The organism is Streptomyces arenae, from assembly GCF_022343545.1.
Taxonomy (GTDB): Bacteria; Actinomycetota; Actinomycetes; order Streptomycetales; family Streptomycetaceae; genus Streptomyces; species Streptomyces humi.
The window spans coordinates 1-101,909 of record NZ_JAKQYH010000048.1 but is presented as its reverse complement, the minus strand read 5'-3'; the positions used below and the strand labels follow the sequence as shown (position 1 = coordinate 101,909).

General features: G+C 72.3%; 85 protein-coding genes and 1 riboswitch. Of the genes, 58 read left to right on the top strand and 27 right to left on the bottom strand.

Going from position 1 to position 101,909, the window contains the following annotated elements:
- The 3 genes from MB828_RS21680 to truA form a co-directional block, all read left to right on the top strand.
- A partial coding sequence (locus MB828_RS21680) for a DNA-directed RNA polymerase subunit alpha C-terminal domain-containing protein (protein WP_301649636.1) occupies positions 1-485 on the top strand: 485 nt, incomplete at its 5' end.
- Positions 486-580: 95 nt separating this feature from the next.
- Entirely contained in the window at positions 581-1,090 is a 510-nt protein-coding gene (gene rplQ, locus MB828_RS21675) for a 50S ribosomal protein L17 (RefSeq protein WP_301649635.1), read from the top strand.
- A 143-nt stretch (positions 1,091-1,233) separates the two neighbouring features.
- A complete protein-coding gene (gene truA, locus MB828_RS21670) occupies positions 1,234-2,091 on the top strand; it encodes a tRNA pseudouridine(38-40) synthase TruA (protein ID WP_301649634.1) in 858 nt (285 codons plus the stop codon).
- Between the two features lie 10 nt (positions 2,092-2,101).
- Here truA and MB828_RS21665 read toward each other — a convergent pair whose 3' ends face one another.
- On the bottom strand, positions 2,102-2,977 hold the full coding sequence (locus MB828_RS21665) for a hypothetical protein (protein ID WP_133028785.1): 876 nt from the start codon (positions 2,975-2,977) through the stop codon (positions 2,102-2,104).
- Positions 2,978-3,324: 347 nt separating this feature from the next.
- Here MB828_RS21665 and rplM point away from each other — a divergent pair, with 347 nt between their 5' ends.
- From rplM to glmM, 3 genes are all read left to right on the top strand, one after another.
- Complete coding sequence (rplM, locus tag MB828_RS21660) at positions 3,325-3,768, top strand: 50S ribosomal protein L13 (RefSeq protein ID WP_020941688.1); 444 nt, start codon at positions 3,325-3,327, stop codon at positions 3,766-3,768.
- Between the two features lie 42 nt (positions 3,769-3,810).
- Entirely contained in the window at positions 3,811-4,338 is a 528-nt protein-coding gene (rpsI, locus tag MB828_RS21655) for a 30S ribosomal protein S9 (protein WP_133028786.1), read from the top strand.
- Positions 4,339-4,517: 179 nt separating this feature from the next.
- Complete coding sequence (gene glmM / locus MB828_RS21650; RefSeq protein ID WP_133028787.1) at positions 4,518-5,876, top strand: phosphoglucosamine mutase; 1,359 nt, start codon at positions 4,518-4,520, stop codon at positions 5,874-5,876.
- Between the two features lie 117 nt (positions 5,877-5,993).
- Here glmM and coaA read toward each other — a convergent pair whose 3' ends face one another.
- On the bottom strand, positions 5,994-6,962 hold the full coding sequence (gene coaA / locus MB828_RS21645) for a type I pantothenate kinase (RefSeq protein WP_165941735.1): 969 nt from the start codon (positions 6,960-6,962) through the stop codon (positions 5,994-5,996).
- 174 nt (positions 6,963-7,136) lie between these two features.
- On the opposite strand from coaA, the gene glmS reads away from it, so the two are divergent.
- From glmS to MB828_RS21605, 8 genes are all read left to right on the top strand, one after another.
- Entirely contained in the window at positions 7,137-8,984 is a 1,848-nt protein-coding gene (gene glmS, locus MB828_RS21640) for a glutamine--fructose-6-phosphate transaminase (isomerizing) (protein ID WP_301649633.1), read from the top strand.
- A gap of 16 nt (positions 8,985-9,000) precedes the next feature.
- Positions 9,001-9,372 (top strand): holo-ACP synthase, encoded by a 372-nt coding sequence (locus tag MB828_RS21635; RefSeq protein WP_133028790.1) that lies wholly within the window; start codon positions 9,001-9,003, stop codon positions 9,370-9,372.
- A 54-nt stretch (positions 9,373-9,426) separates the two neighbouring features.
- Complete coding sequence (locus tag MB828_RS21630) at positions 9,427-10,860, top strand: NAD(P)H-hydrate dehydratase (RefSeq protein WP_301649632.1); 1,434 nt, start codon at positions 9,427-9,429, stop codon at positions 10,858-10,860.
- A gap of 220 nt (positions 10,861-11,080) precedes the next feature.
- Positions 11,081-11,992 (top strand): L,D-transpeptidase family protein, encoded by a 912-nt coding sequence (locus MB828_RS21625; protein ID WP_430381410.1) that lies wholly within the window; start codon positions 11,081-11,083, stop codon positions 11,990-11,992.
- A gap of 78 nt (positions 11,993-12,070) precedes the next feature.
- Complete coding sequence (alr, locus tag MB828_RS21620; protein ID WP_301649630.1) at positions 12,071-13,285, top strand: alanine racemase; 1,215 nt, start codon at positions 12,071-12,073, stop codon at positions 13,283-13,285.
- Between the two features lie 177 nt (positions 13,286-13,462).
- Positions 13,463-14,716, top strand: coding sequence for an alpha/beta fold hydrolase (locus MB828_RS21615; protein WP_301649629.1), 1,254 nt, complete (start codon positions 13,463-13,465; stop codon positions 14,714-14,716).
- Positions 14,682-15,194 (top strand): tRNA (adenosine(37)-N6)-threonylcarbamoyltransferase complex ATPase subunit type 1 TsaE, encoded by a 513-nt coding sequence (gene tsaE, locus MB828_RS21610; protein ID WP_301649628.1) that lies wholly within the window; start codon positions 14,682-14,684, stop codon positions 15,192-15,194. Before MB828_RS21615 ends, tsaE begins: the two co-directional genes overlap by 35 nt.
- 130 nt (positions 15,195-15,324) lie before the next feature.
- A complete protein-coding gene (locus MB828_RS21605) occupies positions 15,325-15,516 on the top strand; it encodes a hypothetical protein (RefSeq protein WP_301649627.1) in 192 nt (63 codons plus the stop codon).
- Here MB828_RS21605 and MB828_RS21600 read toward each other — a convergent pair.
- Complete coding sequence (locus MB828_RS21600) at positions 15,513-16,076, bottom strand: hypothetical protein (RefSeq protein WP_133028795.1); 564 nt, start codon at positions 16,074-16,076, stop codon at positions 15,513-15,515. The two genes, MB828_RS21605 and MB828_RS21600, sit on opposite strands and share 4 nt — an antisense overlap.
- A 148-nt stretch (positions 16,077-16,224) precedes the next feature.
- Between MB828_RS21600 and tsaB the strand changes: the two genes are divergently transcribed.
- From tsaB to MB828_RS21580, 4 genes are read left to right on the top strand one after another with little or no spacing between them, the layout of a single operon-like run.
- Positions 16,225-16,881: a tRNA (adenosine(37)-N6)-threonylcarbamoyltransferase complex dimerization subunit type 1 TsaB gene (gene tsaB, locus MB828_RS21595; protein WP_301649626.1), complete on the top strand. Its 657-nt coding sequence runs from the start codon at positions 16,225-16,227 to the stop codon at positions 16,879-16,881.
- A gap of 17 nt (positions 16,882-16,898) precedes the next feature.
- Positions 16,899-17,417: a ribosomal protein S18-alanine N-acetyltransferase gene (gene rimI, locus MB828_RS21590; protein WP_133028904.1), complete on the top strand. Its 519-nt coding sequence runs from the start codon at positions 16,899-16,901 to the stop codon at positions 17,415-17,417.
- Positions 17,410-18,498, top strand: a complete 1,089-nt coding sequence (gene tsaD, locus MB828_RS21585) for a tRNA (adenosine(37)-N6)-threonylcarbamoyltransferase complex transferase subunit TsaD (protein ID WP_301649625.1) — start codon at positions 17,410-17,412, stop codon at positions 18,496-18,498. Before rimI ends, tsaD begins: the two co-directional genes overlap by 8 nt.
- Positions 18,495-18,758 carry a hypothetical protein gene (locus MB828_RS21580; protein ID WP_301649624.1) on the top strand — a complete coding sequence of 88 codons (264 nt, stop codon included), beginning with the start codon at positions 18,495-18,497 and terminating at the stop codon, positions 18,756-18,758. The genes tsaD and MB828_RS21580 overlap by 4 nt, the downstream gene beginning before the upstream one ends.
- An 80-nt stretch (positions 18,759-18,838) precedes the next feature.
- Here the strand turns inward: MB828_RS21580 and MB828_RS21575 are convergent, their stop codons facing one another.
- The gene (locus tag MB828_RS21575; protein WP_301649623.1) at positions 18,839-21,136 is read right to left on the bottom strand and encodes a glycoside hydrolase family 3 N-terminal domain-containing protein; all 2,298 of its coding nucleotides are present in this window, start codon (positions 21,134-21,136) and stop codon (positions 18,839-18,841) included.
- A 135-nt stretch (positions 21,137-21,271) separates the two neighbouring features.
- Here MB828_RS21575 and MB828_RS21570 point away from each other — a divergent pair, with 135 nt between their 5' ends.
- The 5 genes from MB828_RS21570 to MB828_RS21550 all read left to right on the top strand — a co-directional run bounded on the left by MB828_RS21570 (position 21,272) and on the right by MB828_RS21550 (position 26,754).
- Complete coding sequence (locus MB828_RS21570) at positions 21,272-22,303, top strand: LacI family DNA-binding transcriptional regulator (RefSeq protein WP_133028800.1); 1,032 nt, start codon at positions 21,272-21,274, stop codon at positions 22,301-22,303.
- 119 nt (positions 22,304-22,422) lie between these two features.
- A complete protein-coding gene (locus MB828_RS21565; RefSeq protein WP_301649622.1) occupies positions 22,423-23,766 on the top strand; it encodes an endo-1,4-beta-xylanase in 1,344 nt (447 codons plus the stop codon).
- Positions 23,767-23,860: 94 nt separating this feature from the next.
- Positions 23,861-24,916 carry an LCP family protein gene (locus tag MB828_RS21560; RefSeq protein ID WP_301649621.1) on the top strand — a complete coding sequence of 352 codons (1,056 nt, stop codon included), beginning with the start codon at positions 23,861-23,863 and terminating at the stop codon, positions 24,914-24,916.
- Positions 24,917-25,085: 169 nt separating this feature from the next.
- On the top strand, positions 25,086-25,442 hold the full coding sequence (locus MB828_RS21555; RefSeq protein ID WP_133028803.1) for a YciI family protein: 357 nt from the start codon (positions 25,086-25,088) through the stop codon (positions 25,440-25,442).
- Positions 25,443-25,485: 43 nt separating this feature from the next.
- Positions 25,486-26,754, top strand: coding sequence for an RNA polymerase sigma factor (locus tag MB828_RS21550; protein ID WP_301649620.1), 1,269 nt, complete (start codon positions 25,486-25,488; stop codon positions 26,752-26,754).
- Between the two features lie 10 nt (positions 26,755-26,764).
- Here MB828_RS21550 and MB828_RS21545 read toward each other — a convergent pair whose 3' ends face one another.
- On the bottom strand, positions 26,765-27,961 hold the full coding sequence (locus MB828_RS21545) for a class I SAM-dependent methyltransferase (protein WP_301649619.1): 1,197 nt from the start codon (positions 27,959-27,961) through the stop codon (positions 26,765-26,767).
- A 90-nt stretch (positions 27,962-28,051) separates the two neighbouring features.
- Between MB828_RS21545 and MB828_RS21540 the strand changes: the two genes are divergently transcribed.
- From MB828_RS21540 to groL, 4 genes are all read left to right on the top strand, one after another.
- Positions 28,052-28,969, top strand: a complete 918-nt coding sequence (locus MB828_RS21540; protein ID WP_301649618.1) for a polysaccharide deacetylase family protein — start codon at positions 28,052-28,054, stop codon at positions 28,967-28,969.
- Complete coding sequence (locus tag MB828_RS21535; protein WP_430381409.1) at positions 28,966-29,778, top strand: polysaccharide deacetylase family protein; 813 nt, start codon at positions 28,966-28,968, stop codon at positions 29,776-29,778. The genes MB828_RS21540 and MB828_RS21535 overlap by 4 nt, the downstream gene beginning before the upstream one ends.
- Before the next feature lie 213 nt (positions 29,779-29,991).
- A complete protein-coding gene (gene groES / locus MB828_RS21530) occupies positions 29,992-30,300 on the top strand; it encodes a co-chaperone GroES (RefSeq protein WP_004955293.1) in 309 nt (102 codons plus the stop codon).
- A gap of 111 nt (positions 30,301-30,411) precedes the next feature.
- Positions 30,412-32,037, top strand: a complete 1,626-nt coding sequence (groL, locus tag MB828_RS21525) for a chaperonin GroEL (RefSeq protein WP_301649617.1) — start codon at positions 30,412-30,414, stop codon at positions 32,035-32,037.
- 87 nt (positions 32,038-32,124) lie between these two features.
- Here groL and MB828_RS21520 read toward each other — a convergent pair whose 3' ends face one another.
- From MB828_RS21520 to MB828_RS21510, 3 genes are all read right to left on the bottom strand, one after another.
- Positions 32,125-32,832, bottom strand: coding sequence for an ester cyclase (locus MB828_RS21520; RefSeq protein WP_301649616.1), 708 nt, complete (start codon positions 32,830-32,832; stop codon positions 32,125-32,127).
- A 69-nt stretch (positions 32,833-32,901) separates the two neighbouring features.
- Positions 32,902-33,675: an SDR family NAD(P)-dependent oxidoreductase gene (locus MB828_RS21515; RefSeq protein WP_301649615.1), complete on the bottom strand. Its 774-nt coding sequence runs from the start codon at positions 33,673-33,675 to the stop codon at positions 32,902-32,904.
- A 97-nt stretch (positions 33,676-33,772) separates the two neighbouring features.
- Entirely contained in the window at positions 33,773-34,441 is a 669-nt protein-coding gene (locus tag MB828_RS21510) for an MOSC domain-containing protein (RefSeq protein WP_133028810.1), read from the bottom strand.
- Positions 34,442-34,521: 80 nt separating this feature from the next.
- Between MB828_RS21510 and MB828_RS21505 the strand changes: the two genes are divergently transcribed.
- Entirely contained in the window at positions 34,522-35,430 is a 909-nt protein-coding gene (locus MB828_RS21505) for a LysR family transcriptional regulator (RefSeq protein WP_301649614.1), read from the top strand.
- A gap of 81 nt (positions 35,431-35,511) precedes the next feature.
- Here MB828_RS21505 and MB828_RS21500 read toward each other — a convergent pair whose 3' ends face one another.
- Complete coding sequence (locus MB828_RS21500) at positions 35,512-35,841, bottom strand: WhiB family transcriptional regulator (RefSeq protein WP_133028812.1); 330 nt, start codon at positions 35,839-35,841, stop codon at positions 35,512-35,514.
- A gap of 381 nt (positions 35,842-36,222) precedes the next feature.
- On the opposite strand from MB828_RS21500, the gene MB828_RS21495 reads away from it, so the two are divergent.
- The 4 genes from MB828_RS21495 (at position 36,223) to MB828_RS21480 (ending at position 40,677) form a co-directional block, all read left to right on the top strand.
- On the top strand, positions 36,223-36,834 hold the full coding sequence (locus MB828_RS21495) for a response regulator transcription factor (protein ID WP_003948568.1): 612 nt from the start codon (positions 36,223-36,225) through the stop codon (positions 36,832-36,834).
- Between the two features lie 304 nt (positions 36,835-37,138).
- Positions 37,139-37,699: a sigma-70 family RNA polymerase sigma factor gene (locus MB828_RS21490; protein WP_420855474.1), complete on the top strand. Its 561-nt coding sequence runs from the start codon at positions 37,139-37,141 to the stop codon at positions 37,697-37,699.
- Between the two features lie 233 nt (positions 37,700-37,932).
- The gene (guaB, locus tag MB828_RS21485; RefSeq protein ID WP_301649613.1) at positions 37,933-39,435 is read left to right on the top strand and encodes an IMP dehydrogenase; all 1,503 of its coding nucleotides are present in this window, start codon (positions 37,933-37,935) and stop codon (positions 39,433-39,435) included.
- 117 nt (positions 39,436-39,552) lie between these two features.
- Positions 39,553-40,677 (top strand): GuaB3 family IMP dehydrogenase-related protein, encoded by a 1,125-nt coding sequence (locus tag MB828_RS21480; RefSeq protein WP_046733112.1) that lies wholly within the window; start codon positions 39,553-39,555, stop codon positions 40,675-40,677.
- Between the two features lie 77 nt (positions 40,678-40,754).
- On the opposite strand, the gene MB828_RS21475 is transcribed toward MB828_RS21480, so the two are convergent.
- Both MB828_RS21475 and MB828_RS21470 read right to left on the bottom strand, forming a co-directional pair.
- Positions 40,755-41,342, bottom strand: a complete 588-nt coding sequence (locus tag MB828_RS21475; RefSeq protein WP_301649612.1) for a hypothetical protein — start codon at positions 41,340-41,342, stop codon at positions 40,755-40,757.
- Positions 41,343-41,476: 134 nt separating this feature from the next.
- Positions 41,477-42,685, bottom strand: a complete 1,209-nt coding sequence (locus tag MB828_RS21470) for a nucleotide sugar dehydrogenase (protein ID WP_133028815.1) — start codon at positions 42,683-42,685, stop codon at positions 41,477-41,479.
- A 292-nt stretch (positions 42,686-42,977) separates the two neighbouring features.
- Between MB828_RS21470 and MB828_RS21465 the strand changes: the two genes are divergently transcribed.
- On the top strand, positions 42,978-44,684 hold the full coding sequence (locus MB828_RS21465) for a glycerol-3-phosphate dehydrogenase/oxidase (RefSeq protein WP_133028816.1): 1,707 nt from the start codon (positions 42,978-42,980) through the stop codon (positions 44,682-44,684).
- Positions 44,685-44,799: 115 nt separating this feature from the next.
- Here MB828_RS21465 and MB828_RS21460 read toward each other — a convergent pair whose 3' ends face one another.
- On the bottom strand, positions 44,800-45,843 hold the full coding sequence (locus MB828_RS21460; RefSeq protein ID WP_301649611.1) for a serine hydrolase domain-containing protein: 1,044 nt from the start codon (positions 45,841-45,843) through the stop codon (positions 44,800-44,802).
- Between the two features lie 169 nt (positions 45,844-46,012).
- Here MB828_RS21460 and MB828_RS21455 point away from each other — a divergent pair, with 169 nt between their 5' ends.
- From MB828_RS21455 to MB828_RS21440, 4 genes are all read left to right on the top strand, one after another.
- On the top strand, positions 46,013-48,187 hold the full coding sequence (locus MB828_RS21455; protein WP_301649637.1) for a serine/threonine-protein kinase: 2,175 nt from the start codon (positions 46,013-46,015) through the stop codon (positions 48,185-48,187).
- A gap of 137 nt (positions 48,188-48,324) precedes the next feature.
- Positions 48,325-51,483 carry a protein kinase gene (locus tag MB828_RS21450; RefSeq protein ID WP_301649610.1) on the top strand — a complete coding sequence of 1,053 codons (3,159 nt, stop codon included), beginning with the start codon at positions 48,325-48,327 and terminating at the stop codon, positions 51,481-51,483.
- Positions 51,484-51,664: 181 nt separating this feature from the next.
- On the top strand, positions 51,665-53,449 hold the full coding sequence (locus tag MB828_RS21445; RefSeq protein ID WP_301649609.1) for a serine/threonine-protein kinase: 1,785 nt from the start codon (positions 51,665-51,667) through the stop codon (positions 53,447-53,449).
- 82 nt (positions 53,450-53,531) lie between these two features.
- Positions 53,532-55,136, top strand: coding sequence for a serine/threonine-protein kinase (locus tag MB828_RS21440; protein WP_301649608.1), 1,605 nt, complete (start codon positions 53,532-53,534; stop codon positions 55,134-55,136).
- 26 nt (positions 55,137-55,162) lie between these two features.
- On the opposite strand, the gene MB828_RS21435 is transcribed toward MB828_RS21440, so the two are convergent.
- Positions 55,163-57,079: a glycosyltransferase family 2 protein gene (locus MB828_RS21435; protein WP_301649607.1), complete on the bottom strand. Its 1,917-nt coding sequence runs from the start codon at positions 57,077-57,079 to the stop codon at positions 55,163-55,165.
- Positions 57,080-57,212: 133 nt separating this feature from the next.
- Between MB828_RS21435 and MB828_RS21430 the strand changes: the two genes are divergently transcribed.
- From MB828_RS21430 to MB828_RS21420, 3 genes are all read left to right on the top strand, one after another.
- Positions 57,213-58,223 carry a serine/threonine-protein kinase gene (locus MB828_RS21430; protein ID WP_301649606.1) on the top strand — a complete coding sequence of 337 codons (1,011 nt, stop codon included), beginning with the start codon at positions 57,213-57,215 and terminating at the stop codon, positions 58,221-58,223.
- Positions 58,224-58,327: 104 nt separating this feature from the next.
- The gene (locus MB828_RS21425; protein ID WP_301649605.1) at positions 58,328-59,953 is read left to right on the top strand and encodes a succinic semialdehyde dehydrogenase; all 1,626 of its coding nucleotides are present in this window, start codon (positions 58,328-58,330) and stop codon (positions 59,951-59,953) included.
- Positions 59,954-60,064: 111 nt separating this feature from the next.
- Positions 60,065-61,843, top strand: coding sequence for a GMC family oxidoreductase N-terminal domain-containing protein (locus MB828_RS21420; RefSeq protein WP_301649604.1), 1,779 nt, complete (start codon positions 60,065-60,067; stop codon positions 61,841-61,843).
- A gap of 104 nt (positions 61,844-61,947) precedes the next feature.
- On the opposite strand, the gene MB828_RS21415 is transcribed toward MB828_RS21420, so the two are convergent.
- Positions 61,948-62,973: an LAETG motif-containing sortase-dependent surface protein gene (locus tag MB828_RS21415; protein WP_301649603.1), complete on the bottom strand. Its 1,026-nt coding sequence runs from the start codon at positions 62,971-62,973 to the stop codon at positions 61,948-61,950.
- A gap of 186 nt (positions 62,974-63,159) precedes the next feature.
- On the opposite strand from MB828_RS21415, the gene MB828_RS21410 reads away from it, so the two are divergent.
- Positions 63,160-64,323 carry a hypothetical protein gene (locus MB828_RS21410; RefSeq protein WP_301649602.1) on the top strand — a complete coding sequence of 388 codons (1,164 nt, stop codon included), beginning with the start codon at positions 63,160-63,162 and terminating at the stop codon, positions 64,321-64,323.
- Between the two features lie 653 nt (positions 64,324-64,976).
- On the opposite strand, the gene MB828_RS21405 is transcribed toward MB828_RS21410, so the two are convergent.
- Positions 64,977-65,258, bottom strand: a complete 282-nt coding sequence (locus MB828_RS21405) for a chorismate mutase (protein ID WP_133028828.1) — start codon at positions 65,256-65,258, stop codon at positions 64,977-64,979.
- Between the two features lie 291 nt (positions 65,259-65,549).
- On the opposite strand from MB828_RS21405, the gene guaA reads away from it, so the two are divergent.
- Positions 65,550-67,130, top strand: coding sequence for a glutamine-hydrolyzing GMP synthase (guaA, locus tag MB828_RS21400; RefSeq protein WP_301649601.1), 1,581 nt, complete (start codon positions 65,550-65,552; stop codon positions 67,128-67,130).
- A gap of 65 nt (positions 67,131-67,195) precedes the next feature.
- On the opposite strand, the gene MB828_RS21395 is transcribed toward guaA, so the two are convergent.
- The gene (locus MB828_RS21395; protein ID WP_301649600.1) at positions 67,196-67,678 is read right to left on the bottom strand and encodes a pyridoxamine 5'-phosphate oxidase family protein; all 483 of its coding nucleotides are present in this window, start codon (positions 67,676-67,678) and stop codon (positions 67,196-67,198) included.
- A 139-nt stretch (positions 67,679-67,817) separates the two neighbouring features.
- Here MB828_RS21395 and MB828_RS21390 point away from each other — a divergent pair, with 139 nt between their 5' ends.
- Positions 67,818-68,612 (top strand): class II aldolase/adducin family protein, encoded by a 795-nt coding sequence (locus MB828_RS21390; protein WP_133028831.1) that lies wholly within the window; start codon positions 67,818-67,820, stop codon positions 68,610-68,612.
- An 8-nt stretch (positions 68,613-68,620) separates the two neighbouring features.
- Here the strand turns inward: MB828_RS21390 and MB828_RS21385 are convergent, their stop codons facing one another.
- The gene (locus MB828_RS21385; protein ID WP_301649599.1) at positions 68,621-69,508 is read right to left on the bottom strand and encodes a DUF4429 domain-containing protein; all 888 of its coding nucleotides are present in this window, start codon (positions 69,506-69,508) and stop codon (positions 68,621-68,623) included.
- A gap of 188 nt (positions 69,509-69,696) precedes the next feature.
- On the opposite strand from MB828_RS21385, the gene MB828_RS21380 reads away from it, so the two are divergent.
- Positions 69,697-70,974 (top strand): hypothetical protein, encoded by a 1,278-nt coding sequence (locus MB828_RS21380; RefSeq protein WP_301649598.1) that lies wholly within the window; start codon positions 69,697-69,699, stop codon positions 70,972-70,974.
- 212 nt (positions 70,975-71,186) lie between these two features.
- Entirely contained in the window at positions 71,187-71,717 is a 531-nt protein-coding gene (locus MB828_RS21375; protein WP_301649597.1) for a DoxX family protein, read from the top strand.
- Here MB828_RS21375 and MB828_RS21370 read toward each other — a convergent pair.
- Together MB828_RS21370 and MB828_RS21365 are read right to left on the bottom strand one after the other, a co-directional pair.
- Positions 71,714-71,938 (bottom strand): hypothetical protein, encoded by a 225-nt coding sequence (locus tag MB828_RS21370; RefSeq protein ID WP_301649596.1) that lies wholly within the window; start codon positions 71,936-71,938, stop codon positions 71,714-71,716. The genes MB828_RS21375 and MB828_RS21370 overlap by 4 nt on opposite strands.
- Positions 71,925-73,355, bottom strand: coding sequence for a PspC domain-containing protein (locus MB828_RS21365; RefSeq protein WP_301649595.1), 1,431 nt, complete (start codon positions 73,353-73,355; stop codon positions 71,925-71,927). Before MB828_RS21365 ends, MB828_RS21370 begins: the two co-directional genes overlap by 14 nt.
- 369 nt (positions 73,356-73,724) lie before the next feature.
- On the opposite strand from MB828_RS21365, the gene MB828_RS21360 reads away from it, so the two are divergent.
- Positions 73,725-75,017, top strand: coding sequence for an ATP-binding protein (locus tag MB828_RS21360; protein WP_301649594.1), 1,293 nt, complete (start codon positions 73,725-73,727; stop codon positions 75,015-75,017).
- Positions 75,014-75,727 carry a LuxR C-terminal-related transcriptional regulator gene (locus MB828_RS21355; protein ID WP_046733134.1) on the top strand — a complete coding sequence of 238 codons (714 nt, stop codon included), beginning with the start codon at positions 75,014-75,016 and terminating at the stop codon, positions 75,725-75,727. The genes MB828_RS21360 and MB828_RS21355 overlap by 4 nt, the downstream gene beginning before the upstream one ends.
- A 42-nt stretch (positions 75,728-75,769) precedes the next feature.
- On the opposite strand, the gene MB828_RS21350 is transcribed toward MB828_RS21355, so the two are convergent.
- Positions 75,770-76,864, bottom strand: coding sequence for an NlpC/P60 family protein (locus MB828_RS21350; RefSeq protein WP_301649593.1), 1,095 nt, complete (start codon positions 76,862-76,864; stop codon positions 75,770-75,772).
- Positions 76,865-77,336: 472 nt separating this feature from the next.
- Here MB828_RS21350 and MB828_RS21345 point away from each other — a divergent pair, with 472 nt between their 5' ends.
- Entirely contained in the window at positions 77,337-77,690 is a 354-nt protein-coding gene (locus MB828_RS21345) for a hypothetical protein (protein WP_301649592.1), read from the top strand.
- Between the two features lie 19 nt (positions 77,691-77,709).
- On the opposite strand, the gene MB828_RS21340 is transcribed toward MB828_RS21345, so the two are convergent.
- Together MB828_RS21340 and MB828_RS21335 are read right to left on the bottom strand one after the other, a co-directional pair.
- A complete protein-coding gene (locus MB828_RS21340; protein WP_301649591.1) occupies positions 77,710-78,675 on the bottom strand; it encodes a tellurite resistance/C4-dicarboxylate transporter family protein in 966 nt (321 codons plus the stop codon).
- 91 nt (positions 78,676-78,766) lie between these two features.
- Positions 78,767-79,945, bottom strand: a complete 1,179-nt coding sequence (locus MB828_RS21335) for an NlpC/P60 family protein (RefSeq protein WP_301649590.1) — start codon at positions 79,943-79,945, stop codon at positions 78,767-78,769.
- Positions 79,946-79,952: 7 nt separating this feature from the next.
- A riboswitch (cyclic di-AMP (ydaO/yuaA leader) is annotated at positions 79,953-80,110 on the bottom strand.
- Between the two features lie 283 nt (positions 80,111-80,393).
- Between MB828_RS21335 and pcrA the strand changes: the two genes are divergently transcribed.
- Positions 80,394-82,880 carry a DNA helicase PcrA gene (pcrA, locus tag MB828_RS21330; RefSeq protein WP_133028849.1) on the top strand — a complete coding sequence of 829 codons (2,487 nt, stop codon included), beginning with the start codon at positions 80,394-80,396 and terminating at the stop codon, positions 82,878-82,880.
- Between the two features lie 40 nt (positions 82,881-82,920).
- Here pcrA and MB828_RS21325 read toward each other — a convergent pair whose 3' ends face one another.
- Together MB828_RS21325 and MB828_RS21320 are read right to left on the bottom strand one after the other, a co-directional pair.
- Positions 82,921-84,447: a M23 family metallopeptidase gene (locus MB828_RS21325; RefSeq protein ID WP_301649589.1), complete on the bottom strand. Its 1,527-nt coding sequence runs from the start codon at positions 84,445-84,447 to the stop codon at positions 82,921-82,923.
- Positions 84,448-84,742: 295 nt separating this feature from the next.
- A complete protein-coding gene (locus MB828_RS21320; protein WP_301649588.1) occupies positions 84,743-85,606 on the bottom strand; it encodes an esterase/lipase family protein in 864 nt (287 codons plus the stop codon).
- Positions 85,607-85,922: 316 nt separating this feature from the next.
- On the opposite strand from MB828_RS21320, the gene MB828_RS21315 reads away from it, so the two are divergent.
- Positions 85,923-86,339 carry a cobalamin B12-binding domain-containing protein gene (locus tag MB828_RS21315; RefSeq protein ID WP_301649587.1) on the top strand — a complete coding sequence of 139 codons (417 nt, stop codon included), beginning with the start codon at positions 85,923-85,925 and terminating at the stop codon, positions 86,337-86,339.
- Between the two features lie 177 nt (positions 86,340-86,516).
- Here MB828_RS21315 and MB828_RS21310 read toward each other — a convergent pair whose 3' ends face one another.
- Positions 86,517-88,163, bottom strand: a complete 1,647-nt coding sequence (locus tag MB828_RS21310) for a DUF5691 domain-containing protein (RefSeq protein WP_430381408.1) — start codon at positions 88,161-88,163, stop codon at positions 86,517-86,519.
- A 148-nt stretch (positions 88,164-88,311) separates the two neighbouring features.
- A complete protein-coding gene (locus tag MB828_RS21305; RefSeq protein WP_301649585.1) occupies positions 88,312-89,667 on the bottom strand; it encodes an SWIM zinc finger family protein in 1,356 nt (451 codons plus the stop codon).
- A gap of 132 nt (positions 89,668-89,799) precedes the next feature.
- Between MB828_RS21305 and MB828_RS21300 the strand changes: the two genes are divergently transcribed.
- The 7 genes from MB828_RS21300 to sucD all read left to right on the top strand — a co-directional run bounded on the left by MB828_RS21300 (position 89,800) and on the right by sucD (position 99,125).
- On the top strand, positions 89,800-90,918 hold the full coding sequence (locus tag MB828_RS21300; RefSeq protein WP_301649584.1) for an ATP-binding protein: 1,119 nt from the start codon (positions 89,800-89,802) through the stop codon (positions 90,916-90,918).
- The gene (locus MB828_RS21295) at positions 90,915-93,302 is read left to right on the top strand and encodes a DUF5682 family protein (RefSeq protein ID WP_301649583.1); all 2,388 of its coding nucleotides are present in this window, start codon (positions 90,915-90,917) and stop codon (positions 93,300-93,302) included. Before MB828_RS21300 ends, MB828_RS21295 begins: the two co-directional genes overlap by 4 nt.
- Positions 93,299-94,627: a VWA domain-containing protein gene (locus MB828_RS21290; protein WP_301649582.1), complete on the top strand. Its 1,329-nt coding sequence runs from the start codon at positions 93,299-93,301 to the stop codon at positions 94,625-94,627. Before MB828_RS21295 ends, MB828_RS21290 begins: the two co-directional genes overlap by 4 nt.
- A gap of 323 nt (positions 94,628-94,950) precedes the next feature.
- Positions 94,951-95,859 (top strand): hypothetical protein, encoded by a 909-nt coding sequence (locus tag MB828_RS21285; RefSeq protein WP_301649581.1) that lies wholly within the window; start codon positions 94,951-94,953, stop codon positions 95,857-95,859.
- A gap of 225 nt (positions 95,860-96,084) precedes the next feature.
- Positions 96,085-96,603, top strand: coding sequence for a hypothetical protein (locus MB828_RS21280; protein ID WP_301649580.1), 519 nt, complete (start codon positions 96,085-96,087; stop codon positions 96,601-96,603).
- A 428-nt stretch (positions 96,604-97,031) separates the two neighbouring features.
- Positions 97,032-98,213: an ADP-forming succinate--CoA ligase subunit beta gene (gene sucC / locus MB828_RS21275; protein ID WP_133028859.1), complete on the top strand. Its 1,182-nt coding sequence runs from the start codon at positions 97,032-97,034 to the stop codon at positions 98,211-98,213.
- Between the two features lie 27 nt (positions 98,214-98,240).
- The gene (gene sucD, locus MB828_RS21270; protein ID WP_046733150.1) at positions 98,241-99,125 is read left to right on the top strand and encodes a succinate--CoA ligase subunit alpha; all 885 of its coding nucleotides are present in this window, start codon (positions 98,241-98,243) and stop codon (positions 99,123-99,125) included.
- Positions 99,126-99,473: 348 nt separating this feature from the next.
- Here the strand turns inward: sucD and MB828_RS21265 are convergent, their stop codons facing one another.
- Positions 99,474-100,292 carry an RNA polymerase sigma factor gene (locus MB828_RS21265; RefSeq protein ID WP_301649579.1) on the bottom strand — a complete coding sequence of 273 codons (819 nt, stop codon included), beginning with the start codon at positions 100,290-100,292 and terminating at the stop codon, positions 99,474-99,476.
- Between the two features lie 101 nt (positions 100,293-100,393).
- Here MB828_RS21265 and MB828_RS21260 point away from each other — a divergent pair.
- A partial coding sequence (locus MB828_RS21260; RefSeq protein ID WP_301649578.1) for a cell division protein PerM occupies positions 100,394-101,909 on the top strand: 1,516 nt, incomplete at its 3' end.

The following is a 101,909-nucleotide window of genomic DNA, read 5'->3' as shown; positions in this document are numbered from 1 at the left end:
CGACCCGTGTCGAGCAGCGCACCGACTTCGACAAGCTGATCGTCGACGTCGAGACGAAGCAGGCGATGCGGCCGCGTGACGCCATGGCCTCGGCGGGCAAGACCCTGGTCGAGCTGTTCGGTCTCGCCCGCGAGCTGAACATCGACGCCGAGGGCATCGACATGGGCCCGTCCCCCACGGACGCCGCCCTGGCCGCCGACCTCGCGCTCCCCATCGAGGAGCTCGAGCTCACGGTCCGTTCCTACAACTGCCTCAAGCGCGAGGGCATCCACTCCGTGGGTGAGCTCGTGGCGCGTTCCGAGGCGGACCTCCTGGACATCCGCAACTTCGGTGCGAAGTCCATCGACGAGGTCAAGGCGAAGCTGGCCGGCATGGGCCTGGCCCTCAAGGACAGCCCGCCCGGATTCGACCCCACGGCCGCTGCCGACGCCTTCGGCGCCGACGACGACGCGGACGCGGGTTTCGTGGAGACCGAGCAGTACTGATCAGTACTTGACCGGTCGTTGCCGGTGGGCATCCGCTCACCGGGTTCCTGACCCCGGTACCTGACACGGCCGGGGCAGACACACAGGAGAAGAACATGCCGAAGCCCACCAAGGGTGCCCGTCTGGGCGGCAGCGCCGCGCACGAGAAGCTGCTCCTCGCGAACCTCGCGAAGTCGCTCTTCGAGCACGGCCGTATCACCACCACCGAGGCGAAGGCCCGCCGCCTGCGCCCGTACGCCGAGCGTCTGGTCACCAAGGCGAAGAAGGGCGACCTTCACAACCGCCGTCAGGTGCTCCAGGTCATCACGGACAAGAGCATCGTGCACACGCTCTTCACCGAGATCGGCCCCCGCTACGAGAACCGTCCGGGTGGCTACACCCGCATCACCAAGATCGGTAACCGCCGTGGCGACAACGCGCCCATGGCTGTCATCGAGCTGGTCGAGGCGCTGACGGTCGCGCAGCAGGCGACCGGCGAGGCCGAGGCCGCCACCAAGCGTGCGGTCAAGGAGGCCGAGGAGGCCAAGGTCGAGGAGACCAAGGCCGACGAGGCCGCCGAGGACGCGGCGCCCGAGGCTGCCGCCGAGGAGTCGAAGGACGCGTAAGCGTTCTGCCGGGAACTGCCGGTCGGCGGCTGCGGCGCCGTAGTGGCTGGTCGCGCAGTTCCCCGCGCCCCTGACGGGGCGCTTGAGTGGGCCTGTTCCTTCATGGGACGGGCCCACTTTTCTTTACCTGAGAGGATCTCTGTGTGAGTGACGAAGTTCAGCCCGGCCATGTGCGGATCCGCCTCGACCTGTCCTACGACGGGACCGGCTTCCACGGCTGGGCCAAGCAGGCCGGTGGGAAGCGGACCGTGCAGGGGGAGATCGAGGACGCGCTGCGGATCGTCACGCGGTCGCAGGACACGGCGTACGAGCTGACCGTCGCCGGGCGGACCGATGCCGGGGTGCACGCGCGCGGACAGGTGGCGCACGTCGACCTGCCTGCCGGGCTGTGGGAGGAGCAGGGCGAGAAGCTGCTGAAGCGGCTGGCGGGGCGGCTGCCGAAGGACGTCCGGGTGTGGTCGCTCACCGTGGCCCCGGAGGGCTTCAACGCTCGTTTCTCGGCCGTCTGGCGCCGCTACGCGTACCGGGTGACCGACAACCCCGGCGGTGTCGATCCGCTGCTGCGCAACCACGTCCTGTGGCACGACTGGCCGCTCGACGTGGCGGCCATGAACGAGGCGGCCTCGCGGCTGCTCGGGGAGCACGACTTCGCCGCGTACTGCAAGCGGCGGGAGGGGGCGACGACCATCAGGACCCTCCAGGAGCTGAGCCTGGAGCGGGGGGCCGACGGGATCGTCACGGCCACCGTGCGGGCCGACGCCTTCTGCCACAACATGGTGCGGTCCCTGATCGGCGCGCTGCTGTTCGTGGGGGACGGGCACCGCGGCCCGGAGTGGCCGGGCAAGGTGCTGGCCGCCGGGGTCAGGGACTCGGCCGTGCACGTCGTACGGCCGCACGGCCTGACCCTGGAGGAGGTCGGCTACCCGGCGGACGAACTCCTCGCCGCGCGCAACAAGGAAGCGCGCAACAAGCGGTCGCTGCCGTCCGCCGGGTGCTGTTAGAGCACCGCGGTCACTGGTTCGCCGCCGCCGAGGCCTGGGCCTCGCCGCGGCGGCGGATCTGCCGGAAGGTGAACTCCGCCAGGTCGTCGCCGGTCTGGAAGACCTTGGTGTCCTTGGTGGTGACGTCCTTGCCGCTGGTGAAGCCGGTGGTGGTGAAGTAGGCGTAGCGGCCGTAGGAGTTGGCCGTGGTACGGCAGACCCCGGAGTTGCAGAAGGTCTTCACGCCGGCGCCCGCCAGCGAGCTGACGAAGCCCTTCTTGTCGGCCTCGCTCTTGGCCTTGGTGGCCTGGGCCTCGGTGTTGAAGACGGCCACGCCCACCGTCACCGCGACGCCGTCCTTGCTGTAGGTGACCCGCAGCAGCCGGGTGCAGTTGTTCTTGGTGAGCACGTTGACCAGGGTGCCCTTGGCGACCGACGCGCACTGCTTGGTGTCGGCCGTGGCGTTCTTCTTGTAGACCGTCTCGCCCATGGTCAGCTGGGTGCCCGGGAAGAGGGTCTCCGCGCTGAGCGGCGCCGTGTCCTTCTGGACGCTGGATATGAAGTCCTGCGGATCCAGCGGCGGCGGCGCGCTGGTCGGCGCGAAGGACGGCGAGCCCGCCGACTCACTGGGCAGCGAGGCGCTCGCGGGCAGGTTCGAGGGCGTGCCGGAGGCGTTGTCGTCGCCGTTCGCGGACACCACGGCCATCGCGACGGCCGTGCCGATCGCCAGCGTGGCGACCACGCCACCGCCGATGAACAGCACTCTGCGCCGCTTGTTCCGCGTTTCCGAGGCGTCGGCGAGCGCGGCCCAGTCCGGGGTCGGCCCGGAGCTGTCGCGCCAGGGCTGCTGAGACTGCGGTTTCCAGGGATCCCACTGGGACTGGGGTCCCCCCTGCCCATAACTCATGGGGCGCATCTTAGACGGGCGAAGAGGGGTGCCGGTGCGACAGTACGAACGGTGATAGTGGACCTTTGGGGCACGGGGGAGCATCCCGGTACCGCTGAGCGCCGCCGATGTCCGGAGAGTGTCGCCGGGGACTCGTTTTGACCCGTCCGGGGGCGTCCCGGTACGCTGGCTCTTCGTTGTGTATAGGCTCGCTCGTTCTCACGGGAGTGGCCTCTACCTAGGTTCCCTGGAGCAGTTACCAGTGGGCGGCATACGGGCAGCGTCCCCGGCACTGTCGTCCCCAGCTGCACGATCGCTTCAGTGATGCCATGTGTCAGCACCCATCCACTGAAGAAGAAGGCTGCGAAGTGCGTACGTACAGCCCCAAGCCCGGCGATGTGACTCGCCAGTGGCACGTCATTGACGCTCAGGACGTCGTCCTGGGCCGTCTCGCCACCACCGCCGCATCCCTTCTCCGCGGCAAGCACAAGCCGATCTACGCCCCCCACGTCGACACCGGTGACTTCGTCATCATCATCAACGCCGACAAGGTGCACCTGTCCGGCAACAAGCGGACCCAGAAGATGGCGTACCGCCACTCCGGCTACCCGGGTGGTCTGCGCTCCGTCCGTTACGACGAGCTCCTCGACAAGAACCCCGAGAAGGCCATCGAGAAGGCCGTCAAGGGCATGCTTCCCAAGAACACGCTGGGCCGTCAGATGCTCTCGAAGCTGAAGGTCTACAAGGGTGACGTGCACCCGCACGCTGCGCAGCAGCCGGTGCCGTTCGAGATCACCCAGGTCGCGCAGTAGTTCCGGCCACCCCCTAAGACAGAAAAGAATCTGAGGAGCATCGTGGCCGAGACCACCGCTGAGCAGCCGGTCGAAGAGACCGAGACCGAACTCGTCGACATCGACAGCTACACCACCGAGTCCGAGGTCCCCGTCGAGGGCGAGTACACCTCGGAGTCCCTGGCGTCCCGCTTCGGCGACCCGCAGCCGGCCGCCGGCCTGGGCCGTCGCAAGAACGCCATCGCCCGTGTCCGGATCGTCCCGGGCACCGGCAAGTGGAAGATCAACGGTCGCACCCTCGAGGACTACTTCCCGAACAAGGTGCACCAGCAGGAAGTCAACGAGCCCTTCAAGGTGCTGGAGCTCGAGGGCCGTTACGACGTCATCGCCCGCATCGCCGGTGGCGGTGTCTCCGGTCAGGCCGGTGCGCTCCGTCTCGGTGTCGCCCGCGCGCTGAACGAGGCGGACGTCGACAACAACCGCGGCCCGCTGAAGAAGGCCGGCTTCCTCAAGCGCGACGACCGTGCGGTCGAGCGCAAGAAGGCCGGTCTCAAGAAGGCCCGTAAGGCCCCGCAGTACAGCAAGCGTTAATCACAGTCGCCTGCACGTACTCCGAACGCCCCGGCGGCACGCCACATGTGCCGCCGGGGCGTTCGTTTATCCCAGCCAAGGGCGTATAACGACACAAGACGCTCAAAGGCTGGTGTGATCGCATGACAAAGCGCCTGCCATCATTTCCTGGCAGCAAGGACGCTTCCTCAGGAGGACAAGTGGGACGACTCTTCGGCACGGACGGCGTGCGCGGTGTCGCCAACGCGGACCTGACCGCCGAGATGGCGCTCGGCCTGTCGGTCGCGGCGGCGCACGTGCTGGCCGAGGCGGGCACGTTCGAGGGCCACCGCCCGAAGGCGGTCGTCGGACGGGATCCGCGCGCGTCCGGGGAGTTCCTGGAGGCGGCCGTGGTCGCGGGCCTGGCCAGCGCGGGCGTCGACGTCCTGAGCGTGGGCGTCCTGCCGACCCCCGCCGTGGCCTTCCTCACGGGCGCGCTCGGCGCGGACCTCGGTGTCATGCTCTCCGCCAGCCACAACGCCATGCCCGACAACGGCATCAAGTTCCTCGCCCGCGGCGGCCACAAGCTCGACGACGAGCTGGAGGACCGTATCGAGGCGGTGTACGAGTCCCACCGGCACGGTGAGCCCTGGGAGCGGCCGACCGGTGCCGGCGTCGGCCGGGTGCGGTCCTACGACGAGGGCTTCGAGCAGTACGTCGGGCACCTGCTCGGCGTCCTCCCGAACCGGCTCGACGGCCTGAAGATCGTTCTCGACGAAGCGCACGGCGCGGCCGCGGGGGTCTCGCCGGAGGCGTTCCGCCGGGCCGGTGCCGAGGTCGTCACCATCGGTGCCGAGCCGGACGGCCTGAACATCAACGACGGCTGCGGCTCGACCCACCTCGGCCCGCTGAAGGCCGCGGTCGTCGAGCACGGCGCCGACTTCGGCATCGCGCACGACGGCGACGCGGACCGGTGCCTCGCGGTCGACCACACCGGCGAGGAGGTCGACGGCGACCAGATCATGGCCGTGCTGGCGCTCGCGCTGCGGGAGCGGGGCGAGCTGCGCGCCGACACCGTCGTCGCCACCGTGATGTCCAACCTCGGCTTCAAGCTGGCGCTGGAGCGGGAGGGGCTGCACCTCGTGCAGACCGCGGTCGGCGACCGGTACGTGCTGGAGGAGATGAAGGAGCACGGCTACGCCCTCGGCGGCGAGCAGTCCGGGCACGTCATCATCCTCGACCACGCGACCACCGGCGACGGCACGCTGACCGGGCTGCTGCTGGCGGCGCGGGTCGCGGGGACCGGGAAGTCGCTGCGGGAGCTGGCGGGCGTGATGAAGCGGCTGCCGCAGGTGCTGATCAACGTGCCCGACGTCGACAGGTCACGGGTGCGGACGTCGGGCGACCTGGCGGCGGCCGTGGCCGAGGCGGAGCGGGAGCTGGGGGAGACGGGGCGGGTGCTGCTCCGTCCGTCCGGGACCGAGCCGCTGGTGCGCGTGATGGTGGAGGCGGCCGACATCGAGCAGGCGCGGTCGGTGGCCGGGCGGCTGGCCGATGCGGTGAAGTCCGCGCTGGGTTGAGGCCGTTGCGGGGGTGCCGGGGACGGTGCGTCGCGGGCTGACGGTTCGTGGTGGCTGGTCGCGCAGTTCCTCCCCCAGCCTTCGGCCGGGGGTACCCCCAGCGCCCCTGAAGGGGCGCTACAGCTTGCGGAGCCGTAGGCGCTGGACCTTGTGGTCCGGGCCCTTGCGGACGACCAGGGTGGCGCGGCCGCGGGTCGGGGCGATGTTCTCCACCAGGTTGGGCCTGTTGATGGTGCGCCAGAGACCGCGGGCGTACTCCAGGGCGTCCTCCTCGGACACCTGGGTGTACTTCCTGAAGTACGAGTCCGGGTTCTGGAAGGCGGTCTGCCGGAGCTTCTTGAACCGGTTGAGGTACCAGCGCTCGATGTCCTCCTCGCTCGCGTCGACGTACACGCTGAAGTCGAAGTAGTCGGCGAGACCGACCCGGGTGCGGCCGTCGCTGCCGGGCAGGGCGGGCTGGAGGACGTTCAGGCCCTCGACGATCAGGATGTCGGGGCGCCGGACGGTGAGCCTGCGGTCCGGGACGATGTCGTAGATCAGGTGCGAGTAGACCGGGGCGGTGACCTCGTCCTTGCCGGCCTTGATGTCGGCGACGAAGCGGGTCAGGGCCCGGCGGTCGTACGACTCGGGGAAGCCCTTGCGGGACATCAGGCCGCGCGCCTCCAGCTCCCTGGTCGGGAGCAGGAAGCCGTCCGTCGTCACGAGCTCGACGCGCGGGTGTTCGGGCCAGCGGGAGAGCAGGGCCTGCAGGAGCCGGGCGACCGTCGACTTCCCGACGGCGACCGAACCGGCCACGCCTATCACGAACGGGGTGCCGGACTGCGAGCCCTGTTCGCCGAGGAAGGTGTTCAGCGCGCCGCGCAGTCCGTCGGTGGCGCCGACGTACAGATTGAGCAGCCGGGACAGCGGGAGGTAGATGTCCCGCACCTCGTCGAGGTCGATGACGTCACCGAGGCCGCGCAGCTTCTCGACCTCGTCGGCGGTGAGCGGCAACGGCGTCTTGTCGCGCAACGCGCTCCACTCGGAGCGGGTGAGGTCGACGTAGGGAGTCGCCTCCGGCCTGTGCCGGTGGGCGCTCCGGGGCATCGGGGAGACCGGAGAGATCACATTCCATTGTTAACGGAGTTTGAACGGGACGGCGGGTGGGGTCCGTCACGTGGGGGCTCCGCCTGCGCGCCGCCCCTTCGGGCCGCGTGTGATTTCTGAATTCGGGCACGCTGTGCCGTGTTCGGGCCGGGAGTGGCGCTTAGGCTGCCGGTCATGTGCGGAATCGTGGGATACGTGGGGGCGCAGTCGGCGCTCGATGTCGTGGTGGCCGGGCTGAAGCGGCTGGAGTACCGCGGGTACGACTCCGCGGGCGTCGCCGTGCTGGCCGACGGCGGGCTGGCCTCGGCGAAGAAGGCCGGGAAACTCGTCAACCTGGAGAAGGAGCTGACGGAGCGGCCGTTGCCGACGGGGTCCACCGGTATCGGGCACACCCGCTGGGCCACGCACGGCGGGCCGACGGACGCCAACGCGCATCCGCACCTGGACAACGCCGGCCGGGTCGCCGTCGTCCACAACGGGATCATCGAGAACTTCGCCGCGCTGCGGGCGGAGTTGGCCGAGCGCGGACACGACCTGGCGTCCGAGACGGACACCGAGGTCGTCGCGCACCTGCTCGCCGAGGAGTTCTCCGGCACCGCCGACCTCGCGGAGTCGATGCGGCTGGTGTGCCGCCGGCTGGAGGGCGCGTTCACGCTGGTCGCGGCGCACGCCGACGAGCCCGACGTGGTCGTGGGCGCCCGCCGGAACTCGCCGCTCGTGGTGGGTGTCGGAGCGGGCGAGGCCTTCCTCGCCTCGGACGTCGCCGCGTTCATCGCCCACACGCGGTCGGCGATCGAGCTGGGCCAGGACCAGGTGGTGGAGCTGCGCCGGGACGGCGTGACGGTGACGGGCTTCGACGGCGCCCCGGCGGACGTCCGCCCGTACCACGTCGACTGGGACGCCTCGGCGGCCGAGAAGGGCGGCTACGACTACTTCATGCTCAAGGAGATCGCCGAGCAGCCCAAGGCGGTCGCCGACACCCTCCTCGGCCGGATCGACGCGAACGGCTCGCTGACCCTGGACGAGGTCCGGATCGGCACGGCCGAACTGCGCGAGGTCGACAAGGTCGTCATCGTCGCCTGCGGTACCGCCTTCCACGCCGGGCTGATCGCCAAGTACGCGATCGAGCACTGGACGCGCATCCCCTGTGAGGTGGAGCTGGCGAGCGAGTTCCGCTACCGGGACCCGATCCTGGACTCGCGTTCGCTGGTCATCGCCATCTCGCAGTCCGGCGAGACCATGGACACCCTGATGGCGCTGCGGCACGCGCGGGAACAGGGGTCGAAGGTGCTCGCCATCTGCAACACCAACGGCTCGACCATCCCCCGTGAGTCGGACGCGGTCCTGTACACGCACGCGGGTCCGGAGGTCGCGGTCGCCTCGACCAAGGCGTTCCTCACCCAGTTGGTCGCCTGCTACCTGGTCGCCCTGTACCTCGGCCAGGTGCGGGGCACCAAGTGGGGCGACGAGATCAGCGCGGTGATCCGGGACCTCTCGCACATCTCCGGTGAGGTCGAACGGGTCCTGGAGACCATGGAGCCGGTTCGGGCACTGGCCCGTTCCCTCGCCGACAAGAAGACGGTGCTGTTCCTCGGCCGGCACGTCGGCTACCCGGTGGCCCTGGAGGGCGCCCTGAAGCTCAAGGAACTGGCGTACATGCACGCCGAGGGCTTCGCGGCGGGCGAGCTGAAGCACGGTCCGATCGCGCTGGTCGAGGAGGACCTGCCGGTCGTCGTGGTCGTCCCCTCGCCGCGCGGCCGCTCCGTGCTGCACGACAAGATCGTGTCCAACATCCAGGAGATCCGGGCGCGCGGCGCGCGGACGATCGTGATCGCGGAGGAGGGGGACGAGGCCGTCGTCCCCTACGCCGACCACCTGATCCGTATCCCGGCCACGCCGACGCTGCTCCAGCCGCTGGTCGCCACGGTCCCGCTCCAGGTCTTCGCCTGCGAACTGGCCACCGCCCGCGGCAACGAGGTGGACCAGCCGCGCAACCTGGCCAAGTCGGTCACCGTGGAGTGACCGTAGGCTGCCGGGCATGAGCATCATCGGGGTTGGCATCGACGTCGCCGAGATCGACCGGTTCCGGGAGTCGCTGGCGCGCACCCCCGGGCTGGCAGGGCGGCTTTTCCTGGAGCGGGAGTTGTTCCTGCCGAGCGGGGAACGGCGTGGTGTCGCCTCGCTCGCGGCGCGGTTCGCGGCGAAGGAGGCCCTGGCCAAGGCACTGGGCGCGCCGCCGGGACTGCTCTGGACGGACGCGGAGGTCGTCGTCGAGGACAGCGGGCGGCCGCGGCTGCGGGTGCGGGGCAGCGTGGCCGCGTGCGCCGCGGAACTCGGCGTCCGGTCGTGGCATGTGTCGCTCAGTCACGACGCCGGGGTGGCCTCGGCGGTGGTGATCGCGGAGGGCTGATCCCGCGGGCGGTGGCGGATGCGTGGTCCGAGGGTTACGGGAGAGACTCGGGGCATGCGGACTGCTTACAGCGTGGAGACGGTACGGGCGGCCGAGCGGGAGCTGACGGCGCGGCTGCCGGAAGGGGCGCTGATGCAGCGGGCCGCCGCCGGGCTGGCCGCCGCCTGCGCCGAGTTGCTCGGACGGGTGTACGGCAGCCGGGTGGTGCTGCTGGTCGGCAGCGGGGACAACGGCGGGGACGCGCTGTACGCCGGGGCCCGGCTGGCGCGCCGGGGCGCCGGGGTCGTCGCCGTGCTGCTCGCGCCGGAGCGCACCCACGCGGGCGGGCTCGCGGCGCTGCGCCGGGCCGGCGGTACGGCTGTGGGCGCTGACGGTGCCGCGGGGCTGATCCTGCGGGCCGACCTCGTCGTCGACGGGATCGTGGGCATCGGAGGCAAGGGCGGGCTGCGGCCCGACGCCGCCGAGCTGGTGGCCGTGGTGGAGCGGTCCCGGGCCGTCGTCGTCGCCGTGGACCTGCCGAGCGGGGTCGAGGCGGACACCGGCGAGGTACGGGGGGCGGCGGTACGGGCCGACCTCACCGTCACGTTCGGCACGCACAAGCCGGGGCTGCTGATCGATCCCGCGCGGGCGTACGCCGGTTCGGTACGGCTGGTCGACATCGGGCTCGAACTGCCCCCGGAGGCCGAACTGGAGGCGTTGCAGGACGCGGACGTGGCGCGGCTGCTGCCGGCGCCGTCCGCGGAGAGCGACAAGTACCGGCGGGGAGTGGTGGGCATCGCCGCCGGCTCGGCGCGTTATCCGGGCGCGGCCGTGCTCGCCGTCGCCGGGGCGCTGCGGGGCGGGGCCGGGGCCGTACGGTACGCCGGGCCGGCCGGGGACCAGGTGCTGGCCCGCTTTCCCGAGACGCTGGTGTCGGACGCCGGGCCGCGGAAGGCCGGGCGGGTACAGGCGTGGGTGGTGGGACCGGGGGTCGGCGACGCGGCGCAGGTGGTCGCCGAGGTGCTGGCGGAGGAGGTTCCGGTGCTCATCGACGCGGACGGGCTGCGGCTCGCCGACCGGGACGCGGTGCGTGGCCGTACGGCACCCACGCTGATGACGCCGCACTCCGGGGAGGCGGCCGCGCTGCTCGGGGTACGGCGGGAGGAGGTCGAGGCCGGCCGGCTCGCGGCGGTACGGGAGCTGGCGGCGGCGTACCGGGCGACCGTGCTGCTGAAGGGGTCGACCACGCTGGTGGCGGAGGCGGGCGGGCTGACGGCCGTACGGGTGAACGCGACGGGGACGCCGTGGCTGGCCACCGCCGGGAGCGGGGACGTGCTGTCGGGGCTGGGGGGTTCGCTGCTGGCGTCCGGGCTGGACGGGCGGGACGCGGGGAGTGTCGCGGCGTATCTGCACGGGCTCGCGGGGCGGTTCGCGGCGGAGGGGGCGCCGACGGTTGCACACGCGGTGGCCGAGGAGTTGGGGGCGGCGTGGCGGGGGGTTTTCCGGTAGGCCGAGGGGTCGCCGTCTCGGGGCTGCGCCCCGGGCCCCCGGTGAGGGCCGTTCGGCGGTGGTCGGGTGCGGGTGCGCGGTGGCTGGTCGCGCAGTTCCCCGCGCCCCTGACGGGGCGCTACGGCTGGCGGGGTGTTACGGCCGGCGGTGTCTGCATCCCTTGGGTGACCTCGCCGCGCGGCTCCCTGGAATCGCCTGGCCATCGGGGTTGTCTGATCGCATGATTAGTGGACGAATCGTGCGTAACGGGCGGGGTGTCGGCGGAGTTCTCGTGGCCGCCGTGGCCGTGCTCTCCCTCGGGGCCGGGACCGTGGCCGCCGACACCGGTGCACCCAAGCCCTCGACCGTCATCCCCGAGTCCGAACTCGTGCCGGGGGTCGCACCCGGGCCCGCGCGGCCCTGGGGGATCGACACCCCCGACCAGATGCTGCCGCCGAAGGTGTACACGCCCAGCGTCAAGGAGGACGCCGTCGAGCCGAAGGCGGCGGCACCGGGCACGTACGACCTCATCGAGTACGTGCCGCTCAGCGACGCCGTCTCCAAGGTCAGCTGCTCCAAGCTGACCGGGCCGTACCAGAAGCAGATCGAGCAGTGGCTGAAGCTGAGGGTGGACGGCAAGCAGTCCACCGCCGACTGCAAGGCCATCCAGAAGTTCCAGAAGACGTACAAGATCAAGCCGGCGATCGGGTTCGCGGGACCCGTGACCTGGTACCAGATGATGCTGCTGTCGGCGAAGAAGAACCCGAACGCCAAGAAGAACTGCCCCGTGAAGTCGTACCGGGTCGCCTGTGTCGATCTCAACCGGCAGGTCACCTGGGTGCAGAAGGGCAGCAAGGTGATCTACGGGCCGGTGCAGATGCGCAGCGGACGCAAGGGATACGCGACCCGGGCCGGGTGGCACTCCGTCTACTGGCGGCACAAGAACCACTGGTCGACCCTGTACAACTCGCCCATGCCGTACGCCCAGTTCTTCGACGGCGGACAGGCCTTCCACGCCGTGTACGGCTCCATCTACACCACCGTCGGCTCCTGGGGCTGCGTGAACCTCAAGCTCGGCGACGCCAAGAAGCTGTGGAGCGTGCTGAAGAAGGGCGACAAGGTGTACGTGTGGGGGCATCGGACGGGTACCTGACCATCCTGAGGTACCCGAACCCCGTACCAGGGCCTGCGCCGGAGGGCCGACAGGGGCCTCTGAGACACTGGGGGCGCCATGAGTGACACACCGACCGCGCGGACGGCGCGGACCGCGCCGACGGCGCCCCTGCGCGCCCGCGCCGAGATCGACCTGGCCGCCCTGCGGGCCAACGTGCGGACCCTGCGCGCCCTCGCGCCGGGCGCCGCCCTGATGGCCGTGGTGAAGTCCGACGCGTACGGCCACGGCGCCGTCCGGTGTGCCCGCGCCGCCGTCCGGGCGGGCGCGGGCTGGCTCGGCACGGCCACCCCGGAGGAGGCCCTGGCGCTGCGCGCCGACCCGGAGCTGCCGACCGGCGTGCGGATCATGTGCTGGCTGTGGACCCCGGGCGGGCCCTGGCAGGAGGCCGTCGAGGCCGACCTGGACGTGTCGGTGAGCGACATGTGGGCGCTGCGTGAGGTCGTCGAGGCGGCCGGGCGGGCCGGCCGGCCCGCGCGTGTGCAGCTCAAGGCCGACACCGGGCTCGGACGCAACGGCTGCCAGCCCGCCGACTGGCCCGAGCTGGTCCGCGAGGCGCTGCGGGCCGAGGCGGCCGGCCGGGTCCGGATCACGGGCCTGTGGTCCCACTTCGCCTGCGCCGACGAGCCGGGGCATCCCTCCATCGCCGCCCAGCTCACGGTCTTCCGCGAACTGCTCGCCCACGCCGAGGAGCAGGGCGTGCGCCCCGAGGTGCGGCACATCGCCAACTCGCCGGCCACCCTCACCCTGCCCGAGTCCCACTTCGACCTGGTCCGCACGGGGATCGCGCTCTACGGCCTCTCGCCCAGCCCCGAGCTGGGCGCCGCAAGTGACTTCGGGCTGCGCCCGGTGATGACGCTGTCCGCCTCGCTGGCCCTGGTGAAGCACGTCCCCGGCGGACACGGCGTCAGCTACGGGCACCACTACGTCACGCCCGGCGAGACCACCCTCGGGCTGGTCCCCGTCGGCTACGCGGACGGTGTCCCGCGGCACGCCTCCGGGACCGGGCCCGTGCTGGTCGGCGGCAAGTGGCGGACGGTCGCCGGACGCGTCGCCATGGACCAGTTCGTCGTCGACCTCGGCGGCGACGAACCCGAAACCGGCTCAGAGGCGGTGCTGTTCGGTCCCGGCGACCGCGGCGAGCCCACCGCCGAGGACTGGGCCCAGGCCGCGGGCACCATCGCCTACGAAATCGTCACCCGCATCGGAACCCGGGTTCCCCGCGTCTATGTGAACGAGGAACCGAATGGGCAAGAACCAGGGGACGGCGACTGACCTCCCGGGTTCGCCGGCGGCACGACCTGGTTACACCTGTTGGCGGCGGCATCGGTCATCGCGTCGGCATCACCCGTGCCGCCGAACCGGCGAACTGCAGTACGGCGAGCACGGCGAGTCAGGGCGAGTGCGGCGGATCACGGCGAGTACGGCGAATACGGCGAAGAGGAGCGGTACGTGAGCGAGAGCAGTGCGGAGGCCGTAGCGGACGCCGCGGCGGCCGTCGTCTCCGCCACGGGGGTGGACGGCAGCTGGCGCAAGGTGACCGGTATCGCGGGGGCCGCCATAGGGGTGCTCGCGGCCGGGGCGGCGGCCGGTGTCGCCCTGGAGCGGATGACCGTCGGCCGCGGGATGCGCCGCAAGGCCCGGCTCGCCCTGGACTCGGCGGGACCGTACGGCACCCTGCGCGGTACGCCCGGCAAGGCGCACGCCGACGACGGCACCGAGCTCTACTACGAGGTCGACGAGGTGGAACCCGACACGGGTCCGGCCGTCTCCCCGCGCCGCCGCCGGCTCTTCGGCCGCAAGGCGCCCGCGCCCGTCACCGTCGTCTTCAGCCACGGCTACTGCCTCAACCAGGACTCCTGGCACTTCCAGCGCGCGGCCCTGCGCGGGGTGGTGCGCACCGTGCACTGGGACCAGCGCAGCCACGGCCGGTCCGGCCGGGGTGTCGCCCAGCACGAGGAAGGCGCGCCCGTCACCATCGACCAGCTGGGCCGGGACCTGAGGGCCGTCCTCGACGCGGCCGCCCCCGACGGGCCGCTCGTGCTGGTCGGGCACTCCATGGGCGGCATGACCGTGATGGCGCTGGCCGCGCAGTACCCCGAGCTGATCCGGGAGCGGGTCGTCGCCACCGCCTTCGTCGGCACCTCGTCGGGACGGCTCGGCGAGGTCAACTTCGGTCTGCCGGTCGCCGGTGTCAACGCGGTGCGCCGGGTGCTGCCCGGTGTGCTGAAGGCGCTCGGCACCCAGGCCGCGCTGGTGGAGAAGGGGCGGCAGATCACCGCGGACCTGTTCGCCGGGATCATCAAGCGGTACTCGTTCGCGGGCCGGGACGTCGACCCGGCCGTCGAGCGGTTCGCCGAGCGGATGATCGAGTCCACCCCGATCGACGTGGTCGCCGAGTTCTACCCGGCCTTCACCGACCACGACAAGACCGCCGCGCTCGCCCACTTCCAGAACCTGCCGGTGCTGGTGCTGGCCGGGGTGCGGGACCTCGTCACGCCCAGCGAGCACAGCGAGGTCATCGCCGACCTGCTGCCCGACGCCGAGCTGGTGCTGGTCCCGGACGCCGGGCACCTGGTCATGCTGGAGCACCCGGAGGTGGTCACCGACCGCCTCGCGGACCTGCTCACCCGCGCGGGTGCGGTGCCGGCAGGGGCTACGGTAAGTGGCTATGGAAGCACCAGCAGCACGGCACGACCGGGCTGAGACCGAGCTGATCATCACCTCCCCCGAGCAGATGCGGGAGCTGGGCCGCCGACTGGCCGAGCTGCTGCGCGCCGGTGATCTCGTGATGCTCAGCGGGGAGCTCGGCGCCGGCAAGACGACGCTGACCCGCGGTCTGGGCGAGGGGCTCCGGGTGCGCGGGGCCGTCACCTCGCCGACGTTCGTCATCGCCCGCGTCCACCCCTCCCTCGACGACGGTCCGCCGCTCGTCCACGTCGACGCGTACCGCCTCGGCGGCGGGCTCGACGAGATGGAGGACCTCGACCTCGACGTCTCGCTGCCCGAGTCCGTGGTGGTCGTGGAGTGGGGCGAGGGCAAGGTCGAGGAGCTGACCGACGACCGGCTCGCCGTGCGGATCCACCGGGCCGTCGGGGACACCGTGGACGAGGTGCGGCACGTGACCCTGACGGGGCTGGGGGAGCGGTGGGCCGCGGTGGAACTGGGGGCGCTGTCCGTCTGAGGGCCGTGTGAACGTTCCGACAAGGCGTCGGCAACATATTGCGCCGGACGTATCGGGCGTGGTCACATGGTACCCAGTTCGTAGTTAGGTCTACCTAACCACGTCCGCCCCCGTACTTCAGGAGGCGCCAGTGTCCGTGTCCCAGTCCGAGGAGCGGCGACCGGTCGCGGTCGCCGTGGTGTCCATGCGCGAGCTGCTGGCGTCCTGCGCGGCCGCCGACGCGGTGTCCCGGCCGCCGAGAGCGCCCGACCCGGTGGCGGGGCCGGTCGAGCAGGCTCGTGTCGAGCAGGGCCGTGTCGGGCAGGGGCGCGAGGCCGCCTAGCGGATCACGACCACCTTCACGCCGATCGTCGCGAACTTCCACATCGCGTCGCCGTCGGGGCGGGTCTCGCGGATGCCGCCCGTCCGCACCGTCGGGTCGGGGGCCTCAGCCGTGCCCCGCCCGGTGGCGGCGCTGAAGCCGATCGCCGAGCCGTCCTTCGTCGTCGCGAAGCGGACCACGTGCTCGATGGGCAGACCGTCCGTGCCCGTGACCGCCTTCGAGCGCGACGTCACCCAGTAGGTGCCCGGGATGGGGTCGATCGTGCCGGGGGTCACCCTGAAGGTGCGTTCCAGGCGGCCCCGCTCGTCGACCAGCCAGACCCGGTCGTCGTCCACCGAGTACACCACCCGTTCACCCGTTCCGGAGCTGTTCGGGAGGGCGTCCGGACGACCGGGGTCGCGGGGTGCCCGGGACGCCGGTGCACCGGGGGCGGGGCTCGCCGCCGAGCCGCGGCCCAGACCGGGCGGCACGGTGGCCCAGGCCTGGTAGGCGAGGAGGCCGATCGTGCCGACGGCCGCCGCGGTCAGGCCTGCCACGATCGCCGAGCTGGTCCCTGCCACGTGCGCCACCTCTGCCTGGTCGGGCGTCCCACCGGACGTCTCCTCGGATGTCTCGCCGCATATGTCGTACTTCGTACCGACCGTAGCAGTCAGTGACCGTCCGTCCCCGACGGCCGTGCTCGCGGCGCCGGAGCCGTAGGCTGTTCGCGTGCTCTTGCTCGCTCTGGATACCGCCACCCCCGCCGTCACCGTCGCGCTGCACGACGGTACGGCCGTCATCGCCTCGTCGAGCCAGGTGGACGCGCGCCGGCACGGCGAGCTGCTGCTGCCGGCCGTCGACCGCGTCCTCGCCGAGGCCGGGATCAAGCTGGACGCCGTGACCGCGATCGCCGTAGGCGTCGGACCCGGCCCCTACACCGGCCTGCGGGTCGGTCTGATGACCGCCGACACCTTCGGGCTCGCGCTCGGGGTGCCCGTGCACGGCCTGTGCACGCTCGACGTCCTCGCCTACGCGGCCGACATCGGGAGCGGCCCGTTCGTCGTGGCCACCGACGCCCGCCGCAAGGAGGTCTACTGGGCGACGTACGCCGACTCGCGCACCCGGCTCACCGAACCTGCCGTGGACCGGCCGGCGGACATCGCCGAGAGGGTCGCCGGGCTGCCCGCCGTCGGCGCGGGCGCGCTGCTCTACCCGGACACCTTCCCGGCCGTGCACGAACCCGAGCACGTCTCCGCCGCGGCCCTCGCCTCCCTGGCCGCCGAGAGGCTGGCCGCCGGCGAGGAGCTGCCCGCGCCCCGGCCGCTGTACCTGCGCCGGCCGGACGCCCAGGTGCCCAAGAACTACAAGGTGGTCACACCCAAGTGACCGCACAGCTGCGCGAGATGCGCTGGTGGGACATCGACCCGGTCCTGGAGCTGGAGCGGGACCTGTTCCCCGAGGACGCCTGGTCCCGGGGCATGTTCTGGTCCGAGCTGGCGCACGCGAGGGGACCGGGGGCGTCCCGGCGCTACGTGGTCGCCCTGGACGGCGACCGGATCGTCGGGTACGCCGGGCTGGCCGCCCAGGGCGGCGCCTCCGACAGCGGGGCCGCGGTGGGCGACGTCCAGACCATCGCCGTCCGCCGTGACCAGTGGGGCACCGGGCTGGGCGGGGAGCTGCTCACCGAGCTGCTGCGGGCCGCCACCGCCTTCGAGTGCGCCGAGGTCATGCTCGAGTGCCGGGTCGACAACATCCGCGCCCAGAAGCTCTACGAACGGTTCGGCTTCGAGCCCATCGGGTTCCGCCGCGGCTACTACCAGCCGGGGAACGTGGACGCCCTGGTGATGCGGCTGACGACGAAACCCGACAGCGGCTCCGCCGGCGGAGCCGCCTCCGAACAAGGAACCGAGATCAATGGCTGACGAACCCCTGGTCCTGGGGATCGAGACCTCCTGCGACGAGACCGGCGTCGGCGTCGTCCGGGGCACCACCCTGCTGGCCGACGCCGTCGCCTCCTCCGTGGACGAGCACGCCCGCTTCGGCGGGGTCGTCCCCGAGGTGGCGTCCCGGGCGCACCTGGAGGCGATGGTCCCGACCATCGAGCGCGCCCTGAAGGACGCCGGGGTGAGCGCCCGGGACCTGGACGGCATCGCGGTCACGGCCGGCCCCGGCCTGGCCGGCGCGCTGCTGGTCGGCGTCTCGGCGGCGAAGGCGTACGCGTACGCGCTCGGCAAGCCGCTGTACGGCGTGAACCACCTCGCCTCCCACATCTGCGTCGACCAGCTGGAGCACGGCCCCCTCCCGGAGCCGACGATTGCCCTGCTGGTGTCCGGCGGCCACTCGTCCCTGCTGCTGTCCTCGGACATCACCTCGGACGTACGACCGCTCGGCGCGACCATCGACGACGCGGCCGGCGAGGCCTTCGACAAGATCGCCCGGGTACTGAACCTGGGCTTCCCCGGCGGCCCGGTCATCGACCGCTACGCGAAGGAGGGCGACCCGGAGGCGATCGCCTTCCCGCGCGGCCTCACCGGGCCCCGTGACCCGGCCTACGACTTCTCCTTCTCCGGCCTCAAGACGGCGGTGGCCCGCTGGATCGAGGCCAAGCGGGCGGCGGGCGAGGAGGTCCCCGTCCGGGACGTGTCCGCGTCCTTCCAGGAGGCGGTCGTGGACGTCCTGACCCGCAAGGCCGTCCGTGCCTGCCGGGACGAGGGCGTCGACCACCTGATGATCGGCGGCGGGGTCGCCGCCAACTCCCGGCTGCGCGCGCTGGCGCAGGAGCGCTGCGAGGCCGCGGGCATCCGGCTGCGGGTGCCGCGTCCGAAGCTGTGCACGGACAACGGCGCGATGGTGGCCGCGCTCGGCGCCGAGATGGTCGCCCGCAACCGGGCCGCGTCGAGCTGGGACCTCTCCGCGGACAGCTCCCTGCCGGTGACGGACCCGCACGTCCCCGGCGACCACGACCACGTGCACGAGGTCAGCAAGGAGAACCTCTACTCGTGAGCGTCGCGCTGATGTGGGAGGCGCGGGCGGCCGAGGGCCGGGGTGCCGAACTCCTCACGTGGGCGCGTGCGCAGCGGCTCGCGGGGGAGCCGCTGCGCCGGGAGACCTTCCGTGCCCCGCAGGACCGGGTGCTGGTGATCACGTGGTGGGCGGCGCCGTACGACGAACCGGACCTCCCCGAGCTCCCGGACCCGCCGGACGGCCTGCTGGCCCGCCCGGTCCATCGCTGGCGCTTCGAACCGGTCGGCCAGGAAGACTAGCGGCGGGCCGGTCGCCAGATGGGTGCGGTCACCAGGAGGGCGCGGTTGTCAGAAGGGTGCCGTCGCCAGCAGGGGCGCGGTCACTCCACCGTCGTCCCGCACCGCAGCACCCGGTCCGGGCCCGGACGCCGTACCGGGCCCGTCAGCCGTAGCCGCACCGTGGCCCGTACCTCCGCGCTCGACGCCGCCACCCGCAGCTCCAGCGCCCCCGGCTCCACCACCCGTGCCCCGTCCCGGTCCGTGAACGCCGACAGGTCCGCGTGGAAGCGGAAGGTCACCCTTCTCGATTCGCCCGGAGCCAGCTCCACCCGCTGGTAGCCGATCAGCCGGACGTCCGGGCGGGTCACCGACGCCACCGGGTCGTGCAGGTACAGCTGCACGACCTCCGCGCCCGCCCGCTCGCCCGCGTTGCGGACCGTGACCGTCACGTCGTGGGAGCCGTCCGTGGCGATCTCGGCCGCCTCCGGGGACACCGGCTCCCACACGAAGTCCGTGTACGAGCGGCCGTGGCCGAACGGGTACAGCGGGGTCGGGTCCAGGTTGCTGACCTCGCCCGCCAGGCCCAGCGGGGGCTGGAGGTAGGTCCAGGGCTGGCCGCCGGGCACCCGCGGGACGCTCACCGGCAGCCGCCCCGACGGGTTGACGCGCCCCGACAGCACGCCCGCGACCGCCGGGCCGCCCTCCTCCCCGGGGAAGAACGCCTGCACCACCGCGCCCAGCCGGCCCTGCCAGCGGCCGAGTGCGTACGGGCGCCCGGTGAGCAGGACCAGGACCACCGGCACGCCCGTCGTGAGCAGCGTGTCCAGCAGGTCGGCCTGGACACCGGGCAGCGCGAGGTCCGTGACGTCGCAGCCCTCGCCCGACGTGCCCCGCCCGAACAGGCCTGCCCGGTCGCCCAGGACCGCCACGCACACGTCCGCCTCCGCGGCCCGGGCCACCGCCTCCTCGAAACCCGAGGTGTCCGGGTCCGAGACGTCGCAGCCCTCGGCGAACGTCACCTTCGCGTCCGGGAGTTCGGAGCGCAGGGACTCCAGGACGGTGGGGATGGAGATGCCCGGGTCCACCTCGGGGTGGTGGGTCAGCACATGGGACGGGAAGGAGTAGCAGCCGAGCATGGCGAGGGCGTCGGCGGCCCGGGGGCCCACCACGGCGATCCGGGTGTCGGGGGGCAGCGGGAGGACGCCGTCCGGGTTGTCCAGGAGGACCACCGACTCCTCGGCCAGCCGGCGGGCCAGGGCGCGGTTCTCCGCCGAGTCGAGGTCGACCGGTCCTTCCCGCGGGGGCTCCCAGTCCTCGTCCAGCAGGCCCAGCTCGCACTTCTGCCGCAGCACCCGGCGGGCCGCCCGGTCGATCAGCGCCTCCGGGACGGTGCCCTCCGCCACGGCCGCCACCAGCGGGCGGCCGTAGCACTTCAGGGTGGGCAGCTCCACGTCGATGCCCGCGGCGAGCGCCAGGTGCGCCGCCTCCGCCTCCGTGCCCGCCACCCGGTGCAGGGTCTGCAGGAAGCCGATGCCGAAGTAGTCGGCGACCACCGTGCCCTCGAACTCCCAGTCGGTGCGCAGGAGGTCGGTCAGCAGCCGCGGGTCGGCGGAGGCCGGGACGCCGTCGGTGTCGTTGTACGCGGCCATCACCGAGCGGGCCCCGCCCTCCCGCAGCGCCATCTCGAACGGGGGCAGGGTGATGTCCGCGAACTCCCGGACGCCGGCGCGGACCGGGGCCAGGTTGCGGGCGCCCGCGGAGGAGGCGTAACCGGCGAAGTGCTTGAGGGTGGCGACGATCCCGGCCGACTCCAGGCCCCGGACGTAGGCGGTGCCGATGGTGCCCACCAGGTACGGGTCCTCGCCGATGGTCTCCTCGACCCGCCCCCAGCGCGGATCGCGGACCACGTCCAGGACGGGGGCCAGGCCCTGGTGGACGCCGACCGAGCGGAGGTCCTGCCCGATGCGCCGGCCCAGCTCCTCGACCAGCGGCGGATCGAAGGCGGCGCCCCAGGCGAGCGGGACGGGATAGGCCGTCGCCTGCCAGGCCGTGAACCCGGCCAGGCACTCCTCGTGGGCGATCGCCGGGATGCCGAAGCGGCCCGCGGCGGTGATCCGGCGCTGGGCGCGGGCCAGTGCTCGCGCGCCCAGCGCCGGGGCCACCGGGGCGGTGCCGAAGGAACGGGTCAGCTGGCCGAGGCCGAGGGTGATCAGCTCGTCCCAGTCGTAGTCGGCGGTCATCTCGCGTTGCAGCGGGGCGACCCCGTCGCCGTCCGTGGCCGCGCCCACCCACACGCCGTAGAGCTGGGCGGTCTTCTCCTCCAGGGTCATCCGGGAGAGCAGGTCGTCGACGCGGGCGGCGACGGGCAGTGCGGGGTCTCGCCAAGGAGCGGTGGTCATGAAACTCCCGTCTTCGCTTTCTGCTGGTTCTGCTGCGAACGCTGCGAATGTTTCGTACCACACACCGAATGTTCCGGGAACCTATGGCGTGCGCAGGTCTTCGTCAAGGGGGAGCGCAGGGATACGATCGCGGGCATGACGCCTTCGAAGCCCGCAGAAACGCAGACGGCGACGCTCGCCGAAATCGCCCGTGAGGCGGGCGTGTCCGCTCCGACTGTTTCGAAGGTCCTCAACGGACGCGCCGACGTCGCCCCGGCCACCCGCACCCGCGTCGAGGAACTGCTGCGCGTATACGGCTACCGGCGGCGGCGCGCCGAGGCCTCCCGTTCCCCGCTGATCGACCTGGTCTTCCACGAGCTGGAGAGCGCCTGGGCGATGGAGGTCATCCGGGGGGTGGAGAACGTGGCCCGGGACGCGGGTCTGAGCGTCGTCCTCTCCGAGTCCGCGGGGCGGCTGACCCCCGGGCGGACCTGGGCGGACCAGGTGGCGGCGCGCCGGCCGCACGGCGTGGTGCTGGTGCTCTCGGGGCTCGACGAGTCGCAGCGGGCGCTGTTGCTGAGCAGGTCGATCCCGTTCGTGGTGATGGACCCGGCGGGGGACCCCGGGCCGGACGTGCCGTCCATCGGCGCCACCAACTGGCAGGGCGGCCTGGCCGCCACCCGGCACCTCGTCGAGCTGGGACACCGGCGCATCGGCGCCATCAGCGGACCGTCCCGGATGATGTGCAGCCGGGCCCGCGTGGACGGCTACCGGGCCGCGCTGGAGACCGCCGGGCTCCCCGTCGACCAGGGGCTGGTCAAGGCCGGCGACTTCCACCACGACGCCGGCTACCGGCTCGGCCTGGAGCTGCTGCGCATGCCCGACCGGCCCACCGCGGTCTTCACCGGCAACGACCTCCAGGCCCTCGGGCTGTACGAGGCCGCGCGCGAGCTGGGGCTGCGCATCCCGGAGGACGTGAGCATCGTCGGGTTCGACGACCTGCCGGTGGCCCGCTGGGTGGGGCCGCCGCTGACGACCGTACGGCAGCCGCTGACCGAGATGGCCGAGGCGGCGGCGCGGCTGGTGCTGGAGATGGGGCGCGCGGAGGAGGCCACCACGGCGACCCGGGTGGAGCTGGCCACGAGTCTGGTGGTGCGGTCCAGCACGGCGGCCCCCGCGACGGGGTGACGCGGGCGCCGGGCGAGGCGGCCTGGCCGGAAGTTGACGTATTGACGGGTGGTGCGGCCGCCCCCACACTCCTCCGAAGCCAATCGGTTGCACAACCGAAACTTTCGGAGGCACCCGCGATGAGATCTCTGAGACTCGGCTTACCCCTCGCCGCACTGTTCACCGGTGTGGCGCTGCTCTTCACGGCTCCCGCGGCGCACGCCGCCGACACCCCGCTGCGCGACCTCGCCGCGGCACGGGGCAAGGTGATCGGCACCGCGGTGACCGGCTCCAAGCTCACCGGGACGTACGGTGACCTCGCCGGCGGCCAGTTCAGCTCGCTGACCCCCGGCAACGCCATGAAGTGGGGGACGGTCGAGCCCACCCAGGGCACCTTCGACTGGACCGAGGCCGACCAGATCGTCGCCTTCGCCCAGGCCCACCACCAGCAGGTGCGCGGCCACACCCTGGTCTGGCACAGCCAGAACCCCGGCTGGCTGACCAACGGCACCTGGACCCCGGCCCAGCTAGGCAGCCTGCTCCAGAACCACATCAGCACCGAGGTCGGCCGCTACAAGGGCGAGATCACCGCCTGGGACGTCGTCAACGAGCCCTTCAACGAGGACGGCACCTACCGGTCGACGATCTGGTACGACGGCCTCGGCCCCGACTACATCGCCAACGCCCTGACCTGGGCACACGCCGCCGACCCGGCCGCCAAGCTGTACATCAACGACTACAACGTCGAGGGCGTCAACGCGAAGAGCACCGCCCTGTACGACCTGGTGAAGTCCCTGAAGGCGGCGGGCGTCCCGATCGACGGGGTGGGTCTCCAGGCCCACCTGATCCTCGGCCAGGTCCCGGCCACCCTCCAGCAGAACATCCAGCGCTTCGCCGACCTGGGTGTCGACGTGGCGATCACCGAGCTGGACGTCCGGATGGCGCTGCCCTCCGACAGCACGAAACTCGCCCAGCAGAAGGCCGACTTCAAGTCGGTGGTGGCCGCGTGCGCCGCGGTGAGCCGGTGCGTCAACGTCACCGTGTGGGGCTTCACCGACTCCGACTCCTGGGTGGACAGCACCTTCCCTGGGTACGGGGCGGCGACGCCGTACGACGCGAACTACGCGCCGAAACCCGCGTACTACGGCATCGCGGAGGCGCTCGGCGGGACCACGACCACACCGCCGACCGGCGCCTGCACCGCCGCCTACGCCGTGAGCAGCCAGTGGAACACCGGGTTCACCGGGCAGGTGACGATCTTCTGCTCCGGGGCCTCGCTGACGTCGTGGAAGGTGAACTGGACCTACGGCGCCGGACAGCAGATCACCCAGGCCTGGAACGCCACCTGCACCCAGTCGGGCGCGGCCGTGTCCTGCGCGAACGCCTCGTACAACGGCACGGTCGCGGACGGGAGTTCGGTGACCTTCGGGTTCAACGCGTCCTGGACCGGGAGCAATCCCGTGCCCACGGTGACCCTTGGGTAAGCAGGGACTGAGAAGCGTGAGATTTTCCGAAGAAATCCACTTCACCGCGCTTCCACTAACACTCCCCTAATAATTCGGACTTACGTTCCTGCCCGTGACGGGACACGAGGAGCAAGGCGAAGCGGGCAGACGGGTGGGCCGGCGGTCGCGGGTGCTGAAGATCGTCGGTCTCACCCTGGCGGGGGTGGTGACGCTCGGCGTCGCGGCCGCGGGATGGGCCTATGTGCACCTCAACGACAACATCAAGAGCGTCGACATCAACAGCGCGCTCGGGGACGACCGGCCGGCGAAGGCGGTCTCGACACCGACGGCCGCCGCGTCCGCCTCCGCGTCCCCGCTGCCCACCGGGTCCGTGAACATCCTGGTGCTGGGCTCGGACTCGCGCAGCGGCAAGGAGAACGAGAAGCTCGGCGGGGGCAGCAGTTCGGGCGCCCGTTCCGACACGGCGATGGTGGTGCACATCGACGCGGGCCGGACCTCGGCCACCGTGGTCAGCGTCCCGCGCGACACCCTGGTCACCCGCCCCTCGTGCCCGCTGTCCTCCGGCGGTTCGACGGCGGTCGCCCACCACTCGATGTTCAACAGCGCCTACTCGGTGGGCGGGGCGGTGTGCGCGGTGAAGACGGTCGAGTCGATCACCGGCGTACGGATGGACCACTACCTGGAGATCGACTTCTCGGGCTTCGCCAAGCTGGTGGACGCGCTCGGCGGCGTGACCGTCACGACCGGCCAGGACATCGACGACGACGACAGCCATCTGCACCTGAAGAAGGGCACCCACCACCTGGACGGCACGCAGGCCCTCGCGCTCGCCCGCACCCGGCACGGCATAGGCGACGGCAGCGACCTCGGGCGGATAGGCCTCCAGCAGAAACTGGTCAAGGCCCTGCTGGACCGGATCGCCTCCATCAACCTCCTCACCGACCCGGCCAAGCTCTACGAGGTCGCCGACGCGGTCACCTCGTCCCTCACCACCGACACCGGCCTGGACTCGCTGAGCGAGCTGATGCGCCTCGGGCAGAGCCTGAAGGGGCTGACCTCCGACAGCGTCAGGACGGTGATGATGCCCGTGGTGACCGCCCCCTCCGACCCCAACCGGGTGGTCGCGAAGGAACCCGCGGCGAGCGAGCTGTGGGAGTCGTTGCGGTAGCCACCCCGGTGCCGCCAGGTGCCGCCCGGTGCCGCCCGCCGCCGTCCCGGACGCGGGGGCCGGAAAAAAACTTCGGGGAATTCCGGCGGGCGTGTCGAACCCGGCGTTCCCCGTTCGACGCAAGGGTGAGATGCGGGGAGAGACCCCGCAGGAAACCCGAGGAGTCACCATGCCCCGTTACCTGTCGCTCGTGCGGATCGACGAGAACTCCGCCCCCGCCGAGGGCCCCAGCGAGGAGCTGATGCAGCGGATGGGCGAACTGATCGAGGAGATCACCAAGGCCGGCGTGATGCTGGACACCGCCGGACTGACGCCCACCGCCGACGGCACCCGCGTGCACTGGGAGGGCGGGCAGATCTCCGTCACCGACGGCCCGTTCACCGAGTCCAAGGAGGTCGTCGGCGGCTACGCGATCATGCAGTGCAAGGACAAGGCCGAGGCCCTGGAGTGGACCAAGCGGTTCCTGAAGGTCCACGAGGAGTTCTGGACGGTGACCTGCGAGGTGCGGGAGATCGCGGAGGGCTGACCTTCCTGGCGTACGGCCGACGGTGGGTGTTGCATGGGGGGCTGTGAGCACACAGCCCCCCGCAGAGGCCGACGCCCGCCACGCCATCGAGACCGTCTTCCGCCTGGAGTCGCCCCGCGTGATCGCCGGCGTCGCCCGGGTCGTCCGGGACGTCGGCATCGCGGAGGAGCTGGCCCAGGACGCCCTGGTCGCCGCCCTGGAGCAGTGGCCCAGGGACGGGGTGCCGGACAACCCGGGCGCCTGGCTCATGGCCACCGCCCGGCACCGCGCCGTCGACCTGGTCCGGCGCCGGGAGAACTACGCCCGCAAGCTCGCGGAGATCGGCCGCAGCACGGAGACGGCCGTCCCGCCCGAGGAGATCGCCGACCCGGACGACATCGACGACGACCTGCTCCGTCTGGTCTTCACCGCCTGCCATCCGGTGCTGTCTCCCGAGGCCCGCACGGCCCTCACGCTGCGCCTGCTCGGCGGCCTGAGCACGGCCGAGATCGCCCGCGCCTTCCTCGTCCCCGAGCCGACGGTCGCCCAGCGGATCGTCCGCGCGAAACGCACCCTCGCGACGCGGAACATCGCCTTCGAGGTGCCGTACGGACCGGACCGCGAGGCCCGGCTCGGCTCGGTCCTGGACGTCATCTACCTGATCCACAACGAGGGGTACGCGGCCACCGCGGGCGACGACTGGCTGCGCCCGTCGCTGTGCGAGGACGCGCTGCGGCTGGCCCGTGTGCTGTCCGCGCTGATGCCGAAGGAGCCGGAGGTGCACGCCCTCACCTCGCTCCTGGAGTTCCAGTCCTCCCGGACCGCCGCCCGCACCGGACCCGACGGTGAGCCGGTCCTGCTCAGGGACCAGAACCGCCGCCGCTGGAACCGCATGCTCATCGCGCGCGGCATCAGGGCCCTGGCCCGCGCGGACGCCACGACGACGGGTGCCCCCGGGCCGTACGCCCTGCAGGCGGCCATCGCGGCCTGCCACGCGCACGCGTACACCTACGAGGAAACCGACTGGCCGGCCATCGCCACCCTGTACCGGCTGCTCGCGGCCCGCTCGCCGTCCCCGGTCGTCGAGCTGAACCGGGCGGTGGCCGTGTCCATGGCCCAGGGCCCGGAGCCGGCCCTCGCGATCGTGGACGCGCTGACGGCCGAACCGGCGCTCCGCGACTACCACCTGCTGCCGAGCGTGCGCGGCGACCTGCTGGCCCGCCTCGGGCGGACGGCCGAGGCCCGCACGGAGTTCGAACGCGCGGCGGGGCTGGCGCGCAACGAACGGGAGCGCGAACTGCTGCTGGCCCGGGCCCGCGACTGCGCTTCGTGACCGACGTGGCTCAGGACGGCCCGGCACCGGTGGCCGGGCGGGCGGGGGCGCCGACGAGCATGGTCGGCGCCCCCGCCACACGGGTCAGGAACACGGTCGCCGCGTTCCGCCCCTGCGGCTTCGGCAGTGCCTTCCGGCGCAGCTCCTCCGGCTCCACGGCCGACCCGCGCTTCTTCACGGTCAGGTTCCCGACCTCGCGCTCCCGCAGCAGGGCCTTCAGCTTCTTCACGTTGAAGGGCAGCTCGTCGGTGATCTCGTAGGGCGTCGCGTAGTCCGTGTCCCGGAGTCCGTCGGCCGTGATGTACGCGATCGTCGGGTCGACCAGGCCGCCGGCCAGCTCCTCGGCCACCTCGGCGACCAGGTGGGCGCGGATGACGGCGCCGTCCGGCTCGTACAGGTAGCGGCCGACCGGGCGCACCCGCGGGTCGGGCAGCCCTCTGCCGAGCAGGGTGCGGGGGCCGGGCAGGAGGGTGGCGCGCACCGCGCCCGGCTCGGTCCCGAACCACAGGACCGCCTCCTTCACGTCGCCCACGTCCGAGATCCACTCCGCCTCGGCGTCCGCCGGGACCGCCTCGTGCGGGATGCCGGGGGCGATCTTCAGGGCCGCCACCCGCGCGGCTGAGGCCGCCGCGACCGCCCAGGACAGGGGCGGTGAGTACGCCTCCGGGTCGAAGATGCGGCCGCGGCCGCCGCGGCGGGCCGGGTCGACGAACACGGCGTCGTAGCCGGCCGTGTCCACCTCCGTGACGTCGGCCTCCCGGACCTCGATCAGGTCCGCGAGCCCGAGCGCGTCGGCGTTGGCGCGGGCGGTGGCCGCCGTCAGCGGGTCCCGGTCCACGGCGAGCACCCGGATCCCGGCCCGTGCGAGGGCGATCGCGTCACCCCCGATCCCGCAGCACAGGTCGGCGACCGAGGTCACCCCGAGCGCCGTCAGCCGTTGAGCCCGGTGGGCGGCGACACTCGCCCGCGTCGACTGCTCGACCCCGTTCGGGGTGAAGAACATGCGTTCCGCGTCCGCGTCCCCGAACTTCGCCGCCGCCCGCTGCCGCAGCCGGGCCTGGGCGAGCGCCGCCGACACCAGCTCGGCGGGGTGCCCGCGGCGCAGCCGGGTGGCCACCGCGAGTTCGTCGGCGGGCGCGGTGCCGCGCACCTCGTCGAGGAGGGCCCGGCCCTCGGGGGTGAGGAGGGGGGAGAGGAGGTCGTTCACCGGGTCATTGTCGGCCAGTCGGTGGATGGTTCGCCTCGGACGGAGGTGTCTGCCCCGGTTCCGGGCGGGGGCCTGGAAAGATCCGACGCCATGCGAGCAGTCGTACAAAATGACAAAAACAGGTCCAAGAGGGGCGGGGTGCGGAGGAGCGGAGTGCTGCTCTCGGTGCTCGCTCTCTCCGCCGGTGCCGTCGTGTGCGGCTGCGCCGGACCGGGGGAGGGGCCCGACGTCCGCCCCGCCGCCGGCCAGCAGGCCCACCGGGCGGCGGCCCCCGCCCCCGACTCCCATGCCGCCCTGGTCGCCGCCGCCCGGCGCTGGGGCCTTGACGCGGTCCCGCTGCGGCCCCCGGCCCCGCCGAAGCGCAAGCCGCGGATCACCGCTCGCGACGGGTTCGAGGTGGACGGGCAGGTGGAGGACGACCTGCCGCCGGTCTTCACCACGATCCCGACCCGGCAGAAGGTCGTCTTCCTCACCATCGACGACGGCGCGAACAAGGACCCGGCCTTTCTGCGGATGATGAACGAGCTGAAGATCCCCTACTCGGCGTTCCTCAGCAACTACCTGGTCAAGGACGACTACGGCTTCTTCCGCAGGATGCAGGCCGAGGGCCACACCCTCAACAACCACACCCTGACCCACCCCTACCTGCCGGGTCTGTCCTACGAGGAGCAGAAGCACGAGATCTGCGGCATGCAGTCGATCATGGAGAAGCAGTTCGGCCGGGCGCCGACGGTCTTCCGGCCGCCCTACGGCAACTACAACGGCGACACCCTGCGCGCCGCCAAGGCCTGTGGCATCAAGTACGCGCCGATCTGGGACGAGGAGGTGTTCGTCGACCACTGGGAGTACCGCGACTGGGACCGCAGCCTGCACCCCGGCGACATCGTGCTCACCCACTTCCGGGGCCGGGACGACTGGGACGGCACCATGGTCGACGACATGCGGCGCTTCCTGAACAAGGTCACCCGCGACGGCTACGCGGTGGCGCGCCTGGAGGACTACCTGTGAGCCGACCGGGGGCGACGGCCGCGTTGCTGACCGCCGCCCTCCTCCTGTCGGCCTGCGCCCCGTCCGTCGACCCCATCGAGCGGCTCGGCATGAAGGCGGCCGACCGGGTACGGCCGCACGGCCCGGCCGGCCCCCAGCCGTACCGCCGCTGGGGCCTGAGCGCCCCGCTGTCCCCGGCCCCACACCCGCCGCACCCCCCGTCCCGTCCGCTCGCCCTCCGGGCGGCCCTGCCCCCGGTCGTCGACCGTGTCGCCACCGCCGACCGGGTGGTGTTCCTCACCTACGACGACGGAGCCGAGAAGGACCCCCGCTTCGTGGACATGGTCCGCGAACTGCGCCTCCCGGTCAGCCTGTTCCTCACGGACAGCGTGGTCGGCCCCGGCTACGGCCACTTCGCCCGCCTCCAGTCGGTCGGCGCCAGCGTCCAGAACCACACCCTCGACCACCCCGCCATGCCCGGCCTGCCCTACGCCGGCCAGCGTGCCGAGATCTGCGGCCAGCAGGAGAAGCTGAAGTCCCGCTTCGGCATCCGCCCCCGCCTCTTCCGCCCGCCCTACGGCACCTACGACACCACCACCCTGCGGGCCGCGGCCGACTGCGGGGTCACGGCGGTGGTGCTGTGGCGGGCGGCCATGACCCCGGACGGCATCACCTACCGGAGCCGGGACAAGCAGCTCCGGCCCGGCGACATCATCCTGGTGGGCCCCGACGAGGCCATGGGCCCGACCCTGAGAGAGCGCACGGCCCGGCTGCTGCGCCGGGTCCAGGCGAGCGGCCTCACGGTGGGGCGGCTCGAGGACTATCTCTGAGCGGGCACGACGGTCATTTCGCGCGCCGCGCCGCACGTAATTGGCACTCCGCTTGACCGAGTGCTAATCGCGGTCATAGTCTCGGCTCTGGCACTCGGCAGATGAGAGTGCCAACAACGCGACGGGCAGGTCCGGCACCCGCGACGACGGATCCACCTGGTCGCCACCTCAGACAGTTAACCCCGTGAGATCTCCGAAGGGGGAGGTCGGATCGTGACGACCGCCAGCTCCAAGGTTGCCATCAAGCCGCTTGAGGACCGCATCGTGGTCCAGCCGCTCGACGCCGAGCAGACCACGGCCTCCGGCCTGGTCATCCCGGACACCGCGAAGGAGAAGCCCCAGGAGGGCGCCGTCCTCGCCGTGGGCCCGGGCCGTTTCGAGAACGGCGAGCGCCTGCCGCTCGACGTCAAGGTCGGCGACGTCGTGCTCTACAGCAAGTACGGCGGCACCGAGGTGAAGTACAACGGCGACGAGTACCTCGTCCTCTCGGCTCGCGACGTGCTCGCGATCATCGAGAAGTAATTCACCCAGTTCTGCAGTGGACTGCGCCCCTGGCCCCGCGACTTTGTGTAGCCGGGCGCCGGGGGCGCAGTTCGTTTCTTTCAAGCTTTCCGAGAGGGCTGAACCGCTCCCATGGCGAAGATCCTGAAGTTCGACGAGGACGCCCGTCGCGCCCTTGAGCGCGGCGTCAACAAGCTTGCCGACACGGTGAAGGTGACGATCGGCCCCAAGGGCCGCAACGTCGTCATCGACAAGAAGTTCGGCGCCCCCACCATCACCAACGACGGTGTCACGATCGCCCGCGAGGTCGAGATCGAGGACCCGTACGAGAACCTCGGCGCGCAGCTGGTGAAGGAGGTGGCGACCAAGACCAACGACATCGCGGGTGACGGTACGACCACCGCCACCGTGCTGGCCCAGGCGCTGGTCCGCGAGGGCCTGAAGAACGTCGCCGCGGGTGCCTCCCCGGCCGCCCTGAAGAAGGGCATCGACGCCGCCGTCGCCGCCGTCTCCGAGGACCTGCTCGCGACGGCCCGCCCGATCGACGAGAAGTCCGACATCGCCGCCGTCGCCGCGCTGTCCGCCCAGGACCAGCAGGTCGGCGAGCTCATCGCCGAGGCGATGGACAAGGTCGGCAAGGACGGTGTCATCACCGTCGAGGAGTCCAACACCTTCGGTCTGGAGCTGGACTTCACCGAGGGCATGGCCTTCGACAAGGGCTACCTGTCGCCGTACTTCGTGACGGACCAGGAGCGCATGGAGGCGGTCCTCGAGGACCCCTACATCCTCATCAACCAGGGCAAGGTCTCCTCGATCGCGGACCTGCTGCCGCTGCTCGAGAAGGTCATCCAGGCCAACGCCTCGAAGCCGCTGCTGATCATCGCCGAGGACGTGGACGGCGAGGCCCTGTCCACCCTCGTGGTGAACAAGATCCGCGGCACCTTCAACGCGGTCGCGGTCAAGGCCCCCGGCTTCGGTGACCGCCGCAAGGCGATGCTGCAGGACCTGGCGATCCTCACCGGCGCCACGGTCATCTCCGAGGAGGTCGGCCTCAAGCTCGACCAGGTCGGCCTGGACGTGCTCGGCTCCGCCCGCCGCGTCACCGTCACCAAGGACGACACCACGGTCGTCGACGGTGCCGGCAACTCCGCGGACGTCACCGGCCGCGTCGCCCAGATCAAGGCCGAGATCGAGAACACCGACTCCGACTGGGACCGCGAGAAGCTCCAGGAGCGCCTCGCGAAGCTGGCCGGCGGCGTGTGCGTGATCAAGGTCGGCGCCGCCACCGAGGTGGAGCTGAAGGAGAAGAAGCACCGTCTGGAGGACGCCATCTCCGCGACCCGCGCCGCGGTCGAGGAGGGCATCGTCTCCGGTGGTGGCTCCGCGCTCGTCCACGCCGCGAAGGTGCTGGAGGACGGCCTCGGCAAGACCGGCGACGAGGCGACCGGTGTGGCCGTCGTCCGCCGGGCCGTCGTCGAGCCGCTGCGCTGGATCGCCGAGAACGCCGGCCTCGAGGGTTACGTCATCACCTCCAAGGTCGCCGAGCTCGAGAAGGGCCAGGGCTTCAACGCCGCCACCGGCGAGTACGGCGACCTGGTCAAGGCCGGCGTCATCGACCCGGTCAAGGTCACCCGCTCCGCCCTGGAGAACGCCGCCTCCATCGCCTCCCTGCTCCTCACGACCGAGACCCTGGTCGTCGAGAAGAAGGAAGAGGAGGAGCCCGCGGCGGCCGGCCACTCCCACGGCCACGCCCACTGAGCACCGTTCCGACGCTGCACGAAGCCCCCGTTCCCGGTCGTCCGCCGGGAGCGGGGGCTTCGCCCCTCGCGGGCTTTCACTGTGGTCTCAGTTCTCCAGCGCGTCCAGTGCTCCGAGCCGGCCCATCAGCCCGAGCCGGTCGTACTGCCACCAGCCCTCGGCGATCTTCCCGCTGTCGTCGAAGCGGTGCACGGTGGTGCCGGTCATGCTGACCTGCCGTCCCGCGTTCGGCAGCCCCAGGAACTCGCCCTTCTGCACCCCCGTCCAGATCCACCGGCTGCACACCCGGTCCTCCTGGGTGATCTGGTCCTCGATCAGGAACGTGAAGTCGAAGGCGTTCCGCCACATGCCGAGCTCGCGCCGCAGCGCGTCCATGCCGATGGTGTCCTGGTCGTCGGCCGGATCATGACCGTGGTAGCTCTCGGCCACCAGGCCGTCCAGCGGGGCCAGCGGGCCGGACGCGGCGACCGTCTCGAAGAACCGCCGCGCGGTGTCCGCGTACATCCGCTCGTCGCGCACCACGTCCAGATCGGTGAACTTCGGCATCTGGTCGCAGAGCGCCAGCATCTCGTGGAAGACCCTGTCGGTCTCCGGGAGCCGTGAGTTCCGCATCGCCTCCTCGTACGACGGGAACTCCACGATCTCGACGACGTGCTCCGCGTCGGAGCGGTCCATGCCGACCACCGCGTGCGTCGCCGTCCGTTTCCCCTTGGTCTGCTCGACCCATCGGTCCATCAGCCGGTCCAGCTCCTCGAACCGGCTGGTCCTGCACTCGATGACCTGCATGAACGTCATACCGCAGCCTCCGGCCCCCCTGGGTCCGGTACCGTCACGCCCATTTTCCCACCGGCCCGGGCGGCGCTCCTACTGCGGCCCGTACTTGCGCCCCGTCCGCGAGCTGATGCCGCCCACCAGATTGCGCGGGGCCAGCTTCGCCAGGCCCGTCAGCACCTTGTAGCGCGGGTCCGGGACCGACAGCGTCCGGCCGCGGGCCAGGTCGGCGAGGGCCGCCGCGACCAGTTTGTCGGCGTCCAGCCACATCCAGCCGGGGATGTTGTCGGTGCCCATCCCGGCCCGCTCGTGGAACTCGGTCCGGACGAACCCGGGCGCCAGCGCCATCAGACGCACCCCGCTCCCCGCCAGATCGCGCGCCGCGCCCTGGGTGAACTGCACGACCCACGCCTTCGAGGCGCCGTACGTACCGCGCGGCACGAACGCCGCCACCGACGCCACGTTCACGACGCCGCCGCGCCCGCGCTCCCGCATCGCCTCGGCCGCCGCCGACGTCAGCCGCAGCACCGCCTCGCAGTGCACCTTGAGCATGCGCAGCTCGTCGGCCATGGAGACATCCAGATAGCGGCCCTTGTTGCCGAAGCCCGCGTTGTTGATCAGCAGGTCGACGGGGTTCCTGCGGTCACCGAGACGGGCGGCGACCGAATCGATGCCGGCGTCCTCGGCGAGGTCGGCGGTGAGCACCTCCGCCTCGATGCCGTGCCGGTCGTGCAGTTCGGTCGCCTGTTCGCGCAGCCGTTTGGTGTCCCGCGCCACCAGGACGAGGTTGTGCCCGTCCGCCGCCAGCCGCCGCGCGAACGCGGCACCGATCCCCGCGGTCGATCCCGTAATCAGAGCCGTTGTCATGGCCCAAGGGTAGTTACCCGGACCGCCCGGGTCCGCTGTGCGCACCAGCTCTCCCGAAGGATGAAGCGCCGGTGAAGACGCCCGGCGCGACGGCCGCTCAGCCTGCCTGCGCCGCCACGTACTTGCGCGCCTGCGCCAGCGCCTCCGGGTGCAGGGCCGCGCCCGCCGCGAGCAGCCGCGGCAGCAGCTCCCGCTCGGTGGTGGTGGCCCGGAACTCCATCGCGGCCGTCACCCCGTGCTCCGGCAGATGCACGATCTCGATCGGGTCGCCGGTCCGTATCTCGCCCGGTTCGATCACCCGGAGGTAGGCACCGGTCGCACCCTTCCGCGTGAACCTCTTCACCCATCCCCGTTCGCCCAGATGGCCCTGGAAGGTGCGGCACGGGATGCGCCCGGAGGTGACCTCCAGTACGACCTCGGAACCGATCCGCCAGCGCTCGCCGATCAGCGCGCCGGACACGTTCAGCCCGTTTGTCGTGAGGTTCTCGCCGAAGGAGCCGTTGCGCAGGGTGCGGCCGAGTTCCTTCTCCCAGTCGTCGAGGTCCTCGCGCGCGAACGCGTACACCGCCTGGTCGTCGCCGCCGTGATGGCGCAGCTCGCACACCGCGTCCCCGGCCAGACCGCTGCCCGCGACGCCCTTAGGCCCGGGGGCCGCCACCCGCACCGGCCCGTGCACGGGCTGCTTGTCGATGCCGGTCACGCCGTCCACCTGGTCCGTGTGGGGGGACGGGGTCGGGCGGCCGAGGTTCACCGAGAGAAGCTGCATGCTCCGACCGTAAGGGACCACCCCCCAAAGCGTCGACGCATTATCGGATGCCGTATCCAAGTCCGCCTTATGATCTAAGGGTGATCGAAGCACGTCATCTCCGGGTCCTGCGCGCCGTCGCCGCCACCGGTTCGTTCTCGGCGGCGGGGCGGGAGCTGGGCTGCACCCAGCCTGCCGTCAGTCAGCAGATGAAGGCCCTGGAGGCCTCCGTGGGCACCCCGCTGCTGGTGCGCAACGGCCGTGAGATGCGCCTGACCCAGGCCGGTGAGGCGCTGGTGCGGCACGCCTCCGGGATCCTCGCCGGACTCACCGCCGCCGAGGAGGAGGTCGCCGCGATCGCCGGCCTGCGGGCCGGCCGGGTCCGGCTGGTCTCCTTCCCGAGCGGCAGCTCCACGCTGGTCCCCACCGCCCTCGCCGCCCTGCGCGCCGCCCACCCGGGCACCCGCGTCTCCCTGGAGGAGGCCGAGCCCCCGGCCTCGGTGGACCTGCTGCGCGCGGGCGACTGCGACATCGCGCTCGCCTTCCGCTACGAGGGGGCGGCGGACGCGGGCGGCGCCGAGGAGTGGGCGGACCTGGTGGTGCGGCCGCTGCTCGCGGACCGTCTCGTGGGCCTGGTGCCCGAGCGGCACCGGCTGGCCCACGCCGAGTCCGTCGCCCTCGGGGAGCTGGCCGACGAGCCCTGGATCGCGGGCTGCCCGCGCTGCCGGGGGCAGCTCGTCCAGGCCTGCGAGAGCGCGGGCTTCACACCCCGCATCGACTTCGCCACCGACGACTACCCGGCCGTGGTCGGCCTGGTGGGCGCGGGCCTGGGCGTGGCGGCGCTGCCTCAGCTGGCGATCGAGTCGGTACGTCCGAGGGGTGTGCGCACGGTGGCCCTGGAGCCGGCGGTGCGGCGGGAGATCGTCGCCCTCACCCTGCCCGACCTGGAACAGGTGCCGGCGGTGGCGGCGACGCTGGAACAACTGAGCCGGGCGGCCCGGCGGGCGTGACGGGCGGCACGCAAACTGCCGGGCACGCGCGCGTGCCCGGTGGTCGGAGAAGGATCGTCAAAAGATTGAAGAAACGTTCTTTCATGTGTCGGAGGCGGGGTCGCCGCTGGTCGTCGACGCCGACACCAGCCTGTTGCGCGCCCGCCCCATGAGCTCTTCGCGCTCGTCCTCGGTCAGGCCGCCCCACACGCCGTACGGTTCACGGACCGCCAGCGCGTGCGCCGCGCACTCCGCGCGGACCGGGCACCTCATGCAGACCTCCTTGGCCGAGTTCTCACGGGCACTCCGAGCCGCCCCGCGCTCGCCCTCGGGATGGAAGAAGAGCGAGCTGTCGACCCCACGGCAGGCAGCCAGGAGCTGCCAGTCCCACAGGTCCGCGTTCGGTCCGGGAAGGCGGGAGAAATCTGCCATTACGTGACCCCTTGTAGCCGTTCTGGGCGGATACGGTGCCAACGACCGTACATCTCCGGTCTAGAGAGATGAAAATATGACTCATTGGCAATCTAGCTCCAGACACTGTGAAACAGGAAGAAAAAGGTCTAAATGGGGCATTGGTTGTGATGAAAAGTTGAGGGTCTGACGTCCATGTCTGCACCGTGTCCGCGCCCTCACGTAGAGTGCCGAAGACGGCATGCAGCCCCGTAACTCTTTCGAGTGACCGTCGTTGAGAGTGCGGTGGCGGTTGAAGCAACAAGCGCTCGGGCAGGCGTCCGAGACGTTCGACCGCACAGGTGACGATTCCGTACCAGCCTGGAGGCTCAAGGTGACGCGCATCAGCTGCGGAGGGCGGTCATGACATCCGTCCTCGTCTGCGACGACTCCCCGCTTGCCCGAGAGGCGCTGCGCCGCGCGGTCGCGACCGTGCCCGGCGTCGAGCGCGTGACGACGGCTGCCAACGGCGAGGAAGTCCTCCGCCGCTGGGGTGCCGACCGCTCCGACCTGATTCTGATGGACGTGCGCATGCCCGGACTGGGGGGCGTCGAGACCGTACGCCGGCTGCTGTCGGCCGACCCCGGCGCGCGCATCATCATGCTCACGGTCGCCGAGGACCTGGACGGCGTGGCCCTGGCCGTCGCCGCCGGCGCCCGCGGCTACCTGCACAAGGACGCCTCGCGCGCCGAACTGCGCGCGACCGTCACACAGGCGCTCGCCGACCCCACCTGGCGACTGGCGCCCCGGCGTCTGCGCTCGGCCGAGATGGGCGCCGCGCCCACCCTCACCGCGCGCGAGATCCAGGTCCTGGAGGGCATGAGCCACGGCCGCTCCAACGCCGAGATCGGCCGCGAGCTGTTCCTCTCCGAGGACACCGTCAAGACGCACGCCCGGCGCCTGTTCAAGAAGCTCGGCGCCTCCGACCGCGCCCACGCGGTGGCCCTCGGGTTCCGCTGGGGACTGGTCCGTTGACCCGGCGGTGAGCTGCGCCGCAGCGGGACCGCGCACCGGCCGGACGCCCCCGCCTACCGCATGGTGGGCGGGGTCCGCAAGACGGATCGGCGCAGTGCCGCTGCTCGTTTCGGCGCGGATGCCGCATCCTTGAGGTGTGGAGTCTCTCGGGGACGAGTCGTTCGAGCGGAAGGGGAGGGCGCAGGAGATGAGTTCCGGCGCACCTGCTCATAACGCTTCGGTGCACAACGACGGACGCGGTGCCACCCAGCCGACGGCAGCAGGGCACCATGGACCGATGCGCGAGGACGAGGCAGTCACTGCCATGGGGACGATCGGTGCTCTCGTCCACCGCGCCGTAGACGGGGACGAGCAGGCCACGCACGACCTGCTCGCCCATGTCCACCCCCTCGCGCTGCGTTACTGCCGCACCCGGCTGTCCCGCCTGCCGGGGGACGCCCGGCACTTCGTCGAGGACCTCGCCCAGGAAGTCTGCGTGGCGGTCCTCCTCGCCCTGCCCCGCTACCGCGACACCGGCCGCCCCTTCGAGGCCTTCGTCTTCGCCATCGCCTCCCACAAGGTCGCGGACCTCCAGCGGGCCGCGATGCGCCACCCCGGCTCCACGGCCGTCCCGTCCGACGAGATGCCCGAGCGGCCCGACGACTCCCTCGGCCCCGAGGAGCGCGCGCTGCTCAGCAGTGACGCCGAATGGGCCAAGAAACTCCTGGCCAACCTGCCCGAGAACCAGCGCGAGCTGTTGCTGCTGCGTATCGCCGTGGGCCTCACGGCGGAGGAGACGGGTCAGATGTTGGGAATGTCACCGGGCGCGGTCCGGGTCGCCCAGCACCGGGCGCTGAGCCGACTGCGGGCGCTCGCCGAACAGTGACCCCGGCAGCGACCGGGACAGCAGACGGGCAGCGGCCGAGACAGTAGGCGGCAGCGGCCGAGACAGTTGGCGGCAGCGGCCGAACGGGGTCAGCCACCCGCGATGAACAGCCCCCCGCCCGTTTCCGTACGAACATACGAAGCCCGGAGCCGGGTCGTACCGTGGAATTCGGGGCCTCTGGTTCCCGTTAGCATGGACATCCGCACCGTTCAAGGCCATTTGGGGAAGGTGTCATGACTGCAAACGTCGACGGAGTGCCCGACAAATTCGCGACACTCGGGCTGACCTACGACGACGTGCTGCTGCTGCCGGGTGCATCCGAGGTGCTCCCCAACGCGGTCGACACCTCGTCCCGCATCTCACGCAACGTCCGGGTCAACATCCCGCTGCTCTCCGCCGCGATGGACAAGGTGACCGAGTCCCGCATGGCGATCGCGATGGCCCGGCTCGGCGGCGTCGGCGTGCTGCACCGCAACCTCTCGGTCGAGGACCAGGTCAACCAGGTCGACCTGGTCAAGCGGTCCGAGTCCGGCATGGTCACCGACCCCATCACGGTGCACCCGGAGGCGACCCTCGCCGAGGCGGACGCGCTGTGCGCGAAGTTCCGCATCAGCGGTGTGCCCGTCACCGACCCGGCCGGCAAGCTGCTCGGCATCGTCACCAACCGTGACATGGCCTTCGAGTCCGACCGCAGCCGCCAGGTGCGCGAGGTCATGACCCCGATGCCGCTGATCACCGGCAAGGTCGGCACCACCGGCGTCGAGGCCATGGAGCTGCTGCGCAGGCACAAGATCGAGAAGCTGCCGCTGGTCGACGACGCGGGCATCCTCAAGGGCCTGATCACCGTCAAGGACTTCGTCAAGGCCGAGAAGTACCCGAACGCCGCCAAGGACGCCGAGGGCCGCCTCCTCGTCGGCGCCGCCGTGGGCGCCAGCCCCGAGGCCCTGGAGCGGGCCCAGGCGCTCGCCGCGGCCGGGGTGGACTTCCTGGTCGTCGACACCTCGCACGGCCACAACAGCAACGCCCTCAGCTGGATGGCGAAGATCAAGTCGAGCGTGGACGTCGACGTGATCGGCGGCAACGTCGCCACCCGGGACGGCGCGCAGGCCCTCATCGACGCCGGTGTCGACGGCATCAAGGTCGGCGTGGGCCCCGGCTCCATCTGTACGACCCGGGTCGTCGCCGGTATCGGTGTCCCGCAGGTCACGGCCATCTACGAGGCCTCCCTCGCGGCCCGCCCGGCCGGCATCCCGCTGATCGGCGACGGCGGCCTGCAGTACTCCGGTGACATCGGCAAGGCCCTCGCGGCCGGTGCCGACACCGTGATGCTCGGCAGCCTGCTGGCCGGCTGCGAGGAGTCGCCCGGCGAGCTGCTCTTCATCAACGGCAAGCAGTTCAAGTCGTACCGCGGCATGGGCTCGCTCGGCGCCATGCAGTCGCGCGGCCAGGGCCGGTCGTACTCGAAGGACCGCTACTTCCAGGCCGAGGTCTCCTCCGACGACAAGCTCGTCCCCGAGGGCATCGAGGGCCAGGTGCCCTACCGCGGCCCGCTGGCCAACGTCCTGCACCAGCTCGTCGGCGGCCTGCGCCAGACCATGGGCTACGTGGGCGCGGCCACCGTCGAGGAGATGGAGACCAAGGGCCGCTTCGTCCGCATCACCTCCGCGGGCCTCAAGGAGAGCCACCCGCACGACATCCAGATGACCGTCGAGGCACCGAACTACAGCCGTAAGTGACGCGCACGCGCGCGTGACGCTCTCTTCCAGGGCGGTCCCGGACGCACCGGGGCCGCCCTTGTCGTGCCCGTCGGCGATACTGGAAGACGCTGAAACGCAGAGGGAAAGGCCACAGACGTGACTGAGATCGAGATCGGGCGCGGCAAGCGCGGCCGCCGGGCGTACGCCTTCGACGACATCGCCGTCGTCCCCAGCCGCCGTACGCGGGACCCGAAGGAGGTCTCGATCGCCTGGCAGATCGACGCCTACCGCTTCGAGCTGCCGTTCCTGGCCGCCCCCATGGACTCGGTCGTCTCCCCGGCCACCGCGATCCGCATCGGCGAGCTCGGCGGCCTCGGGGTGCTCAACCTCGAAGGCCTGTGGACCCGGCACGAGGACCCGCAGCCGCTGCTCGACGAGATCACCGGGCTGGACGCGGACACCGCCACCCGGCGTCTCCAGGAGATCTACTCCGCCCCCATCAAGGAGGAGCTGATCGGCGCGCGCATCAAGGAGGTGCGCGACTCCGGCGTGGTCACGGCGGCCGCGCTCTCCCCGCAGCGCACCGCGCAGTTCTCCAAGGCGGTCGTGGACGCGGGCGTGGACATCTTCGTCATCCGCGGTACGACGGTCTCCGCGGAGCACGTCTCGTCCTCGCACGAGCCGCTGAACCTGAAGCAGTTCATCTACGAACTCGACGTCCCGGTGATCGTCGGCGGCTGCGCCACCTACACGGCGGCCCTGCACCTGATGCGCACGGGTGCCGCGGGTGTGCTCGTCGGCTTCGGCGGCGGTGCCGCTCACACCACGCGCAACGTGCTCGGCATCCAGGTCCCGATGGCGACCGCTGTCGCGGACGTCGCCGCGGCCCGCCGCGACTACATGGACGAGTCCGGTGGCCGCTACGTGCACGTGATCGCGGACGGCGGTGTCGGCTGGTCCGGCGACCTGCCCAAGGCGATCGCCTGCGGTGCCGACTCGGTGATGATGGGCTCCCCGCTGGCCCGTGCGACCGACGGTCCGGGCAAGGGCCACCACTGGGGCATGGAGGCCGTCAACGAGGAGCTGCCGCGTGGCAAGAAGGTCGACCTCGGCACGGTCGGCACCCTCGAGGAGATCCTCACCGGCCCGTCCCACACCCCCGACGGCTCGATGAACCTGTTCGGTGCCCTGCGCCGGGCGATGGCCACCACCGGCTACAGCGAGCTCAAGGAGTTCCAGCGCGTCGAGGTGACCGTGGCGGACTCGCAGCACAAGCGGTAGCCGCCGGACGGCAGACGGACGGAGGGCCGGTCACCCCGCGTGGGTGACCGGCCCTCCGTCATGCCCGGACGCGCCGGTCAGCGGGCCGCCTTCTGGGCTCCCGAGAACGCCGCCCAGGCCGCGATCGCGAAGAAGAGGAAGGTCAGCGGGTCGGCTTCCGCCTTCCAGGCCTGCTGGACGACGTCGAAGTGCTGGAAGAACACCTCGGAGAAGCCCACGCCCAGCTGGTCGGCGCCGATCATCGCCTCGCCGACGAGCTGTCCGAGGTAGACCGAGCCGAGGGCCAGCACGGTCGCGGTGATCGCGAGGACCGGGTTGCGGCCGCCGAGCCGGCCGGCCGCGAGGCCGATGACGAAGCCGACGCCCACGGCCGCCCACCCGATCTCGTGCTTGGTGACGCCGATGATCACGCCGTAGAGCGCCGCGGCGACGACGGCCGCGACGACGGCGGCGACCAGGCCGACGGCCAGGTTGGACCGGGGCGGCACGGCCGGCGCGGCCGGCACGGAGGGCGGGGGTACGGCGCCGGACTGGGCGAACGGGTTGCCGTCGGCGGGCTGGGGCTGCGGCTGTGTCTGGGACTGCGGGTGCTGCGGCTGCTGCTGGGGCTGTGGGTGCTGCTGCTGGGACTGCGGCTGCGGCGGTGGTGGAGCTGACTGGCTCATGACAGGAATCCCCCCTGGTGTGACCACTGGAAAGCGCTGATACGAAGCAGCGTGCGCACGACTGTGCGGTGAGTGGGGGGAGACTAACAGGACCCTGCGACAACACCCTCGCGGTTTTCGGTGTGCGGTCCCGATCAGAGCCGGTGGGCCACCCCCGTGGGTGTCGCCCCGCGGGTGTCCAGCAGCAACTGGGCCTTCACGGAGAGACCTTGGAGGTCGTACGTGCGGTGCTGCTGGACCAGGATCGTCAGGTCGGCGTCGGCGGCCGCCTCGTAGAGGGAGTCCGCGCGGGGCACCGGGCGGTCCAGGACGCTCCAGGACCCGATGTGCGGGTCGTGGTAGCTGACGGAGGCGCCGAGTTCCATGAGACGGGTCGCGATCTCGCGCGCGGGGGTGTCCTGCTGGTCGGCGAGGTCCGCCTTGTAGGTGACGCCGAGCAGCAGCACGCGCGCGCCGCGGGCCGACTTGCCGTGCTCGTTGAGGAGGGCGGCGGCGCGCTGGACGACGTAACCGGGCATCCGGTTGTTGACCTGCTGGGCCAGTTCCACCATGCGCAGGCCGCGGCTGGCGAGGCCGGACATGTCCTGGGCGACGCCGTGGCCGCCGACGCCGGGACCGGGACGGAAGGCCTGGAAGCCGAACGGCTTGGTCTCCGCGCAGCGGATGACGTCCCACAGGTCGACGCCCAGGTCGTGGCAGAGGACGGCCATCTCGTTGACCAGGGCGATGTTGACGTGCCGGAAGTTGGTCTCCAGGAGGTGCACGGTCTCGGCCTCGCGCGGGCCGCGCGCGCGGACCACCTTGTCGGTGAGCCGCCCGTAGAACGTGGCGGCCGACTCCATGCACGCGGGTGTGAGACCGCCGATGACCTTCGGCGTGTTGGCCGGGGTGAACTCGCGGTTGCCGGGGTCCACCCGGCTGGGGGAGTAGGCGAGATGGAAGTCGCGGCCCGCGCGCAGCCCCGAGCCCTTCTCCAGCAGGGGGCGCAGGAAGTCCTCCGTCGTCCCCGGGTGGACCGGCGACTCCAGGATCACCGTCGTGTGCGGGCGCAGTCGCTCGGCCAGGGTGCGGGCGGCGGTCTCCACCTGGCTGAGGTCGAGCCCGCCGTCGGCGCCGCGTGGGGTCGGCGCGCAGATCACGGCCGTCCGCACCCGCCCCAACTCGGCCGGGTCCTCGGCCGTCCGGAAGCCCCCCGAGAGCATCCGGCGCAGCTCGGCCGGGCTGAGTGAGCCGGCCTCGGGGCCGGTGGCGTAGCCGATCGTGCGGACGCCGGCGGCCACGGCGGCCTGGGCCAGGGGCAGGCCGTAGGGACCGAGTCCGATGACGGCGAGATCTGCGGGCATGGCGTGTGGGCCGTCCTTCCCAGTAACCGAAGCGGGACAGGTGCGCAAGCCCTGTGGACAGGACGAGCGAAGCGCAATGTCAGACTAGGAGTAAATATGACCGTTATGTGGGATTGTGTTCGTGTGTCTTCCGTGGGTTCGGTGACCGTTGTCCACAGGCTGGGGGTGAGTGGTGGCTGAAGCCGGGCAACCCGGTCAGAATCTGGTCATGGGCTTCGCCTGCCGGGTGCGGCCTGCGCGACCGATGACCGACGACGAGCGATGACCGATGGCGGCAGAGCGGGAGGCAGCGGTGAGGACAGCGACACTGGGGCCAAAGCAGCGTGCGGAGTCCCTGGCGGCCATGGCCGAGCGCGAGCTGGACGTGCTGGTGGTGGGCGGTGGAGTGGTCGGCGCGGGCACCGCGCTGGACGCGGCGACCCGGGGCCTGAACACCGGCATCGTGGAGGCCCGCGACTGGGCCTCCGGCACCTCCAGCAGGTCCAGCAAGCTGATCCACGGCGGCCTGCGCTACCTGGAGATGCTGGACTTCGCCCTGGTTCGCGAGGCCCTGAAGGAACGCGGCCTGCTCCTGGAACGCCTCGCCCCGCACCTGGTCAAACCGGTGCCGTTCCTCTACCCGCTCCAGCACCAGGGCTGGGAGCGCCTGTACGCCGGTTCGGGTGTCGCGCTCTACGACACGATGTCCATGGCCCGCGGCCACGGCCGGGGCCTGCCGGCCCACCGTCACCTGACGCGTGGTCATGCCCTGCGTGTCGCACCCGCGCTGCGCAAGGACGCGCTGGTCGGCGCGATCCAGTACTACGACGCGCAGATGGACGACGCCCGCTACGTGGCGACCCTGGTGCGCACCGCGGTGTCCTACGGCGCGAAGGCCGCCAACCGGGCGCGTGTGACCGGTTTCCTGCGTGAGGGCGAGCGGGTCGTCGGGGCGCGGGTGCAGGACGTGGAGGGCGGCGGGGAGTACGAGATCCGTGCCCAGCAGGTCGTCAACGCGACCGGTGTGTGGACCGACGACACCCAGGCGATGGTCGGCGAGCGCGGCCAGTTCCACGTGCGTGCCTCCAAGGGCATCCACCTGGTCGTCCCGAAGGACCGCATCCACTCCACGACCGGTCTGATCCTGCGCACCGAGAAGTCGGTGCTGTTCGTCATCCCCTGGGGCCGGCACTGGATCATCGGTACCACCGACACCGACTGGGATCTCGACAAGGCCCACCCGGCCGCCTCCAGCGCCGACATCGACTACCTGCTCAACCACGTCAACTCGGTGCTGGCGGTACCGCTGACCCGTGACGACGTCCAGGGCGTCTACGCGGGTCTGCGGCCGCTGCTGGCCGGCGAGTCGGACGCCACCAGCAAGCTGTCACGCGAACACACGGTCGCGCATCCGGTGCCCGGCCTGGTGGTCGTCGCGGGCGGCAAGTACACGACGTACCGGGTGATGGCCAAGGACGCCGTCGACGAGGCCGTGCACGGGCTCGACATGCGGGTCGCCGAGTGCGTCACCGAGGACATCCCGCTGATCGGCGCCGAGGGGTACCGGGCGATGTGGAACGCGCGGGCGCGGATCGCCGCCCGCACCGGGCTGCACGTGGTGCGGGTCGAGCACCTGCTCAACCGGTACGGCTCGCTCGCGGACGAGATCCTCGACCTCGTCGCCGCCGATCCCGGCCTCGGTGAGCCGCTGTCGGCGGCCGACGACTACCTGCGCGCCGAGGTCGTCTACGCGGCCTCCCACGAGGGCGCGCGCCACCTCGACGACGTACTGACCCGCCGCACCCGCATCTCCATCGAGACCTTCGACCGCGGCACCCGCAGCGCCCGCGAGGCGGCCGAGCTGATGGCGCCGGTCCTCGGCTGGGACAAGGACCAGATCGAGCGGGAGGTCGAGCACTACGAGAAGCGGGTGGAAGCGGAACGCGAGTCCCAACTCCAGCCGGACGACCTGACGGCGGACGCGGCACGACTGGGAGCACCGGACATCGTCCCGCTGTAGTCCCGGGTGCCCGGGTGCCGGGGTGCCGGGGTGCCGGCGCTCCTGGTGGCGGGTCGCCGGATGTCACCCGATCGAGCGACCCGGGGTCGGGATCTTCCTGCGGACCCCGGCCGTTCTACTCATTGCGAGGGCAGAACTGGGCCGCGAGCAACGCGGGTTCGAGGTCCGGGTCGGCGACCGCCGTCGTGTTCACGCGGAACGTGAGGACATGCCGGCCGTCGACCGACGCGGCGCTCCGCACGTAGCTGCCCGGGATCCGGCCGTTGTGTCCCCACACCGTGATCCCGCACGGCAGCTTCACCGGAAAGATCCCCAGGCCGTACGCGCCATGTGCGGCACGGGTGTCAAGCATCTCGCGCAGCCGGCGCGGGGGCAGCAGCTCGCCGCCCAGCAGGGCCGCGTAGAAGCGGTCCAGGTCGTCGAGCGTGGTCACCAGCTCACCCGCCGCGCCGGCCACGCGCGGGTCCAGCTCGGTCACGTCGGAGCCGTCGGTCGCGTAGGCGCGGCCGTGCGGGGAGGGCAGCGTGGTGCGGGCGCCCGGGAAGGAGGTGCCCGTCAGATGGAGGGGGGTGAGGATGCGGCGCCGGACCTCGGCGGCGTACGAGGCGCCGGTGACCTGATGGATCACCATGCCGAGCAGGACGTAGTCGGTGCTGGAGTACGAGTAGCGACCCGGCCGGGTCGGGGGGAGGGCGAGTGCGACGCGTACGGCCTGAAGCGGCGTCAGGGGGACGACACCCCGGGTGACCGTGGTGAAGTCGGCGAGTCCGCTGGTGTGGCTGAGCAGGGCGCGCAGGGTGATCCGGCGTCCGTCGGTGCCGCGGCCGCGCAGCAGCCCCGGCAGGTGACGCTCGACGGGGTCGGACAGGGACAGCCGGTGTTCCGCGGCCAGTTGCAGGACGACGGTGGCGATGAAGGTCTTGGTGATGCTGCCGGCGCGGAAGTGGTCGGCGCGGGCGATGCGCCGGCCGGCGGCCGCGTAGTGGACGTCGTCGCCGTCGACGTCGAGGAGGGCGGCGGCCGGTACTCCGCCCTCGGTGACGAACTGTGACAGGAACGGGTCCGTGGCCTCCGCCGAGGAGGCGGAACCGGTGGCCACCGGGGCGAACAGGAGGGCGAGAGAGACCGGTATGGCCGTCAGTGTCCGAAGCGGTGGCATCCGGCTACCTCCCTTGTCGCGGCCCATCATCCCGGTCCCTGTGACGCCCTCGTCACCGGGGGTTCCGGTCGGCCGCCCCGATGTGCGGTCAGGGGCCCCCTGGGCGTCGGGCACTTGTCGGGTGAGGGACAATGGAGGCTCTGTCAGGGCGGGTTGCATGAGGGGACGCATGTCGGAGGCGGAGCGGGCGGGCACTTCTCGTCAGGGGACTCGTCAGGACAACAGTGAGCGTCTTCTCGCCGGGCGGTACCGGCTGGGGGGAGTGCTCGGCCGTGGCGGCATGGGCACCGTGTGGCGCGCCGAGGACGAGACCCTCGGCAGGACGGTGGCCGTCAAGGAGCTGCGGTTCCCGTCGAACATCGACGAGGACGAGAAGCGGCGCCTGATCACGCGCACCCTGCGCGAGGCCAAGGCGATCGCCCGGATCCGCAACAACAGCGCGGTGACGGTCTTCGACGTGGTCGAGGAGGACGACCGGCCCTGGATCGTGATGGAGCTGGTCGAGGGCAAGTCGCTGGCCGAGGTCATCCGGGAGGACGGCCTGCTGGACCCGAAGCGCGCGGCCGAGGTCGGACTGGCGATCCTCGACGTGCTGAGGTCGGCGCACCGGGAGGGCATCCTGCACCGGGACGTGAAGCCGTCCAACGTGCTGATCTCGGAGCACGACGGCCGGGTGGTGCTCACCGACTTCGGTATCGCCCAGGTCGAGGGCGACCCGTCCATCACCTCCACCGGCATGCTCGTCGGCGCTCCCTCGTACATCTCCCCGGAGCGGGCCCGCGGTCACAAGCCGGGCCCGGCGGCCGACCTGTGGTCGCTCGGCGGTCTGCTGTACGCGGCGGTCGAGGGTGCCCCGCCGTACGACAAGGGGTCGGCGATCGCCACCCTGACCGCGGTGATGACCGAGCAGTTGGAGGAGCCCAAGAACGCCGGGCCGCTCAAGGACGTCATCTACGGTCTGCTCACCAAGGATCCGGCCCAGCGGCTGGACGACGCGGGCGCGCGGGCGATGCTCAACGCGGTCATCAACATGCCCGAGGAGGCGCCCGCGGACGCCACGCGGGTGGTGCCGTTGCCCCCGCAGCCCGACGCGCCGTCGGTGGAGAAGGCCACCCCGGCCAAGCGCGGTGAGGAGGCCGGGGAGAAGCTGCGCGGGGCGCTGCGTTCCGTCCGCAAGGCCGCGGGGGCGGCGAGCGCCTCGGCCGTGAGCAAGGCGAAGAGCGGTGGCGGTGCGGGTGCCGCGGCGAGCGGAACGGCGGGCTCGGCCGGGGTGTCCGGTGCGAGCGGTCCGGCCGGCGCGGGCGTCGGGAACGGCACCGGTGTCGGCTCCGGCTCCGGGTCCGGTTCGGGTGCCGCGGCGGGTTCCGGTTCGGGTCCGGGTTCGGCGTCCGGTGGCGGCGCGCGTTCGGCCGTCGTGGGTTCGGCCTCCGTGGGTGTCGGTGGCACGGCCGGTGCCGCCGGCGGGACTACGGGAGCCAAGCCGGCCGCCGGGAAGCCGAGTTCGGGGTGGCCCGTGGTGCCGCCGCCGGACCTGGACCTGGCGCCCCGGCCGGTGCCCCGGGCGCCGCTCACCGACGTGGTGCCCAAGCGCACCCTGGTGGTCATCGCCGTGGTGGTGGTGCTCGCGGTGCTCGGCACCGTGCTCGCCCTCACGCTGGGCGGTGGCGACGACGGCGGCGGCAAGGGGAGCGGCAAGAGCGGCGGTTCCAAGGCGGTGGCGACCTCCGGGGCGAGCGCGAGCAGCGGTTCCGGTTCGGGGTCCGGCAGCGGGTCGTCCACCAAGGAGGACACCAGCGGCGGCAACCGCACGGACGGCGACTCGTCGGCGTCCGCGACCACCGGGAGCGGCTCGGACGCGACGAGCGACGACGGGTCCTCGGCGTCGAACTCCAGTGGCAGTGAAGACGACGGCGCGCCGGTGGTGAAGAAGTACACCGGGAGCCAGGGGTACTCGATCGGGCTGCCCAAGGGCTGGAAGTTCCAGACCAGCAGCTCAGCGGGCGACCGGTTCACCGGCCCTGACGGGCAGAAGCTGCTGATCGCCTGGACGAGCACGCCCAAGGACAACCCGGTGGCGGACTGGGAGAACCAGGAGCGCTACATGGTGCGGTCCCAGTACCAGAAGGTCCGCATAGCCGCGGTCGGTTACCGCGGCTGGAACACCGCCGACTGGGAGTTCACGTACGTCGACGGCGGCACCAAGTACCACACGATCGACCGGGGGTTCGTCGTGAGCTCGAGCCAGGGGTACGCGCTGATGTACACCGCGAAGGCCGCCGGCTGGAGCAGTGAGCTGCGCAAGGACACCTGGAAGACGCTGACGGCGTCCTTCGAGCCCAAGTGACAAATTCGCATCCCCACAATGCGAATTGCCTCCGGCACGTATCGTGAGTGGTTGCGGACCGTACGCATGCAGGTATGCATACAGAACGGGCCGCGAAACGAACGGATTTGACCAACCGGACGGCCGGGGGAGGCAACGTGGACGACTATGCGGGTCGGGTGCTCGCCGACCGCTACCGCCTGCCCCTGCCCCCCTCCGACGAGTACGAACTCACCGAGACCCGGGCCTTCGACACCTACAGCGGGCAGGAAGTGCTCGTCCGGCAGGTGCCGTTGCCGGAGGTCGTCGAGGCGGAGGTGCTCGACGCGGAGGGGCTGCCCGACGGGTTCACAGCCCGTGACCGTGGCGCGCGCCGTCCGCCGTCGGCACGGACCGCGACACGCCGGCCCAGCGATCCGGCGGTGCGCCGCGCCGTGGAGGCCGCGCAGGCCGCCGCCCGGATCCCCGACCATCCCCGCCTCGACCAGGTCTTCGACGTGTTCGCCGAGGGCGGTTCACTCTGGATCGTCAGCGAGTTCGTCGCGGCGCGGCCGCTGGCGGCGCTGCTGGCCGAGCAGCCGCTGACGCCGTACCGGGCCGCCGAGGTCGCCTCCGACGTGCTGATGGCGCTGCGGGTGCTGCACGCGCACGGCTGGGTGCACCGCAACATCACCGCCCGCACGGTCCTCGTCTGCGACGACGGCCGTGTGATGCTGACCGGCCTCGCGGTGGGGGCGGCGGAGGAGGCGCTGAGCGGGTACGACCCGGTGCCGTTTCCCGAGGGCGAGAGCGACGGGGAGGCCGGCGGTGAGCGGCGCGCCGGACCGGCGGAAGGTTCCGGCACCCCGGGCATCGCCGGGGCGCTCGGCGTATCGCCCGCTTCGCCCGTTTCGGGTGGTTCCGGCGCTGCGGGAGCCCTCGCTGTCGGGGGCACCGGAAGCATCGGTGGTGCGTTCGGTGGTACGGGCGGCGCGCAGACGGCGCCCGGCGCGTCGGAGGTGGATCCCGAGGCCGCGCGGCGCGCCGCGATACAGGCACGGGCGGCCGGCGGGCTGCCGGGGGCCGGATCGGACGAGGGGTCGGGCGGCGCCGGTACGGGGGCCGTGGAGCGGCGCGCGTTGGAGACCGGCGCGGACGTCAGGGCCGCCCGGGCCGGGGCGATCGCCGCGTACCAGGCGGGGGCCAGGGCCGCCGCCCGCGTCCAGGAGGCCCAGCAGAACAGCCGGGCCGCCCTGCCCGGCGCCCGGCCACCGGCCGACGGCGACACCGCGCCGTACCCACCGCAGCTGCCGTACGGCGCCGAACAGCCCGACACCGAGCCCCGGCCGCCGTACACCGCGGGGCAGGCCAACGGCGCTGCCCAGTCGCCGTACGGTCCTGGACACGCCGACGACGCGGCCCGGCCGCCGTACGGTCAGGGGCCGGCGAACGGCGAGTCGCAGTCGCCGTACACCGCGGGGCAGGCCAACGGCGCTGCCCAGTCGCCGTACGGTCCTGGACACGCCGACGACGCGGCCCGGCCGCCGTACGGTCAGGGGCCGGCGAACGGCGAGTCGCAGTCGCCGTACACCGCGGGGCAGGCCAACGGCGCTGCCCAGCCGCCCTACATTCCGGGGCAGGCGCACGGCGCGTCGCAGTCGCCGTACGGCGGTGGGCGGGGGCAGGGGGCGGAGCCCGGTGCCGAGCAGCGGGGCGCCGGTGGCGTGCCGCCCGGTCAGATCGCCGACCCCTACGGAGTGCGCGGCGCGCCCGCGCCCTGGCACGGAGCCGCGCCACGCCCGCAACCCGGCGTGTCACCAGGCCCGCAGTCCGACGTGTCACCGGGCTCGCAGTCCGGTGTGTTTCCGCGTCCGCAGTCCGGTGTGTCGCCGCGCACGCAGCCCGGTGTGTCATCGGCGCTCGCCGGGCAGGAGCGTTCCGCGCTGCCGTCCGCCGCTGCCGCCGGGGCCGGGCTCGAACTTCCCGGGGTGCTTCCCGGCGCGCTCGGCGGCGCTCAGAAGCAGCCGCACGCGGTCGTGCCCGCGCAGGGGACCGGCGCCGCGCCCCGGTGGGGCGAGGCGGGTGCCGCCGCGCCCGGACGGCGGGGACCCGCCACCGCGCTGGCCGCCGAGCGGGCCCGGCAGGTGCGGATGACCGTGGTGGGCCCGGTGACCGAGCGCTGGGCGCCGGAACAGGCCGTGCCCGTGCACGAGAACTGGCAGCTGGCCGCGCCGATCGGACCGGCCACGGACCTGTGGGCGCTCGGTGCGCTGCTGTTCCGCGCGGTGCAGGGGCACGCGCCCTACCCCGAGGAGTCGACGGCCGAACTGGTGCAGCTGGTGTGTTCGGAGCCGCCCGCCTTCGCGGAGGAGTGCGGCTCGCTCCGGCCGGTCGTGGAGTCGTTGCTGCGTCAGGACCCCACCGAGCGGCTGGACTTCGAGGAGCTGCGCGGCTGGCTGCGCTCGCTGGTGCGGTCCGCACCCGAGCCGGACGCGGGTACGCATGTCGTCACCGCCCCGCCCGCCGACCCCCGGCGGCTGCCGATCGTCCGGCGCCGCGGTGAGCTGGTGCGCCGGCGCAGGGCCGGGCTCCCGGCGACGCACGGCCGGCACAAGCGGGCCCGGCAGGAGGCCAAGTCTCCGCGGAGACTGGGCCGTACGCTGCTTCTGCTGATCCTGCTCCTGCTGGCGGCCGCCGTCGCGTACGCGATGCTGTTCCTGCCGAAGAAGACCGACACGGACGATACCGGCGAACGGACGGGATCGGCGGGGTCGGTCAGCACCACGCCCAGCTCCCGGCCCAGCGCGACCCCCACCCCCACGCCCACGGCGGCCCCGTCCACGGAGACCCAGACCACCGCCGGTTCGACGGGCGGCGCCCCCGCCGGCGACGGCTTCACCCTGCGCGACGACCCGGACGGTTTCCGGATCGCCGTCGCCAAGGGCTGGAGCCGCACCCCGAGGAACGGCAGCGGCCAGGTGATCTACTCGCACGGGAAGTTCGAGCTGATCGTCGTGGCCGGGCGGGACAGCGCGGCGACCTACGGCAGCGACCCGATGACGTACCAGCGGGACAAGGAGCCGGAGCTCCAGCCGTACCGGGACTCCAGCTGGGCCACGGCCGGCGGGCTGCGGACCATCACGGTGGGTCAGCAGGTTTCCGCCGAGGGGCAGTTCACGTGGACGGACAGCTCACAGGGCGACCTGTTCGTGCGCAACATGGTCTTCCTGATCGGCGGGCGCTACCACATCGTCCAGGTGCGCGGCCCGGAGTCCGAGCGGGACGAGGTCACCAAGCTGTACGAGCAGGCGTCGACGACCTACAAGTACACGGGCTGAGCCGCGGAGACGCGTTCCCGGACGGGTTGGTTCCCGCCCCGGTGAGGGGATTTCGTCCGCATCCCGTAATGGAGGCGAAAACCGTCACAGTGCTGTCTCCGTGGGACCCCACTGGTTCCATGACCACAGGCCGGTCCTTAGTCTGGCCCTGACAAGAGCATTGCGGGGCAACGTGAATCAGATGCAGGGCCTGCTCATAGCGGGCCGGTACCGGCTCGCCGACACCATCGGCAGCGGCGGCATGGGCCGGGTGTGGCGCGCCCATGACGAAGTGCTGCACCGGGCTGTCGCCATCAAGGAGTTGACGGCCGCGCTCTACGTCTCCGAGGGCGACCAGGCCATCCTGCTGGCGCGCACCCGGGCCGAGGCCCGGGCCGCGGCCCGCATCAACCACTCGGCCGTCGTCACCGTCCACGACGTACTCGAACACGACGGCCGACCGTGGATCGTCATGGAGCTGGTCGAGGGCCACTCGCTGGCCGACGCGGTCAAGGAGCAGGGGCGCATCGAGCCGCGCGAGGCCGCCCGGATCGGGCTGTGGGTGCTGCGCGCGCTGCGCGCCGCGCACAGCGCCGGAGTGCTGCACCGGGACGTCAAGCCGGGCAACGTGCTGCTCGGCCGGGACGGCCGGGTGCTCCTCACCGACTTCGGCATCGCGCAGATCGAGGGCGACACGACCATCACCCGGACCGGGGAGGTCGTCGGATCCGTCGACTACCTCGCGCCGGAGCGCGTGCGCGGGCACGACCCCGGGCCGTCCTCCGACCTGTGGGCGCTCGGCGCGACCCTGTACACGGCCGTCGAGGGGCGCTCGCCGTTCCGCCGTACCTCGCCGCTGACCACCATGCAGGCGGTCGTCGAGGACGAGGCCGGCGAGCCACGGGCGGCCGGCGCGCTGGAGCCCGTCATCACCGCGCTGCTGCGCAAGGAACCGGCCCAGCGGCCGACCCCCGAAGAGGCCGAGCAGATGCTCGCCGAGGCCGCCGAGGGCCGGCGGCCCAGCGCGGCACAGGCGTACGTGCCGACACGGTCGCAGCTCGGCGGCGGCACCCGCCTGGACTCCGGCGTGCCCGGGGCGACCTCGCACCAGCCGTCGTACGGCGGCTCGTGGGACGGGGCCTACGGCAGCGGCTCGCACCAGGACTCGCGGAGCGGCTCCCAGCGGGGTTCGCACAGCGACTCGTACGACGGTCTCTACGGCGGTTCGTACGAGGTCCGGCCGCCCTCCGGAGGCAGTTCCACGACCCCGCGGACGGCCGTCGGCGGGCCGTCAGGCCCCGGTGCCGTGCACCCCAGACGGCGCCGGCTGCGCACGCTCGCGCTCGTCGTCGCCGTGGCCGCGCTGCTCGGCGGCGGCGCGGCGGTGGCGTTGCAGCAGTGGGGCTTCGGACAGGAGAAGGACGACACCGGCAGCGTGGCCTCGCCCGCCACGTCGGGGTCCTCCTCGTCCTCCTCGCCGGGCGCGACCGCCGCCCCGGACGGCGCGGTCCCCACCGACTGGGTGGCCAAGCACGACCCGCTCGGCTTCAGCCTCTCCCTGCCCAAGGGCTGGAAGCGCACCGTCTACGGCATCGACGGCGACCTGAAGCAGATCGACTACTCGCCCGACAACGGCAGGCACTTCCTGCGCGTCGCCATCGACAGCTCGCCCGACTTCTCCGACGCGCTCGCGCACCAGCAGGACCTGGAGCAGCAGTTGCAGCGGCTGGTCGACTACCACCGCGTGACCATGCAGAAGAACACCTACCGGGACCGGCCCGGGGCGGTCTGGGACTACACCTGGACCGCGCTGAAGAAGGACGGGGCGAACGCGGCGGGACCGCGGCGCGCCATCGAGGAGACCTACTACTCGCGGGACGGCGTCGAGTACGCGATCTACATGTCCTCGCCCGCGGTGGACTGGGCGACCGCGAGCAAGCAGTTCAAGTGGGTGCTGCAGAGCTGGGACCCGGGGACCTCGGGCTGAGCCGCCGCCGGGCGTCCGGGCCGTGGGGGCTTGGCCGGTCACCGTCCGGAAGCCCGGGGTCCGGTGGGGCATCATGGGCTCCATGGTGAATCCGGGGGACGACGCCGTACGTCTGGTCGCGGGGCGGTATCGCCTGGGGGCGCGGCTCGGACGCGGAGGCATGGGCGTCGTGTGGCGGGCCACCGACCAGCTGCTGGGACGGGAGGTCGCCGTCAAGGAGCTCACCGTCGACGACACCCTCTCCGACGACGAGGCCCGGCTGCGCCGCGAGCGCACCCTGCGTGAGGCGCAGGCGGTCGCGCAGCTGCACCACCCGCACATCATCGTCGTCCACGACGTGGTGGAGGACGGCGGCCGGCCGTACATCGTCATGGAGCTGGTCGACGGCGGTTCGCTCGCCGACCGGATCTCCCGGGGCGGGCCGGTGGACGTCGCCGAGGCCGCGCGGATCGGGAGCGACCTGCTGAGCGCGGTGCGGACGGCGCACGACGCCGGGGTGCTGCACCGGGACATCAAACCGGCGAACGTGCTCGTCGAGGCCGGCACCGGACGGGCCGTGCTCACCGACTTCGGCATCGCCCAGGTCGCGGGCGCCACCACGCTCACCGAGACCGGTTCCTTCGTCGGGTCGCCCGAGTACACCGCGCCGGAGCGGATGTCCGGCTCGCGGTCCGGCCCGGCGTCCGACCTGTGGTCGCTGGGCGCGCTGCTGTGCGCGGCGCTCAGCGGCGAGTCGCCGTTCCGGCGCGACTCGCTCGGCGGGATCCTGCACGCCGTGGTCTCCGACGAGATCCGGCCACCGGCCCAGGCGGAGCCGCTGCTGCCCGTCGTACGGGGGCTGCTGGAGCGGGATCCCGAGCGGCGGCTGGGCGCGGCGGAGGCCGAGCGGATGCTGCGCGAGTACCTGGCGACGGGGGCCGTGGCGGCCCCGGCCGCGACGGAGAGCTCCGGCGCGGCGTCGTACACGCCGACCCAGCGGGACGTGCCGCGGCCGCAGCCCGTGGCCGCCGCCGCGCCGCGGACCGCCACGCGCGGGGTGCTGGTGGCCGCGCTGCTGGTCGCCGCGGTGGCCGGGGCGGGCGTGTCGGCGGCGACCCTGCTGTTCCACGGGGACGGGGGCGGCGGCACGCCGGGCCCCGCCGCCACGACGGCCGTCTCCGCGTCCTACCAGGAGACCGACTCGCCCACCCCGCCGCCGACCTCGTCCCCGGCCTCCCCCTCGGCTCCGGCCACCGGCTCGCGCACCGTGCCCTCCGGATACCGCTTCGCGCAGGACCCGGCCGGCTTCTCGCTCGCGGTGCCGGAGGGCTTCACCCGCGATCCGCAGGGCGAGCGGGTCTTCTACCTGTCACCGGGGCAGACCTTCCGGCTCGGCGTCAAGGTCTCGGAGTCGCCGGCCGGCGGCCCGGGGACGGTGATGCGGCGGGCGGCGGCCGAGGGACCGAGCACCAACCCGGGCTACCACGACGGCCGGGTCTCCGACACCACCCACTCCGGGCACCCGGCCGCCTTCTGGGAGTTCACCTGGAAGGGCTTCAGCGCGACGGAGGGCCCCCGCCACACCTACGACCTCTGCTGGGAGGAGAACGGACGGCTGTACGACGTGTGGGTGTCGGCGCCGGTCGGGAAGGTGCGGGAGGCACGGGAGTACTTCGACGTCGCCCTGGACACGTTCACGGCGGGCTGAGGACGGCACGGCGGAGCCGGCCGCCGCTAGCGGGGAGCGCGTCTGACGCGTCGCAGGGCGTCCGACGCCGCGTCCAGGAACCGGCGCGTCGGGTTCGGCCGGTACGACGGACCCTCCAGGCGCAGCACCGCACCGTCCCGGACCACCGCGTACGCGATCGGCGCCGACGCCTTCGGGAGCGTGACCGGATGCCGGCCGGCGGGCACGTGCAGGCGCGCCGGGAGCCGCAGCAGTGCCGTCCCCGCCTCGGGCACCAGCTCCGCCCGTACCGTCACCGTGCCCACACCGACCTTGACGCGCGCCGCGGCGCCGCCCGTGGCCGCGATGTACGGCAGCGGGAGCGCCGCCCCCTCGCCGCGTCCGGTGTCGGCGGCACTCGCCGGGGCCGTGTCCGCGGCCAGCTTCCGCTGCCGCTGGTCGATGTCGAGGGCCAGCTGGCCGCTGCCCGTCCAGTACGGCAGGGCGAGCCGGCCGCCGGTCAGCGCGGGGCCCGCGGCCGGGGTGCCGGGCGTGCCGTCGCCGGTCACCCGGACCATCCGGTCGACGCCGAGCAGCTGCACGAACGCCCACACGTCGTGCACCCCGCGCTCCAACGGCCGGCCACCGGCGAGCCGTTCGGGATCGAGGCGCAGCCGGCCGGTGGCGACGAGCTGCGAGCGGCCCTCACCGAGCGGCCGGAGCTCGACCGTGAGATCGCCCTCCGGGTACCACCAGTCCTCCCGGTCCCGGTCCTTGACCACCAGTTCGGCGTAAGCCAGCCGGAACGGGTCGCGGACCTCCCAGCCGTCGTCGGTTCCCGGCACACCGGCCACCAGCTCCGGGTCGAGCCAGTGCTTCCCGTCCCGTTCGACGAGGACCAGCGGCTCGCCGTCGCCGCGCAGGAGGCTGAGCGTGACGTCGGCGACCAGGCTGCCGTCGGCCCAGTGCGGGGTGCCCACCTCGGTGCGGGCCTTCACCTCGCGGACGCGTCCGGCGAGGGCGGCGGCCCCGTCGAAGTCGCCGCGTTCGAGGAGTTCGGCGCGGAGCCGGGACACCGCGGGCAGGCCCTCGCGGACGGCCACCGGGAACTCCGTCAGCGCCAGCTCGCGGGCGGCCTCGAAACGCGGGCGCTGCTCGGCGGGGTCCTCGCGGAGGATCTCGGGCTCGCGGGCCCGGGACAGGACCTCGACGTGGTAGAGGCGGTGCAGGAGCCGGTTCTGGAGGGCGTCGAGGTCGTCGGAGGGCCGGGTGCCGTCCTTGATCTGGCGGACGACGGTGCGGGTGTTGGCCCAGAAGCCGTGCCGCGGGTTGAAGCGGTGCTGGGTGTTGTTGCCGCCGTCGTCCCGCTTCATCCAGTAGTAGCAGGGGTAGTCGGCGAGGACCGAGATCCGCTCGGCCTTGAGGTAGGCGGCGCTGACGAAGAGCAGGTCCTCCAGGATCCACGGCCCTTCCGGGAAGCGCAGGCCGTGTTCCTCGACGAAGGCCCGCCGGAACATCTTGTGCGGCGACATGCTCTGCATGAGCTCGTCGTTCTCGATGGTGCAGGCGTCGACGGTGTGCCGGAACAGGCGGCGGGGCCGGACCATGGTGCTGGACATCTTGCCGAGCACGACGTCGGCGTCGTTGCGTCTGGCGTGCTCGTAGAGGCGTTCCAGGGCCTCGGGGCCGAGCTTGTCGTCGTGGTCGACGAACTGGATGTACTGGCCCCGGGCGTGCCGCATGCCGAGGTTGCGGGGGGCGCCGGGCCAGCCCGAGTTCGGTCGCGTGTGCACCTGGACGTTCGGGTGCCCGGCGGCGATCTTCTCCAGCCGGGACAGCGTGTCGTCCGTCGACCCGTCGTCGACGTAGATGACCTCGTACTCGTCGGCGGGCAGGCTCTGCTCCAGCAGCGACGGCGCGCACTCGTCGACGTACTTCCCGGTGTTGTACACGGGAACGATGACGCTGACCTTGACTCTCGGCATTCATGGGACTTTACCGGCCCGGCGGCGGGGCGGACCGGCGACGTGGTCAGGCGGCACGGGCGTCCGCGTCGGACCGCGGGCCTCTGACCGCGCCGCTTCGACAACGGCATGGTGTGCAAGGTACTCATGTGACATGAGCGATGACGGCGAACAGCCGGTCGAGGGACGTCTGATCGGCGGGCGCTACCGGCTCGCCGAGCCCGTCGGCTCCGGGCCGGCCGGCACCGTGTGGCGCGCCCGTGACGAGCAGGACGGCCGTGCCGTCGCCGTCAAGGAGCCGCGGCTGTCCGGCGATCCGGACGACGAGGAACGGCAACGCGCCGCGCACCGCCTGCTGCACGAGGCCCGCGCCGCCGCCCGCGTCGACCATCCGGCCGCCGTCGCCATTCACGACGTCCTCCTGGAGGACGAACTTCCCTGGGTCGTGATGGAGTTGGTGGACGGCCGGTCCCTGGAGACGGTCCTTGCCGCCGACGGCCCGCTGCCGCCCGCCGAGGCCGCCCGTGTCGCGCTCGCCGTGCTCGGCGCGCTGCACGCCGCGCACTGCGTCGGGATCGTGCACCGGGACCTCAAGCCGTCCAACGTGCTCCTCGCGGCGGACGGCGAGCGTGTCGTCGTCACCGACTTCGGTACCGGCGCCGGGCCGGGGTCCGGCGGTTTCGTCGCCCCCGAGTACGGCGAGGAGCGCGGGGCCGCCGGGCCGGCCTCCGACCTGTGGTCCCTGGGCGCGCTGCTCCGTGCCACCGTGACGCACACGGACGGCGCCCTCGGGGCGCAGACGGACGGCGCCCTCGGGGCGCTGCTGGAGGAACTCCTCGCTCCCGATCCCGAGGCCCGGCCGACGGCCGTCGACGCCGCCGTGGCGCTGGCCGAGGTTGCCGGCACGGAGCTTCCCGCGTGGGTGACCGAGTCCCCGTCGGCACCGGCCCCGGTCGCTGCCCCGGCGGCGACGGCCGGACCGGAAGCGACGGCCGCCGGACCGGAAGCGACGGCCGCCGGACCGGAGGCGACGGCCGGGCCGGAGGCGACGGCCGGGCCGGACCGGTCGGCCGCGGAACCGCGCCGCCTCACCCCGCTCGCCGCCCTCGGTCTCCTCCTCGCCAAAAAACCGGAGCGCGCTGATCGTCCCCGTCCAACCTCCTGATCAGCGCATTCCCTGCCAGTGATCACTGGCGGCGTGTGTGTACTCCGTGAAACCGGGTTACCCACGGGTACCCAAAGGCTTCGCTCCCGAATACCCTGCGGCTCATGACGGACTCGCAGGCCCCGGCGCACGCACCGGCCCCCACCGGCACGAACCCCCTCGCTCCCGCCCCCGCGGGGGCCCGAACGGCCGCCGACGTGGTCACGCCCGAGTTGGTCGCCCAGCTCACCAAGGGCGTCGTCGGCTCCGGACGCACGGCCAACCACACGCCGTTCACCGGCGAGAAGCTGGCCGACCTGCCCGAGTCCACCCCCGAGGACGTGGCGAAGGCCTTCGACGCGGCCCGCGCCGCCCAGGCCGTCTGGGCCAAGGTGCCGGTACGGCAGCGCGCCGCCGTCCTGCTCCGCTTCCACGACCTGGTCCTGGAACGGCAGGCCGAGGTCCTCGACCTCATCCAGCTGGAGACCGGCAAGGCCCGCCTGCACGCCCACGAGGAGGTCCAGGCCGTCGCCGTCGCCTCCCGCCACTACGGCCGCAAGGCTCCCTCCTACCTCAGGCCCAAGCGGCACACGGGCGCCATGCCCACCCTCACCAAGGTCACCGAACTGCGCCACCCGCGTGGTGTGGTCGGCCAGATCGCCCCCTGGAACTACCCCCTCGAACTCTCCGTGGGCGACGCGCTCCCCGCCTTCGTCGCGGGCAACGCGGTCGTCATGAAGCCCGACACCGAGACCTGCCTGACCGCGCTGTGGGCGCGTGACCTGCTCATCGAGGCCGGCCTGCCCGCCGACGTCTTCCAGGTCGTCATCGGGGACGGTCCGGTCGTCGGACCCGAGGTCGTCCGGCACGCCGACTACGTCTCGTTCACCGGCTCCACCCGCACCGGCCGCGAGGTCGCCCAGGGCGCCGCGGCCCGTCTCGTCGGCGTCTCCCTCGAACTGGGCGGCAAGAACGCCATGCTGGTCCTCGAGGACGCCGACATCGAGAAGGCGGCCGCCGGCGCGGTCCGCGCCTGCTTCTCCTCGGCGGGCCAGCTGTGCATCTCCATCGAGCGGCTGTACGTCCACGAGTCGATCGCCGACGCCTTCGTCGAGCGCTTCGCCGCCCGTACCAGGGCCATGCGCCTCGGCCGCTCCCTCGCCTACGGCGCCGACATGGGATCCCTGGTCGGCGAACGGCAGTTGGAGACCGTCACCCGGCACGTGGCGGAGGCCGTCGAGAAGGGCGCGACCGTCCTGGCCGGCGGCACCGCCCGCCCCGACGTCGGCCCCTACTTCTACGAACCCACCATTCTCGACGGCGTCGAGGACGCGATGGCCGTCTGCACGGAGGAGACCTTCGGCCCGGTCGTCTCCCTCTACCGCTTCAAGACGGACGACGAGGCGATCGAGCACGCCAACGGCACGCCGTACGGCCTCAATTCCTCGGTCTGGACGAAGAACGGCGGCCGCGGCCGCGCCGTCGCCGCCCGCCTGCGCACCGGCACCGTGAACGTCAACGACGGCTACGCCCCGGCCTACGGCAGCGTCCAGTCCCCGATGGGCGGCATGAAGGACTCGGGCCTGGGCCGCCGCCACGGCTCGGAGGGCATCCTCAAGTACACGGAGGCCCAGACGGTGGCCCAGCAGCGCCTGCTGCCGATGGCCCCCTCACTGGGCATGGACGACGAGAAGTACGCCGCCTTCATGAGCACGAGTCTGAAGGTGATGAAGGCACTGAGGCTGCGTTAGCCGACCCGCTTTTCAGGGGCGCTGGGGGCGCCCCCGGCCGAAGGCTGGGGGAGGAACTGCGCGACCAGCCACCGAGCACCCGCAGTGCACACTCAAAGGGGAGATGGCACGTTGTCTCAGGACACCTATGACTACGACGTCCTGGTCGTCGGCTCCGGCTTCGGCGGCTCCGTGACCGCCCTGCGCCTCACCGAGAAGGGTTACCGCGTCGGCGTCCTGGAAGCCGGCCGCCGCTTCTCCCGCGACACCCTTCCCAAGAACTCCTGGGACATCAGGAACTACCTCTGGGCCCCGCAGCTCGGCTGCTACGGCATCCAGCGCATCCACCTCCTCGGCAACGTCATGGTCCTCGCCGGCGCCGGGGTGGGCGGCGGCTCGCTCAACTACGCCAACACCCTCTACATCCCGCCGAAGCCCTTCTTCGACGACCCCCAGTGGCGGGACATCACGGACTGGCAGGACGAGCTGAAGCCGTACTACGACCAGGCCCAGCGCATGCTCGGGGTGCGGCTCAACCCCACCATGACCCCCTCCGACGTCCACCTGAAGGCGGCGGCGGAGAAACTCGGCGTCGGCGACTCCTTCCACCTCGCCCCGGTCGGCGTCTTCTTCGGCGACGGCAAGGACGCCGACGGCGAGTCGAAGGCGGCCCCCGGCGACCCGGTGGACGACCCCTACTTCGGCGGCGCGGGCCCCGCCCGCAACGCCTGCACCGAGTGCGGCGAGTGCATGACCGGCTGCCGGCACGGCGCGAAGAACACCCTCAACGAGAACTACCTGCACCTCGCCGAACAGGCGGGCGCGGTCGTCCACCCCATGACCACCGTCGTCTCCGTCACCGACGACTCCCAGGGCGGCTACGCGGTCGCGACCCTCCCCACCGACGACAGGAAGAAGGCGAAGGGCCGGATCTTCAAGGCGCGCCGGGTCGTCATCGCCGCCGGCACGTACGGCACCCAGACCCTCCTGCACCGGATGAAGGCGGGCGGCCAGCTCCCGTACCTCTCGGACCGGCTGGGCGACCTCACCCGGACCAACTCCGAGGCCCTGGTGGGCGCCCAGACCGACGACCGCCGCTACCGCAGGGCGCACGGCACCCCGAAGGCCGACTTCACCAAGGGCGTCGCGATCACGTCCTCCATCCATCCGGACGAGAACACGCACATCGAGCCGGTCCGTTACGGCAAGGGCTCCAACGCGATGGGCGGCCTGTCGATCCTCCAGGTGCCGTACGCGGAGGGCTCCTCCCGGGTCCTCGGCTGGCTGGCGAACGCGGCCCGGCACCCGCTCCTGGTGCTGCGCTCGCTCTCCAACCGGCGCTGGTCGGAGCGGACCATCATCGGCCTCGTCATGCAGTCCCTGGACAACTCCCTGACGACCTACCTGAAACCGGACGGCGTCGGCAAGGGCCTGCTCACCGCCCGGCAGGGGCACGGCGCGCCCAACCCCAAGCAGATCAAGGCGGCTTCGGAAGCGGCCACCGTGCTCGCCGCCGAGATCAACGGCTTCGCCGGCAGCAACGTCGGCGAGCTGATGGGCACCCCGCTCACCGCCCACTTCCTCGGCGGCTGCCCGATCGGCGACTCCCGGGAGACCGGGGTCATCGACCCCTACCACCGGCTGTACGGCCACCCGGGCATCTCGGTCGTGGACGGCGCCGCCGTCTCCGCGAACCTGGGGGTGAACCCGTCCCTCACCATCACGGCACAGGCCGAGCGCGCGATGTCGTACTGGCCCAACAAGGGCGAGCCGGACCCGCGGCCGGGGCAGGGCGAGGCGTACCGGCGTCTGCGGCCGGTGGAGCCGAACGAACCGGCGGTCCCGGCGGAGGCGTTCGGCGCTCTGCGGCTGCCGTTCCTGGGGATCCCGGCGGTACCCCCGAAGAAGTAGCCGGGCGGCCGCACACCGAAAAGGGACCTGAGCCCCCCTCCGAGCCCAGGTCCCTCTTCATCGGGTGCGCGGCCGCCGTGTCACGACGGTCCGGGCGACCTTGTCTATGCGCCGGCGCCGGCCTTCCGGCGGCGCACCACGAACACCGCGGCCGCGCCGGCCACCACGGCGGCCCCGCCGACCAGGCCGATGACCGGGAGCGCCGAGCTGGAGCCGGTCTCCGCGAGGTTGCCGGTCGGCAGGTCGGAGACGTTGCCCTGCGGCTTCTTCACGGAGTCCTTGCCGCCGTTGTCGCTCGGCGTGGCGGTACCCGGGTCGGGGTTGGACGAGCCGGCCTGGAGGACCGTGAAGTCGTACTGGGCCCAGCCCTCGGCGATGCAGTCCTGGCCGTCGACCTTGTCGAGGTAGGCACCGGAGCCGAAGGAGTAGGCGTCACCGGCGGGCGCCTTGGCGTCGATGGAGACGCGCAGGTCGACCGACTTGCTCGCGCCCGACTTCAGCTTCTCCACGTAGAAGAAGTAGTCGCCGGCCCAGTCGTCGCTGCCGATCCGGTCCCAGGAGCCGCTGTCGGGGTTCTTGAACTCCAGGTCCACGTACGGGCTGAGGTACTTCGACTCGTCCAGCTCGTAGTTCTCGATCTCGGCGTAGAAGGCGACGCCGTCGATGTCGGCCTTCGACTCGTTCGTCACGGTCAGCTTGAAGGCGTGGAAGCCGTCGCCCGCGACGATCTTGCCGGGCAGGCCCTTGATGTCGGCGGACACCTTGGCGTCGGCGAAGTTCTCGTCGAGGTCCTCGCAGTACGGCACGTCCGGGTCGGACGGGTCCTCGCTGGGCTCGGCCGACTCGGAGGGCTCCGTCGAGGCGGAGGCCGACGCGGAGGCGCTGGCGCTCGCGCTGTCGCTGGGCGAGGCGGAGGCCGACGCGGACTCGGACGCCGAGGCGCTGCCGGTCGGCGAGGCGGAGTCGGACGGGGAGGGCGACGCCGAGTCGCTCGGTATCTCGCTGGGGGCGCTCTCCGTCGCCGTCGGCGTCGGGGTGTCCTCCGCGAACGCGGCCGGCGCGGACAGCAGGGCGAGCGGCGCGATGACAGCCGTGGCGGCTGCCGCGGCCATGGCGCGACGAAGCTTCATGAAGGACCCCCGTGACTCAGGTGCGGCGGGCGGATGTGACCGCAGGTTCCGGTGATGTGACCGGTGAATCCTGTGAATGGTTGCGTCCACATTCACACAATCCTTATGTGACGGTCGTCACTTCACTTTGCCGTTCGGTGGGGTGGTTATCCTCACCCCCGTCGAACGGCCGAGCGAGAGAGTGTCATGTCTGACAGACGGTCCGAGCAGTCGTCGGGGGACGAGCCGTCGTCGTCCTCCTCCATACCCGACGAGGTGTGGGAACAGTTCATGCGTGACAACGAGCGGGACATCCGCGGGTCCGCCCCCAAGGAGCCCTCCGCCCGGGCCCGTGAGGTGACCGAGCGGCTCAAGGGGCGGAAGGGGGAGCCCGAGGGGTGGCGGACCGGGCCCGCCTGGCAGGAGATGAACGGGCGGGCGGCCAGGCGCCGTAAGGGGTGGGCGCTCGTCGGTGTGCCGCTGGTGGTCGCCCTGGCCGTCGTGGCGATGCGCCCGTCCCTGATCCCCGGTGATCCGATCGGCTCGCTCACCGGCACGTCCTCGGGCACGGACACCGCCACCTCGGCCCTCCCCGACGAGACCGCCGCGCCGACGGCACCGCCCTCCGCGGTCGCCCGCGACACCCCCACCCTCGCCCATCCGTTCGCCGGCTCACCGGCGCTGCGCTGGGCCGACGGTACGGCCGGCATCGTGCTGCCGAAGGCCACCGCGCTCGGCGCTATCCCGAAGGCCCGCGTCGAACTGGCCCTCCAGCAGACCAGGAAGCTGCTGATCGACGCCAACCTCAACCCGAAGGTGGTGGCCGGCGCCCGCCCCGGCACCGCGCTCTCGGTGCTCGACCCGGCACAGCCCGGCGTGCTCGACGACCTGAACACCTCACTGCGCAGCCCCAGCAAGACCCACGACCCGCTGTTCCTCTTCAGCCGCTTCGACCCGAAGGAGGTGCGGCCGGCCGGGAAGGTCATCAAGGTGCGCGGCCGGATCACCTTCAAGCAGGGCAAGTTCGAGGGCGTGGCCGTGCACGCCGACTACACCTTCGTCTATCCGGTGGTGCGTGCCGACGGCTCCACCGAGGTCGCGCGCACCATCGTGCGCCGTGTCGTCGACACCGAACTGTCCGACCCCGCGCACTACCGGGTCACCCCCGGCCGGCTGAACCTGCTGCGCTACGACGAGTCTGCGGGCAACTCGTCCTGCGACGTGTACGACGGCTATCTGCACCCGCAGTTCCCCTCGCAGCTGTCCAGCGGGGGCGGCGCCGACCCGACCGGTCCGTCCGTCGACCCGTACGACCGCAGCCGCGACATCGGTGCGGCACCGGACGGGTGCAACGCGTTGAGCCGCACCTGAGCCGAGTCTCCGGGAACACCCGGGTCTCCGGGAACAGGCGAAGGGCCCCGCGGGACGGAGCCGCGGGGCCCTTCTTCCGTCAGCACCGACGTCAGGGCAGCGCCGGTGCCGGGGAGCGGCGCCGGGGGGTTGCGCCGCTGGTCTCTGTGCCCTGTACCACCGTCCGTGACCCTGGGTCGGCGCCCCGGCGCACTGGGGGTGTACGGCGGGTCTGGACCTTTGGCGGACGGTCGGCACACGGCAATACCCTTGCCTGAACCGGGACTTGGGACCTGCGAAGGCCTTGGTGGCCTTCTCTGCATCGTGCTGGATGTCCGCGGCCTCCGCAACCGTTTGACCCAGCCCTTGTGCATTTTTGCAATTTTCCGCCGGTCGGCCCCGGGCGTCCCCGGAGCCGGCCGTATCTTGGGTGACCGGGCTGCTGTCCCCTGCCGTCCGGTCACTTGACTGGAGCGAGGTCCCACGACGCACGGCACGTTCCGTACGTCTCATCGCTCCAGCGAGCCACGCGTGGTTTTTCGGGCCCGCCCCTGGCTGGCACGGACACCCCACCAACGAAGCCGCCCGGGTGCCGGTCACGCGCCGTACGGGTGAGAGCCGTACCGAACTCAGATCCGCCCGACTCAGATACGCCCTACTCGGATGCGCCCGACTCAGATACGGCCCCGGCACAGCTCCAGCAGCGTCATCGCGAGGGCCGTGCCGGGCCTGCCGAGCGCGTCGCGCCAGTGGCCGAGGATCTCCGTCTCGCGGGAGAGGTTCACCCGCCGGCCGCCGGAGGCGACCCGGGCCTCCTGGACGACGGCGGAGACGGCCATCCGTTCCTGGATCAGTCCGATGATCCGATCGTCCAGTGCGTCGATGCGCTCGCGCGCACCGCTGATCACGTCGGCGGCCTCGGGGGTACGGGCACCGGTCACATCGAGAGCGGTCATGTCGGGCTCCTCGTCTACGGGATCCCCGGGGCCGCCCGGACCGGCATGATCCGGAGAAACACCAGGCGCCCCGGACCTTGTCGGCCCGGGGCGCCTGGGGAAGTCGCTTGTCAGTTGCTCAAGCAGCACGACCATGGCAGCCGGTGGGCCGGTCGCCATAGGTAAACAGGAAGGTCGTCTGGGTGAGCATGGGGGCGAGTATGCCACAGAACCCTGATCCGGGAGCCGCCCCGGCGAGCCCCGTTAGAATCGATGACACAGACCCCCGCCCAGACCGCCGGAAGGCACCCCGTGTCATCAGCGACTCCCGCTGCCGCCGCTCCCGACACCGTCCTGGTCGTCGACTTCGGCGCGCAGTACGCCCAGCTCATCGCCCGTCGCGTCCGCGAGGCCCGGGTCTACAGCGAGATCGTGCCCAGCACCATGCCGGTCGCCGAGATGCTCGCCAAGAACCCGGCGGCGATCATCCTCTCCGGCGGCCCCTCGTCCGTGTACGAGGAGGGCGCCCCCCGCCTGGACCGCGCGCTCTTCGAGGCCGGCGTCCCCGTCTTCGGCATGTGCTACGGCTTCCAGCTGATGGCGCAGGTCCTCGGCGGCACCGTCGACAACACCGGTGCCCGTGAGTACGGCCGCACCGACCTGCACGTCTCCAAGTCGGCCTCCACCCTGTTCGAGGGCACCCCCGCCGAGCAGCACGTGTGGATGTCGCACGGCGACGCCTGCTCCGCCGCCCCCGAGGGCTTCGCCGTCACGGCGTCCACGGACGTCGTGCCGGTCGCCGCCTTCGAGAACGACGAGCGCAAGCTCTACGGCGTCCAGTACCACCCGGAGGTCATGCACTCCACGCACGGCCAGCAGGTCCTGGAGCACTTCCTGTACCGCGGCGCGGGCCTCAAGCCCACCTGGACCACGGGCAACGTGATCGACGAGCAGGTCGCCGCGATCCGCGAGCAGGTCGGCGACAGGCGCGCCATCTGCGGCCTGTCCGGCGGCGTCGACTCCGCGGTGGCCGCCGCCCTGGTGGCCCGTGCCATCGGCGACCAGCTGACCTGCGTGTACGTCGACCACGGCCTGATGCGCAAGGGCGAGACCGAGCAGGTCGAGAAGGACTTCGTGGCCGCGACCGGCGTCAAGCTGGTCGTCGTCGACGCCGAGGCCCGCTTCCTCGAAGCGCTGGCCGGTGTCTCCGACCCGGAGCAGAAGCGGAAGATCATCGGCCGCGAGTTCATCCGCGTCTTCGAGCAGGCCCAGGCCGAGATCATCGCGGACGCGGGCCCGGCCGTGGAGTTCCTGGTCCAGGGCACCCTCTACCCGGACGTCGTGGAGTCCGGCGGCGGCACCGGCACCGCGAACATCAAGTCGCACCACAACGTCGGCGGGCTGCCGGAGGACCTCGAGTTCAAGCTGATCGAGCCGCTCCGCAAGCTCTTCAAGGACGAGGTCCGGATGGTCGGCCAGGAACTGGGCCTGCCCGAGGAGATCGTCCAGCGTCAGCCCTTCCCCGGTCCGGGCCTCGGCATCCGGATCGTCGGCGAGGTCACCAAGGAGCGGCTCGACCTGCTCCGCGACGCCGACGCCATCGCCCGCGAGGAGCTCACCGCGGCCGGCCTCGACCGTGACATCTGGCAGTGCCCCGTGGTGCTGCTCGCGGACGTCCGCTCCGTCGGCGTCCAGGGCGACGGCCGTACCTACGGCCACCCGATCGTGCTGCGCCCGGTCTCCTCCGAGGACGCCATGACGGCCGACTGGTCCCGCCTGCCGTACGACGTCCTCGCGAAGATCTCCACCCGGATCACCAACGAGGTCCGCGACGTCAACCGCGTCGTCCTCGACGTCACCTCGAAGCCGCCGGGCACCATCGAGTGGGAGTAGGCCCCAGGCCCCCTTCCCGGGCTCCTCGGGAGCTCCGGGCTTGGGGCTTCGGGGCTGGCGGGGGCTCAGGTGCGCTTGACCGTGCGCACCGGCCCACCGGGCCGCCAGGACTCGACGACCAGGTAGGTGTCGTCCTCGACGTAGGTCCGCACGACCTCCGTCAGCTCGGTACGGAAGAGGTGGAACGGCCCCTCGGGCGGTTCCACCTCCCGCGCGTACGGTCCCTTCACCGCCGGGTCCGTCACCTCGTACGCCCGGCCGCTGATCCGGATGTCCCCGGTGCCGCCCATCGCGGTGCCCTCCCCGGGGTTGGCCTGGAGCGCGAACCTCGGGTCCCGCAGCAGGTCCAGGGCCTTCACCGAGTTCGGCATCATGCCGAACCGGAGCTCGCCGTCCAGGAACTGGACCTCCAGTCCCGAGGTGCGGGGCGAACCGTCCTTGCGGAGCGTGGCGAGGACGTGGTGCCGGTAGGGGGCGAAGCGCTCCTGTGCGGTGTGCGCCAGCTCGGGCGCGGCGGCGGTGAAGGCCGCCCAGTTCGTACGCGTCATGAGCGCCAGTCTCGTAGCGATTCCCGACATCTTCTGTCGTGAATTGCTCGCGCGCGTCATCTTTACGGAACAGCTCTGTTTTCCTGCACTGACCGGCGGTAACTTCCGCCCGTAACACAAACCCAGTGCTGGAGGACCTATGCACGGGCCCACGCCGCCCCTGCCGCTGCCCACCGATCAGCTCCGGTTCGCGATGCCGCCGATGCACGAGTCGCTCGACGACGAGCGCCGGCATCGCAAGGAACGGCTCGCGGGCGCGCTGCGGATCTTCGGCCGGGCCGGGCTCGAGGACGGTGTGTCCGGGCACATCACCGCCCGCGACCCCGAGTACTCGAACTGCTTCTGGGTCAACCCGTTCGGCATGCCGTTCAAGCACGTCACCGTCAGTGACCTGGTGCTGGCCAACCAGGACGGCCAGGTCATCGAGGGCCGCTACCACGTCAACCAGGCCGCCTTCACCGTGCACGCCCAGGTGCACGCGGCCCGCCCGGACGTCGTCGCCGTCGCCCACTGCCACTCCGTGCACGGCCGCGCCCTGTCCGCCCTCGGCGACCTGCTCGACCCCATCAGCCAGGAGAGCTGCGCCTTCTACGAGGACCACGCCCTCTACGACGCCTACACGGGGGTCGCCGTCGACGCCGAGGAGGGCCGCCGGATCGCCACCGCCCTTGGCTCCCGCAAGGCGCTGGTGCTGCGCAACCACGGGCTGCTCACCGTCGGCGACTCCGTCGACGCGGCCGCCTGGTGGTTCCTGTCGATGGAACGCTCCGCGCAGGTCCAGCTGACCGCGAAGGCGGCCGGCCGGCCGCTGCTCATCGACCACAAACTGGCCGTCGCCACCCGCGAACAACTCGGCGGCGACCTGGTGGCCTGGATCAACTACCAGCCGCTGTGGCAGGACATCAGCCGCAGCGAACCGGACCTGCTGAGCTGACCCACCGCTCAGAAACCCCGCAGCACGGCCGCCTTCGTCCGCGCGAACTCCTCGTCCGTGAGCACCCCGTCCCGGTGCAGCTCGCCCAGCTCCCGCAGCCGGCGCAGCAGTATGTCGCGGTGGTCGGCCGGCCGACGCGGCAGGGGAACCGGCGACCGGTCCCGGTCGGCGCACTCGGTGGCCGGCCGGGCCGACGGATGCGGCAGCCGGGCCGTGACCGCCGCCGCGACCAGCGCCGTCAGCAGATCGCGGCGGACACTGCCCCACAGGTCGAGCGCGTACGGGTCGCGCTCCGCCGGCAGTTTCGAGAACACCGTCTCCCGGGTCACGAACCGCAGGAAACCGTCCCAGTGGCCGGAGTTGGGCAGCCACTCCACCCGCACCAGATCGCCGACGCCGATGATCCGCGGCCCGGTCGCCCGCTTCACCCGGTCCGAGGTGTCCGCCCAGTCGATCCTGACCCGGGTGCCGTCGAAGGACACCGTCCCGTCCGAGGACCGCACCGACACCGGCACCGGCGGCCCCGGCAGCAGGTACGCCTCCGTGGGCTCGCCCGGGACCTGGTCCAGCAGCAGCGACTGCCGGATCTCCGCCGCGACGTACTCGGCCACCCCGGACCGGTCCGCGTCCACCGTCAGCCGGTACGGATCCGCCGCCTCCGGCAGCCGGCCGCCGGTCGCCTGCAACAACGGGTCCGCGCCCTCGCGCAGCCGCATCCGCAGCCGCCCCCGCTTGCGCTCCTGCTCGTACACCACCCCGGACACCGCTTCCAGGGGCACGACGATCTCCCCGTAGGTCTGCCGGAACAGCGGTACGGAGCGGTGGCGACCCGGCGTGATCCGGACCGTACTGCCGTCGAAGGCCCAGGTCCCGTCCCGCTGGATGATCTCGGCCATGGGGGGATTCTCGCAGCCGGGTCAACCTGTCCTCCGTACCTTCACTCGTCGTGACCAGCCTGCTGACCGAGAACGGCGTGGCGTAGGGCACAATTCGCTCTCGACACAAGGCAGTTGCACGGCGTCGTCCGGCCCCGGGGAGGGCCCTGCGCGCCGTGCCCCGGGCGTGGGGAAGGCTGGGGTCGGACGTGGCGGTGCAGGAGGCGAGGCAGGGCGCCCGTTCGGGGGCCCACGGCGGCGGCTGCACGTGCGGGGACTGCCCGCACGGAGCCCGCGAGGGGCATCGGCGGGCGGTCGCCGAATTCCTCCTCAAACGGGACGAGTTCGCGGCCGGGCAGGGGCTGCCCGCGGCGGTGGCCCACTCGGCCTCCGCCTCCCGGCAGTGGGTCTCCGAGGAACTGGCCCAGTCCGCCGAGGCCGTCGCCGACCGCGGCCGCGCCGAGGGCGGGGCCTGGCTCGCCCGGCTCTGGCTGCGCACCGTGGTCACGGTGTGGGGCGCCGTCCTGGCGCTGCTCCTCGGCCAGGCCCTCACCGCGATCGGCGCGGGCTGGACCAGTGCCCGCACCGCGGGACTGCTCGCCGCCGTGACCGTGGCCCTCGCCGTCAGCGCCGCCTCCTGGTTCCACCGGGCGCGCGGCGGTGTGCTCGCGCCCGTCATCGGTGAGGACAACCGCATGTCCACCTCCCGCACCGTCGCCGCCTCCTGGGTTCTCCTCGTCGCCTACGCCGTCCTCGTGCTGGCCGGCCGCCTGGCCGCCGCCTCCTCGCCCGCCGACCGGGACGCCCTCATCTCCGGCCTCGACCTGGCCCGCGGCGCCGGGGTGGTGACCGTCCTCGCCGTGGTCAGCGGGATCGCCGTGCTGGTCCGCCGGGTGGTCGGGCTGCGGATCCTCGGCCAGCGCCTGCAGAAGGTGCGCGCCCACCGCCCGCGCGCCGCCGACCTCCTCACCGACGACTCGGGCCGGGGCACCTTCGCCGACATCCAGTACGTCGTGATCAGCGCCGTCGCCCTGGTCTTCGCCGCGGTACGCCTCGCCCGCCGCCCCGACCAGCTCCCCGACCTGCCCTGGGGCCTCGCGACGGTGGTACTGATCTCCGCCGCGACCTACCTGGCCGGCAAGTACGCCGAGGGTGGCCGGCCGATGATCCTCTCCGTCGTCCGCGCCCGCGAGGCCGGTGACCTGGACGCCCCGATCCGCACCGGCGACGACATCGAGATCCGCGGCACCGGCTTCGTCCCGCCCGGCGCCCAGACCGCCGACCGGCTCTCCCGCATGGTCGTCCGTATCGGTGCCGTCAACGTCCACGTCCCGCTGGTCCCCGTCGCCGGCGGCTTCAGCAATCCCACGGACGACGTCCTCACCGTCCCCGTCCCCGCCGAGGTGGAACCCGGTTCGGTCGAGGTACAGGTGGTCACGGCGGCCGGGGTGGCCACCAACCGGTGCGTGGTCGAGGTGACGGACTGAACCGCCCGAGCGGAACCGCGGGGTGAGTGACGGGCCGGATGGCCGCCCCTGCTCGCCGCTGACCCACCTTGCCCACCTTTCACCACTGTCACGGGTGACGAAGACCAGCCGAAATTCGGAAAATCGCCCCGAGAAGGATTGAGCCGGTCGCCGCTGTCGTACGTATGGTCTGTTGAGGGCCCGGGCACGGCGGCGAGAGGCGGCTACTGGCGATGACTCACGGCATTCGTACGGACACGCACTCCCCCTATCTCGACGGTGATCGCGGTCTGCGGGAGACCGCCACCCGATACGCCCTCCTTCCCCTGCGGATCTTCCTCGGCGTGACCTTCATCTACGCCGGGCTGGACAAGCTGACCGACAGCGCCTTCCTGAAGTCCGGCGGCTCGGGATCCATCGGCGACACCATGCGCGCCGTCCGGGACTCCGCCGCCATCCCGGCCCTGGTCGACCTGGCCCTGAAGAACCCGGTCGGCTTCGGCACCGCGATCGCCATCGGTGAGCTGGCCGTCGGCCTCGGCACGCTCTTCGGCCTGCTGGCCCGCCTCGCCGCCCTCGGCGGCGCGCTGATCTCGCTCAGCCTCTGGCTCACGGTCAGCTGGGCCAACTCCCCGTACTACTACGGGAACGACCTCGCCTACCTGATGGCCTGGCTCCCGCTGGTCCTGGCCGGCGCCCCCTACCTCTCCCTGGACGCGATGCTCCGGTCCCGGCGCCGACAGCGGTCCGGGGGACTGCGCTAGGGCGTACCCTCCGGGCGGGCGGTGGTGCGGCGGCGCCTGCGTATTGCCCGGGTCAGGGACGCCGTCACGGCGGCCAGGACGAGACCGGCCACCATCGCCGGGACGACCGCGAACCACTCGGTCTCCCAGAGGCCGCCCGCGTCGCCGGCGTAGGCGATCCCCGACGCCGTCAGGAAGACACCGACGATCAGCCGCCCGGGCTGGAACTCATGCCGCAGCACGGGTCACCTCCACCTGTCCGGCGCCGACCCGGAGGTCCAGGTCCAGCGTGCCCGTGTGTTTCGCGCCGCTCGTCGGCGGCAGCGTCACGTCCTTGTGCCTGCCCGGCTCCACGTCCACGTCCTTCTCGTCGTCACCGGGCAACTGGATGTCGCCCACCCCCACGTCGATGCGCATCCGCACCGTCACGTCCGCCGGCACCACGATCTTCAGCTGGCCGGCGCTCACCTCGGCCGCCGTCGACACCGTCCGCCCGTCGGCGACGCGTATGTGCGTCAGGTCGAGGGTGCCGACCCCGGTCCCCAGGTCGTACTCCGACGCCACCTGGGCCGCCGTCGCCGGGGTCCAGGACACGCGTGACCAGTGCGTGGTGATGTCGGACGGCAGGGCCGTCGCCCCCGCCAGCAGCGCCGCCGTGACGAGCGCCAGGAACAGCGAGCCCGCCCCCGTACGCCCCAGGAACGAGCTGACCGCCGTACCCACGCCGAACACGATCAGCGCCGCGGCCAGACCGCTCTGGAGGCTGGTGCCCAGGGGGTGCGTGTCCCAGGTGAGGCCCGTGCCCAGGGCGCCCGCCAGCAGCGCGAACAGGAAGATCCAGCCGCCGATCCAGTGCGGTCCGCGGGGCTCCCGGGGCCCGGGGGGCGCGCCACGGCGGGCGGAGACCTCCGGGCCGTGGACCCACGGGGTGCCGAGCCGGAAGTCGATCCCCGGGGCGTCGGGGCCGCGGACGTCGGCCGGACCCCACAGGTAGCCGGTGCCTCCGACATGGGTGCCGTCCTTCACGATCGGGTCGCGCCACCACGACGGGTAGGAGACCGGGATCGGCGGGGCCTGGGCCTCCGGCGGGGCGTCGGCCACCGCCTGGGCGGACAGCGGGTCCGGGTCGGGGGCACCGCGCCGCCGCGACCAGTACCCGGCGCCCGCCAGCAGAACGGACAGCACGACCGCGAAGGCCAGCACCCCGCCGTTCTTGATCATCGTCAGCAGCACTCCGCAGCCGACCAGGGCGAACAGCACGGCCGCCAGGGCCTGCCCGTCGACCCGGCCGGTCAGCAGCTTGCGGACCTCGTTCTCCTCGTCGTCCTCGTACGGCACGAAGAGCCAGGCGAAGCCGTAGAAGAGGAGGCCGATGCCGCCGGTCGCGGCCAGCACGGCCAGGGTGATACGGAAGATCACCGGGTCCAGGTCCGTGTGGCGCCCGAGCCCCGCGCACACGCCCGCGATCATCTTGTGCCGGCGGTCCCGCCGGAACGGGGGGAAGTCCTCCCCGGCCGGTTCCGCGGGCGCACCGGAGGCGGCCCCCGGCGCGGTCGCCTCCGTCGCGGCGGGCGCGGCATCCGACGGCCCGGTGCCCGAGGCGGGCCGCGGGCCGGGGCCGGGTCCCGGACCCGTCGCGGCGTGCTCGTGATCTGTCATGAGTCAATGGTGACGGCCGCGCCGCCCCGACGGCAGTCGGGACGACCCTGGCAGAACCCTGAAATCCGCCCCGAGACCGGACCGGGAAGCGTTCGAAGGACCCGGAGCCGCCGTGGGAGACGGGCGCCGCCGCGAGGCAATTCGAAGATGAGCCCGCAGGAAAATCCGAAGATCAGCCGTAAAGAAATCCGAAGATCGGCTGATGGGTGATCCGACTTCAGCCGCGAGGAGATCCGAAGACCGCTGCGAAGAGATCCGAAGACAACTGCGAGGAGTTCCGAAGACAGCCGCGAGGAGATCCGGAGATCAGGGGAGGATCCGGGGTCGACCCTGATGCTCCGCGACCGCGGGCGTGTGAACATCGGTGGCATGCCGGAAGCCGCAGCAGTGCCCCTCGACGACCCGCGGCCGCCGCGCAAGCTCTACCGCAGCAGCGACGGCCGCTGGCTCGGCGGAGTGGCGCGGGGCCTCGCCGGGCACCTCGGGCTGCCCGTCGTCTGGGTCCGGCTCGTCTTCGTCGGCCTGTTCATGGCCAACGGCCTCGGCGCGCTGCTGTACGCCGCGTTCTGGTTCTTCGTGCCCCTCGGCGTCGGCGGGGTCGGCGGTCAGAAGCCGCCGTCCCTGGTCGCCACCGAGACCTCGGCGGACGGCCGCCGCAGACTCGTCGCCCGCAAACCGGACCGGGGCCAGATCGTCGCCCTGCTCCTCATGGTCGTCGTGTCCCTGGTGTTCGTGGGCAGCATCAACCTGACCGGCGGCGCCAAGGCCTATCTCCTGCCCGCGGTCCTGGTCGCCGCCGGTGTCGCCCTGGTCTGGCGCCAGGCGGACAACGCCCGCCGGGCCCGCTGGGTCGAGGTCGGCAGCAGGCGGCGGACGCTCAGCCTGCTGCGGGCGGGCTTCGGCGTCCTGCTCGTCACCGCCGGTGTCACGGGCGTCTTCGTCATGCAGGGCTCCGCCGCGCACATCGGCGCGGTGCTCCAGGCCGCGCTCGCCGTGGTCGTCGGCATCACGCTGCTCGCCGGCCCGTATCTGGTGCGGATGACCCAGGACCTCTCCGAGGAACGGCTGATGCGCATCCGCGCCCAGGAGCGTGCCGAGGTCGCCGCCCACGTCCACGACTCCGTGCTGCACACGCTCACCCTGATCCAGCGCAACGCGGAGAACGCCGGCGAGGTGCGCCGTCTCGCCCGCGCCCAGGAACGCGACCTGCGCACCTGGCTGTACAAGCCCGAGGGCACCGGCAAGGACGAGGCCGACGAACCCGCCACCCTCGCCGACGCGGTCCGGCGCAGCGCCGCCGAGGTCGAGGACAAGCACGGCGTACCCATCGAGGTCGTGGTGGTCGGGGACTGCCCGCTCGACGAACGGACCGGCGCGCAGATGCAGGCCGCGCGCGAGGCGATGGTCAACGCCGCCAAGTACGGTGGCGAGGGCGGTGCCGTCCAGGTCTACGCCGAGGTCGAGGGCAGAACGGTCTTCGTGTCCGTCCGCGACCGCGGTCCGGGGTTCGATCCCGACTCGATACCCGCCGACCGCATGGGTGTCAGAGAATCGATCATCGGCCGGATGGAGCGCCACGGGGGCACGGCACGTCTGCGGTCCGTACCGGGCGGCGGCACGGAGGTCGAGCTGGAGATGGAGAGGGCGGAGAACACGTCATGAGCGACGCGACCGAGGCGAACGGCCCGGCGGAAGGCACGGAGAAGTCCGGGCGCCGGGTGCGGGTGGTGCTCGTCGACGACCACCGGATGTTCCGTACGGGTGTCCAGGCGGAGATCGGCCAGACCGAGCAGACCGGTGTCGAGGTGGTCGGGGAGGCCGCCGACGTCGACCAGGCGGTCTCGGTGATCACCGCGACACGACCCGAGGTGGTCCTCCTCGACGTGCACCTGCCGGGCGGCGGCGGGGTCGAGGTGCTGCGCCGGTGCGCCCCGTTGGCGGCGGACGCCGAGCAGCCGGTGCGCTTCCTCGCGCTGTCCGTGTCCGACGCCGCGGAGGACGTGATCGGGGTGATCCGGGGCGGGGCCCGAGGCTACGTCACCAAGACGATCACCGGCACCGACCTGGTCGACTCGATCTTCCGGGTCCAGGAGGGCGACGCCGTCTTCTCCCCACGGCTCGCCGGGTTCGTGCTGGACGCCTTCGCCTCCACCGACGCCCCACCGGTCGACGAGGACCTCGACCGCCTCACCCAGCGCGAGCGCGAGGTCCTGCGCCTCATCGCCCGCGGCTATGCCTACAAGGAGATCGCCAAGCAGCTGTTCATCTCCGTGAAGACGGTCGAGTCCCATGTCTCGGCGGTACTGCGGAAGTTGCAGCTGTCCAACCGGCACGAGCTGACCCGCTGGGCGACGGCGCGCCGCCTGGTCTGAACCACCGGCGCGGACCGTCGCGTGGGCCGCCCCGTGGGTTGCTCAGACGACCCGCGTGGCCCCCGCGAAGGGCATCTCGTCGACGGGGGCGATCCGCACCGGGGCCGACGGGTTGGGCGCGTGGATCATCTGGCCGTTGCCGATGTAGATGCCGACGTGGCTGATGCCCGAGTAGAAGAACACCAGGTCGCCCGGCTCGAGTTCGGAGCGGGAGACGCGGCGGCCGGCGTTGATCTGCGCGTAGGTGGTGCGGGGGATGGAGACTCCGGCGGAGCGGTAGGCGGCCTGGGCGAGGCCCGAGCAGTCGAAGGCGTCCGGGCCCGTCGCGCCCCACACGTAAGGGCTGCCGAGTTTCGAGTAGGCATAGGCGACGGCGGCCGCGGCACGGGAGTCGGGGGCGGCGACACTGCCCGGGGTGAGGGTGTCGCGGCCGTCCGAGGCCGAGCGGGAGGCACGGCCGGTCCCGCCGGAGCCGAAGCCGGAGCCGACGTCAGTGCCGGTGCCGTCCGCCGTGGCCGCCGTCCGCTGCTCCGGCGACAGCCGGTCCAGCAGCCGCCGGGCCTCGTCGAGCTTGCCGTTGATCGTGGCCTTCTGCCGCTTCAGCTCGGCCAGCCGGGACCGCAGCGACGTCAGCTCGCCGTGCGCCGCGTCGTGCAGCTGCTCGATCTCCCGCAGTTGTCCGCGCACCCGCGACACCGCGACGGCCTGCCGGTCGCCGACCCGTTCGGCCAACGCGGCGTCGTCCAGGTACCGGTCGGGATCGCTGGACAGCGCCAGCTGCCAGGCCGGGTCGATACCACCGTCGCGGTACTGCGCGGCGGCCGTCGCACCGAGCGCGTCCCGCGCGGAGTTGAGTTCCACCTCCTGGCGGGCGGCCTCGTCCTGCAGAGACGTCAGCCGTCGCTGGGCCGCACCGGCCTTGTCCTTCGCGCCGTCGTACTTCTGGGTGGCCGTCTCGGCCTCCTGGTACAGCCGGTCCACCTTGGCCTTGACCTGCGCGGGCGTCAGTTGCGGCTCGGCGTGTCCGACCCCGTCGAAGCCCGCCGCGGTGGCCGCGCCCGCCAGGGCGAGGGTGACGGCCGTGCGGGCCGTATGACCGCCGAGCGGGCTCTGCCGGGGCTTGCGGTGCGCTGCCACCTGGGCTGTTCACGTCCTTTCGTACGACCGCCGGTCGTCCGTCCGAACGCCAGGGGGAGCGCGCGTACGGCCGCGGGAGCGCGGATTGCGCGTCCGGCGGCGGCCGGCACAGGGGGAGCGGGCCGCCGCCGGACTCTTTCGGCGGTGGTGTCCGACTGCCGCCCCTGGCCCGGGCGGCGGTGGGGAGTCGGTCACCTGGGGGAGGACGCTAGGCCCGACTGTGTCGTCCTGGTAACGCGATGCACGGAATTGACGTGACCGGATCGTTACCGGACGGTATGTGGCCGGGGTTCCGGTCCGGAGCCGTCGGCTTCGCGGGCCGGGATGACCGAAGCGCCGGTTCCGGGGCGGGCGGAGTGCGGGGGGTGCTATGGGGTGCATATATGCGGCGCCTCGGGGCCACGCGTCCGGCCGCGCGGAAGGGAGGGGCCGGTGCCCGGCGCTCTCGCTGGCCCTGATTAGGCTCCGGGCCATGGACGTACTCATCCATCTCTTCGTCGGCCTGCACATCATCGGCATCGCCGCGCTCCTCGGCGGCTTCCTCACCCAGATGAAGGCGATGGGCCAGGGCACGGCCCGGTTCGTCCCCGGGATGCTGCACGGCGCGTTCACCATGCTCGCCACCGGCGTGGTCCTGGTCGGCCTCAACGAGGCCGACGGCCATCACGTCAACACCATCAAGATCGGCGTGAAACTCGCCCTGCTGATCGTGATCCTCGGGCTCGTCTACGTGAAACGTGACGACGAGAAGGTGGAGAAGGGGGCCTTCGCGCTGGTGGGCGCGCTGACCATGGTGAACGTCTTCATCGCCGTGCTGTGGACGTGATCCTCGCCGGCCATCCCGCTCAGGACGCCTTCCCGAGGGCGGCGCGGGTCGTCAGCACCGCCCCGGCGGCCACCGCGAGCCACGCCGCCACCGCGACCCACACCAGCACCCGGCCCAGCCCGTCCAGCCACGGCAGGCAGACGGCCGCGACCGACAGCGTCGCCGCCGCCGTCATCCCCATCGGGAACACCGTCGCCCAGCGCCGCACGTCGTAGCGCGGCCGGGGCCTGACCACCTCCGCGGCCAGCAGCACGACGTACCAGGCCAGGTCCAGGATCAGCAGCGCGACCGAGACCGTGCGCAGGACGCCACGGTCGTCGTCGTTCCACAGGTACAGCCGCGCGCTGTCGGCGGCCAGCAGCTTCGCCCCGGCCAGCGCGGAGATCGCGAGCGCGCCGCCGGCCACCCACTGGTCGCCGGGCCCCTCTACGACCTGCCGCCACACGAAATGGGGCACCGCGAGGCCGTACAGGGCCAGCCCCAGCCAGAACAGCACCAGCGCCAAGTGTGCGAGCCACGCCGTGCTCAGGGCCGCCGCCAGCGTCGCGCCGAGCACGGCGAGCCCCTCGGTGGCCACACAGCCCAGGAACACGGCACCGGGCATGCGGCCCCTCCAGTGCCGTACGACGAGGACGAGCAACGGCGGCCACAGCACTGCCGCCAGCGCCAGCAGTGCCTCGGCGAGGGGCTGCCGGCCGAGCAGCGAGAACCGCGTCCCCAGCACGGTCGTGGCGGCCACCGCGGTGAGCGCGCCCGGTGTCCGCGCCTCCGTCAGCCACCGCGGACGGTCCAGGGTCAGCCGCAGGACGAAGTTCGCGGCCAGCCCCACCCAGGCCACGCAGGCCAGCACCAGCGCGATCCGGGACAGGGTCTCCGCCCCCGCCTGACGCAGCCCCACCGAGACGATGCCGGTGGCCAGCACGGCGGCCCCGGCCGCCGGCGGGCGCTGCGCCCACCAGGCGCGGACGGGTGAGATGCCGGACATGGTGCCGATGCTAAGGAGCACCAACCGCCGTGCGAGCGGGCCACGCGCGCGGGACCCGCGAAATACGCGCGGGCAGTGGGAGGGGGGTGGTTCAGGCCGGTCGCACCACGCTGTGGATGATCGACTCGCCGCCGTAGTAGATCGACTCCTCCCGGACGTACGCGCCGGGCTTGGGGGCGTGGATCATCATGCCGTTCCCGATGTAGATGCCGACGTGGCTGACGTCGTCGTAGAAGAAGACCAGGTCGCCGGGCTGGGCGTCGGCGAGGGAGACGGTCGTGCCGGCGTTCACCTGGTCGTAGGTGGTGCGCGGCAGGGAGACACCCGCGGCCTTCCAGGCGGCCTGGGAGAGGCCGGAGCAGTCGTAGGAGCCGGGACCGGTCGCACCCCAGACGTACGGCTTGCCGATCTGCGCACGGGCGAAGGCGATCGCCTTGGCGGCCTTCGTGGCGTACGCGGAGCCGGAGGAGGACGACGACGATGACGACGAGGACGACGATGACGACGACGAGGACGTGGAGCCGCTCGAGGACGTCGACGAGGTGTCCTGCTCGGCTGCGGCCGCCGCCTGCTGCTTCGCGAGTTCCGCCGCCTTGCGGGCCGCCTCCTCCTGCTTCTTCTTCTCGATCTGCGCGAGCCGCGCCTTCTCCTCGGCCGTCAGCTTCGACAGCAGCTGCCGCGCGGAGGCCAGTTTCGTCTGGACGGTCGCCTTGGCGGTCTTCAGGTCGTCCTGTGTCTCGGTCAGCGACTCGAGGTTCCGGGCGGCCTCCTGCCGCTTCCTCATGGTCGCCGACTGCTGGGTGACGTAGTCGTCGACCGCGTCCTTCTGGCGCGAGGTCAGCCGGTTCATCAGCTGCGACTGGTCGAAGTAGTCCTGCGGGTCGTTCGCGAGCAGGAAGGTCGCCGTCTGGGGGACCTCGGTCCCGGTCCGGTACTGCGCGGCGGCGAACGACCCCAGTTCCTCGCGCGCCTTGTTCAGCCGGTCCGTGCGCCTGGCCACGTCGTCGAGCATGGAGTCGACGCGCTGGCGCTGCTTGCCGGTCTTCTCCTTGGCCGCGTCGTACTTCTCGGTCGCCGACTCCGCCTGCCGGTAGAGGTCGTCGACCTTCTTCTCCACCTCCTCCAGGCTCGGCCTGCCGTCCTCGGAGGGCGCCGCGTTGGCCGTCTGGGAGAGCAGGGCCACGGAGGTGAGGGCGGCGGTGGCCAGGGCGGGGGTGCGTATGCCTGCTACGCGCGTTGCGGAGGGGCGGGACTTCCGGTGCGACGCCAACGGAGGCGACTCCTTCCAGTGCTCCGCCTACCGAGTTAGCTGTCGGGTTCGGGCGGGTGGGTCGGAAGGGTTGCCCTACGGTGCGTCCCCCGGAGGGGCAGCGGGACCGATTCACCCCAAGGTCGGTGTGGGTCCCCGGCTCCGGATGCGCGGCGGCGCCCCGGACTCGGCGGAGGCCGCGCGGCCCGGCGACGTTCGCCGGTGAGGTCGTGCGGCCTGCCCGGCACGCTAGCCAACTCGTGTGCTCCGTGTGAAGGTTGATGTGCGATATGCCCGATACATTTTCGTGACCTGAGCGTTGCGTCTCCAGTCATGCGCCCGGTTTGTCGCGGCGTACGGCATCTTGCCCGGAATCACCCAACGTGACGGGGTGGATTCCGTCGGTGGCGGGGGCGAGTTTCCGGGGCGGGGACCGGTTGTCGGTGGCGCGCCCTAGACTCGGAGAGCGATGAGCAGCCTCTTTGACGACAGCTTCCTGGCGAGCCTCCAGCCCCCGCGCGGCCACGAGGAGGAACCCCCGCCGCCGCCCGAGGACGAGCACGGACCGGAGCCGGTTCCGGACGACCTGTTCGGCGGGCGGTTCGACGTGCCCCCGGACCGGGACGCCTACTACCGCGACGGCGCCGCCCGCCCGGCCCTGGACGCGGCCGCGCTCCTGGAGGGGCTGAACGAGAACCAGCGGGCGGCCGTGGTGCACGCCGGTTCCCCGCTGCTCATCGTGGCCGGCGCCGGTTCCGGCAAGACGCGGGTGCTCACCCACCGCATCGCCCACCTGCTGGGCGAGCGCGGGGTACACCCGGGCCAGATCCTCGCGATCACCTTCACGAACAAGGCCGCGGGCGAGATGAAGGAGCGCGTCGAGCAGCTCGTCGGCCCGCGCGCGAACGCGATGTGGGTGATGACCTTCCACAGCGCGTGCGTGCGGATCCTCCGCAGGGAGAGCAAGAAGCTCGGCTTCACCTCCTCCTTCTCGATCTACGACGCGGCCGACTCCAAGCGCCTGATGGCCCTGGTCTGCCGCGACCTGGACCTCGACCCCAAGCGGTACCCGCCGAAGTCCTTCAGCGCCCAGGTCAGCAACCTGAAGAACGAACTGGTCGACGAGGAGGACTTCGCCGCCCGCGCGAGTGACGGCTTCGAGAAGACCCTCGCCCAGGCCTACGCCATGTACCAGTCGCGGCTGCGCGAGGCGAACGCCCTCGACTTCGACGACCTGATCATGACGACGGTCAACCTGCTGCGTGCCTTCCCGGACGTCGCCGAGCACTACCGCCGCCGCTTCCGGCACGTCCTGGTCGACGAGTACCAGGACACCAACCACGCCCAGTACGCGCTGGTGCGCGAGCTGGTCGGGACCGGTACGCACGATGAGGACACCCCGCCCGGCGAGCACGACCTGCCCCCCGCCGAGCTGTGCGTCGTCGGTGACGCCGACCAGTCGATCTACGCCTTCCGGGGCGCGACGATCCGCAACATCCTCCAGTTCGAGGAGGACTACCCGAACGCGACGACGATCCTGCTGGAGCAGAACTACCGCTCCACGCAGACGATCCTCTCCGCCGCCAACGCGGTCATCGAGCGCAACGAGTCCCGCCGCCCCAAGAACCTGTGGACCAACGCGGGCGCGGGCGCGCAGATCACCGGCTACGTCGCCGACACCGAGCACGACGAGGCCCAGTTCGTCGCCGAGGAGATAGACCGTCTGACGGACGCGGGCGAGGCCAAGGCGGGCGATGTCGCCGTCTTCTACCGCACCAACGCGCAGTCCCGGGTCTTCGAGGAGATCTTCATCCGCGTCGGCCTGCCCTACAAGGTCGTCGGCGGCGTCCGCTTCTACGAGCGCAAGGAGGTCCGGGACGTCCTCGCCTATCTGCGGGTGCTGGCCAACCCGGAGGACTCCGTCCCGCTGCGCCGGATCCTGAACGTGCCCAAGCGCGGTATCGGCGACCGCGCGGAGGCGATGATCGACGCCCTCGCCCAGCGCGAGAAGATCAGCTTCCCGCAGGCGCTCAGGCGCGTCGACGAGGCGTACGGCATGGCCGCGCGGTCGACGAACGCGGTCAAGCGGTTCAACACGCTGATGGAGGAACTCCGTACGGTCGTGGAGTCCGGTGCCGGACCGGCCACGGTCCTGGAGGCGATCTACGAACGCACCGGGTACCTGGCCGAGTTGCAGAACTCGACGGACCCGCAGGACGAGACCCGTATCGAGAACCTCCAGGAACTCGCCTCCGTGGCCCTGGAGTTCGAGCAGGAGTCCGAGGAAGGCGAGGCGGCGGGCGGCCTCGCCGACTTCCTGGAGCGCGTCGCCCTGGTCGCCGACTCCGACCAGATCCCCGACGACGACGAGAACGGCGACGGCGTCATCACCCTGATGACCCTGCACACCGCCAAGGGCCTCGAGTTCCCGGTGGTCTTCCTGACCGGCATGGAGGACGGCGTCTTCCCGCACATGCGCGCCCTCGGCCAGACCAAGGAACTGGAGGAGGAACGGCGCCTCGCGTACGTCGGCATCACGCGCGCGCGGGAGCGGCTGTACCTCACCCGGTCGTCGATGCGCAGCGCCTGGGGTCAGCCGTCGTACAACCCGCCGTCCCGCTTCCTGGAGGAGATCCCGGGCGCCTTCCTGGAGTGGAAGCGGACCGGGGCGATGGCACCGGTGTCGTCCGGACCCGCGTCGGGCGTGGCCGCCTCGCTCTCCTCGACCCGCTCGCGTTCCTCGGCGTCGGGTGCCTCGGGCTTCGCCACCCGGCGGACCGCGGAGAAGCCGGTGGTCTCGCTGGCCGTCGGCGACCGCGTCACCCACGACCAGTTCGGCCTCGGCACGGTCGTCGCGGTGAAGGGCACGGGCGGGAACGCGGAGGCGACGATCGACTTCGGCGACACCAAGCCGAAGCGCCTGCTGCTGCGGTACGCGCCGGTGGAGAAGCTGTAGACGCGGGAGCCCCCGCCGTCGGCGGGGGCTCGTCGGGCGATCAGGTGGGATCAAGTCCGTGGCTGCGCAGCCACGGCAGCGGGTCTATGGCGGCACCGCCCGCCGGCCGGACCTCGAAGTGCAGGTGCGGCCCGGTCGAGTTGCCGGAGTTGCCGGAGTACGCGACCGGGTCGCCGGCCTTCACCGTCGTACCGGAGGCGACACGGTACGAGGAGAGGTGGCAGTACCACGTCTCCGTGCCGTCCTTCGCGGTCACGATCAGCATGTTGCCGTAGGCGCTGTTCCACTTGGTGGAGACGACGCCGTCGGTCGCTGCCATCACCGTGGTCCCGTAGGAGACGGGGAAGTCGATGCCGGTGTGGACGGACATCCAGTTGACGCCGGCCTGGCCGAAGTAGGCGCTGAGCCCCCGCTGCGTGACCGGGAGCACGTACTTGGGGCGCAGTCGCTCCTTGCGGGCCGCCTCCGCCGCCGCCTTCTTCTTCTCGGCCTCCTGCTGGGCCTTGAGGTCGATGCGCTCCTGGGTCCGGCTGGCCCGGTCGGCGAAGTCGTCGGCGCCCGCCGAGAGGGTCCTGAGCTGGGCGTCGAGCTTGCTGTTGGCGGCGGACGGTTTCACCGACTGCGCGTCGGAGGCCGAGGCCGTCGTGTCCTTGCCGTCGTCGGTCAGGCTCCCGACGGAGGCGGCCGCGATCCCGGCGACCCCCATCACGCAGGCCGAGGGCACGGCGATGGTCAGCAGGGCGGACCGCTTGGGGGGCGTACGACGGCGGGAACGCGCTCCCGCACGCGAGCCGGCCCGTGTCGCGGACGGTGCCGGAGTGACCTCTTCCTGGTCCTCCAGCAGTGGCGTTACTGCAGGTAGCTCACCGGTGGCCGACAGCTCCCCCTCAGCGGCGGGAACCTCCTCGTACGAGCCCTCCTCGTACGAGCCCTCCTTGTACGGGCCCTCTTCGTACGGGCTCTCCTCGTACGGGCTCTCCTCGTAGGACTCGTACGGTGCCTCCTCGTAGGGAAGCTGCTCGAAGGAGCCGGTGGCCTGCGGTTCGTGCTCCGGCTCGGCGGCCTGCGCCGGAGTGCCGTCGGAGTTCCACTGCGTGGCGTCGTACGCGCCCGTGTCGAAGGCCTGGGTGCCCCACTCCCACTGCTGGGTGGCGCCGGCCATGGCCGACTGGTCGGGCTGGAGCCAGGCGTTCGCGTCCCAGTGGCCGCTGGTGTCGGCGACCGCGCCCTGCGTTCCCTGCGCGGGAACGGCCCAGGCGGTGTTGTCGTAGGCGCCGGAGTCGTAGGCGGCATGGTGCTGGGCGGCGTACGCGTCGTAGTTGAGCGTCTGGTCGCCGACCGTCTGCCACTGCGTGGCGTCGTACGTGCCGGTGGCCTGGCTCTGGCCGGGAAGACTGCCGAACAGCGGGTCGTTGTGGAACGGGGCACCGGTAGCGGACTGGTCGCCGTACGTGGTGAATTCGCCGTACTGGGCTTCCTGGGTGCCGTATGACGCGTAGTGCGCCGGGCCGGCGTCGGAGCCCGGGGCCGGGGTGGTCAAGGTCCCCGACGGGTGACGGTCGTTCACCAACTTCTCTTTCGCCTCGACAACAGGGGCTGCCAGAGCAGTGCGGCGACTGTACCCGGCGGTATGCGGGCGCGACAATCTTCAACAGGTTTCGTGGTTCCGGGAAACGGGCATTCGGCCGTGTTTCGGGGGACGGCGGGCGCGGGTTTGGCTTTGTGTTCGAGGAGTGTTCGAGGTTGGTGCCGGTTCAGCGGCCCTGATTCGGTTGCGCCCGGCGCCCGTTGTCCGCCCGAAGCGAGCCGAATGCTCCCGCTGTCCGGATTGCCCTCACGTCATTCCTCCCACGCCATGGCCCTCACGCCACGGTCAGGCCGCCGGGTATCCGCTCCTCCGGCCGCGCCTCGTCGAGGGCCTGGCGTATGCCGGTCGCGACCGCCGGGTGGACCGGCAGGGCGAGGTGGCCGATCCCGGTCACGCGCACGTTCTCCGTGACGAGGTCCGGATGCTCGACACGGGCCGTCTCCACCGGCTCCATCAGCGAGTCGAGGTCGCTCCAGAAGCTCACGAACCGGGTACGGCAGCCGGGCGCCGGGCGGGCCAGCTCCTCGATCACCTCGGAACCGGGACGCATCTGGCGCACGATCGGGTGCGCGTCGGCGAGTGGCGCGACGCGGGTGCCGGAGTGCGGGGTGCCGAGCGTCACCAGCGTGCGGACGCGCAGGTCGCCGCCGAGGCGCTGGACGTAGTAGCGCGCGATCAGCCCGCCGAGGCTGTGTCCGACGATGTCGACGCGGCGGCTGCCGGTGCGCTCGCAGATCTCCTCTATGTGCCGGCCGAGCAGCTCCGCGGCGGTGCGGATGTCGCAGGTCAGTGGCGAGTAGTTGAGCGACTCGACGCGCTGGCCGCCGTGCTGGGCGAGGGAGCGGCGCAACAGGACGAAGACCGAGCGGTTGTCGATGAAGCCGTGCAGCAGCACGACCGGCGGGGCCGCCCGGACCGGCAGCCGGTCGGCGCCGGCGGGCTCCGCCGCGGGCGTGCCGGGGGCGGGCGGGCGGCGCTCCGGGGTGAGGCCGGTCGGATAGAGCAGCAGATGCCCGGCGAGGATCGCGGCTTCCAGGGCGGTCGACTTCAGGAGGGCCAGCGACAGTCCGGCGAGTCTGCCCGGCAGGAGGCGGCGGCAGAGCGGGAGAAAGGGTTCGATCATCCCGGTGACCTTCATCGGCCGGCCTCCTGTCGGCACGCGGAGGGCGGCTCTGTCCCCCGTGCGCCCTTGTGGGAGACCGAGCGACAGCCGTGAGGGTACGACGGCAGGCCGCGTCGCATGCCCCTGTCGCCCCCGCGGACCACGCTGCGGCTCCCTGACGTGTCCCACTGTGTGTGATTTCCCCCTCGGTAACCTCCGCGAAACAGCCGGTTGCGGGATGCTGGAGATAACGTTCGTTCACTTAAGACGGGTGGCGGAACGCGCCGAATGTGCGGTACTTCTCGGTACGGGTGGATGTCGGCGCGTTCGTTTCATGGTCATGGAGGCAGTGATGGGTGTGGCAGCCGGTCCGATCCGCGTGGTGGTGGCCAAACCGGGGCTCGACGGCCACGACCGCGGCGCCAAGGTCATCGCGCGGGCGCTGCGCGACGCGGGTATGGAGGTCATCTACACCGGGCTCCATCAGACGCCGGAGCAGATCGTCGACACGGCCATCCAGGAGGACGCCGACGCGATCGGCCTCTCCATCCTCTCCGGCGCCCACAACACCCTGTTCGCCGCGGTCCTCGACCTGCTCAGGCAGCGCGACGCGGAGGACATCCTCGTGTTCGGCGGCGGGATCATCCCCGAGGACGACATCGCGCCTCTCAAGGAGAAGGGCGTCGCCGCGATCTTCACGCCGGGCGCGACCATGGCGTCGATCGTGGAGTGGGTCCGGGAGAACGTCCGGCAGCCGACCGAGGCGTAGTTCCGCGGTCGCGGGGGGCCGACGAACCGGGGTGCGGGAATGGGGTCGGCGGGGGCTGGGGAGTGCGGCGCGTGGTTCGGTGCGGCGATGCTGTGGCTTGTCGCGCAGTTCCTCCCCCAGCCTTCGGCCGGGGGTGCCCCCAGCGCCCCTTTGCGGGGCGCTTTTCCCACGCGTTCTTCAATGAGTACCGTCGAGTTCGGTCAGCATCGTCGCTCTCAGCTTCAGGGTTGTGACCAGGCGCTGGAAGGCCTCCGCCCAGTAGCCGCCGGCGCCCGGTGCCGCGTCCTCCCGTTCGTCCGGGATCGCCAGCAGCGCGTCCAGCCGGCCGGCTTCCGCGGGGTCGAGGCAGCGTTCGGCCAGGCCCATCACCCCACTGAAGCTCCAGGGGTAACTCCCCGCGTCCCGGGCGATGTTGAGGGCGTCCACCACGGCCCGGCCGAGCGGTGCGGGCCACGGTACGGCGCACATGCCGAGCAGTTGGAACGCCTCCGAAAGACCGTGCGCCGCGATGAACCCGGCGACCCAGTCGGCCCGTTCCGCCCCCGCCAGCGTGCCCAGCAGCTTGGCCCGCTCGGCCAGGGACACCGCACCGGGACCGCCCGCCTCCGGCGCGGCCGGTGCCCCGAGCAGCGCTCGCGCCCACTCGGCGTCCCGCTGCCGTACCGCGGCCCGGCACCAGGCGGCGTGCAACTCGCCCTGCCAGCCGTCCGCCACCGGCAGCGCCACGACCTCCTGGGGCGTACGGCCGCCGAGCCGTGCCGACCAGCCGGCTAGCGGAGCCGCCTCCACCAACTGCCCCAGCCACCAGGACCGTTCACCGCGCCCGGCCGGCGGTCTGGCCACCACTCCGTCATGTTCCATCCCCGGATCGCACTCCGGCGGCGCCTCCACCACGAGCACCGGCCCGTCCCCGGTGTGGTCGACCGCCACACACGCCCCGGCCCGTACCGCCATCCGTCGCGCCAGGGCCGAGCCGGGCAGTGCGGACAACAGCTCCGCCGCCGTGGTCCGCACGTTACGGCTCCGGTCCGACAGGGCCAGCTCCAGGAACGGCTCGTCCGCGGCGGCCAGTCCCGTGCGCAGCGAGTCGAGGAACATCAGCCGGTCCTCGGCCCGCTCCGTCGCCCAGGACTCCGCCAGCAGCTCGCGTGCCGCCTCGGGCGTACGGGCGCGCAGCGTCGCCAGCAGCGCGACCCGCTCGGCGAACAGTCCCTCCTGCCACAACCGCCGTACCGCGTCGGCGTCCTCGGGGTCGGGCAGGGCCGCGCCGCCGCCCGGTGCCGCGCGCAGCGCGAACCGCCAGTCCTGGTTGAGCCGCGCCAGCCACAGGGCGCGCGGTCCGGCGAAGGCCAGCACGGCGGGCCGCAGGTCGGTACGGCCCCGGGCCGCGTCCAGCAGCGCCGGCAGGGACTCGGGGGGCGCCGCGAACCCGCGCGCGTCGGCCGCCGCGAGCCACTGCGGCAGCAGCTCCACGAGGTCGGGCGAGGTACCCCGGCGGCCGCCGGTCCCGGCGCCGGGACGGTCGGCGAGCAGCATCGCCAGTCTGCGCGCCGCGGCGGCCGGGAGCGCCGGGCGCCGGTCCTCGGGGGCCGGTTCGGGGCGCCGCGCGGGCGGTGCCGGGCACAGGCCGGCCCGGCGCCGTACCGTCGCCACGGCCGCCTCGTCCAGCAGGGCGGCCGGGGCTTCCCGGCCGGGGCCGGTCGTGGGCGGCCGCCGGTCCGTGCCCAGCAGTGCCGTGGTGACGAGGTCCTCCCAGTCCGTCACGGGGGTGTCCCTTCTGGTAGCCGGGTGAGCCGGGTGAGCCGGGTGAGCCGGGTGGGGCATCGGTGGATCGCGGCGCTCGGGTCCGCGTCCGGGTACGGGCGGTTTCCGTGAGCCGTCCCGGCCGGTGGGTCGGTCGAGCTGTCTCGCCGGTGGCCGGCCGAGCCGTTCCGGCCGGTGGTCGGTCGAGCCGTCTCGGCCGGTGGCGGGGTCAGCACAGCGGAACCGCCTCGCCGGCTCCCTCCGGCCAGGCGGTCAGCGGCGTGAAGCCGCAGTGGCCGCACTCGCCGAAGACCGTGACCGGGGCGCCGCCGGAGAGCGCGACCAGCCGCCACAGGCCGGGGCGGGAGCGCGCGGCGGGGGCGAGCGGCAGTGCCGATTCGTGCTCCGCGTCCGCGAGTTGCCAGGAGTCGCCGTCCGGGACGGGGACGACCCGGTCCAGCGTCACCGGCACCGACTCCAGCCAGGGGTCCTCGCGCAGTGCTTCTCCGTAGCGGGCCGCCGCCCGCGCGGTGGACACGCCGGGGGGCCGTGCCGACAGGGGCGCGGGCGCGGCGAACCGCTCGCCCAGCGCCGCCCGGTGCTGACCCGCCCCCGGGTAGGCGGACAGCTCCGCCTCCAGGGCGAGGCCGACCGGCAGCGCCAGTTCGGGAGCACGGCCGGCCGCGCCGTAGGAGAGGAGCAGCGCCGTACGGCCCGAGTCCGTGCCGTGCAACCAGATCCGGCGGGTCGTCAGCTTCGCGTCCACCGTGTCGTACTGGGCGAGGACCAGCCAGCGGTCACGCACCGGCGGACCGTCCGCCGTGGCGGGCAGGCCCACCCGGGAGCGGACCGTGGCCGCGAGCTCCGCCGGGAGCCGGTCGCGGCGCAGCCAGCCCTGGTCGAGGAGGTGCAGCAGCGCGCACTCCTCGAGGAGCCGCACCGGCCAGCCCGGTCCTGAGGCCGGTATCGCCCCCAACTCACGCACCCTGGCCGCCAGTCCGGGGGCCTGGGCGTCGACCATGCGGGCCGCCGTCTCCTCCCACAGCCCGTATCCGGCCTGCTCGGCCGCGGCCAGGCCGCCGCGCAGCAGGTCGTACAGGCGCTGCTCCAGCTCCGTCGCGCCCGCCGTGACCCGCTCGGCCCGCTTCTCGGCCCGTCTCCGGGCCGCCTCGGGATCAGCGGGGGCCGCGGAACTCCCGGCGTCCGCAGGGCGTTTGTCCTCCGCGCGCTTGCGTCTGCCCGCGAGCCACTGCTCGGCCCAGTCCGGCGGCCGGGCCGCCGTCGGCACCGCGTCGCCCCCGGCCGCCCACAGCAGGAGCAGTCCGAGGGCGTGCTTGCACGGGAACTTCCGGCTCGGGCAGGTGCACTTGCAGGCGGCCCCCGCCGGATCCGCCAGGTCGACGATCGTCTGGTACGGCTTGCTGCCACTGCCCTTGCACAGTCCCCATACCGCCCCCTCCTCGCAACTCCCCGCCCCGGACCACGGCCCCGCCGCTCCGAGCTTGCTTCCCGCCTTGCGTGACGCGGTGTCAGGCGCCAGGGCCAGCACCTGGTCCGCACTCCAGCGCACCCCCTGCTGAGTCATGCCATCGAAGGTAGATCCCCCCACTGACAATCGCCCCGGCAAGAGCATTTGTGCAGGTCAGGGCGATTGTCAGTGGCGTGGTGCACGGTGGACACCAGATCCGAACCGGCCGAGCTGGAGGGGGCCTCAGCCATGACTGTGTCCGTGGAACCGACCGACCCGACGACCGTCGAAGGTGCGCTGCGACCGCACGCCGAGCAGGCCTTCGCCGCCGAACTCGCGGCGCTGGCCGCGCAGGACGACCGGCCGCGCCCGGCCCGCTGGAAGCTGTCGCCGTGGGCGGTCGCCACCTACCTGCTCGGCGGCACGCTGCCGGACGGCACGGTGATCACACCGAAGTACGTCGGTCCGCGCCGCATCGTCGAGGTCGCCGTCACCACCCTCGCCACCGACCGCGCCCTGCTCCTGCTCGGCGTGCCCGGAACCGCCAAGACCTGGGTCTCCGAGCACCTGGCCGCCGCCGTCAGCGGTGACTCGACCCTGCTCGTGCAGGGCACGGCCGGCACCCCCGAGGAGGCCATCCGCTACGGCTGGAACTACGCGCGGCTGCTGGCCCACGGCCCGAGCCGGGACGCCCTGGTGCCCAGCCCAGTCATGCGGGCCATGGCGGAGGGCATGACGGCGCGAGTCGAGGAGCTGACCCGGATCCCGGCCGACGTCCAGGACACGCTGATCACGATCCTGTCCGAGAAGACCCTGCCGATCCCGGAGCTGGGCCAGGAGGTGCAGGCGGTCCGCGGCTTCAACCTGATCGCCACCGCCAACGACCGCGACCGAGGGGTCAACGACCTCTCCAGCGCCCTGCGCCGCCGCTTCAACACCGTGGTGCTGCCACTGCCGGAGAGCCCGGACGCCGAGGTCGACATCGTCGCGCGCCGCGTCGACCAGCTCGGCCGCTCCCTGCGGCTGCCGGCCGCGCCCGACGGCATCGAGGAGATCCGCCGCGTCGTCACCGTCTTCCGCGAGCTGCGCGACGGCGTCACCGCCGACGGCCGCACCAAGCTGAAGTCGCCCAGCGGCACGCTCTCCACGGCCGAGGCGATCTCCGTCGCCACCCATGGCCTCGCCCTGGCCGCCCACTTCGGGGACGGCGTGCTGCGGGCTGGGGACGTCGCGGCCGGCATCCTCGGGGCGGTCGTCCGCGACCCGGCGGCCGACCGGGTCGTCTGGCAGGAGTACCTGGAGACGGTCGTCCGGGAACGCGACGGCTGGAAGGACTTCTACCGCGCCTGCCGGGAGGTGAGCGCGTGAGCGACAGCGCACGGCGGCCGGGACCGCTGCTCCTGGGGGTCCGGCACCACGGGCCCGGCTCGGCACGGGCGGTGCGGGCCGCCCTGGAGGCCGCCCGGCCGAAGACGGTGCTGATCGAGGGGCCGCCCGAGGCGGACGCGCTGATCCCGCTGGCCGCCGACCCGGAGCTGCGGCCACCCGTCGCGCTCCTCGCGCACGCGGTGGACGAGCCCGGCTGCTCGGCGTTCTGGCCGTTCGCCGACTTCAGTCCCGAGTGGGTGGCCGTCCGCTGGGCCCTGGAACACGAGGTCCCGGCCCGCTTCATCGACCTGCCGGCCACGCACACGCTGGCGTGGCGGAAGGCGGAGGAGGAAGAGACAGCGGAGAGGCCCCCGGCCGCGGGCGCCGAGCCCGGCACCGCGCGGCAGATGCGCATCGACCCCCTCGGCGCCCTGGCCGAGGCCGCCGGTCACGACGATCCCGAGCGCTGGTGGGAGGACGTCGTCGAGCACCGCGGCGGCACCGGGGAACGGGACGCGTTCGCGCCGTTCGCCGCGGTGGAGGAGGCGATGACGGCGCTGCGGGAGACGTACGGGGCCGACGGCCGGGACCGCGACCCCGTGCGGGAGGCCCACATGCGGATCCGGCTGCGAGCGGCACAGCGGGAGTTCGGTGACGAGGTCGCCGTGGTGTGCGGAGCCTGGCATGTGCCGGCGTTGCGCGCGAAGAGCTCCGTCGCCGCCGACCGGGAGCTGCTGAAGGGACTGCCCAGGATCAGGACGGACATGACCTGGGTGCCGTGGACCAACCGCCGGCTGGCCCGGACGAGCGGGTACGGCGCGGGCATCGACTCCCCGGGCTGGTACGGCCACCTGTTCAGCGCTCCGGACCGGCCCGTCGAACGGTGGCTCACCAAGGTGGCCGGACTGCTGCGCGAGGAGGACCGGATCGTCTCCTCGGCCCATGTCATCGAGGCGGTGCGGCTGGCCGAGAGCCTGGCGGTGCTGCGCGGCCGCCCGCTGCCCGGCCTGGGGGAGACGACCGACGCGGTGCGGGCGGTGCTGTGCGAGGGCTCCGACGTCCCGCTGGCGCTGGTGCACGACCGGCTGGTGGTCGGGGACGTGCTGGGGGAGGTGCCGGAGGCGGCGCCCGCGGTGCCGTTGCAGCGGGACCTGGTGCGGGAGCAGCGCAGGCTCCGGCTCAAGCCGGAGGCGCTCGAGCGGGAACTCGATCTCGACCTGCGCAAGGAGACCGACGCCGGGCGCAGCCGGCTGCTGCACCGGCTGCGGCTGCTCGGCGTCGGGTGGGGGGAGCAGGTGCGGTCGCGGGGGAGCACGGGCACGTTCCGGGAGACCTGGCGGCTGTGCTGGGAGCCCGAACTGTCGGTGCGGGTGGCCGAGGCCGGGGTGTGGGGGACGACCGTCCACGGTGCGGCGACGGCCAGGGCCGAGGCCGACGCGGCGGGCGCGAGCGCGCTCGCCGAGGTCACCGCGCTCGCCGAACTGTGCCTGCGGGCCGGGCTGTCGGACGCGCTGCCGGTGGTGATGCGGGCGCTCGCCGACCGGGCCGCCCTCGACACGGACGTCGGCCGGCTCGCCGAGGCCCTGCCCGCCCTGGTCCGCGCCCTGCGCTACGGCGACGTCCGGGGCACCGACGTACGGGCGCTCGCCGAGGTCGCCGCGGGCCTCGCCGACCGGGTCTTCGTCGGGCTTCCGCCGGCCTGCGCCGCCCTCGACGCGGACGCGGCACAGGAGATGCGGGGCCATGTCGACGCGGTGCACGCGGCGGTGGGGCTGCTCGGCGACACCGGGAGCGGGGCGGCGCCGGCCGGAAGCGCGGCGGGTGCCGGTTCCGGCCATGGTGACCTCCGCCGCCGCTGGCGGGCCGTGCTGCGCACGCTGTCCGGGCGGGACACCGTGCCCGGGGTGCTCCGCGGCCGGGCCGTGCGGATCCTGCTGGACGAGGGGGAGCTGGGCGCGGAGGAGGCGGCCCGGCTGATGGGGCTGGTGCTGTCACCGGGGACCCCGCCGGCGGACGCGGCCGCCTGGATCGAGGGGTTCGTCGGAGGCGGCGGGGGCGGCATGCTGCTCGTCCACGACGAACGGCTGCTCGGTCTGGTCGACGCCTGGCTGACCGGGGTACCGGCGGAGGCGTTCACGGACGTGCTGCCGCTGCTGCGGCGGACGTTCTCGTCGTACGAGCCGGGCGTGCGCAGGACGATCGGCGAACTGGTGCGCCGAGGGCCGGGGGAGCGGCCGGCGGGGCGGGGACAGGCCGGCGCGACACCGGGGTTCGGCGCCGACGCGGACGCCGGGCGGGCCGACGCCGTACTGCCGGTGCTGCGACTGCTGCTCGGCCTCGACGACACCGCACCGGACAACGACCTTGTGGGAGCAGGGAGATGACCACGGACGCGACGAACACCGACACGACGACCGCCAGCGGCCTGTCGGCCGGCACGAGCACGACGACCGCAACTGACACGACGACCGCCGCCGGCGTGGCGGCCGACACGGGCACGGCGGCCGACACGGGCACGGCGGCCGGGACGGGCACGGTGGCCGGAGTCGGAGTTGGAGTCGGTGAGCTCGGGCGGGAGCGGTTGCGGCGGTGGCGGCTGGTGCTGGGGGGTGAGGCCGCCGACGGGACCGGGTGCGCGCTGTCGGGGCGGGACGCGGCGATGGACGGGACACTGGCCGCGCTCTACGGGAAGGGGGACAGACCGCAGTCGGGGCGGGAGCGGTCCGCGGGGCTCGGGGCGTCGGCCCCGTCGGTGGCGCGCTGGCTCGGTGACATCCGCACGTACTTCCCGTCCTCCGTCGTCCAGGTCATGCAGCGCGACGCCATCGACCGGCTGGGGCTGGCGTCGCTGCTGCTGGAACCGGAGATGCTGGAGGCGGTGGAGGCCGACGTCCACCTGGTCGGCACGCTGCTCTCGCTCAACAAGGCGATGCCGGAGACGACGAAGGAGACGGCACGGGCGGTCGTGCGCAAGGTCGTCGCGGACCTGGAGAAGCGGCTCGCCACCCGCACCCGGGCCACCCTCACCGGCGCTCTCGACCGCAGTGCCCGTGTCAACCGGCCACGCCATCACGACATCGACTGGAACCGCACGATCGCGGCCAACCTCAAGCACTACGTCCCGGAGTACCGGACGGTGGTGCCGGAACGCCTCGTGGGATACGGGCGGGCGTCGCAGTCGGTGAAGAAGGAGGTCGTGCTCTGCATCGACCAGTCCGGGTCGATGGCCGCGTCGGTGGTCTACGCCTCGGTGTTCGGGGCGGTGCTGGCGTCCATGCGGTCGATCGACACCCGGCTGGTGGTCTTCGACACGGCGGTGGTCGATCTCACCGACCAGCTGGACGATCCGGTGGACGTGCTGTTCGGCACGCAGCTCGGCGGCGGTACGGACATCAACCGGGCGCTGGCGTACTGCCAGTCGCAGATCACCCGGCCGGCGGAGACCGTCGTCGTGCTCATCAGCGACCTCTACGAGGGCGGGATACGCGACGAGATGCTGAAACGGGTCGCGGCGATGAAGGCGGCGGGGGTGCAGTTCGTGGCGCTGCTCGCGCTGTCGGACGAGGGGGCGCCCGCGTACGACAGGGAGCACGCGGCGGCACTCGCGGCGCTCGGGGCACCGGCGTTCGCGTGCACGCCCGACCTCTTCCCCGAGGTGATGGCCGCGGCGATCGAGAAGCGGCCGGTCCCGGTGCCCGACACGGTGTGAAAGGGGCACAAACGGGGCTCAGTTGTGAAGGGGGTGTCAGCAGGAAGAGGTCACGTAAAGCCAAGCAGGTCTCATCAGGCCAAAGTTCTCTCACAAAACAGACATGAATACCCATCGGTAATGCAGGGGTTGCGCAACTGTGGGCAGGGCGTGCAAGGATCGACACACGCGCCGTGCCCCGTGTTCCACGCCCGCACGCCGTGTCCCTCGATCCGCGTCCTCGATCCGTGTTCTGTCTTTTCACTCCGCGTCCTTGCTCCGCCGCACGGAGGGTCCGTTCCGTCTTGACCTCGCCAGCAGCTCTGTCCGCAGACGCGGTGCGCGTGTCGCGTACCGTGCCGGGGCGGCGTGCGTTGCAGCTGGCGTTGCTGGTGGGCGGGCTGCTCGCGCTGGGCTTCCTCTGCGGGGGCCGGGCGCAGGCGGCCGAGGGGACGACGCCGGCCACACCGTCGCTGTCCGCGGCGACCTCGGTCACCACGGTGACCTCGACGGTGGGCCGGGAACTGGGAGTGCCTGAGGAGCCGTCGGCGCCGCACAAGCGCATACCTGTGGTTTCCGGGACGCCCGTCGCTCCGGTGGTCGACCAGACCGTTCGGACGGCGACGACGACGGTGGCGGGGACGGTCCGGTCCGCGACCGGCACGGTCGTGTCCGTGACCGGGGCCGTGACCCAGGTGGTCGGTGACGTGGTGCAGCAGGTGTCGGAGCTGCAGCAGACACTTCCTGTGGTGTCCACGCTGCCCGCGCTGCCGTCGCTGCCGCAGACGGCGTCCACCCTGCCGGTGGTGCAGCTTCCCGGTTCGGCCGAGGCGCCGGGCGAGACGGTTCCGCTGCCGGTCACCCCGGCACCCGGCGGTGACCGGCCGCAGGCGCCGGCCCCGCACAGCGCCGGGGACGAGAAGCCCCATGCCACGGCGGACGCGTCCGCGACCGTGTCGTACGGGCCGCGGATCACCTTCACGGCCCCCGCCGCCGCCGACGCCGCGGCGCACAGCCGTGGGCACCGGGGCACGCGTGCCGTGGACGCCCCTTCGCACCCCGCGCCCACCGGGGACCCGGACGGGGCGCTGGGCAAGTCGGCGGTGGACGGTTCCGCCGCCAGGCACGGTGACGCGCATGCCGTCACCCTGGACGGCCGGGCGCCGCTGAGGCTGCTGCCCGGTGCCGCCGCGCACGTCGACGCGGCCGAGACCCGGGACCGGTACCGGGACATCCCCGTCTTCCCCGGCTAGGACCGGCGACCGCCTTCCCCGCCCCAGACCTGTCGCGCGGGGGCGGAACAGGTCTGCCCGTCCGTCCGGACTCCTGAGGATCACCCTTCCGCATCCCCCCTTCGGGTCCTCCTCCGGTCTTCCCCGGACGGCGTTGTCCCCCAGCCGCGCTTCCGGCCCCTCCGGAAGCCCTCCCGGCTCCGCGTGCGCCCCAGGGCGCCGGAGCCTCGAAGGACTGACGCACGCATGAACGAGAACATCCGCCGCTCCACCATGACGACCGCCGGCCTGACCGGCGAAGGAACCGTGTCCGACCCGCGTGACGCGGTGCGGAGCGCGGCCGCGGCAGGCCGGCAGGTCCGTACGGCACCCGGCCGGTACGCAGTGACCCCCGTGACGGACCTGGCGGCCGTCCGGGCGGCCAGGTTCCGCGGCGCCCAGGCCATCCTGGGCGCACGGGCGGGCCGGGCCGCGCAGGCCACGGCCAAGGCCCAGGACGCCGCCAGGGCCCAGGCCCGGGCCCTGCAGAAGCGGGCGGCCGCCATGCTCACGAACTCCATCGCCACCGGCACCGCCCCGCACGGCGCCGACCACCTCTTCGGCACGGCCACCGCGACGGGCGTGACGGGCACGACGGGCACGACGGGCGCGACGGCGACGGGCGCGACGGGCGTGACCAGCGGGGCCGCCGTGACCAGCGTGATGGGCGTGATCGGCGCGGCCGACGGTGCGCACGGTCCGGGGCAGCCGACCTGCTCCGTCTGATGACTCCGGGGGTGAGACGGCCGGCCGGCCGAACGCCGTCGGCGCGTACGGCCGTGTCCCGCGGTCCGGGCCTGCTGATCCCCGTGGGGACGGGGATCAGCAGGCCGGCTCCGAGGGCTGAGAGCTCTCGGGGTCTGAGGCCTCACCGGGCCAGCCCCGGCCCGGTGAGGCCTCGCACATCACCGGCAGGACGGCACGCCGTGCCAGAAAGCCGCTGTATACCCGGCATCATGTGACAGGTATCACCGCTCAGGTGTGACCCTCGATTTAGGGAGCCCCCACGAGCGGCGATAACCTGCGAGACGGACATGCCGCGCGCTCGGACACCGTGTGCGCTTCCCCTGTGACCCAAGCGGACGTCACGTTGCCCTTCGCGGCACGCCCACGCATCCAACGAACCGCGAGATCACTGATAGGGACGGAAGCGCGTGGACCTGTTCGAGTACCAGGCGAGGGACCTCTTCGCCAAGCACGATGTACCGGTGCTGGCCGGTGAAGTCATCGACACGCCTGAGGCGGCGCGCGAGATCACCGAGCGGCTGGGCGGCAAGTCCGTCGTCAAGGCGCAGGTGAAGGTCGGTGGTCGTGGCAAGGCCGGTGGCGTCAAGCTGGCCGCCTCCGCGGACGAGGCCGTCGCCCGTGCGACGGACATCCTCGGGATGGACATCAAGGGCCACACGGTCCACAAGGTGATGATCGCCGAGACGGCCCCGGAGATCCTCGAGGAGTACTACGTCTCCTTCCTCCTCGACCGTGCCAACCGCACCTTCCTCTCCATCGCGTCCGTCGAGGGCGGCATGGAGATCGAGGAGGTGGCGGCCACCCGCCCCGAGGCCGTCGCCAAGACGCCGATCGACGCGATCGACGGTGTGGACCTGGCCAAGGCCAAGGAGATCGTCGCCGCGGCGAAGTTCCCGGCCGAGGTCGCCGACAAGGTCGCCGACGTCCTGGTCAGGCTGTGGGACACCTTCATCAAGGAGGACGCCCTCCTCGTCGAGGTGAACCCGCTCGCGAAGGTCGCCTCCGGTGACGTCATCGCCCTCGACGGCAAGGTGTCGCTGGACGACAACGCCGAGTTCCGCCACGCGGACTGGGCGGAGCTCCACGACAAGGCCGCGGCCAACCCGCTGGAGGCCGCCGCCAAGGAGAAGAACCTCAACTACGTCAAGCTCGACGGCGAGGTCGGCATCATCGGCAACGGCGCGGGTCTCGTCATGAGCACCCTGGACGTCGTCGCGTACGCCGGTGAGAACCACGGTGGCGTCAAGCCCGCCAACTTCCTCGACATCGGTGGCGGCGCCTCCGCCCAGGTCATGGCGAACGGCCTGGAGATCATCCTGGGCGACCCCGACGTCAAGTCGGTCTTCGTCAACGTCTTCGGTGGCATCACCGCCTGTGACGAGGTCGCCAACGGCATCGTGCAGGCCCTGAAGCTCCTGGAGGACCGCGGCGAGGACGTCTCCAAGCCGCTCGTCGTCCGTCTCGACGGCAACAACGCCGAGCTGGGCCGCAAGATCCTCACCGACGCGAACCACCCGCTGGTGCAGCGCGTCGACACCATGGACGGCGCGGCCGACAAGGCCGCCGAGCTGGCCCACGCCGCCAAGTAAGCACTCAGGACGAGGACACAACACACCATGGCTATCTGGCTCAACAAGGACAGCAAGGTCATCGTCCAGGGCATGACCGGCGCCACTGGCATGAAGCACACCAAGCTCATGCTGGGTGACGGCACCAACGTCGTGGGCGGCGTCAACCCGCGCAAGGCCGGTCAGAAGGTCGACTTCGACGGCACCGAGGTACCGGTCTTCGGCACCGTCAAGGAGGCCATCGAGGCCACCGGCGCCAACGTCTCCGTCATCTTCGTGCCGGAGAAGTTCACCAAGGACGCGGTCGTCGAGGCCATCGACGCCGAGATCCCGCTGGCCGTCGTGATCACCGAGGGCATCGCCGTGCACGACTCGGCGTCCTTCTGGGCGTACGCCGGCAAGAAGGGCAACAAGACCCGGATCATCGGCCCGAACTGCCCCGGCATCATCACCGTCGGCCAGTCCAACGTCGGCATCATCCCGGGCGACATCACCAAGCCGGGCCGTATCGGCCTGGTCTCGAAGTCCGGCACGCTGACGTACCAGATGATGTACGAGCTGCGTGACATCGGCTTCTCGACCGCCGTCGGCATCGGTGGCGACCCGATCATCGGCACCACGCACATCGACGCGCTCGCCGCGTTCGAGGCCGACCCCGACACCGACCTGATCGTCATGATCGGTGAGATCGGCGGCGACGCCGAGGAGCGGGCCGCGGACTTCATCGCGAAGAACGTGACCAAGCCGGTCGTCGGTTACGTCGCGGGCTTCACCGCCCCCGAGGGCAAGACCATGGGCCACGCCGGCGCCATCGTCTCCGGTTCGTCGGGCACCGCCCAGGCGAAGAAGGAGGCCCTGGAGGCCGCGGGCGTCAAGGTCGGCAAGACCCCGACGGAGACGGCCAAGCTGGCCCGCGAGATCCTCGCCGGCTGAGCGTCGTTCCCGACGCCGGTTCACTGAACGTCGGTAGGCCTGTCCCCGGGGTGGGGGCGGGCCTACCGACGTTTCGCCCACCCGCACTGCCCCATGCGGCACGCATGCCCGCAGCAGCGCCTCATAAGGCGCTGCGGGGCACACGCAACTACACAGCCGACGTGACCGCAGCACCCCGTAAGGGCCGCAGGGGCACACGCAACTACACAGTCGGCGTGACCGCAGCGGCCCCGTAAGGGGCGCGGGGAACTGCGCGACCAGCCCCCACCGGCCCGCAGCCGACGGTCTACCGCGCCACCGCTACCCATCCCCACGGTCTACCGCGCCACCGCTACCCATCCCGACGGTCTATCTCGCCACCGGTACCAACCTCTCCGGCCCCCTCTCGGCAGCCCCCCGCAGCTTCGCCTGCAACACCCGCTCCCCGGCCGACAACGGTCCCAGCCCCACCTCCGCCGGCACCCCGCTGATCGCCTGCGCGGGCCCGATCGGCGCCTCGTAGTGCGTCGGTGCCGTCCGCAGCGTGAGCGTCGTCGCCACGATGATCGTCGCCGTGAAGGCCAGCGCGGACCGGGTCCAGAACCGGGTCTGCCGTTCGGCACAGGTACGGACGGAGGGGGGCGCCTGGGCCGCGCGCAGGCTTTCCGCGGAGGCCAGTTCGGTGAGACGGCGGTGCAGCGCGGCCGGGTCGGCGAGTTCCGGCACCCGGTCGGCGACCAGCCGCCGCGCCTGGGTCAGCCGTCCGGCCGCCGCCGGTGTGCTCGCCTCCGTCTCCGCCGCCGTCTCCGGCAGGTCGAGCCCGACGCCGTCGTACAGCAGCAGCGTGCGACGGTACGTCGGCGGCAGTTGCAGCAGCGCGTCCAGCAGGGCGCGGTCGGCCGCGTCGGCCGGCGGGGGTTCGGGGTGGCGGTAGCGCAGCCGGAAGCGGTGCCAGGGGGAGAGCGCGCACTCGTGCGCCACCGCCCGCACCCAGCCGGCCGGGTCCCGGTCGCGGGCCACCTGCGGCCAGTTCTGCCAGGCGAGTTGGAAGGCCCGCTCGACCGCCTCCCGCGCCAGCTCCCGGCGCCCGGTGAGCAGGAAGGTCTGCCGTACCAGGGCCGGGGCGCAGAACGCGTAGAGCGCGTCGAAGGCCTGAGTGGGCGTCAGGGCCGGGGACGGTGCCGCCATGCTTATTTTCCTACCTTCCTACGAAAAAACACATAAACGTATATTGAGCGACACTTCGGTGGTTCGCCTGTTACGACGGAAAGGCGCGTGTCGTTGGGAGCATGGCGAGCGTGATTCGGATGACCGCCCGCCGACCGTCGTTGTCGCTGTTGCTCAGCCCGCTGCGCGACCGGGTGCGCGACCGTTCCCCCGGGTTCGCCGCGAGCCTGGCGGCCGGTGCGCTCGCGGCCGGGCTCGGGCTCGGCGCGTTCGCGGTCCTGGCGATCGCGCTGTGGGTCAGCTCGCCGTATCCCGACAGCGGTCCGGGCGGCGCGCTGCACGTCGCGGCGGCTCTGTGGCTGCTCGCCCACGGCGTGGAACTGGTCCGCACCGACACCCTCTCCGGGGTCCCGGCGCCCGTCGGGATCACGCCGCTGCTGCTGGCGGCGGTGCCGGCGCTGCTGGTGTACCGGGGTGCGCGGGACGCCGTCGACGCGCCGGAGACGATGGACACGGCGGACGGCGACGAGGCGGACGCACCGCCGCCGGTCCACGCCCCCACCGCGTGGACCGGGGTCGTCGCCGGTTACCTCGGCGTCGGCGGCTGCGCCGCGCTGTACGCGTCCGGCGGTGAACTGCGGCCCCAGTGGGGCTGGGTGACGGTGTGCCTGCCCCTGCTCGTGGTGGCCGCGGCGGGCGGCGGAGTGTGGACGGCGTACGGCCGTCCGCGCGAACCGCTGCTGGCCCTGGCGGCCCTGCTGCCGGGTCGGGTACGACGGCGGCTGCTCGGGCGGGACACCAGGGTGCGGTGGGGTACGGCCGCCCGCGCGTCCTTCGCCGGGACGGCGGTGTTCCTCGGCGGCGGGACCCTGCTGCTCGCGGTGTCGCTGGTGGGGCACGGGGACGCGGCGCGAGCCTCGTTCCTCCAGCTCACGGAGGGGTGGACGGGACGGTTCGCGGTCCTGCTGCTCTGCGTCTGCCTCGTCCCCAACGCGGCCGTGTGGTCGGCGTCGTACGCCGTCGGCCCCGGCTTCGCGCTCGGCGCCGGGCACGTGGTGAACCCGCTGGCCTCGGATCCGGCGCCGCTCCTGCCGCCCTTTCCGCTACTGGCGGCGGTACCGCAGGCCGGTCCGGGCACGCCGGCCGACTGGCCGGCCGGGGTGGTGCCGGTGGCGGCCGGGGTGACGGTGGCGTGGTTCGTCGTGGGCAGGGCGGTGCGGCGAGGGTGGTCGGCCGGGCGTACGGCGGGCGTGGTGACACTGGCGGCGCTGCTGTGCGGCCTGCTCCAGGCGACGCTGGCCGAGCTGTCCGGCGGCCCGCTGGGCGTCGCCGCGCTCACCCGCTTCGGCCCCCTGTGGTGGCAGACGGGCCCGGCGACCGGGGCATGGCTCCTCGCCGTGGGCGTCCCGGCGGCCCTGGCGCTCAGAGCGTGGCGCGTCCGCACCCCCCGCCCCTCGAAACCGGAACCCGCCCAGCCGGCTCCGACGACATCACCCTCGGCCGCGCCCGCGGCATCGCCCCCGCCCGCGGCACCGGCACTGATCCCGCCGCCGGACGAGGAAGACGCCTACGACCTGCTCCCCGCAGACGACGACACACCCCCCTTGCACCCCCTCCTCCCACCCCCGACCGCCCCCC

What these genes read in the sequence shown, in the direction of transcription:
- rplQ (WP_301649635.1), top strand. Translation starts at nt 581, where the DNA reads ATGCCGAAGCCCACCAAGGGTGCCCGTCTGGGCGGCAGCGCCGCGCAC.
- MB828_RS21665 (WP_133028785.1), bottom strand. Translation starts at nt 2,977, where the DNA reads ATGAGTTATGGGCAGGGGGGACCCCAGTCCCAGTGGGATCCCTGGAAA.
- coaA (WP_165941735.1), bottom strand. Translation starts at nt 6,962, where the DNA reads ATGCCCCGGAGCGCCCACCGGCACAGGCCGGAGGCGACTCCCTACGTC.
- glmS (WP_301649633.1), top strand. Translation starts at nt 7,137, where the DNA reads ATGTGCGGAATCGTGGGATACGTGGGGGCGCAGTCGGCGCTCGATGTC.
- MB828_RS21635 (WP_133028790.1), top strand. Translation starts at nt 9,001, where the DNA reads ATGAGCATCATCGGGGTTGGCATCGACGTCGCCGAGATCGACCGGTTC.
- MB828_RS21630 (WP_301649632.1), top strand. Translation starts at nt 9,427, where the DNA reads ATGCGGACTGCTTACAGCGTGGAGACGGTACGGGCGGCCGAGCGGGAG.
- MB828_RS21625 (WP_430381410.1), top strand. Translation starts at nt 11,081, where the DNA reads ATGATTAGTGGACGAATCGTGCGTAACGGGCGGGGTGTCGGCGGAGTT.
- alr (WP_301649630.1), top strand. Translation starts at nt 12,071, where the DNA reads ATGAGTGACACACCGACCGCGCGGACGGCGCGGACCGCGCCGACGGCG.
- tsaE (WP_301649628.1), top strand. Translation starts at nt 14,682, where the DNA reads ATGGAAGCACCAGCAGCACGGCACGACCGGGCTGAGACCGAGCTGATC.
- rimI (WP_133028904.1), top strand. Translation starts at nt 16,899, where the DNA reads ATGCGCTGGTGGGACATCGACCCGGTCCTGGAGCTGGAGCGGGACCTG.
- tsaD (WP_301649625.1), top strand. Translation starts at nt 17,410, where the DNA reads ATGGCTGACGAACCCCTGGTCCTGGGGATCGAGACCTCCTGCGACGAG.
- MB828_RS21575 (WP_301649623.1), bottom strand. Translation starts at nt 21,136, where the DNA reads ATGACCACCGCTCCTTGGCGAGACCCCGCACTGCCCGTCGCCGCCCGC.
- MB828_RS21570 (WP_133028800.1), top strand. Translation starts at nt 21,272, where the DNA reads ATGACGCCTTCGAAGCCCGCAGAAACGCAGACGGCGACGCTCGCCGAA.
- MB828_RS21565 (WP_301649622.1), top strand. Translation starts at nt 22,423, where the DNA reads ATGAGATCTCTGAGACTCGGCTTACCCCTCGCCGCACTGTTCACCGGT.
- MB828_RS21555 (WP_133028803.1), top strand. Translation starts at nt 25,086, where the DNA reads ATGCCCCGTTACCTGTCGCTCGTGCGGATCGACGAGAACTCCGCCCCC.
- MB828_RS21540 (WP_301649618.1), top strand. Translation starts at nt 28,052, where the DNA reads ATGCGAGCAGTCGTACAAAATGACAAAAACAGGTCCAAGAGGGGCGGG.
- groL (WP_301649617.1), top strand. Translation starts at nt 30,412, where the DNA reads ATGGCGAAGATCCTGAAGTTCGACGAGGACGCCCGTCGCGCCCTTGAG.
- MB828_RS21520 (WP_301649616.1), bottom strand. Translation starts at nt 32,832, where the DNA reads ATGACGTTCATGCAGGTCATCGAGTGCAGGACCAGCCGGTTCGAGGAG.
- MB828_RS21515 (WP_301649615.1), bottom strand. Translation starts at nt 33,675, where the DNA reads ATGACAACGGCTCTGATTACGGGATCGACCGCGGGGATCGGTGCCGCG.
- MB828_RS21510 (WP_133028810.1), bottom strand. Translation starts at nt 34,441, where the DNA reads ATGCAGCTTCTCTCGGTGAACCTCGGCCGCCCGACCCCGTCCCCCCAC.
- MB828_RS21500 (WP_133028812.1), bottom strand. Translation starts at nt 35,841, where the DNA reads ATGGCAGATTTCTCCCGCCTTCCCGGACCGAACGCGGACCTGTGGGAC.
- MB828_RS21495 (WP_003948568.1), top strand. Translation starts at nt 36,223, where the DNA reads ATGACATCCGTCCTCGTCTGCGACGACTCCCCGCTTGCCCGAGAGGCG.
- MB828_RS21490 (WP_420855474.1), top strand. Translation starts at nt 37,139, where the DNA reads ATGGGGACGATCGGTGCTCTCGTCCACCGCGCCGTAGACGGGGACGAG.
- guaB (WP_301649613.1), top strand. Translation starts at nt 37,933, where the DNA reads ATGACTGCAAACGTCGACGGAGTGCCCGACAAATTCGCGACACTCGGG.
- MB828_RS21475 (WP_301649612.1), bottom strand. Translation starts at nt 41,342, where the DNA reads ATGAGCCAGTCAGCTCCACCACCGCCGCAGCCGCAGTCCCAGCAGCAG.
- MB828_RS21470 (WP_133028815.1), bottom strand. Translation starts at nt 42,685, where the DNA reads ATGCCCGCAGATCTCGCCGTCATCGGACTCGGTCCCTACGGCCTGCCC.
- MB828_RS21460 (WP_301649611.1), bottom strand. Translation starts at nt 45,843, where the DNA reads ATGCCACCGCTTCGGACACTGACGGCCATACCGGTCTCTCTCGCCCTC.
- MB828_RS21455 (WP_301649637.1), top strand. Translation starts at nt 46,013, where the DNA reads ATGTCGGAGGCGGAGCGGGCGGGCACTTCTCGTCAGGGGACTCGTCAG.
- MB828_RS21445 (WP_301649609.1), top strand. Translation starts at nt 51,665, where the DNA reads ATGCAGGGCCTGCTCATAGCGGGCCGGTACCGGCTCGCCGACACCATC.
- MB828_RS21440 (WP_301649608.1), top strand. Translation starts at nt 53,532, where the DNA reads ATGGTGAATCCGGGGGACGACGCCGTACGTCTGGTCGCGGGGCGGTAT.
- MB828_RS21435 (WP_301649607.1), bottom strand. Translation starts at nt 57,079, where the DNA reads ATGCCGAGAGTCAAGGTCAGCGTCATCGTTCCCGTGTACAACACCGGG.
- MB828_RS21430 (WP_301649606.1), top strand. Translation starts at nt 57,213, where the DNA reads ATGAGCGATGACGGCGAACAGCCGGTCGAGGGACGTCTGATCGGCGGG.
- MB828_RS21425 (WP_301649605.1), top strand. Translation starts at nt 58,328, where the DNA reads ATGACGGACTCGCAGGCCCCGGCGCACGCACCGGCCCCCACCGGCACG.
- MB828_RS21415 (WP_301649603.1), bottom strand. Translation starts at nt 62,973, where the DNA reads ATGAAGCTTCGTCGCGCCATGGCCGCGGCAGCCGCCACGGCTGTCATC.
- MB828_RS21410 (WP_301649602.1), top strand. Translation starts at nt 63,160, where the DNA reads ATGTCTGACAGACGGTCCGAGCAGTCGTCGGGGGACGAGCCGTCGTCG.
- MB828_RS21405 (WP_133028828.1), bottom strand. Translation starts at nt 65,258, where the DNA reads ATGACCGCTCTCGATGTGACCGGTGCCCGTACCCCCGAGGCCGCCGAC.
- MB828_RS21395 (WP_301649600.1), bottom strand. Translation starts at nt 67,678, where the DNA reads ATGACGCGTACGAACTGGGCGGCCTTCACCGCCGCCGCGCCCGAGCTG.
- MB828_RS21390 (WP_133028831.1), top strand. Translation starts at nt 67,818, where the DNA reads ATGCACGGGCCCACGCCGCCCCTGCCGCTGCCCACCGATCAGCTCCGG.
- MB828_RS21385 (WP_301649599.1), bottom strand. Translation starts at nt 69,508, where the DNA reads ATGGCCGAGATCATCCAGCGGGACGGGACCTGGGCCTTCGACGGCAGT.
- MB828_RS21375 (WP_301649597.1), top strand. Translation starts at nt 71,187, where the DNA reads ATGACTCACGGCATTCGTACGGACACGCACTCCCCCTATCTCGACGGT.
- MB828_RS21365 (WP_301649595.1), bottom strand. Translation starts at nt 73,355, where the DNA reads ATGACAGATCACGAGCACGCCGCGACGGGTCCGGGACCCGGCCCCGGC.
- MB828_RS21360 (WP_301649594.1), top strand. Translation starts at nt 73,725, where the DNA reads ATGCCGGAAGCCGCAGCAGTGCCCCTCGACGACCCGCGGCCGCCGCGC.
- MB828_RS21355 (WP_046733134.1), top strand. Translation starts at nt 75,014, where the DNA reads ATGAGCGACGCGACCGAGGCGAACGGCCCGGCGGAAGGCACGGAGAAG.
- MB828_RS21345 (WP_301649592.1), top strand. Translation starts at nt 77,337, where the DNA reads ATGGACGTACTCATCCATCTCTTCGTCGGCCTGCACATCATCGGCATC.
- MB828_RS21340 (WP_301649591.1), bottom strand. Translation starts at nt 78,675, where the DNA reads ATGTCCGGCATCTCACCCGTCCGCGCCTGGTGGGCGCAGCGCCCGCCG.
- pcrA (WP_133028849.1), top strand. Translation starts at nt 80,394, where the DNA reads ATGAGCAGCCTCTTTGACGACAGCTTCCTGGCGAGCCTCCAGCCCCCG.
- MB828_RS21320 (WP_301649588.1), bottom strand. Translation starts at nt 85,606, where the DNA reads ATGAAGGTCACCGGGATGATCGAACCCTTTCTCCCGCTCTGCCGCCGC.
- MB828_RS21315 (WP_301649587.1), top strand. Translation starts at nt 85,923, where the DNA reads ATGGGTGTGGCAGCCGGTCCGATCCGCGTGGTGGTGGCCAAACCGGGG.
- MB828_RS21310 (WP_430381408.1), bottom strand. Translation starts at nt 88,163, where the DNA reads ATGCCCCACCCGGCTCACCCGGCTCACCCGGCTCACCCGGCTACCAGA.
- MB828_RS21305 (WP_301649585.1), bottom strand. Translation starts at nt 89,667, where the DNA reads ATGACTCAGCAGGGGGTGCGCTGGAGTGCGGACCAGGTGCTGGCCCTG.
- MB828_RS21300 (WP_301649584.1), top strand. Translation starts at nt 89,800, where the DNA reads ATGACTGTGTCCGTGGAACCGACCGACCCGACGACCGTCGAAGGTGCG.
- MB828_RS21290 (WP_301649582.1), top strand. Translation starts at nt 93,299, where the DNA reads ATGACCACGGACGCGACGAACACCGACACGACGACCGCCAGCGGCCTG.
- MB828_RS21280 (WP_301649580.1), top strand. Translation starts at nt 96,085, where the DNA reads ATGAACGAGAACATCCGCCGCTCCACCATGACGACCGCCGGCCTGACC.
- sucD (WP_046733150.1), top strand. Translation starts at nt 98,241, where the DNA reads ATGGCTATCTGGCTCAACAAGGACAGCAAGGTCATCGTCCAGGGCATG.
- MB828_RS21265 (WP_301649579.1), bottom strand. Translation starts at nt 100,292, where the DNA reads ATGGCGGCACCGTCCCCGGCCCTGACGCCCACTCAGGCCTTCGACGCG.